This is a genomic window from Paenibacillus cymbidii, from assembly GCF_004764705.1.
In the GTDB taxonomy this organism is placed as follows: domain Bacteria; phylum Bacillota; class Bacilli; order Paenibacillales; family NBRC-103111; genus Paenibacillus_AN; species Paenibacillus_AN cymbidii.
Genome location: NZ_SHLX01000010.1, coordinates 57,672 through 173,014 on the forward strand (window position 1 = coordinate 57,672; position 115,343 = coordinate 173,014).

Annotated in this window: 107 protein-coding genes and 1 pseudogene (2 of these 108 cut by a window edge); 94 read left to right on the plus strand and 14 right to left on the minus strand. The window is 58.2% G+C overall.

Annotated features, from left to right (window positions below; genetic code table 11):
- The 4 genes from EXY20_RS15250 to fumC form a co-directional block, all read left to right on the plus strand.
- A protein-coding gene (locus EXY20_RS15250) for a Gfo/Idh/MocA family protein (RefSeq protein WP_135552548.1) crosses the window boundary here: on the plus strand, positions 1-574 show its 3' portion. Its footprint begins 488 nt before the window's first position; only the last 574 of its 1,062 coding nucleotides appear in the window; its start codon lies beyond the left edge, outside the window; its stop codon occupies positions 572-574.
- A gap of 32 nt (positions 575-606) precedes the next feature.
- Positions 607-2,019 carry an alpha-galactosidase gene (melA, locus tag EXY20_RS15255; RefSeq protein WP_135552550.1) on the plus strand — a complete coding sequence of 471 codons (1,413 nt, stop codon included), beginning with the start codon at positions 607-609 and terminating at the stop codon, positions 2,017-2,019.
- 325 nt (positions 2,020-2,344) lie between these two features.
- On the plus strand, positions 2,345-3,451 hold the full coding sequence (locus tag EXY20_RS15260; RefSeq protein WP_135552552.1) for a hypothetical protein: 1,107 nt from the start codon (positions 2,345-2,347) through the stop codon (positions 3,449-3,451).
- Positions 3,452-3,811: 360 nt separating this feature from the next.
- A complete protein-coding gene (gene fumC / locus EXY20_RS15265; RefSeq protein ID WP_135552554.1) occupies positions 3,812-5,206 on the plus strand; it encodes a class II fumarate hydratase in 1,395 nt (464 codons plus the stop codon).
- Between the two features lie 9 nt (positions 5,207-5,215).
- Here fumC and EXY20_RS15270 read toward each other — a convergent pair whose 3' ends face one another.
- Both EXY20_RS15270 and EXY20_RS15275 read right to left on the minus strand, forming a co-directional pair.
- Entirely contained in the window at positions 5,216-5,947 is a 732-nt protein-coding gene (locus tag EXY20_RS15270; RefSeq protein WP_135552556.1) for a pirin family protein, read from the minus strand.
- 18 nt (positions 5,948-5,965) lie between these two features.
- Positions 5,966-6,364, minus strand: a complete 399-nt coding sequence (locus tag EXY20_RS15275) for a DoxX family protein (protein WP_135552558.1) — start codon at positions 6,362-6,364, stop codon at positions 5,966-5,968.
- Positions 6,365-6,488: 124 nt separating this feature from the next.
- Between EXY20_RS15275 and EXY20_RS15280 the strand changes: the two genes are divergently transcribed.
- The 4 genes from EXY20_RS15280 to moaA all read left to right on the plus strand — a co-directional run bounded on the left by EXY20_RS15280 (position 6,489) and on the right by moaA (position 10,053).
- Positions 6,489-6,824 carry a winged helix-turn-helix transcriptional regulator gene (locus tag EXY20_RS15280; RefSeq protein WP_135552560.1) on the plus strand — a complete coding sequence of 112 codons (336 nt, stop codon included), beginning with the start codon at positions 6,489-6,491 and terminating at the stop codon, positions 6,822-6,824.
- Entirely contained in the window at positions 6,814-7,479 is a 666-nt protein-coding gene (locus EXY20_RS15285; protein ID WP_135552563.1) for a histidine phosphatase family protein, read from the plus strand. Before EXY20_RS15280 ends, EXY20_RS15285 begins: the two co-directional genes overlap by 11 nt.
- Positions 7,480-7,599: 120 nt before the next feature.
- Complete coding sequence (locus tag EXY20_RS15290) at positions 7,600-8,880, plus strand: molybdopterin-dependent oxidoreductase (RefSeq protein WP_135552565.1); 1,281 nt, start codon at positions 7,600-7,602, stop codon at positions 8,878-8,880.
- A 168-nt stretch (positions 8,881-9,048) separates the two neighbouring features.
- Complete coding sequence (gene moaA, locus EXY20_RS15295; RefSeq protein ID WP_135552567.1) at positions 9,049-10,053, plus strand: GTP 3',8-cyclase MoaA; 1,005 nt, start codon at positions 9,049-9,051, stop codon at positions 10,051-10,053.
- A gap of 73 nt (positions 10,054-10,126) precedes the next feature.
- On the opposite strand, the gene EXY20_RS38945 is transcribed toward moaA, so the two are convergent.
- On the minus strand, positions 10,127-11,854 hold the full coding sequence (locus tag EXY20_RS38945) for an S-layer homology domain-containing protein (RefSeq protein WP_167859249.1): 1,728 nt from the start codon (positions 11,852-11,854) through the stop codon (positions 10,127-10,129).
- Positions 11,855-12,364: 510 nt separating this feature from the next.
- Between EXY20_RS38945 and EXY20_RS15315 the strand changes: the two genes are divergently transcribed.
- Positions 12,365-12,928 (plus strand): GNAT family N-acetyltransferase, encoded by a 564-nt coding sequence (locus EXY20_RS15315; protein WP_135552569.1) that lies wholly within the window; start codon positions 12,365-12,367, stop codon positions 12,926-12,928.
- A 33-nt stretch (positions 12,929-12,961) separates the two neighbouring features.
- The gene (locus EXY20_RS15320) at positions 12,962-13,486 is read left to right on the plus strand and encodes a P-loop NTPase family protein (protein WP_135552572.1); all 525 of its coding nucleotides are present in this window, start codon (positions 12,962-12,964) and stop codon (positions 13,484-13,486) included.
- A 6-nt stretch (positions 13,487-13,492) separates the two neighbouring features.
- Here EXY20_RS15320 and EXY20_RS15325 read toward each other — a convergent pair whose 3' ends face one another.
- Positions 13,493-14,374 carry an AraC family transcriptional regulator gene (locus tag EXY20_RS15325; protein WP_135552574.1) on the minus strand — a complete coding sequence of 294 codons (882 nt, stop codon included), beginning with the start codon at positions 14,372-14,374 and terminating at the stop codon, positions 13,493-13,495.
- A 162-nt stretch (positions 14,375-14,536) separates the two neighbouring features.
- Between EXY20_RS15325 and EXY20_RS15330 the strand changes: the two genes are divergently transcribed.
- Positions 14,537-15,676 (plus strand): Gfo/Idh/MocA family protein, encoded by a 1,140-nt coding sequence (locus EXY20_RS15330; RefSeq protein WP_135552576.1) that lies wholly within the window; start codon positions 14,537-14,539, stop codon positions 15,674-15,676.
- 75 nt (positions 15,677-15,751) lie between these two features.
- Here EXY20_RS15330 and EXY20_RS15335 read toward each other — a convergent pair whose 3' ends face one another.
- The 3 genes from EXY20_RS15335 to EXY20_RS15345 all read right to left on the minus strand — a co-directional run bounded on the left by EXY20_RS15335 (position 15,752) and on the right by EXY20_RS15345 (position 17,341).
- A complete protein-coding gene (locus tag EXY20_RS15335; protein ID WP_135552578.1) occupies positions 15,752-16,159 on the minus strand; it encodes a hypothetical protein in 408 nt (135 codons plus the stop codon).
- A complete protein-coding gene (locus EXY20_RS15340; RefSeq protein ID WP_135552580.1) occupies positions 16,134-16,772 on the minus strand; it encodes an ImmA/IrrE family metallo-endopeptidase in 639 nt (212 codons plus the stop codon). Before EXY20_RS15340 ends, EXY20_RS15335 begins: the two co-directional genes overlap by 26 nt.
- A gap of 140 nt (positions 16,773-16,912) precedes the next feature.
- A complete protein-coding gene (locus EXY20_RS15345) occupies positions 16,913-17,341 on the minus strand; it encodes a helix-turn-helix domain-containing protein (protein WP_167859250.1) in 429 nt (142 codons plus the stop codon).
- A gap of 198 nt (positions 17,342-17,539) precedes the next feature.
- Here EXY20_RS15345 and EXY20_RS15350 point away from each other — a divergent pair, with 198 nt between their 5' ends.
- The 27 genes and pseudogenes from EXY20_RS15350 to EXY20_RS40420 all read left to right on the plus strand — a co-directional run bounded on the left by EXY20_RS15350 (position 17,540) and on the right by EXY20_RS40420 (position 38,356).
- Complete coding sequence (locus EXY20_RS15350) at positions 17,540-18,043, plus strand: ArpU family phage packaging/lysis transcriptional regulator (RefSeq protein WP_235885946.1); 504 nt, start codon at positions 17,540-17,542, stop codon at positions 18,041-18,043.
- A gap of 456 nt (positions 18,044-18,499) precedes the next feature.
- Positions 18,500-18,628 (plus strand): hypothetical protein, encoded by a 129-nt coding sequence (locus EXY20_RS40270; RefSeq protein WP_268966411.1) that lies wholly within the window; start codon positions 18,500-18,502, stop codon positions 18,626-18,628.
- A 119-nt stretch (positions 18,629-18,747) separates the two neighbouring features.
- Positions 18,748-19,581 (plus strand): minor capsid protein, encoded by an 834-nt coding sequence (locus EXY20_RS15355; RefSeq protein WP_135552587.1) that lies wholly within the window; start codon positions 18,748-18,750, stop codon positions 19,579-19,581.
- 2 nt (positions 19,582-19,583) lie between these two features.
- A complete protein-coding gene (locus EXY20_RS15360) occupies positions 19,584-19,829 on the plus strand; it encodes an oligoribonuclease (protein ID WP_135552589.1) in 246 nt (81 codons plus the stop codon).
- A complete protein-coding gene (locus EXY20_RS15365; protein ID WP_135552591.1) occupies positions 19,829-21,292 on the plus strand; it encodes a phage tail sheath subtilisin-like domain-containing protein in 1,464 nt (487 codons plus the stop codon). Before EXY20_RS15360 ends, EXY20_RS15365 begins: the two co-directional genes overlap by 1 nt.
- A gap of 15 nt (positions 21,293-21,307) precedes the next feature.
- Positions 21,308-21,733, plus strand: a complete 426-nt coding sequence (locus EXY20_RS15370; RefSeq protein ID WP_135552593.1) for a phage tail tube protein — start codon at positions 21,308-21,310, stop codon at positions 21,731-21,733.
- Positions 21,734-21,835: 102 nt separating this feature from the next.
- On the plus strand, positions 21,836-22,240 hold the full coding sequence (locus EXY20_RS15375; protein ID WP_135552595.1) for a phage tail assembly chaperone: 405 nt from the start codon (positions 21,836-21,838) through the stop codon (positions 22,238-22,240).
- 23 nt (positions 22,241-22,263) lie between these two features.
- Entirely contained in the window at positions 22,264-22,425 is a 162-nt protein-coding gene (locus tag EXY20_RS38950) for a hypothetical protein (RefSeq protein ID WP_167859251.1), read from the plus strand.
- Positions 22,409-23,995 carry a hypothetical protein gene (locus EXY20_RS38955; protein WP_167859252.1) on the plus strand — a complete coding sequence of 529 codons (1,587 nt, stop codon included), beginning with the start codon at positions 22,409-22,411 and terminating at the stop codon, positions 23,993-23,995. Before EXY20_RS38950 ends, EXY20_RS38955 begins: the two co-directional genes overlap by 17 nt.
- A gap of 5 nt (positions 23,996-24,000) precedes the next feature.
- Positions 24,001-24,705: a LysM peptidoglycan-binding domain-containing protein gene (locus tag EXY20_RS15395; protein WP_135552603.1), complete on the plus strand. Its 705-nt coding sequence runs from the start codon at positions 24,001-24,003 to the stop codon at positions 24,703-24,705.
- Positions 24,702-25,700, plus strand: coding sequence for an XkdQ/YqbQ family protein (locus EXY20_RS15400; protein ID WP_135552605.1), 999 nt, complete (start codon positions 24,702-24,704; stop codon positions 25,698-25,700). Before EXY20_RS15395 ends, EXY20_RS15400 begins: the two co-directional genes overlap by 4 nt.
- Positions 25,693-26,112: a hypothetical protein gene (locus tag EXY20_RS15405; RefSeq protein WP_135552607.1), complete on the plus strand. Its 420-nt coding sequence runs from the start codon at positions 25,693-25,695 to the stop codon at positions 26,110-26,112. The genes EXY20_RS15400 and EXY20_RS15405 overlap by 8 nt, the downstream gene beginning before the upstream one ends.
- A complete protein-coding gene (locus EXY20_RS15410) occupies positions 26,105-26,557 on the plus strand; it encodes a DUF2634 domain-containing protein (RefSeq protein ID WP_135552609.1) in 453 nt (150 codons plus the stop codon). Before EXY20_RS15405 ends, EXY20_RS15410 begins: the two co-directional genes overlap by 8 nt.
- Positions 26,558-27,649, plus strand: a complete 1,092-nt coding sequence (locus tag EXY20_RS15415; protein WP_135552611.1) for a baseplate J/gp47 family protein — start codon at positions 26,558-26,560, stop codon at positions 27,647-27,649.
- 2 nt (positions 27,650-27,651) lie between these two features.
- On the plus strand, positions 27,652-28,065 hold the full coding sequence (locus EXY20_RS15420) for a phosphoglucomutase (RefSeq protein WP_135552613.1): 414 nt from the start codon (positions 27,652-27,654) through the stop codon (positions 28,063-28,065).
- 6 nt (positions 28,066-28,071) lie between these two features.
- On the plus strand, positions 28,072-29,097 hold the full coding sequence (locus EXY20_RS15425; RefSeq protein WP_135552615.1) for a DUF2793 domain-containing protein: 1,026 nt from the start codon (positions 28,072-28,074) through the stop codon (positions 29,095-29,097).
- A gap of 15 nt (positions 29,098-29,112) precedes the next feature.
- On the plus strand, positions 29,113-29,523 hold the full coding sequence (locus EXY20_RS15430; RefSeq protein ID WP_135552617.1) for a hyaluronate lyase N-terminal domain-containing protein: 411 nt from the start codon (positions 29,113-29,115) through the stop codon (positions 29,521-29,523).
- A 3-nt stretch (positions 29,524-29,526) separates the two neighbouring features.
- Entirely contained in the window at positions 29,527-30,141 is a 615-nt protein-coding gene (locus tag EXY20_RS15435) for a putative phage tail protein (RefSeq protein WP_135552619.1), read from the plus strand.
- 7 nt (positions 30,142-30,148) lie between these two features.
- A complete protein-coding gene (locus EXY20_RS15440) occupies positions 30,149-33,622 on the plus strand; it encodes a hypothetical protein (RefSeq protein WP_135552622.1) in 3,474 nt (1,157 codons plus the stop codon).
- 6 nt (positions 33,623-33,628) lie between these two features.
- On the plus strand, positions 33,629-33,805 hold the full coding sequence (locus EXY20_RS38960) for a hypothetical protein (RefSeq protein ID WP_167859253.1): 177 nt from the start codon (positions 33,629-33,631) through the stop codon (positions 33,803-33,805).
- A gap of 14 nt (positions 33,806-33,819) precedes the next feature.
- Positions 33,820-33,996: a hypothetical protein gene (locus EXY20_RS38965; protein ID WP_167859254.1), complete on the plus strand. Its 177-nt coding sequence runs from the start codon at positions 33,820-33,822 to the stop codon at positions 33,994-33,996.
- The gene (locus EXY20_RS15445; RefSeq protein ID WP_407944918.1) at positions 33,980-34,255 is read left to right on the plus strand and encodes a hemolysin XhlA family protein; all 276 of its coding nucleotides are present in this window, start codon (positions 33,980-33,982) and stop codon (positions 34,253-34,255) included. The genes EXY20_RS38965 and EXY20_RS15445 overlap by 17 nt, the downstream gene beginning before the upstream one ends.
- Positions 34,252-34,485 carry a hypothetical protein gene (locus tag EXY20_RS15450; protein WP_135552624.1) on the plus strand — a complete coding sequence of 78 codons (234 nt, stop codon included), beginning with the start codon at positions 34,252-34,254 and terminating at the stop codon, positions 34,483-34,485. The genes EXY20_RS15445 and EXY20_RS15450 overlap by 4 nt, the downstream gene beginning before the upstream one ends.
- Positions 34,482-35,099, plus strand: a complete 618-nt coding sequence (locus EXY20_RS15455) for a glycoside hydrolase family 73 protein (protein WP_135552626.1) — start codon at positions 34,482-34,484, stop codon at positions 35,097-35,099. The genes EXY20_RS15450 and EXY20_RS15455 overlap by 4 nt, the downstream gene beginning before the upstream one ends.
- A gap of 126 nt (positions 35,100-35,225) precedes the next feature.
- Positions 35,226-37,064: a heparinase II/III domain-containing protein gene (locus tag EXY20_RS15460; RefSeq protein ID WP_135552628.1), complete on the plus strand. Its 1,839-nt coding sequence runs from the start codon at positions 35,226-35,228 to the stop codon at positions 37,062-37,064.
- Positions 37,065-37,223: 159 nt separating this feature from the next.
- Entirely contained in the window at positions 37,224-37,733 is a 510-nt protein-coding gene (locus tag EXY20_RS15465) for a glucose-6-phosphate isomerase family protein (protein WP_135552630.1), read from the plus strand.
- Between the two features lie 252 nt (positions 37,734-37,985).
- A pseudogene (locus EXY20_RS40420) lies at positions 37,986-38,356 on the plus strand (iron chelate uptake ABC transporter family permease subunit).
- A 132-nt stretch (positions 38,357-38,488) separates the two neighbouring features.
- Here the strand turns inward: EXY20_RS40420 and EXY20_RS15475 are convergent.
- Positions 38,489-39,472: an aldo/keto reductase gene (locus EXY20_RS15475; protein WP_135552632.1), complete on the minus strand. Its 984-nt coding sequence runs from the start codon at positions 39,470-39,472 to the stop codon at positions 38,489-38,491.
- 407 nt (positions 39,473-39,879) lie between these two features.
- On the opposite strand from EXY20_RS15475, the gene EXY20_RS15480 reads away from it, so the two are divergent.
- The 9 genes from EXY20_RS15480 (at position 39,880) to EXY20_RS15520 (ending at position 48,249) form a co-directional block, all read left to right on the plus strand.
- Positions 39,880-40,974, plus strand: coding sequence for a Gfo/Idh/MocA family protein (locus tag EXY20_RS15480; RefSeq protein WP_135552634.1), 1,095 nt, complete (start codon positions 39,880-39,882; stop codon positions 40,972-40,974).
- A gap of 25 nt (positions 40,975-40,999) precedes the next feature.
- Positions 41,000-42,061, plus strand: a complete 1,062-nt coding sequence (locus EXY20_RS15485; protein WP_135552636.1) for a LacI family DNA-binding transcriptional regulator — start codon at positions 41,000-41,002, stop codon at positions 42,059-42,061.
- A complete protein-coding gene (locus EXY20_RS15490; RefSeq protein ID WP_328592541.1) occupies positions 42,058-42,414 on the plus strand; it encodes a YciI family protein in 357 nt (118 codons plus the stop codon). The genes EXY20_RS15485 and EXY20_RS15490 overlap by 4 nt, the downstream gene beginning before the upstream one ends.
- 56 nt (positions 42,415-42,470) lie before the next feature.
- On the plus strand, positions 42,471-42,908 hold the full coding sequence (locus EXY20_RS15495) for an Rrf2 family transcriptional regulator (RefSeq protein ID WP_167859255.1): 438 nt from the start codon (positions 42,471-42,473) through the stop codon (positions 42,906-42,908).
- 67 nt (positions 42,909-42,975) lie between these two features.
- Entirely contained in the window at positions 42,976-43,611 is a 636-nt protein-coding gene (locus EXY20_RS15500) for an NAD(P)-dependent oxidoreductase (protein ID WP_135552640.1), read from the plus strand.
- A gap of 398 nt (positions 43,612-44,009) precedes the next feature.
- Complete coding sequence (locus EXY20_RS15505) at positions 44,010-45,074, plus strand: type 2 periplasmic-binding domain-containing protein (RefSeq protein WP_135552642.1); 1,065 nt, start codon at positions 44,010-44,012, stop codon at positions 45,072-45,074.
- 79 nt (positions 45,075-45,153) lie between these two features.
- A complete protein-coding gene (locus tag EXY20_RS15510) occupies positions 45,154-46,113 on the plus strand; it encodes an ABC transporter permease (protein WP_135552645.1) in 960 nt (319 codons plus the stop codon).
- Positions 46,114-46,129: 16 nt separating this feature from the next.
- Positions 46,130-47,014 carry a carbohydrate ABC transporter permease gene (locus EXY20_RS15515; protein WP_135552648.1) on the plus strand — a complete coding sequence of 295 codons (885 nt, stop codon included), beginning with the start codon at positions 46,130-46,132 and terminating at the stop codon, positions 47,012-47,014.
- Positions 47,015-47,061: 47 nt separating this feature from the next.
- The gene (locus EXY20_RS15520) at positions 47,062-48,249 is read left to right on the plus strand and encodes a glycoside hydrolase family 88 protein (RefSeq protein ID WP_167859256.1); all 1,188 of its coding nucleotides are present in this window, start codon (positions 47,062-47,064) and stop codon (positions 48,247-48,249) included.
- 488 nt (positions 48,250-48,737) lie between these two features.
- On the opposite strand, the gene EXY20_RS15525 is transcribed toward EXY20_RS15520, so the two are convergent.
- Complete coding sequence (locus EXY20_RS15525) at positions 48,738-51,044, minus strand: MMPL family transporter (protein WP_135552653.1); 2,307 nt, start codon at positions 51,042-51,044, stop codon at positions 48,738-48,740.
- A 59-nt stretch (positions 51,045-51,103) separates the two neighbouring features.
- Complete coding sequence (locus EXY20_RS15530) at positions 51,104-51,724, minus strand: TetR/AcrR family transcriptional regulator (protein ID WP_135552655.1); 621 nt, start codon at positions 51,722-51,724, stop codon at positions 51,104-51,106.
- Between the two features lie 214 nt (positions 51,725-51,938).
- On the opposite strand from EXY20_RS15530, the gene EXY20_RS15535 reads away from it, so the two are divergent.
- From EXY20_RS15535 to EXY20_RS15590, 12 genes are all read left to right on the plus strand, one after another.
- A complete protein-coding gene (locus EXY20_RS15535) occupies positions 51,939-53,738 on the plus strand; it encodes a sensor histidine kinase (protein WP_135552657.1) in 1,800 nt (599 codons plus the stop codon).
- Positions 53,735-55,402 carry a response regulator transcription factor gene (locus tag EXY20_RS15540; RefSeq protein ID WP_167859257.1) on the plus strand — a complete coding sequence of 556 codons (1,668 nt, stop codon included), beginning with the start codon at positions 53,735-53,737 and terminating at the stop codon, positions 55,400-55,402. Before EXY20_RS15535 ends, EXY20_RS15540 begins: the two co-directional genes overlap by 4 nt.
- Before the next feature lie 213 nt (positions 55,403-55,615).
- Positions 55,616-55,798 (plus strand): hypothetical protein, encoded by a 183-nt coding sequence (locus EXY20_RS15545; protein ID WP_135552661.1) that lies wholly within the window; start codon positions 55,616-55,618, stop codon positions 55,796-55,798.
- On the plus strand, positions 55,795-57,510 hold the full coding sequence (locus EXY20_RS15550) for a type 2 periplasmic-binding domain-containing protein (protein WP_167859258.1): 1,716 nt from the start codon (positions 55,795-55,797) through the stop codon (positions 57,508-57,510). Before EXY20_RS15545 ends, EXY20_RS15550 begins: the two co-directional genes overlap by 4 nt.
- Positions 57,511-57,590: 80 nt before the next feature.
- On the plus strand, positions 57,591-58,490 hold the full coding sequence (locus tag EXY20_RS15555) for an ABC transporter permease (RefSeq protein WP_135552665.1): 900 nt from the start codon (positions 57,591-57,593) through the stop codon (positions 58,488-58,490).
- A 79-nt stretch (positions 58,491-58,569) separates the two neighbouring features.
- The gene (locus EXY20_RS15560; RefSeq protein WP_135552667.1) at positions 58,570-59,454 is read left to right on the plus strand and encodes a carbohydrate ABC transporter permease; all 885 of its coding nucleotides are present in this window, start codon (positions 58,570-58,572) and stop codon (positions 59,452-59,454) included.
- 40 nt (positions 59,455-59,494) lie between these two features.
- Positions 59,495-60,679, plus strand: coding sequence for an amidohydrolase family protein (locus EXY20_RS15565; protein ID WP_135552669.1), 1,185 nt, complete (start codon positions 59,495-59,497; stop codon positions 60,677-60,679).
- The gene (locus tag EXY20_RS15570) at positions 60,676-61,032 is read left to right on the plus strand and encodes a Rieske (2Fe-2S) protein (RefSeq protein ID WP_135552671.1); all 357 of its coding nucleotides are present in this window, start codon (positions 60,676-60,678) and stop codon (positions 61,030-61,032) included. Before EXY20_RS15565 ends, EXY20_RS15570 begins: the two co-directional genes overlap by 4 nt.
- A gap of 370 nt (positions 61,033-61,402) precedes the next feature.
- A complete protein-coding gene (locus EXY20_RS15575) occupies positions 61,403-62,875 on the plus strand; it encodes a fibronectin type III domain-containing protein (RefSeq protein WP_135552673.1) in 1,473 nt (490 codons plus the stop codon).
- Positions 62,876-62,891: 16 nt separating this feature from the next.
- On the plus strand, positions 62,892-63,545 hold the full coding sequence (locus tag EXY20_RS15580; RefSeq protein WP_135552675.1) for a hypothetical protein: 654 nt from the start codon (positions 62,892-62,894) through the stop codon (positions 63,543-63,545).
- Positions 63,542-68,404 (plus strand): RHS repeat domain-containing protein, encoded by a 4,863-nt coding sequence (locus EXY20_RS15585; protein WP_135552677.1) that lies wholly within the window; start codon positions 63,542-63,544, stop codon positions 68,402-68,404. The genes EXY20_RS15580 and EXY20_RS15585 overlap by 4 nt, the downstream gene beginning before the upstream one ends.
- A 9-nt stretch (positions 68,405-68,413) precedes the next feature.
- The gene (locus EXY20_RS15590) at positions 68,414-68,791 is read left to right on the plus strand and encodes a hypothetical protein (RefSeq protein WP_135552679.1); all 378 of its coding nucleotides are present in this window, start codon (positions 68,414-68,416) and stop codon (positions 68,789-68,791) included.
- Positions 68,792-69,385: 594 nt separating this feature from the next.
- On the opposite strand, the gene EXY20_RS15595 is transcribed toward EXY20_RS15590, so the two are convergent.
- Positions 69,386-69,742 (minus strand): helix-turn-helix domain-containing protein, encoded by a 357-nt coding sequence (locus EXY20_RS15595; protein ID WP_135552682.1) that lies wholly within the window; start codon positions 69,740-69,742, stop codon positions 69,386-69,388.
- A gap of 153 nt (positions 69,743-69,895) precedes the next feature.
- On the opposite strand from EXY20_RS15595, the gene tnpC reads away from it, so the two are divergent.
- The 8 genes from tnpC to EXY20_RS15630 all read left to right on the plus strand — a co-directional run bounded on the left by tnpC (position 69,896) and on the right by EXY20_RS15630 (position 75,021).
- Positions 69,896-71,572, plus strand: coding sequence for an IS66 family transposase (tnpC, locus tag EXY20_RS15600; RefSeq protein ID WP_135552685.1), 1,677 nt, complete (start codon positions 69,896-69,898; stop codon positions 71,570-71,572).
- Between the two features lie 17 nt (positions 71,573-71,589).
- Positions 71,590-72,300, plus strand: coding sequence for a Druantia anti-phage system protein DruA (locus EXY20_RS15605; protein ID WP_207671276.1), 711 nt, complete (start codon positions 71,590-71,592; stop codon positions 72,298-72,300).
- On the plus strand, positions 72,225-72,413 hold the full coding sequence (locus tag EXY20_RS40645) for a Druantia anti-phage system protein DruA (RefSeq protein ID WP_207671277.1): 189 nt from the start codon (positions 72,225-72,227) through the stop codon (positions 72,411-72,413). The genes EXY20_RS15605 and EXY20_RS40645 overlap by 76 nt, the downstream gene beginning before the upstream one ends.
- A gap of 53 nt (positions 72,414-72,466) precedes the next feature.
- On the plus strand, positions 72,467-72,841 hold the full coding sequence (locus EXY20_RS15610; protein ID WP_207671278.1) for a hypothetical protein: 375 nt from the start codon (positions 72,467-72,469) through the stop codon (positions 72,839-72,841).
- Positions 72,842-72,855: 14 nt separating this feature from the next.
- Positions 72,856-73,299 (plus strand): hypothetical protein, encoded by a 444-nt coding sequence (locus EXY20_RS15615; protein ID WP_135552687.1) that lies wholly within the window; start codon positions 72,856-72,858, stop codon positions 73,297-73,299.
- Positions 73,300-73,434: 135 nt separating this feature from the next.
- Positions 73,435-73,821, plus strand: a complete 387-nt coding sequence (locus EXY20_RS15620; protein WP_135552689.1) for a DUF7878 domain-containing protein — start codon at positions 73,435-73,437, stop codon at positions 73,819-73,821.
- Positions 73,822-74,012: 191 nt separating this feature from the next.
- Positions 74,013-74,726, plus strand: a complete 714-nt coding sequence (locus EXY20_RS15625) for a hypothetical protein (protein ID WP_135552691.1) — start codon at positions 74,013-74,015, stop codon at positions 74,724-74,726.
- Between the two features lie 76 nt (positions 74,727-74,802).
- A complete protein-coding gene (locus EXY20_RS15630; protein WP_135552693.1) occupies positions 74,803-75,021 on the plus strand; it encodes a hypothetical protein in 219 nt (72 codons plus the stop codon).
- A 535-nt stretch (positions 75,022-75,556) separates the two neighbouring features.
- On the opposite strand, the gene EXY20_RS15635 is transcribed toward EXY20_RS15630, so the two are convergent.
- Positions 75,557-76,630 (minus strand): YeiH family protein, encoded by a 1,074-nt coding sequence (locus EXY20_RS15635; protein ID WP_135552695.1) that lies wholly within the window; start codon positions 76,628-76,630, stop codon positions 75,557-75,559.
- A gap of 780 nt (positions 76,631-77,410) precedes the next feature.
- Positions 77,411-77,698, minus strand: coding sequence for a hypothetical protein (locus EXY20_RS15640; RefSeq protein WP_135552697.1), 288 nt, complete (start codon positions 77,696-77,698; stop codon positions 77,411-77,413).
- 306 nt (positions 77,699-78,004) lie between these two features.
- Here EXY20_RS15640 and EXY20_RS15645 point away from each other — a divergent pair, with 306 nt between their 5' ends.
- The 20 genes from EXY20_RS15645 (at position 78,005) to EXY20_RS15740 (ending at position 102,071) form a co-directional block, all read left to right on the plus strand.
- Positions 78,005-79,909 (plus strand): carboxyl transferase domain-containing protein, encoded by a 1,905-nt coding sequence (locus tag EXY20_RS15645; RefSeq protein WP_235885948.1) that lies wholly within the window; start codon positions 78,005-78,007, stop codon positions 79,907-79,909.
- Positions 79,910-80,062: 153 nt separating this feature from the next.
- Complete coding sequence (locus EXY20_RS15650; RefSeq protein WP_135552699.1) at positions 80,063-81,094, plus strand: LacI family DNA-binding transcriptional regulator; 1,032 nt, start codon at positions 80,063-80,065, stop codon at positions 81,092-81,094.
- Positions 81,095-81,246: 152 nt separating this feature from the next.
- Complete coding sequence (locus tag EXY20_RS15655) at positions 81,247-82,539, plus strand: acetyl-CoA hydrolase/transferase family protein (protein ID WP_167859259.1); 1,293 nt, start codon at positions 81,247-81,249, stop codon at positions 82,537-82,539.
- A gap of 19 nt (positions 82,540-82,558) precedes the next feature.
- Positions 82,559-84,091, plus strand: a complete 1,533-nt coding sequence (locus EXY20_RS15660) for an acyl-CoA carboxylase subunit beta (protein ID WP_135552703.1) — start codon at positions 82,559-82,561, stop codon at positions 84,089-84,091.
- Positions 84,092-84,133: 42 nt separating this feature from the next.
- The gene (locus EXY20_RS15665) at positions 84,134-85,495 is read left to right on the plus strand and encodes an acetyl-CoA carboxylase biotin carboxylase subunit (RefSeq protein ID WP_135552705.1); all 1,362 of its coding nucleotides are present in this window, start codon (positions 84,134-84,136) and stop codon (positions 85,493-85,495) included.
- A gap of 24 nt (positions 85,496-85,519) precedes the next feature.
- Complete coding sequence (locus EXY20_RS15670) at positions 85,520-85,741, plus strand: biotin/lipoyl-binding carrier protein (RefSeq protein WP_135552707.1); 222 nt, start codon at positions 85,520-85,522, stop codon at positions 85,739-85,741.
- Between the two features lie 23 nt (positions 85,742-85,764).
- Complete coding sequence (locus EXY20_RS15675) at positions 85,765-86,514, plus strand: enoyl-CoA hydratase/isomerase family protein (protein ID WP_135552709.1); 750 nt, start codon at positions 85,765-85,767, stop codon at positions 86,512-86,514.
- A gap of 39 nt (positions 86,515-86,553) precedes the next feature.
- Positions 86,554-87,408 carry a 3-hydroxybutyryl-CoA dehydrogenase gene (locus EXY20_RS15680; RefSeq protein WP_135552711.1) on the plus strand — a complete coding sequence of 285 codons (855 nt, stop codon included), beginning with the start codon at positions 86,554-86,556 and terminating at the stop codon, positions 87,406-87,408.
- Between the two features lie 108 nt (positions 87,409-87,516).
- Positions 87,517-89,913: a helix-turn-helix domain-containing protein gene (locus EXY20_RS15685; protein WP_167859260.1), complete on the plus strand. Its 2,397-nt coding sequence runs from the start codon at positions 87,517-87,519 to the stop codon at positions 89,911-89,913.
- A 149-nt stretch (positions 89,914-90,062) separates the two neighbouring features.
- Positions 90,063-91,691 carry a DUF3502 domain-containing protein gene (locus EXY20_RS15690; protein ID WP_135552716.1) on the plus strand — a complete coding sequence of 543 codons (1,629 nt, stop codon included), beginning with the start codon at positions 90,063-90,065 and terminating at the stop codon, positions 91,689-91,691.
- A gap of 97 nt (positions 91,692-91,788) precedes the next feature.
- Positions 91,789-92,733: an ABC transporter permease gene (locus tag EXY20_RS15695; protein WP_135552718.1), complete on the plus strand. Its 945-nt coding sequence runs from the start codon at positions 91,789-91,791 to the stop codon at positions 92,731-92,733.
- An 11-nt stretch (positions 92,734-92,744) separates the two neighbouring features.
- Complete coding sequence (locus EXY20_RS15700; protein ID WP_135552720.1) at positions 92,745-93,632, plus strand: carbohydrate ABC transporter permease; 888 nt, start codon at positions 92,745-92,747, stop codon at positions 93,630-93,632.
- Positions 93,633-93,678: 46 nt separating this feature from the next.
- A complete protein-coding gene (locus EXY20_RS15705) occupies positions 93,679-94,722 on the plus strand; it encodes a sialidase family protein (protein ID WP_167859261.1) in 1,044 nt (347 codons plus the stop codon).
- On the plus strand, positions 94,712-95,941 hold the full coding sequence (locus EXY20_RS15710) for an N-acetylglucosamine-6-phosphate deacetylase (protein WP_167859262.1): 1,230 nt from the start codon (positions 94,712-94,714) through the stop codon (positions 95,939-95,941). The genes EXY20_RS15705 and EXY20_RS15710 overlap by 11 nt, the downstream gene beginning before the upstream one ends.
- Positions 95,942-95,963: 22 nt before the next feature.
- Positions 95,964-96,818 carry an HpcH/HpaI aldolase family protein gene (locus tag EXY20_RS15715; RefSeq protein ID WP_235885950.1) on the plus strand — a complete coding sequence of 285 codons (855 nt, stop codon included), beginning with the start codon at positions 95,964-95,966 and terminating at the stop codon, positions 96,816-96,818.
- Positions 96,815-97,927: an alanine racemase gene (locus EXY20_RS15720; RefSeq protein WP_167859263.1), complete on the plus strand. Its 1,113-nt coding sequence runs from the start codon at positions 96,815-96,817 to the stop codon at positions 97,925-97,927. The genes EXY20_RS15715 and EXY20_RS15720 overlap by 4 nt, the downstream gene beginning before the upstream one ends.
- Positions 97,928-97,991: 64 nt before the next feature.
- On the plus strand, positions 97,992-99,479 hold the full coding sequence (locus EXY20_RS15725) for a M81 family metallopeptidase (RefSeq protein ID WP_135552752.1): 1,488 nt from the start codon (positions 97,992-97,994) through the stop codon (positions 99,477-99,479).
- A 51-nt stretch (positions 99,480-99,530) separates the two neighbouring features.
- Positions 99,531-100,313, plus strand: a complete 783-nt coding sequence (locus tag EXY20_RS15730) for an SDR family NAD(P)-dependent oxidoreductase (protein WP_135552754.1) — start codon at positions 99,531-99,533, stop codon at positions 100,311-100,313.
- The gene (locus tag EXY20_RS15735; RefSeq protein ID WP_135552756.1) at positions 100,307-101,272 is read left to right on the plus strand and encodes a Gfo/Idh/MocA family protein; all 966 of its coding nucleotides are present in this window, start codon (positions 100,307-100,309) and stop codon (positions 101,270-101,272) included. Before EXY20_RS15730 ends, EXY20_RS15735 begins: the two co-directional genes overlap by 7 nt.
- Before the next feature lie 19 nt (positions 101,273-101,291).
- The gene (locus EXY20_RS15740) at positions 101,292-102,071 is read left to right on the plus strand and encodes an SDR family NAD(P)-dependent oxidoreductase (RefSeq protein ID WP_135552758.1); all 780 of its coding nucleotides are present in this window, start codon (positions 101,292-101,294) and stop codon (positions 102,069-102,071) included.
- 317 nt (positions 102,072-102,388) lie between these two features.
- Here the strand turns inward: EXY20_RS15740 and EXY20_RS15745 are convergent, their stop codons facing one another.
- Entirely contained in the window at positions 102,389-103,243 is an 855-nt protein-coding gene (locus tag EXY20_RS15745) for a helix-turn-helix transcriptional regulator (protein ID WP_167859264.1), read from the minus strand.
- A 215-nt stretch (positions 103,244-103,458) separates the two neighbouring features.
- Here EXY20_RS15745 and EXY20_RS15750 point away from each other — a divergent pair, with 215 nt between their 5' ends.
- The 7 genes from EXY20_RS15750 to EXY20_RS15780 form a co-directional block, all read left to right on the plus strand.
- Complete coding sequence (locus EXY20_RS15750; protein ID WP_135552763.1) at positions 103,459-104,451, plus strand: hydroxyacid dehydrogenase; 993 nt, start codon at positions 103,459-103,461, stop codon at positions 104,449-104,451.
- Positions 104,452-104,641: 190 nt separating this feature from the next.
- Complete coding sequence (locus EXY20_RS15755; RefSeq protein ID WP_135552765.1) at positions 104,642-106,333, plus strand: type 2 periplasmic-binding domain-containing protein; 1,692 nt, start codon at positions 104,642-104,644, stop codon at positions 106,331-106,333.
- Between the two features lie 22 nt (positions 106,334-106,355).
- The gene (locus EXY20_RS15760; RefSeq protein ID WP_135552767.1) at positions 106,356-107,342 is read left to right on the plus strand and encodes an ABC transporter permease; all 987 of its coding nucleotides are present in this window, start codon (positions 106,356-106,358) and stop codon (positions 107,340-107,342) included.
- Positions 107,343-107,377: 35 nt separating this feature from the next.
- Complete coding sequence (locus tag EXY20_RS15765; protein ID WP_135552769.1) at positions 107,378-108,265, plus strand: carbohydrate ABC transporter permease; 888 nt, start codon at positions 107,378-107,380, stop codon at positions 108,263-108,265.
- Positions 108,266-108,312: 47 nt separating this feature from the next.
- Positions 108,313-110,649, plus strand: coding sequence for a helix-turn-helix domain-containing protein (locus EXY20_RS15770; protein WP_135552776.1), 2,337 nt, complete (start codon positions 108,313-108,315; stop codon positions 110,647-110,649).
- Positions 110,650-110,682: 33 nt separating this feature from the next.
- Positions 110,683-112,326: a DUF4955 domain-containing protein gene (locus tag EXY20_RS15775; RefSeq protein WP_135552778.1), complete on the plus strand. Its 1,644-nt coding sequence runs from the start codon at positions 110,683-110,685 to the stop codon at positions 112,324-112,326.
- Between the two features lie 39 nt (positions 112,327-112,365).
- On the plus strand, positions 112,366-115,343 hold the 5' portion of the coding sequence (locus EXY20_RS15780; RefSeq protein WP_135552781.1) for a CBM96 family carbohydrate-binding protein. 1,930 nt of this gene lie beyond the right edge of the window; only the first 2,978 of its 4,908 coding nucleotides appear in the window; the start codon lies at positions 112,366-112,368; the stop codon falls past the right edge of the window.

The window sequence follows — 115,343 nt, forward strand, 5'->3', positions numbered from 1 at the left end:
CTGGATCGGCGGGATGGACCGCAATCTCGACTCCGGCGAGCCGCGGCCGAACGCGACGCTCGAGCCGTACCCGGCGGAATTCAGCGAAGCGGCCGGCAAAGCGTACGACATATTTGTCAACTACTATATTCATCAGGTGAACGCGATCCGTTACCTGCTCGGCGAATCGTACCGGCTGACGTTCGGCGACCGTTCGGGCGTGCTGCTTGCCGGCGAAAGCGACAGCGGCGTCTGCGTCACACTGGAGATGGAAGCTTACCGTACGACGATCGAATGGCACGAAACGCTGCTCGTCGCCTTCGAGAAAGGGTTCGTCAAAGTCGAACTGCCGCCTCCACTCGCCCGCCAGCGCGCCGGCAAAGTTACGGTTATGCGCGACGACGGTACGAACCCGCCAACCTATACGCAGCCGGTGCTGCCTAACGAAGCGGCGATGCGCAGTCAGGCGCGCAATTTTCTCGCGGCGATTCGCGGCGAGCGCAAGGCGCCTTGCGAAGCGAAGGAGGCGCTGGAGGATTTGAAGCTGGCGCGCGACTACATTCGGTTCATGCAGCAGCAATACAACTGCTACTAAACGGAATTGTAGCAAAAAAGGAGGAAACGCACATGAGAAGAGTCGCTATCATCGGAGCGGGCAGCATCGTATTTTGCAAAACGCTTCTGCTCGACATCATGGCAACGCCTGCGCTGGAGGAGACGGAATTCGTGCTGATGGCGCCGTCGACGACGAAGACGAGCCAGGTGGCGGCATATGCGAACCGGGTGATCGATGCTAACGGGCTGAAAGCGAAAGTGACGGTCACCACCGACCGGCGGGATGCGCTGCGGGGCGCGAACTACGTCATTTGTTCGTTCCAGGTCGGCGGCGTGTCGGCGTTTGAGCTCGATTACCGCATTCCGCTCAAATACGGCGTCGACCAGTGCATCGGCGATACGCTCGGGCCGGGCGGGATTTTCCGCGCGCTGCGCAGCATTCCGGTCGTGCTGGAGGTGGCCCGCGACATGGAGGAGCTGTGTCCGAACGCGACGCTGCTCAACTACGTGAACCCGATGGCGATGATTGGTTGGGCGCTCGGCGAAACGAAAGTCAAATTCGTCGGGTTGTGCCACGGCGTGCAAACGACGCTCGACCTTATCTCCGGCTACGTCGGCGTGCCGAAACGGGAGATCGATTACGTCAGCGCCGGCATTAACCATATGGGCTGGTTTTTGCGGATCGAGCACAACGGCCGCGACTTGTATCCGCTGCTGCGCGAGAAGTTCGAACAGCCCGAGTTTTACGTGAACGAAAAAGTGCGCGGCGAGGTGTTCCGTCATTTCGGCTATTTCATGACGGAGTCGACGGGACATTTGTCCGAATACGTGCCCTGGTTCCGCAAAAGCTCGCAGGCGCTCGGCCTGTACTGCGACGAACCGTCGTTCGGGGGCGAATCCGGCGCTTACTATTCGTGGTGCACCTATGTGGCGAACAAGTACAAGGAGCAGGACATTCTTGCCGGCGAGCCGGCAACGCTGCCGCCGCGCAGCGTGGAATACTGCGCCTATATTATCGAAGCGCTGGAAACCGGCCGCACCTTCACGTTCAACGGCAACGTGCGGAACGACGGCATGATCGCCAACCTGCCGGCGGATTGCTGCGCGGAAGGGCCGATCTACGCCGACCGAACCGGCCTGCATCGCACGCTCGTCGGCGAATTGCCGCCGCAGTGCGCGGCGCTCAACCTGACGAACATCAACGTGCAGCGGCTTGCGGTGCTGGCGGCGAAGAGCGGCGACCCGGAAGCGGTTGTGCAGGCTTGCGCGCTCGATCCGCTTACGTCGGCCGTGCTGACGCTGAAGGAAATTCGCGATATGGCGACGGAGATGCTGCAGGCGCAGCGGGAGTGGCTGCCGCTGTTCGGCGGCAGGCTGCCTCGCCCGACGCCGACGATCCATATACCGGCCGACGTGAAACGGGCCGACGTGCCGATCGATCCGGCGCTGGCGATTTTTTCCCGCTTCGGCGAGCTGGCGCAGTAAGCGCCAATCGACTTCGTTCGGTTATTGCACGTCATCCGCATAATGGGAACCGGCTCCTTTTGTTCTCCAGCTTCGATTTGGATACCAACGAGTGCTCGATCCCGACGCCGTTGATTTCAAATCAAGCTGCGCAGCAACAAACGGGGAGCCGGTTTTTGCATTAATGACCGTTCTTCGAGTGTCATTTTCCGATTCCCAGGTGCAATTATATGTCACAGAATGTAAAAAAATGATACAATGGGCGCAGGTCTTTATTCTTACTTTAATGGTCGTAGCTGGATGCAACGATGCTGCTAGTCGACGATCATAAATTGGGGGTACAAAGTTGGAACGCGATATTGATCCGCAACCAAATCAGGCACAATCCGTTCGATTGAACGATCATCAGGATGATGACTTACAAGAGGTTGATCGTGGCACGTCACTTGCCGAAACGGAAACACAGGAAAAGACGCGCCATACGATGTCTAAAAAATCGATTGTAATCGGAAGCTCTGCCTTGTTTTTGCTTCTTGCAATTTGCACGTTGCTATTTCTTTACCATCATGAAGAAAAGAAAAAGTACGCATTGCTTCTGAACGACTATAACCAACAATATCAGTTGATTTTCGAGGATGCGAAAACATTCGTCTCGCACATGAAAGATGGGCCATCGGAACAAAGAAATTTAAAATCGACGATATCGTATTATCGAAATCTCATGAACAGCAGCAATTTCGACAAACGAATGGACTCGCTTAACTTTGCCGAGAAATACGATAATATATCGGATAATGATCGAAAAGCGTATGCATCCCTTGATGTCGATAGCTCGATTTCAGATTTGAAAACCGTTTCTGCCGATCTGGATAAAATACAAGGTGTTTTGCAAAAGAGCACAAACATCGACAATGAAATCAAACTTTTACTCACACAAAATATGACCATTGGCGACATAGACAAAAAGGCGGACGATTTGACCAAACGAAATGCTGCGATAAACGACGAACTGTTAGGTATCGTCGTTCATACCAAGCTAAAAGATGCACAAGAAATTTTTATCGAGGCGTTATCCTACCGCGGCTCATATTTTTCTCAAATGAAAGCAGCCAACAGTGCTTATTTGGATTCGCTAGTAGCGGCAGCAAGTTTCGAGGAAGATAACAAGACAATGGCCAAATACCGGGATGAAGGCGATGCGGCCGTATTCACTTCGACGAAACGGTTGTATTACAACTATGCGCTAGAATACGCGGTAAAAGCGGAAGACGAACTGAAGAAGAAAATCGAAAAAGAACATCAGGCAGCAGATCTGCAGAATCAAGCCAATCAATCGTTAATCAAGTATGTAGAACTTGCTCAGATCGATATCGATATTAGCAAGCTGAAATCAAATGGAAATTCCGGACCTCAGCCTTCTCCGAATAACGCCAAAGCGAAATGGAATACATAAAACTAAGGCGAAGTTTCGTCAATAAACATTGCCTGTCATAAAGAATCAGCTGGTAATCGGCGAAATCCACTCTCTCTTATTTGAAGACCAATCGATGCTCCAGGCTTAACATGACTTAGGAAACCTGCGCTAAATGCTCCGCGGAGGGCTCGCGCACCGTCGGCAACGCCGTAGATACGAAAATTATGCCCCGGATACATTCCTTCTTCAAAACGACCGTCAGGCGATATCGCCTGACGGTTCTTTGGCGCATGTTGCGGGAAAGCTAAACGCGGCGAAGCTCTGTAAGCGTTCGGCGTTCTTCTGTGTATATAATGAAGAGAGCCGAGTGAAACAGGGATACGAGAGGAGCGTTATACAATGGACAACGCATACCGAACGGAACGGGACTCGATGGGCGACATCCAGGTGCCCGCGGATAAGCTGTGGGGCGCGCAAACGCAGCGCAGCAGCGAAAATTTCCGCATCGGCAAAGAGCGGATGCCGGATGCGATCGTGCGCTCGCTGGCGCTGCTGAAGAAGGCGGCGGCCGTGGCGAATGCGCGGCTCGGCCAGCTCGACTCCGAAGCGGCGGAAGCGATTGCGCAGGCGGCGGCCGAAGTAGCGGATGGCAAGTGGGATGCGCACTTCCCGCTCGTCGTCTGGCAGACCGGAAGCGGCACGCAAACGAACATGAACGTCAACGAAGTGGTTGCCCGTCGGGCGAACCAGCTGTTGCAAGAACGTGGTGCCGAGCGGCGAGTGCACCCGAACGATGACGTGAACCGGTCGCAAAGCTCGAACGACACGTTCCCGACGGCGATGCATATCGCCGCGGCGCTGGCGCTGCGGGACTGCGTGCTGCCGGCGCTGGAGGCGCTGGCAAGAACGCTGCAGGCCAAGTCGGAGGCGTTTGCGGCGATCGTGAAGATCGGCCGCACCCACCTGCAGGACGCAACCCCGCTAACGCTTGGCCAAGAGATCGGCGGCTGGTACGCCATGCTGCGCCACAGCGAAAAAATGCTGCAATTCGCGCTGAACGGTCTGCTCGAGCTGGCCGTTGGCGGCACTGCCGTCGGCACCGGGCTCAACGCGCATCCCCGCTTCGGCGATACCGCAGCCGAGGAGCTGGCGCGCGAAACGGGGCTGCCGTTCGTGTCGGCCGCGAACAAGTTCCATGCGCTGACAAGCCACGACCAGCTGGTGTTCGCGCACGGCGCGCTGAAGGCGCTCGCCGCCGATTTGATGAAAATCGCCAACGACGTGCGCTGGCTGGCCAGCGGCCCGCGCAGCGGCATCGGCGAGTTGACGATTCCGGCCAACGAGCCGGGGAGTTCGATCATGCCAGGCAAGGTGAACCCGACGCAAAGCGAGGCGCTGACGATGGTTGTCTGCCAGGTGATGGGCAACGACGCGTCGCTCGGCTTTGCAGCCAGCCAGGGCAATTTTGAACTGAATGTGTTCAAACCGGTCATCGCCTACAATTTCCTGCAGTCGGCGGGCCTGTTGGCCGATGCGATGCAGTCGTTCAACGACCACTGCGCCGTTGGCATCGAGCCGAACGAGGACGCGATCGCCCGCCATTTGCACAATTCGCTGATGCTGGTGACCGCGCTTAATCCGCACATCGGCTACGACAACGCGGCGCGGATCGCCAAACTCGCCCACAGCGAGAAGCTGACGCTGCGGGAAGCGGCGATCCGCTCCGGGCTGCTGAGCGGCGAACAGTTCGACGCCGCGGTACGGCCGGAGCAGATGATCGCGCCGCACGAGTAAACCGCTGCGTTAAGCCAGATCGACCAGCAGCAGCTCCGCGGCGGCGTCGGTGCCGATGACGAGATCGGCCGCGTTCGTCAGGCGGAGCGCATCGCCTTCCGTCAGCGGCTGCGTCGCCTCGCCGCCTTCCAAAGACGCGTCGCTGACGGTTGCCGTCGCCGCGCCTTTAATGACGAACAGCAGCAAGCGGCGATTGCCGTTCGGCGTATGGCGGACGGATTCGCCCGCTTGCAGCGTCGACAGGTAGAAGGTGGCGTCCTGGTGAATGTGCAGGGCCCCTTCGCGCTCGCCTCCGGAAATGACCGGCAGCAGCTTGCCGTGCTGCTCTTCCCGGGTAAAGCGCTTTTGTTCCCAGGAAGGCGTCAAATCCTTGTGCTTCGGGTATACCCACATTTGCAGCAGCCGCACCGGCCGTTCGGCGGACGGGTTGTACTCCGAATGGTAGATGCCCGAACCGGCGGTCATGCGCTGCACTTCGCCGGCATCGATCACGCCTTTGTTGCCCAGGCTGTCTTTATGCTCCAGCTTGCCGTCGATCACATAGGTGACGATTTCCATGTCGGCGTGCGGATGCATGCCGAAACCGGTGCCGGGCTGCACGATGTCGTCGTTAAAGACGCGCATCATGCCGAACCGGGCATTGGCCGGGTCCTGGTATTCGGCGAAAGAGAAGCTGAACCGGCTTTGCAGCCAGCCGTGATCGGCGGTGAAGCGAGCATCCGACGGGATGTATTGCAGCATGATGGATCCCTCCTATTTTCAGAACAATGCTTTATCCAAAGAATAGTCGCCGGCGCCGACAAGCGCAACCCCGATGGCGATTGCGAGCAGCAGTACGTTGTATTCGATTCCGCCGGAGGTAACCCAGTAGCCGTTTTTGCCGTGAACCTTGACGATAGCGATCAGCATCGTCAGCACGATCAGCGCCGCGCCGGCTTCGGTGAACAGCCCCGCGGCGAACAGCAGGCCGCCTCCGATTTCGGCGAGCCCGGCGAGCACCGCCATCAGCAGCCCCGGTTTAATCCCGATCGATTCGAAAAATCCTCCCGTCGCCTTCGGCCCGTGACCGCCGAACCAGCCGAACAGCTTCTGCGTGCCGTGCCCGGCAAAGGTAAGACCAACCACAAGCCGGATCACCAAAAGTCCCCATGCTGCCATTTCCATCCACTCCTAATTCATTATTTTTGTTTACTAACTTACTTTATGTAAGTGATAGTAGAATATCCTCTTACTTTTGTCAAGTAACTATGCTAAAATTTAATTCAGAAGGAGATGGTGACAGATGGAATCGCATCCGATGTGTCCAAAATTCGAAGCTGCCTTCGAACTGCTCGGCAAGCGTTGGACCGGGCTGATCATTCGCGTTCTGTTGTCCGGTCCCAAACGGTTCAAGGATATATCCGCGCATATACCGGAGATGAGCGATCGTATGCTGTCCGAACGGTTCAAGGAGCTGGAAGCCGCCGGCATCGTGCTCAGGAGCGTATACCCGGAAACGCCGGTGCGCATCGAATACGAACTGACCGCCAAAGGCAAATCGCTGCAGAAGGTAATGGAAGAAGTGCAGTCGTGGGCGGAGCAATGGGAAATCGGAGCCGCCGCCAAACATGAAGCTTGAAACGGGCGGGGACGCCGGCGATGGATCGTACAAGGAGGAAGAACATAAAGTGGCTCGGACGCAGCTTGCGCTGATCAGACATGGCGAAACGGATTGGAACCGGGAAAAACGCAACCAGGGGCAGCGCGACATTCCGCTTAACGCGGAAGGAGTGCGGCAAGCGCAGCTGCTGGCGGAAAGACTGGCGGGGGAAAGGTGGAACGCCGTATACAGCAGCGATCTCGGCCGCGCCGCGGCAACGGCCCGCGCGATCGCGGAAGCGCTCGGCATGGAGTTAGGCGGCTACGACGGACGACTGCGCGAGCAATCGTTCGGCCGGCTGGAAGGGACGACGGAAGCGGAGCGGATCGCCTTGTGGGGCGAACGCTGGAGCGATCTGGAGCACGGAGTGGAAACGGAAGCGTCGGTGCAGGAGAGGGCGTTTGCCGCTGTACGGCATTTTGCCGGGCGGCATCCCGGCGAGCGGATCATTATGGTCAGCCACGGGGCGTGGATCGGGTATTTGATCGACCGGCTGTTTCCGCAGATGGAGCGGGAGAAAATGAAGAACACGTCGGTGACGATGCTTGAGCTGGAAGGCGACAGCTGGGCGTGTTCGCTGTTCAACTGTGCGCGTCATTTGGACACATTCGGCGATCCGGTCGCGGTAAAATAAAATCCCGCCGCCGCGTCGTTTTTGCCCGGCTGCCGTAAATCCGTTTGCGAACATCTTGCGTATCTTCAAATAGATGGTTATCGGCCTTTTCCCAAACCTGAAAGACAGGGAGGTATGATAATGGCTCGCGTTCGCGAATGGTTGAAGCTGCCTTACGGCAGGAAGCTGAAAAAGCTGCACGCCTGGAACGCCTGGATCGTGCTGCTGCTGGCGGTGTCCGGCATCGTGCTGTACGCGCCGTTCATGCGCGGCGTATTGCAGGAAGGCCGGGTTTGGCTGAAGCAAGTGCATATTTATTTGGGCATCGCCTCGATTGTGGTCCTGCTTCTTTACGTGCCGCTGATCGCCAAACATCTGAAGCAGCTCGTCGGCAAAAGGGCGCAGCAATGGAATCTCGGCATCGTGCTGATTATTTTGCTCGGCTGGAGCTTGAGCGGCCTCGTCCTGTGGCAGTTCCGCCATTTGCCGACCCATTGGGCGAATGCGGCGCTGTTTTTTCACGATCTGTTCACTTGGGTTGGCGTGCCATACGCCGTTTATCATTCGATTTCGCGCAGCCGCTGGATCAAGCAGGACGAGGCGCGGGAGAAGCAGGCGGCGGCAAGGGCGCAGCGCGAGCTGCAGAAGCGGCCTGCTGACGGCGAGCCGGAGCGACCGACCGCGGCGTTCGATTACGATGCCTACCGCCGCAAAATGACGCGCCGCACGTTCGTACGGTTGTCCATCGCGGGCCTGATGGCGGCCGTGATCGGGCCGTCGTTCTATCGCTGGATGAAAGCCGCTTCCGATACGGGCGGATCGGCGCTCGACAACATCGCGGCCGCGGACGGCAACCGCATGCTGCCTCCTCCGACGCCGCTGGCTGAATCGGCGCAAGTGGTCGGCGGCGGGGCCAAAGGCAACTTCCGCATTTACACGGTGACGAAGATCCCGTCCTTTTCGTCGGACAACTGGCATTTCGATATCGGCGGGTTGGTCGATCAGCCGCAGAAGTGGACGTGGGAGCAGTTTCTGGCGCTTCCGCGGAAGGTGCAGGTGAGCGATTTCCATTGCGTCACCGGCTGGTCGGTGTACAAATGCACATGGGAAGGCATTCCGCTGTCCGAGCTTCTGAAGCTGGCCGGGGTGCAGCCGAAAGCGAAATACGTCAAATTTTACTCCGGCGACGGCGAATATACGGATGCGCTTTCACTCGAGCAGGCGCATATGGACGACGTGCTGGTGGCGGTCATGCTCGACGGCAAGCCGCTTCCCCAGGATCTCGGCGGTCCGGTGCGCCTCGTCGTGCCGAAGATGTACGCTTACAAGTCGGTCAAGTGGCTGCAAGCGATCGAGTTGATCGAGAAGAGCCATATCGGCTATTGGGAAGTGCGCGGGTACGATAACGACGCTTGGGTGTAAAATAGCGATAGCAGCAACAGCCGGCGATGGTAGGGTCGCCGGCTTGCCCGTTTTGGCCGCGGGTGTGCAAAAAACGTGCCGGATGGCGGAAAATATGCCATAATGGAAGCACAAGCAGCTGCTGAGCTGCGTTCGGAGGAGAGAGCCGGCAGGCAGGAGGGGATTGCTTTGGAACGGAAGCTGATCGATCGGTTCGGCAGGCAGCACGATTATTTGCGCATCTCGGTCACGGACAAATGCAACCTGCGCTGCGTGTACTGCATGCCGGAGGAAGGAATGACATTCGAGCCGGACGAGAAGCTGCTGCGCTTCGAGGAGATTGCGGAAGTGGTGCGCGTGCTGGCCGGGCTCGGCGTGCGCAAGCTGCGGCTGACCGGCGGCGAGCCGATGGTGCGGCGCGATCTGGAGAAGCTGGTCGCGATGCTTGCAGCGATCCCGGGCATCGAAGATATCGCGCTGACGACCAACGGCATCTTCCTGGCGCCGAAGGCGGAGCAGCTGCGGGCTGCCGGGCTGACCAGGGTCAACATCAGCCTAGATTCGCTGCATGCGGACCGGTTCCGGCTCATTACGCGCGGCGGCGACATCCGCAAGGTGCTGGACAGCATCGCGGCGGCCGAGCGGGTCGGACTCGACCCGATCAAAATCAATGTCGTGCTCATGAAAGGCATGAACGACGACGAAATCGCCGATTTCCTCCGGCTGACGCTGGAGCGGAAGCTGCACGTGCGATTCATTGAATATATGCCGATCGGCCATGACGATGAGGGCTGGAAGGCGCGGTATTTGCCGCTGAGCACCGTGCTTGAGCGATGCGCCGAACTCGGCTGGGACGCACAGCCGGCGGAAGCGGTGTACGGCAACGGGCCGGCGCGAAATTACCGCATCGCCGGCGCGCCAGGCGCATTCGGGTTGATCCATCCGGTGAGCGATCATTTCTGCGAAACGTGCAATCGCCTGCGGCTGACGGCCGACGGCAACATCAAGCCGTGCCTGTATTGGTCGGACGAATTCAACGTCCGGCGTTATATCGGCGACGACCGGGCGGTGGAGGAGTTGTTTTTCCGCGCGCTCGACATCAAGCCGCAAAATCATGAAATGGCGCAAGCGCTCGCCAGCGCCGCACAATCGCACACGCCGACGGCGCGGCGCATGTCGCAAATCGGCGGCTGACGCGCCGATTGATGAAAGAAGCTCCCCGTTCCTGCCGGTATTCGGCGGGAGGGGGAGCTTTTTGTTGTTGGTATTATGGAGTCGGGCAGCTCATATTGTTGCGCACCGTATCGTACGTAGTAAGCACGAGCAGGTCGCGCTTGACGTTGTCCGTGCCGCCGAACTTGCCGTCGGCGCCGTTGCTCAGCAGCTTCAGCTGAATCGCCAGCGAAACGTAGCCTTTTGCCCAGTCGGAAACGGTGTTGTCGCCCGTTCCGGGCGCGTTGCGGGCTTCCTTGTCCTGACCGAGGGCGCGGACGAGGAACGTTGCGAGTTGCTCTTTCGTTACTTTGCCGGCCGGGTTATATTGGCCGTCGCCCATCCCGTCCGTGATCCCCGCCTTGCGGATCGCTTCGATATAAGGCAGCGCATAGCCGTTCGCCGCGTCGTCCGAGTTGACATCGGAGAAGGAGGTCGTTTTCAAGCTGTCATCCACTTTCAGGCCGAAGATGAGCGCCGCGACTTTGGCGAACTGGGCGCGGTTCATTTCGTCCCGTGGGGCGAACTTGCCGTCTTCGATCCCGTCAAACACGCCGGCACTGATCAAGGCGTCGAATTTCGCTTTGGTGGCGGCGTCCAAATCCTTCAGGTCGCTGAAGTCGGCGGACGACTTCGTCGACTCAAGGATAGCAACCATCGCTTTGGCGGCGGCCGCGGTCACCTGGCAGGCGATCGGCGCCACATTCGGCGGTGCCGTCGGCCGCGGCGCAACCGTCGGTTCCGGCGTCGCCGAAGGCGTAGCGGACGGCGTCGGCGAAGGCGACAGCGACGGTGTAGCCGAAGGTGTCGGCGTTGGCGTAGCCGTTGGTGTTGCTGTTGGCGTCGGGTCCGGTGTTGGATCCGGAGTCGGTTCTGCCAGGGTGGTGACCGGAATCTCCACATCGCCAACCGAATCCGACTCCAGGCCTCCCACGTTAACGGCTCTTACGACGAAAGTATACGACGATTGCGGTTGCAACCCGCTTACGACATATTCATCCGTGTGCGCGCCGACGGTACCAACTTGGATAGGTGACGGATTGGCCATGCGATAGATGCGGTAACCGACTACTCGTTCCGAATCGTCGTTAGGGGTCCACGACAAGGTTGCGCTGTTTGTGGTTACCGTGGGTGCGCTTCCGCTCGGCGATGTCGGCTTTGAGGTGATATCGGTCTTCACCGTAACTGTCGCTGTCCCCGATGATGGCATGGTCGGGGTGACGGTAATCTCGTACGATCTGCCATGCATCAGGTTGGTCAACTGATATGTTGCTTCCGTTACCGATGAGTCGACCACATTGCCATTGACGGCAACTTCATATTGCAGAGCCGAGCCTTCCCAGGCAATCGAGATACTTGTGTCTGTCGTTGCGCTTGCGTGCAAGTAGACGGCACCGGTTGTCGACTGCAGTCTGGCTTCGTTGCTGAAGTTGGAACGTTCGGTTTCGGTAAGCTTTGCCTTCACGTAATAACCTACGGACTCTGACTGCGGTTCGGGAATCGTATAACGGAGTATGTCCGCTCCGACTGTAGCGAGTGGCGTCGCGTCGCCTTGATGCCGGTAAATCTCGTAGCCGGCCAGCGGCGCAGCGGTCAGCGACGGCGTCCAGACGAGGCTCCAACTGGTATTCGATTGATCGTACACAATGGAAGCGACAGGTGCAGACGGCAGTTGGATCGACGGAGCGGCTGCCGCTTGTCCGGCCGGACGAAGCGAGCCGAAGGGCAAAAGCAGTAAAGCGGCGACTAGGATCCTGACGACGATGGTTCGTAATGAGTGCAAGTAAAAAATCCTCCTTTTGTAAAGAATGTCCATCCTATTTACCTTAATGAAAAAAGTTTCCCGGTAAAAGGGTATTCCGACTTATTTCGACTTTCATTATAGGTCTTTTGGCAGGGGTGAAGCAACTAATTGAGCGAAGGCTGGCGCTATGCCAACGTTTTTTCGAAATAGGCCATCTTTTATTGCCTATTCCGCCCCAAAATGGCCCGCGGCAATAAATAGCCAGTGTTTTCGCTGGCTATTTGGTTGGAAAACTTGATTTTGAAGGGATTTGGCCCGAATAGGCCATGTTTTCACTGGCTATTTTCGAGGAAGCGGGTAAAATGACGGGAATAAGCCATTTTTTAGTGGCTATTTTAGCAGGCGGATGGAGAGTTGGGGGCATTGCGGCATCGGGAGGCATAGTTTCATTATAATCAGACTTTACGACATGGAACTTGCCGACTTCTTCTATAATAGTAAGGGCAATAGTAGGGGCATGGCGCCAAATTGCGTATCGGGAGACGAAACGTGTTTACGATTGAATGCCGAGGGATCTTGTTAAGAGAGTTTGAGTTGGCTGATTTGGAAACATTTCATGCTTTAACCTGGCAGCCGGAAATTTATGACATGCTGCCGGGATGGAATGTATCGAAAGAGCAACGGGAAGCATGGCTGCAGGACTTTGAAATCCCTGACAATCGGCGATTTCTGCATGCGGTCTCCGCTCACGGGGATGTCGGGGAGCTTCGGCTTCGTTTGGGCATTGTGTTACAAGCGACCGGGGAGTTAATCGGCTGGTGCTGCACCGGAATCAAGCATGAACTGCCGCCTCCCAACCGGGAGATCGTGTTTGCCATCTCCAAAGAGCATCGTGGCCTTGGGTATACGACGCAAGCGGTACAAGCGATGATCGCCTATTTATTCGAGCGGACCAACGTCGAAGTGCTTCTTGCCCTGGCGCTGATCCGCAACCTACCGTCAAATCGGGTGATCCAAAAATGCGGGTTTGTTTTTCAAACCGACATGGAAATCGAGTGCGAGAAGTATAATGTGTACAAACTGAGCAGAAGCGTGTGGGAAATCAACCATTGAGGCGGTTTACTCGTAGGGAGGGACACATTCGACATGCGCAGGATTGTCGTGATCGGATCGCCGGGGTCGGGCAAATCGACGCTGGCGCGGCGGCTCGGTTCGATGTTGGGCCTTGAAGTCATTCACCTGGACATGCTGTACTGGCATCCGGGTTGGGTGGAAACGCCGCCGGAGCAGTGGGACGCCGTGAATCGGGAAATCGTCCGCAAGGAAAGCTGGATCATCGACGGCCATTACGGCCGGACACTCGATATGCGGCTGGAAGCGGCCGATACGGTCATTCTGCTGGACATGCCCCGTCTGCTCTGCATCTGGAGGGCGACGCGAAGGCGCGGCAAAGTGCGGCCGGACATGCCGCCGGAGTTGGTGGAGAAGTTCGACTGGGAAGCGGCCAAGTTCATGTGGTACATCTGGACGTTCCCGGCGCGCAAGCTTCCGACGCTGCGCAAGCAGCTGGAGCAACGGGCAGCGGGCAAAACGATGATCGTGCTGCGTTCGCCGGCCGAAGTGGAGCGGTACGTAAGCGAGCTTGCGGCGGAGCATGCGCCGGTTCGCTAATTCCATTCAACTGCGCGCTTTCACCGATCGGGCGTATTCGGACGGGCTCATGCCGGTTTCCCGCTTGAACGCCCGGGAGAAATAATGCACGCTGCTGAAGCCGAGCCGCTGTGAGATTTCCGTGAAATTGAGCGTATCCCGACGAATCGACTGCTTGGCCTGTTCGATCTTCATCGCGGCAAAATGCTCCATAATTCCGGTGCCCATCTTCCGTTTGAACGCTTCTTTGAGCCGGGTTTTGGACAGGTGGAAATGGGCAGCGAGTTCCTCCATGGTCAATTGCGAGTCAAGCTTCAGCTCCAAATACTGAATGATGTCGGCGGCGATGGCTTCATCGGTTTTTTCTTTGGCCGGCGTGGAAAGCGTGGGCGGCGTTTCCAACGAACGTTGGCCGACGATGCCGCGCGCGAGCCGAATCAGCAGCGTTTCCAGCAAAATTTTGATCAATTGTTCGCTTCCGAACGGTTGCTCTTCCTTGCGCTGCAGCGGATGGCGGAACGGGAAGCGAAAGGCGTTCATGCCCTCGCGGATAATGTGCGCCAGTACATTCCGCTCCTCGTCGTGCAGCGCCAGCACCTTGCGTTCGAACAGCTTCATTGCCCGCGAGCGGCAATCGAACGTCATGACGATCAGATTGGGCGCCGTGCCGTGATAGGCGACGAAGCTGTGAAACTCGTTCGGTTTGTGAAAAATGATGTCCCCTTGCCGGAGCCGGTGCACGGTCGTATCGGCGATGACTTCGACCTCGCCTTTGTCCACGTACAGAATCTCCCAGAAGTCGTGCTGCTCGCCGCGGAAGCTGTAATTTTTGGAAAATTCGAAGTAATACATGGTAATCAGTTTGTGGATGGCGATCGATTGCTCGAGTCGCGTGCGAATGTAGGCCATGTGTCGTCACCTTCGCCTGAAATGCGTGTCATTCCTCCATGATAGCACTTGGTTGGTACAACCGAAAAGACACATTTCCCGGCTGCAAAGACAAAGCCAACCCCCATGCCGTCCGTTATAATGGGAACCGTTTACACAGTTTGCGTGCGAAGGGGAATGGCGATGAGACTGGCAGTAATCGGATATGGGAGTCGCATTCGGAATGTCATCGAAACAATCATCAAACAGGAGCCGGCTTGCCGGGTCGTAGCGATTACGGATGTCCGCAAAGATGAGATGGAACGGGACAGGGCGAAGCTGGGTCTTTCGGATGAAGTGAAATTCTACGATGCGGCAGAAGACATGCTGGCCGAGGCGAAACCCGACGGCGTGCTGATCGGCACACGCTGCTCGCTGCATACGGAAATGGCGCTGAAGGTGCTGCCGACCGGGATCCCGCTGTTCCTGGAGAAGCCGGTTGCGACGACGATGGAAGATTGGCACCGATTGCGGCAAGGTTGGTTAACGGCGAAGTCGCCGGTCGTCGTGTCATTCCCGCTGCGGGTGACGACGCTGGTCGAGGCCATTCGCGAAATCGTCGATTCGGGCAAAATCGGCACCGTCGAGCACGTGCAGGCGGTCAACAACGTGCCGTACGGCGGCGTTTATTACCACAACTGGTACCGCGACGAAAACGAAACGGGCGGGCTGTTTCTGCAGAAGGCTACGCACGATTTTGACTATATCAATTACGTGCTTGGACTTGCGCCGGTCAGCGTGTGCGCGATGACGTCGAAGCAGGTTTTCAAAGGCGACAAGCCGGCCGGCTTGCGCTGCGTCGACTGCGAGGAAAACCGGACTTGCGAAGAAAGCACCGCATTTAATCCCGAGCGCAGGGAAAGGTGGCCGTTCTGCAGCTTCGCGACGGACACCGGCAACGAAGATTCGGGCAGCGCGCTCGTCCATTACGAAAGCGGCATGCACGTGTCCTACTCGCAAAACTTCTTCGCCCGGCGCAAGGCGGCAGCCCGCGGGGCGCGTTTCCTCGGCTATAAAGGCACGATCGAGTTCGACTTCTATACCGGCCGGATTCAAACGTTCCTGCACCACAGCCCGCGCGTCGAGACGATCGAATTCACGCAAGGTGAAAACCATTTCGGCGGCGACGAGAAGCTGGCGGACAGTTTCATCGGGCTTATGAAAGGCGAAAGCGAGTCGGTCAGCACGCTGCGCGACGGATTGGTCAGCGCGCTCATGTGCTTGCAGGCGAGGGAATCGGCAGCAACGAACACGTTCCGCGAGTTGACCGGGTACAACATCTGATAGAGGCTGTTCGGCAGGCAAACGACCCGCCTCGGTGGTGAAAAGCCTGTTTTTGAACACGCACCGCCAGGCAATTCAGAAACTCGTAAATTTCGACCGGAGCTGCCTGACGAGGCGGCTCCGGTTGTCGTCTGTGCCGGCGCCTGCCGCCAACGCCTCTTCGAGATCGCCGAGTCGTATGACGAGCACCCGCAGCTCCGCCCAGTCGCAGCCGACCGCGGCGCATCTGCGCTGCAAGCTGGCAAGCGAAACGCCTACCGCATCGTCCCTCTCTGTCGCGACCACCAACTCTTCCAATTGTACGGCCGCTGTCAGCTCGCCTTCGAACAAATCCTCCTCCGGCTGCTGCGGCAACGGTCCGTCCAACTGCACCCAATAAACCGGCTGCTCCCACGGCACTCTGGCGGCGGCGAAGTCGACGATCAGGCTGAACGGCCTAACTTCCTCTCCGTCAAACTCACATCGGACGCTTGCGGTTGCCACGCTGGTATTTCCTCCTTTCCAATTGCAGGTACAGCTTGTACATGAGACGCTTCGTCTCATCCGACCAGTTGGCTGAGCTGCGGGTTGACGCCGCCGTTAAGGACTGCCGCATCGATTCCTCATCGAGCACGCCTTGCAGGACGCGGCGATGCATCTGTTCGAGCCTCCGCTGCGCCAGCTCGGGCGTGACGCGGAATTCGCTGCGGAGCAGCTCGACGATTTCGCTTCGCCGTTCCGGCAGCTCCAGCCGGCGGAGCATGAAGTAAGGGATCGCCGCGTACAGTTGGAACCGGTCGGCGTCCGTCTCCTGCATTCGCAGCATCGGTTCGGGCATTGTCGTCTGGTTGCCCGCATGGCGCAGCACGTGGCACAGCTCATGGAGGAAATCTTCCCATTGCCGCTCGGGCGTCAGCCGGCGGTCGATGTTCATGCTGTACATGCCGCGCGACTCGACGACGAGGCTCGGCATATCGAGTTCGTGCACCCAGATGTTCAGCTTCGAGGCCACGTTCGTTATCGTCAAATGCTCCGGCTCGGTGACGCCCAGGCGGAGATAGGTGTCTTCGACGGATTGTTCGAGCGGCGTTAATCGGTAGTAATGCAAGACATTCACCTCGGTACGGGAATATATGTTCGGTTAAATGGCGAAAAAGAAACGCCCGGCAGGGCGGATAACGATCCTTTATATAAGATTCGACACTTAAATGGGAATACCTGTTCGCAAAAAAGAAAATATTTACTGCACGCGTTGCCTTACTGCTCTTGTTCGTCGCCCGGTTTGCGGCCTTGCTCGCGTTCCTGGATGAAGCGCCAGAAGCGGATCATCTCTTCGCGGCGCTCTTTCGGCGCATTCCGGAAGTCCTTGAAGAACAGCCCGATCTCCGGATCGTCGCCGGGTTCCGGCTCGCCGGAGGGCTCGCGGCGCAGGAGCGGTTCCTCCTTGGCTTCATCTGAATGCGTCGCCGCCGGATCGGTCAGCCCAATCAAATCGTCGGTCCTCACCTGAAAAAAAGCGGCAAGCTTCGCCAGCATTGCCGTGCGTACGCCTCTGTCACCGGTTTCCCACATGGCGATTGAGCTGGCGGATACGTCCAGCCGGCGGGCCAATTCGAATTGCGACAGGCCGGCTTGCTCGCGCAGCGCGGCGATTCGTTTGCCCAGCGAGTTGTTGTTGTTGTCCATGCGAATCACGCTTTCTGAAATAACTACCTTCATTATACACTCACGAAACGTGAGAATCAAATGTTTATTTTCCTGAAATTATGAAAAATGTCGTTGTCACACACACTTTTTGTGAGTATAATAGAACACACGTTCTTATATTTCCCATTTGTTCCTGTCGTCGGTTGGAGAAAAGAGTAGATGAGGAGTGTGACTGGTGTGACAACAACGAATGGATTGGATATTGGATTTCCACCCATCAACACGGACGCGACCCGCAAACGGGTCGAACAGGCGCTTGAGACGGCGCGCGTATACAAACAGGTCGGATTCGTGCGCAGGGAAACGAAACTGACGGCTTCTTACGAGGTGCGCGAGCCGGGCAAACCGTATTCGGTCGGCAAGCCGGTCGAATCGGCGGCCGTCTGGAATGTCGATACCGAGACGCGCATTGGCAAAATGGCGGAAGATATCGAACTTGCCGTCGAATCGCTCGAAGGATGCGAGCGCGATATCGTGCGGCGACGCTATTTGGACAAGGGAGATACGCTGGACTATATGCTTTGCTACGAGCTTGGGATGAGCGAGCGTACGTACCGCCGGCACAAGGCCAAGGCATTGTTCAAGCTCGCCTGGATGCTGGGCCTCGAGGTGCCGGCCGAGCGCGGAACGCGCGGCGGCATAACGGGACGAGCCGAAGAAAGGCCGATGCGGCTTGGCTGAGCGCTGGCGTACGGACGGCGCCGATTGGCCGCCATGCTGGCCGACAGTTGGCCGCTTCGCTGCCGGACGGTGACCGCAAAGTGGCACGCCGTTTGGAAATGGACGTGTTACATTGGTAGCGTGGACAAGCGCCGCCGCAAGATGAGACCATGAACGGTGCGGGCCTCGACCGGGCAGATGGTGGCGGACAAGCCGGCCGGGGCTATCGACACGTACGCTGTTTGGGGAAGCAGCCCACGGAGAGAGACTGTCGAATCGTATTGCGAAAACAATCTTTTTTAAAAGCAACATCACGCCGGGCGCCGAAAGGCGCTTTTTGTTTTGCCGACGAGCCGGTTGGCGATTGGCAATTGACCTGTCGATTGCGCAAGCCGACAAATTTCCCGGGAAATGAACCGGCGATGTCGAATGGCGCAATCGCAAATGTACATTTTCCAAACAAGGAGGCGATCGTTCATGCAACGGATACAAGACGATGAAATGGTGTTCGCGCAACCGCCCAAGTGCAAAGGGTGCATTTGGGGCGGATGGACGGGAACGCGGCAGTTCTGCAGCAAGCAGCTTTGCGTCAAAACGGGCGATTAGGAACGGAGGAACGGCGATGAAAGCGGACGGGAAGAACCGTTTGGGCACACGCGGCCGGAGAGGTCCGCCGGCGATGAAATCGGCTTCGAACAACGGAGCGGAAAGGAGGTTGGCTATAGATGTCGCTTAATTTTGCCGAAGACATCGCGCTTTACCTGGAGGAGTTGGCCGAAGGAACGCTCGGCGTCGATTTGTTCATCGATGAAATGCCGGCTTCGCCGGACGGGGCGATTACGGTCTACGACGACGGAGGCGAAACGTTCACGTCCGAGTCGCCGGGCGCTTGGCGAGTCATCACGCTTAAGCTGCGCTCGCTTACGCGAACCGGCGGCTATGAAGCGTTCTGGCGCATCGCCGATGCGCTCAACCAGCCGGAGGACGGCTACTTCACTGTTGGCGCCAACCGCTATATCGCCGATATGCAGCAATTGCCGAGCATGCGAGAGATCGATGCGGAAGGGCGCTTCGTGTTCGCGACGACGCTGCTGGTGCGCCGTTTCGTCGAGATTCACGAGGAGTGGCTCGATGTGCTCGTCGCTTTCGCACAGGCGAAGCTTGGCGGCGATTGGCGCAGCAACAAGCTGTGGCCGGGCGGCGAGCGGCCGCACGTGACATGGCGGCTGGCGCAGGTGAAGGCGGAGAACGCCAATACGTCCTTGTGCAAAGTGAGCAAAACGTTCGTCGGCAAGCTGTATGGCGTTGACCCGAACGATGTGCTGCATGCGGCGACGGCGTTGGTGTCCGACATGGCAGCCGGCGGCAAAGTGCCGCTCGACGCAGGGATGCGGCGCTATTTGAGCGTGGAGTCGGCGACAGCCGACTTGCCTGCTGAAGATCCCGCAGGCGGCAGCATTACGGTCGTTTTATCGCGGCTGGTGCGGCAGGAGGAAGAAACGCCGCCGATTATGGCGGGCGTACGCATGCAAGCGTCGATTCATACGCAAGGAGGATGAAGATGGCGAGGGCAAAACAAACGAAACCGGCGAATCCGGAGCGATCGGAGCCGGAAGCGGCAGCGCCGGCGCCGGCAGAAGCGCCGGTTTATTCGCGGCAGGAGTTGCAAGCGAATGCGGAAGCGTTGTTCGGCTGCAAGCCGGAGGCGGTGGCGGGGGCGTTACTCGGCCACGCCGGCGATTATTTGACGATCGATGAGGCGGCAGCTATCGTTCGTACATTTCTGAAACGGAAGGTGACTGCATAATGGCAGGTGGAAATTGGAGCACGACGGATACCCCGGTATTGCCGGGGTTGTATATGAATTTTCAGGCGGCGGCGACGGCGGCTGTGGCGGCCGGTTCGCAAGGGATCGTCGCGGTGCCGGTGAAGGCGCATTGGGGGCCGATTCGTGCATTTGTCGAAATCGGCGGTGAGCCGGCGATCGCCGAACGGTTCGGCGGCGAGGATACGAACGGCGCCACCGCGTATGACACGCTGCGGCTCGCTTTGCTCGGCAAGCCGAAGTTGGTGCTCGCTTACCGGATCGCCGACGAGGACGCAGCCAAAGCGACGGCGACGCTGAAGGATTCGGCGGCGCTTGATGTGCTGAGGCTGACCGCGCTGTATGAAGGTGCGCGCGGCAACGACTTCAAGGCAACCGTGCAAGTCAATCCCGTCGACGCGCTCAAAAAGGATATCAAGCTTTACGAAGGCGCGAAGCTGCTGCGCACGTTTACGTTTACGAGCGGAACCGTGCAGGCGGCCGTCGACGCGGTCAATGGCGACGCCGGCAACAAGTGGGTGACGGCAGCCAAGCTGGCCAGCGGCAGCGGCACGCTGGCGAACGTATCGCTGGCGCCGCTGGCCGGCGGCAACTCGGGTATTGCCGGCATCGCCGGCGCCGACTATACCGGCGCGCTTGACGCGATGGAGACGCAGACGTTCCACGTCGTTGCGCTGGACGGCGTCACCGACCCGGCGATCCAGGCGGCCGTGGCGGCGTGGGTGTCGCGCGTGCGCGGCGAAGGCAAGGGAGTTATCGCCGTGCTCGGCGGTTCGTCCGCCGACGATACGGCATCCGATGCCGTCAGCAAGGCAGCGACGCGCAGCGCCGGCCTCAATCACGAAGGCGTCGTCAACGTCGGCGTCGGCGCGGTGCTCGGCGGCGTCAGCTACAGCTCGGCGCAAATCGCCGGTTATGTCGCCGGTCTGATTGCCGGGCAGCGGCTGAACGAGTCGACGACTTACGCGCCGTCGCCATTCAGCGATGTGACGCGGCGCTGGACGCGCAGCGAGCAGGAGCAGGCCGTGCGCAGCGGCGTTTTTCTGCTGGTGCATGACGGTCGTTTCGTCAAAGGGCTGCGAGGCATCAACACACTGACAGCGCTGCGCGAAGGTCAGAACGCGGCCTGGCGCAAAATCCGCACCGTCCGCGTCATGGATGCGATCAGCGGCGATCTGCTTCGCACGGCAGAAGACAGCTACATCGGCAAAGTGAACAACACCGATGTCGGCCGGCTGGCGCTGCTCGGCGCGGCCGAGCAGTACATGGCGTCGCTGGCGCAAGCCGGCGTCATCGAAGCGTCGGACTACGCGGTTGCACTCGATCCGGATTATTACGGCGAAACCGCCGTTCACACGCCGGAGCCGGACCAGGTGTATATTCGCTGGCAGGCGCGGCTTACCGACGTAATGGAACAAATTTTCGGCACATTCATCGTGAACTAAGGGAGGCAACCGACCATGGCATTGGATGCGAGCAGAATCATTAACGGGACGTATGGCAAGCTGTATATCGAAAGCAACTGGCAAACGAACATCAACCATCTCGAAGCGAACGTCGAAGTCGAAAAGAAGGAGCTCAACCTCAGCGGCGACAATTGGGTGCGGCACAAGCTGGGCGCGTTCAAAGGAACGGGCACGATGAGCGGCTTCAAAGTGACGAGCGACATGATCAAGCTGGGTTTCACGCCGTTTACGATTTTCAGCCGGCTGGAAGATCCGGAATCGTTCGGCCACGAAACGATCGTGCTGAACAACGTCGTGCTCGACAAGCTGCAGCTCGCCAACTGGACGGCGAACGAAGAAGTGAAGGAAGAATGGACGTTTACCTTTGAAGGGTATTCGCTGAAAGATCCGATTACCGCATCGGGGACCGTAACGGCGTAACAAGCCGATGCGAACGCGACTGCCGCTGCCGCAAGCCGGAACAAGTTCGCGTCCGGCTCGGCGGCGGCGCCATAACGAACAGCCGAAGGAGAAGTGAGAACGATGAATATGCAAGCCATGACCGAAGAACAAGCGCTGCAGCGCCTGCTTGATGCCGACGCGTTGCCGGAGCGGACCGTGCTGCTGGAGCGGTTCGGCGTCGCCGTCAAATTGCGGGGACTCACCGGCAAACAAGTGTACGGCATTCGCGAGCGCTGCACGGAACGCCGCGAGAAGCGCGGGCAAACGACGGAGCGGCTCGACGAGGAGCAATTCAACACCGCCTTGATCGGGGCGGCGACCGTCAGCCCGAATTGGGGCGATGCCAAGCTGCTCGCCAAGTACAATGCCAGCGGCGCCGAAGAAGTGATCAAACGCCTGCTGCTCGCCGGCGAATTGTCGGCGCTTGGCGATGTCGTGCTCGATCTGAGCGGCTTCAACACCGAGCTGCAAGACATAAAAAACTGATCGTGTCCGGGGGGCTGGCCGGCATGCTGCACGCCGCCTGGGTGAGGCACCACCTGCGCCCCGGACAATTGTGGTCGCTGCCGCGCGGCGAGCAGCTGTTCCTTTTTGCCAGCCTGGAGCTGGAACTGGAAGCCGAGCGGGAGCGGATGCAGAAAGGAGGGAGGGCACATGGCCGATCCCATTGATGCGGTGATCCCGGCGGGTGGGCTGGCGAATGCCCAGCGGTCGCTGAGTACGCTCGATCGGATGTTGGAGCAAAACGGCAAGCGGATGGAGAAGCTGGGTTATACACAGATCAATCCCGTGGCCCGTGCGGTCGACAGGCTGACGGTAGCGGACGATCGTTTGAACCGAATGACGACGAAGCTGTCGGTTGCGCTCGGCGACCAGACGAAGCAGTTCCACGAATGGGGAGAAGCGGCGAAACAGGCGCAGAGTGCCATTTCCGGCATTTCAGCCGTCCAGTCGAAAGGAAATGCGTTCCCGGCGTCGGGTGCGGCCGTGGCCGCCTCCAAGCCGGAGACCAAATGGTGGGGAGATGCGGTGAATGCGCTGGCCGGCTTCTCCGTCGATTTGGGCAAAGACATGCTCATGGACGAGTTTAAAGATATTTTCAACGGAAAAAGCCGCCACTGGTCGAGCGGGAAAAGCGCGAACACGGGCCCAAACCCCGGCCCAAACCCGGGGCCAAACCCGGGGCCAAACCCTGGGCCAAACCCAGGGCCAAACCCAGGGCCAAACCCAGGGCCAAACCCGGGCCCAAACCCAGGGCCAAACCCCGGGCCAAACCCCGGGCCAAACCCAGGCCCAAACCAAGGCGCGAACACAGGTACTGGAGCCGGTGGCACATCCCGGTCGTCTGCGGGAAGAACGAAGCGGTCTGCCGTCGATCCTTATCTTGAAAAAATGAAGACAGCGGGCAGAATGCGATTTCCGGACAGTAAGCTTCCGGACGCTTTTGCCGAAAAATTGAGAGGCTTCGACAGAATTGATCCGACGATCGAAAATCCGATCCGCGGGACTTCTGCTGGAACGCAAACCGGAACACAAGCCGGGACGCAGACACTCAGCCGGGTCGCGACGAAAGCGGCCAAGACCGCCAATCTGTCACGCGCCGGCAAGTTTATGACCGGCATGAAGATGACGGGTAAAATTCTCGGCAAAGGAGCGTTGCCGCTAGCCATCGGCACCGAGTTGATTGACATCGCTCAAGCGGAGGACAAGAAGACGGCGGTGATCAAATCCGCTGCCGGATTGACCGGGGGGGCGATCGGCGGCGCCGTTATGGGAGCCGCGATCGGCTCTGTTGTTCCCGTTGTCGGCACAGCGATCGGCGGATTGATCGGCGGGGCGCTTGGCTATTTTGGAGGGAAGAAGGCGGCAAGCGTGGCGCTAGGCGAGAAGTCGAAACCGGCAACGCCGCAGACGGCATTGCCGGCATTGCCAACGTCGGCTGCTTCGCCGGACATCTCCGGTTCGATCTTGTTGTTCTCCGACGCCCTGGATTCGGTAAGCGTGAAGCTGGACAAGTTGGCAACGCAGCTGAACGCCGGCGATCGTCCGGTTGGAGCCGGACTATCGCAGCTTCCCGGCGCCGCGGTTCCATGGAAACCGGCACAAGTGGACATTCAAGTTCCCACGACCGTGAAAGTGGATTGGCAAGGACCTTCCCTCGATTTTGAAGAGATCGCGCGTCAGGTCGTCTCGCTGATCGTCGGCAACATGCGACATGCGTACGAGAACAGGAGCGTGTGAATGCGATGGACATCGTCTTGGAGGATTTGAACGATGCGGGCAAACGGCTAGTGCTCCCGGTCAATCCGGAAGAAATTTCCGTCCGCAGGGAGAAGCAGGTGGAAACCGTAACGATTCTCAACCTGGGAGAGGTCGATTTTGGCATTGGCGAAAGGGTGAAGGAAATCGGGATTTCCTCCTTTTTCCCTTCCCGCTACGATTCCCGTTATTGCCGCTACGAGCCGTTGCCGAAGCCGCAAGTCGCCATGGACTTGCTGAACGACTGGAAGGCGAGCCGGCAGCCGCTCCGGCTGATGATTACGGGGCAACGTTCCGATCTGACGAACATGCCGGCAGACGACGAGCTCTATATCGACATCAACGTGCTGGTCCTGCTGACCGTGCACAACAGCACCATTCGCGGCGGTGAGCCGGGGGATTTGTATTACGAGCTGACTTGCCGCACATGGCGGGAAATTGGCGTGCGCACGACGGCGGACGCGGATGCCGGAGCGGCAGTCGATTCGCCGTCGGCGCTGCGGCCGCGGACAGATACGAATCCGGTGCCGAAGCTGTATGCGGTGAAGCCCGGAGATTCATTATGGCAAATTGCCAAAAAGGAGCTCGGCGACGGCTCCCGTTATCGTGAATTGTATGAATTGAATCGCACTGTAATCGGCGCTGATCCGAATGTCATCGTCCCCGGTCAGGAACTGGTGATGCCGGTATGACGATACTTGCTTTCGGCAATAGTTACGAAGTCGTGCTGCAGAATCGTTATTTTTTACGCGAGTTGATTCAACAATTGACGCTGGAGGAGTCGCTGGAAGAAGTCGCCTATCGGGCGACCATCATACTAGCCGCGTCCGATCAGTTGCCCGAAGTTGCGCCAGGCCAGGAAATTCGCGTGTCGGGTATCCCGTTTGGCGGCAGCGTATGGACCTATTTGCTGGAACCCGGCGTCGTCTGGAAAAGTTCGCAGGCGCATGAAGGCGCGGGCAATCTGGAAATCACCGCCTATGACCGGGCGATCTATTTGGCCAAATCGGAAGACGAATACTTGATGCCGGCCGGCCAAACGGCGACGCAGCGGCTGAAACGGTATGCGGCGGACTGGGGGGTGGCGCTTGGCAGCGTTGCCGAAACGAATGTTCAGCTGTCCAAGGCAATCTATCGCTCCCAGCCGCTGTACCGGATGATTGCCGCGGATTTGCGCGAAACGGCGATGAAGGGCGGCGGGCTGTTCCGGGTGCGTATGACGCCGGCCGGTTTGGAGCTTGTGCGGATCGGCGGCAATGCCGTCGTCTGGATGCTGGAGAGCGAACGCAATCTGGAATCGGTTCAGCATGAGAAGACATTGGAAGGCACCGTCACGCAAGTGAAAGTGCTCGGGCTGCAGCGAAACGACGACGAGCTGTCTCCGGTCCTGGCGATTGAAAAAGGGGACGTCGCCGCTTACGGCACGCTGCAGCAGGTGCTTCAGGCAGAAAAAGACGCGTCGGCCGACGAATCGATTCGCATCGCCCGCCAACTGATCGGGGGCTACAAGGAATCGATGCTTGTCAAAGCGGTCGATATCAATACGATCCGCGCGGGAGATGCGGTGTCCGTGAATGGGAACGTTCGGATCGTCGTTTCGGTTCGCCACGAGCTCGGGAATCCCGGGCATATGACGCTGGAGTTGGCCGGCGAGGACGAAGTAAGGAGGAATTACTTTTATGGATAATCCATACCGCGAGCTTGCAACACTTGTGGCGAAACAGGCGGACGGCAGCGCGGAGCGAATGTTGGCGGGCGCGGCTTTCGAGCTGGGCACCATGACAGCGACGGGGGTGAAGCTCGATTCGTTCAAGCATGAGCTGCGGGATTGTTTTTATGCGGACTATCCCTCGCGCGTTCATCTGCCGGCCTATGAAGCCATCGGGCGCACGACGGTTCCCGTTGACGCCGACGGCGTACCCGAACCGGATGCGGCTTCCTCCGAGCGGACATTGTTTTCGTTCGAAACGCGCGAGATCGCGGATGTGCGCTGCGAGCTGCGGCAAGGACTGCAGCCGGGGGATCGTGTACTATGCGCGCCGCTGAATGGCGGTCATGACGTTGTTGTGCTGTGCAAGGTGGTGTCCGGACATGCCTAATTTGTTTCCGGAATACGTTCTTGGCGAGAGCGCGATTGGCGTTGCTGCCGGGGGGGCCGGTCCTGTTTTCGGAAAAAGCTGGCGGTTTGATTTTGACGCGGGGGAGTTTGTGACGTCGGCTTCGGGGCAAGTCGCCGAAACGAGCGGCGTCGACGCCTGGCTGGAGTGGTGCCGCAAGGCGCTTGCGACCGAACGGTATCGTTCGCTCGTCTACGGACGCAGCTACGGTTCGGAGTTCGAGGCGCTGATCGCGCGCCACCTGCCCCGTGCCGCCAATTTCAGCGAAATCAAACGGATCGCGTCGGAAACGCTGCTTGCCGATCGGCGGACGGCCAAGGTAGATTCGTTTGCTTTTCGAGTGGAGGGCGATGCTTGTTATTTCACATGCAAAGTCGAAAACGTCCGCGGCGCCGGCGGAACGGTTGCGGGAAAGGTGGCGTTGTAGATGGCCGTGTTGCCAGAATATTTGAAGGAACAGACGGAAACCGCGATCCGGCAGCGGATGCTTGGCAGCTTGCCGGCCGATCTGGACAAGACCGAGGGCAGCTACATTTGGGACTCGCTGTCGCCGGCCGCAATCGAGCTGGCGCTGGCAGCGATATGGGGGCGGGAGGTGCTCAGGCGCGGTTTTGCCGGCACGACGTTCGGCGGTTACCTCGACCTTCGCTGCGAAGAGCATGGACTGACGCGCAAGGCGGCGGAAAAAGCGGCAGGCACCGTACGCTTCGCCGGCACGGTTGGGACTGTCGCGGCGGCGGGCACGAGGGTGGCGACGGCGGCCGATCCGGTAACCGGCGCTTCGTCGCTGGAGTTCGTGACGCTGGAGGAAGCGACGATCGGCGAGTCGGGGACGGCCGAAGCGGCAGCGGAGGCGCTCGTAGCCGGCAAAACCGGCAATGTGGCCGCCGGCGCAATCACGCTGCTGCTGACGCCAATTGCAGGCATCACCTCGGTCGTCAACCCGGCTGCCATGAGCGGCGGGCTTGACGTTGAAGCCGACGGCGACTTGCTGGTACGGTATTACGCCAAGGTGCGCAACCCGTCCGCCGGCGGAAACGCCGCCGACTATGTGAACTGGGCCTTGTCCGTGCCCGGCGTCGGCGGCGCCAAAACGTACCCGCTCTGGGACGGCAACGGCACGGTCAAAGTGGTCGTCGTCGACGTCGACAAGCAGCCGGCTTCCTCGGGGCTGGTTGCCGAAACGGCCGCTTATATCGAAACGATGCGCCCCGTCGGCGCCGATGTAACGGTCGTTTCTGCCGCCGCTGTAGCCATCGATATTGCCGCCGCCATCACGCCGGCTGCCGGGTACACGTTGCAGCAAATTACCGACGCGTTACGCGAAGCGGTCGTTGCCCATTTTCGCCAGATTGCGTTTGCCGTCACGAGTGTCTCCATCGCCAAAATCGGCGCCCTGCTGATCGCAACGCCGGGCGTGCTCGATTACGAGGATTTGACGCTGAACGGCGGTACGGGCAACGTCGACCTGGGGGATAACGACATTCCGGTCGCCGAGGACATCGCGCTGGAGGTGTGACGATGGGTTATCCGGAGAGCGTGGATCGTTTCGGCGTCAAGCTGAACAAGAAGCTGGACGGCGGCAGCTACCAGGTGGAGGAAGCGCTGCCGATCGTGGACGGCAAGTTCGAAGGGCTGCTGGCGCACGACAATATCACCGCTGGCAGCGTGCGGGTGTATACGGGGCCGGCATATTCCGGCGAGCCGGTGGCGACGTTTGTTGTGTCGACGCCGGGCGACGCGCCATGGCGGCGGATAATTCGCGTGTATGCCGGCGTCGGCACGGTGTATGTGTCGTACTCAACGCCCGGGGATACCGTCGAAGCCGACGATATCAATGCGCTGCAAGCGGCTGTCACGGCGACACAGGAAGAATTGGAGCGCTACAAGGCGGTTGAGGATGTGGATGGCGGAGCATTTTATGAAGGGGAGTGAGGGCGGATGGCCCAAACGATACGGGTAAGACGCGGCACCAAAGCGGAGCTGGTCGCGCGCGGGGCTTTGCTGCCGGGCGAGCTCGGCTTCTGCACGGATACGAAGGAAGTGTTCGTCGGCGACGGCACGACGAATACGGCCGTCGGCCGCGTGATGACCGGGACGTACGCCGCCAGGCCGAGCGCCGCCAATGCCGGACGGCTGTATTACGTGATCGCCGGCGGCACCAATGCCGGGTACCTGTATGTCGACAACGGTTCAGCTTGGGAGCGGGTCAATCCGCTGGCGATTGCCGATTTGGCCGGTACGCTGGACGACGTGGCGAACGGAACGACTTACGGCAAGGTGCTGCTTGCCGATTTGACGGGCGGCCACGTGAGCAAAGTGTCCGACGGCACGAATACGAAAACGGCGGCGGAAATCAAAACGCACCTCGACGATGCGACGAAGCATCGCCAGATCAACGATGGCGCATCGGGCGCGACGGATTTGTGGTCGGCGCAGAAGATCCGCAATGAAATCGAACTGGCCAAGCACAATATCGAACCGCAGGCGAGCGTGAAGGATAAAGATTTGACGGCGCCGCCCGGTTCGCCGGTTACTGCAGACCGTTACATCGTGCCTTCCGGCGCTACGGGCGCGTGGGCAAGTCAAACGGGCAAAATCGCCGAATGGAACGGCTCCGCATGGGATTTATACACGCCTTCTGTCGGCTGGACGTGTTACGTCGACGACGAGCAGAAGATTTATTCCTGGAACGGTACGGTCTGGGTGCGCACCGGCGGTGCCCTGCAGACGATTGCGGCCGGCAACGGGCTGACCGGCGGCGGTCAGGCGGACACGGTCACGCTTGACATCGGCGCGGGGAATGGCATTGCGGTGGCGGCGGATGCGATTTCGGTGACGGCGTATCGCGGCATTACGGTGAGCAGCAGCGGCGTCGCCGCCAACATCGATGCGGACAGCATCGTCTACGATGCGGCCAACGGCTATCGGCTGACGGTAGCGGCGATCGACGGCGGCACCTTCTAGAGAGGAGGCGGCCGCATGGCACGCAAAGTGTTGATTCAAATTCGCCGGGGAGCGGAGGCGGGCATCGGAACGCTTGCCGTCGCCGAGCTCGGTTATTGCACCGACACGCAGAAGCTGTATATCGGTTCGGCTGGGGGCAACGTGCTGCTGGTCGCGGCGACATCGGTCGGCGACATGCTGAAGGGCATTTACGACACCGACAATGACGGGATTGTCGACGCGGCCGAAAGCGTAGCCTGGACCGGCGTTGTTGGCCGTCCGGGCGCGGCGACGCAGGCGGAGGCCGAAGCGGGCGCGAGTTCCGCCCCGTATATGACGCCTCTGCGCACAGCGCAGGCGATTGCCGCGATGGCGATGCCTAAGGGGCCTTTTTCATGGGCGAACCTGCACGGTTCGTACACGTGGGGCCAACTGAAAGGGGGGTGAATCATGTACGGACAACCATTATTCGGCACGCTGGCGTATGGGGACAATCCGGACGAAACGAACCCGCCGGAAATCGACGCCCCCGACCTGATGAACTATTTGCCGAATTATTACGCGGACAGCCGCATCATGCGCTCGATCCAGGGCGCCGCCGCTGCCGAGTTGGGAAGCTTGCGGTATGCGTTGGATGCGATTTTGGCCCAGCTGTTTGTACGCACGGCGTCCTGGGGGTTGGACCGCTGGGAGCGCGAGCTTGGCATCGACTACGACCCGTCGCGGCCGAACGAGTGGCGGCGGGAGATCATCCTGGCCAAGCTGCGCGGGGGCAGCACGACGACGAAGGCGAAAATCGTCAACGTCGCGGCCGCTTTTTCCGGCGGTGAAGTGGAAGTGATCGAATACCCGGACGAGTATCGTTTCGTCGTGCGGTTTATCGGCATTCTCGGCATCCCGCCGAACATGGCCGGATTCGTCGACATGCTGGAGCAGATCAAGCCGGCCCATTTGGCCTACAGCTTTATGTACACTTTTACGACGTGGAGCATGATTTCCGATTTGACTTGGGCGGACGCCGTGTCGAAGACGTGGAACGAGCTCAGAGTTTACGAAGGAGCGTGAAGATGCGGTGCAGTATACATCGAACTTGAACTTGAAAAAGCCGGAAAGCTCGGACGCCGTCAATATTGACGATTTGAACGGCAACGCGGATATCCTCGACGCTGCCGTCGCCGGCAAAGTCGACAAAGTCGCGGGCAAAGGGCTGTCGACGGAGGATTATACGACGGCGGAGAAGAGCAAGCTGGCGGGAATCGCGGCAGGCGCGCAGGTTAATGCGGTGACGAGTGTAGCGGGGCGGACGGGGGCGGTGACATTAGCTGCTGCCGATGTTTCAGGCGTTGAAACTGCTTCCGGATCGCAGGCCAAAGTGGATACGCATGCAAATGCCACAACCGGCGTCCATGGAGCAGTTTCGACAGCCACTGCAAGTAAAATCGTGATTCGGGATGCAAGCGGGCGAGCGCAATTTGCTGACCCTTTGACTGCGGCCGATGCTGCAACGAAAGGATATGTCGACTCTAAGGCCGGGACGCTCCAGCCACAAGTTTACTACCTGCAACGCGAAGTTGCCAACCTTAAAGCCGTATCGTCTCTCAAAGATCGGGTTGACGGGGCGAGCGGAATATTTTATGACTTGTTCGACGGACACAACGCAGGCTCGATCGCGCAGTTGGATACGACCAAGACAAAGACGAATGTTGCCCTGTCTTCTGGTAATACGGTGTTGACCAACAAGCTTGTCAATCCTGCGGGGTTTAAACTTGGTCAGGAGATCACGATACAAGACGATGTTGATTACGAGCGCGTGACAATCAATCGTTATGAGGATGTTACTACGTCAACAACATATACGCGGACCAGCGTCACTGTCGTCGGGTCGGCCTACGATACAAGCGGCAACGGCGGGCGTAAGGTGACGGTGCTGGACAACGGGTGGATCGTGGCAGCGGCAATTAACGCATCGGGCAATCAAATCGAGTTGTACGTGTCCAAGGACAATGGGGCTACTTATAGCCGGTTGTGCTACTTTTACAACGCGGTCGCCATAACATCCAGCACGACCTTCGCATTGTGCTCAAGCGGGAATAACGTACACATGATAATGGTGGGAGACGGCGCTAGCGACTCAATCAATCATTTTGCTATCGACGCGACCACTCAGACGGATTCAAATCGGTACGGTGTAGGGTTTCATAATATCGACACACAGACAACCATTCAATCTTGCTCCATCACTGCGGCCCTCGACGGCAGCATACACGCCGCATGGGCGAGTAAAAGCACCACATACCCAAATAGCTTCAACATCCGCTACGGCAAGAGTACGGACAGCGGAGCAACGTGGGCGGTCTCGTACCAAACAATAGACAATACGAGTGGCGATGATAACACAAATCCAAGTATTATTTCTCGCGCTAATAGTTATCCATTGTTTACGTGGCAATTTAAGAATGCTGCTGGAACGGTAAATACAATTTTTTGTAGGTATTGGGGTGGTTCCTCTTTTACAACGTCAAATGTTCATCTCGGCTCGTCTTACGCCCAATCCAGCCCCTGCGCAACCGTTGCGCCGTCCGGGCGGATATGGTGTACATGGGTCGGCCGTGATTCCACCGATAGCAGCGTCGAAAATGTTCGAGTTTCGTACAGCGACGATGGCGGAGCCACTTGGTCGACAATGCAGAAGCTGACTAGTGGAAACACATACGCACAAAACTTTCCTTCTGTATCGATCGATCCAAGCAATAACGTCTACATTGATTGGCAGGGCGTTGACAGTGCGATCAATACGAACTACAGGCAGTTGCGCCGCATTATCTGGAACGGCTCGTCTTGGGGGAGCATCTCGTCTTTAACAAGTAATAGCTCGGGTCATGTATCGAATGTTTCATCACTCAATAACAGCACCCTGAACTTTTCTGATCCTTTGACGATCTACCAGGACGCTCAAGCTACCGCCGTCAAATTCCGCGGAAGTTGGACGATTGATGTTACTGTTAAGCAAGTCGAAACCACAGCAACGACAAAAGCCTTCAAGTCAGGTTCTATCATTGCACGTAGCACTACTGTTGTTTCTGGCGGTAAGCTTGGGTTCAGTCCAGGATACGAAACAGCAACAACGTATACGCGAATGAACGTCAGCGTCGTCAACTCGACCTACGATACAGGTGGCAACGGCGGGCGTAAGGTGGTGGTCTGTGCCAACAGTAACATTTTCGCAGGTGCGATAAATGGTAGCACCTATAAGCTATATAAGTCTACTGACAAAGGGGCTACATGGACTGATGTTACTCCAACTCAATCGTCCTCGTCATTGCAAAGCATTGCCTTAGCTACTAACGGCACACATGTGTTTGTGATGCGAGCTGTTGATAACGCTTGGGTTTACGTAGACAAATATAATGACGCTGGCTCTCTTGTAGCTGGTGGAGGGACTCCTGACAACATGCAATCGTCTCTGGGAGGTTGCTCAATTGCCTTCGCCCCCGACGGCGGCCTGCATGCCGCATGGTGCTCGAAAAACGCGACATATCCGAACAGCTTCAACATCCGCTACAGCAAGAGCACGGACGGCGGCGCAACTTGGGCGAGCCCGACGCAGCTGACAGCTGACAGCGGAACAAATAGAGACTCAACAAATCCGTCCGTGGTGGTGGGTAGCAATAATTACCCGCACATCGTCTATCAGAATAACATAAGTGGTAGCACGCAATGGATTCGCTCACTTGACTGGCAAGGGTCTGCTTTTATTAGTCATGATATTTTTGCCGGTTCCACCTACTCCCAAGGCGACCCCTGTGCAGCCGTGGCGCCGAATGGTGATATCCATGTCAGTTGGCGTGGCGGTGACGCGATCGCCGGTGTCAGTAACATTCGCTACTCGAAGAGTTCAGATGGCGGAGCGACGTGGTCCGCTATGCAAAAATTAACTACGGCAGGAACGGCATTTGCCGAAACTAACCCGTCAATCTCTGTTAATAAAGACGGCGATATTTTCATTATGTGGCAAGGATACGACGGAACATATTATCAGATTCGTAGGATCAAATATAATAGCGGTGCTTGGGGGGTGATTACCACCTTGACAAGCAATACAACCAATTCTGTATTAGATCCATCAACCGTCAATAACAATGCGTTCGACTTTACTGATCCTATTTGCATCTATAGGGACGCCCAAGCGGCCGCCGTCAAATTCCGCGGCAGTTGGACGGCCAGTAGCTTCACTCCCGTACTTGTCGAGGACGCGCGTTACAACATCGTGCCAGCCAGCAACATCAGCAGCATCGTCGCATGGGCGGACCGGGAGACGGACGCCGGCTTTAGCCTGTCAGCGGCTGCGAGCTTCCACGCCAGCACGGAGTCGATGCAGTCAATGACCAAGACGAGCGCGACGGTCGACGGTAACACGAGCGAGGATCAGTTCGTGTTGTCCGGGCAGACGCCCGCAGCGAAGGGTACGCTGCGACTCACGTTGACGCGCAGCAGCACTAGCGTAAACAAATCTGTCAAGCAAGTGCTTGGCGCTGGGGGAGTGTGACGAGGCATGCAGATAAAACAGCGTGATGCGGAAACAGGCGAGATTCAGCAAGCATTTACACCGTTGGCGGGCAGCACGCCAACGCCAAAAGAGCAGATCATAGCGCTCCAAACCGAAAACACAAACCTCAAATCCAGGTTGGCCGACGTCGAACTGGCGCTGGCCGACCTTTTTACTACTTAAGGAGGCGAATCATTGTGACATTGCCTTTCCATAAAATCCGCATCATCGCGAATGCCTGCCTGATCCGGTACGACGCCGGAGAAGGCGAAATCGCGGATATCGTAGCCAGTTACCAACTGGCGGAAACTGACCGCACTAAAGTAGTGGCCGAGATTAGGACCAGGAGGACAGAGCTTGAAAAGCTTGTTTAACCTCCCATCCCCCAGAGAGCAGGTGGTGATTATGCCGGACGAACGGCAAGAAATCCTCCAACGCCTGACGCGTGTGGAGACGAAGCTGGACATGATGAACAGCGCCCGCGACATGGCGGGCGAAGCGCTGCAGAGCTCGAAAGCAGCGCACCATCGCATCGACGAGCTGGCCGACGCGCAAAGCTGGCTCTGGCGCACGGTAGTGGCGGCGCTCATCGTCGGCGCGATCGGGCTGCTGTGGAAGGGAATCGGCTCATGAGCGAACAAGATATCGTTACGCTGGCCGCCCTCGTGGCGGCCTTTGTCGGCGTGGCCAAAGGCTTTGGCCTGCCGTCCAAATATTGTCCGGTCGCGGCAATCGGGATAGCGGCCGTTTTTGTGCTGGTGCCGCCACCTTTCCAAGCCAAGCTGATTACGATAAGTATGATCGGGCTAACCGCATCGGGAACGTATCAATTTGCCAAAAGGAGAAAGGAGGACGCCGGATGAAAGCGCAAGATTTCATTGCGGCCGTCGCTCCGGTCGCCGTGCAACTGCGGCGGGAAGTGTCGCCGGTGTTCGCTTCGGTGCGAATCGCGCAGGCGGCGCTGGAAACGGGCTGGACGCTGAACAAATGGAATAATTTGGTTGGGTTCAAGGTGGGCAGCGGCGAAACCAACGCCTACTGGAAAGGCAACTACTACTACGTCGGCACCTGGGAGGTGTACGACGGCAAACGCAAGGACATCATGGCCGCATTCCGCGCGTACGATTCGATCGCGAGCGGGTTCCGCGACCAGGATCTGCTGTTTACCGGCTGGGACAACTACAGGCTCGTATGCGCGGCCCAAACGCCGGAAGAACAATGCCGGGCGTTCATGAAAACGCCGCTGAAGTACGCGACGGACCCGGATTATGCGGAGAAGCTGCTGTCCATCATGGACACGCACGATTTGAAAGCCCACGACGAGGAGGAGATCGCGGTGTTAAGTGCCGAGGACGCCAACAAAATTATTTTGTTCCTGAGCGCCGCTTACATGAGCACTACGGTGCAGGAAGCGCGCGACGAGTTTCACCGGCTCGCCAACGAGCTGCGCAAAGCTTCGGGGCAGCCGGAAGCGTGACGCAAAGATACCACGGCCAGCACCCCCTTTCCCCAAAAGAGAGAGATGATCGCGACGAAGTGCTATTTTCAGCCGCGCGAAAGTTGATTATAATCGGAGTTACCTAACCGAAAGGGAGACCCCCAGATGATCAGCTTTCGCGACATTCGCCGGGAACTGGCCGCCGCACAGCAGCGGTCGCCGTTGTTCCCGTTCGGCTTGGCGCTGGACAAGCCGCTGTTTGACCGGCTTCGACACGCCCTGCACCTGCAGCCGCTGCTGGCGGAAATTCGCCGGGAAGCCGAACGCGCCCGCACCACTCCAACTCCCCCGCTTACGTTTACGCAATTCCATACGTTCGAACAAACCGGAACCCGGCTCGAGTACGAGCAGCCGTATTTTGAGCGGCGCGGCCGGTTGCTGGCGCTGACGCTCGCCACCCGGATCGACGATACCCCGCTGTATAAGGAAGCGCTCGATAATCTCGTCTGGGAAATCTGCAACGAATATACTTGGTGCCTGCCCGCCTGTTTGCCGCCCGATCTCGAAGCGTGCCGCGCCTACCGCGTGCCGCCGGAACAAGTTGTCGACCTGTTCGCGGCCGAAACGGCGAATGCGCTGGCAGAGACGTTGTTTCTTGCCGGCGACCGGCTCGACCCGTGGCTCGTTTACCGCGTCCGCACGGAAATCGATCGCCGTGTGTTCCGTCCGTTGTACCACGATCCCGTGCATTTTGACTGGGAATCGCGCATTGACAACTGGGCCGCTGTCTGCGGCGGGGCCGTCGGTATGGCCGCACTGCTGCTCGAAGAAGACCGCGGGCGGCTGGCCGGCATGATCGAACGTACGGTGCGCGCGCTGGAATGTTTCCTTGACGGCTACGGCGACGACGGCGGTTCCCCGGAAGGGCTCGCCTACTGGCAGTACGGCTTCGGCTACTATGTCTATTTCGCCGACATGCTGGCTCAGTATACCGGCGGTGCGCTCGATCTGCTGCAAGGCGAAAAGCTGCGCCATATCGCGTCGTTTCCGGCGGCGTTCGTGCTGTCCGGGAATGGTTTCGTCAATTACTCCGACGCAGGCCCCTGCCAACTGCACACCGGGCTGCTGTCCCGGCTCGCGGCGCGTGTCGGCTGCGACGTTCCGGAGCTGCGCGAGGTGCCGCCGTTCAAGGCGGACCAATGCTACCGCTGGCCTCATGTGACGCGCAATCTGCTGTGGACGGACGCCGCCCTGCTCGGCAAGCCGGCCCCGGCGGCCACTTATGTGCTGCCCGATTTGGCGGTTGTCGTCGACCGCGGGCAGGCAGGCGGCACGACGGTCGCTTTTTCCGCCAAAGGCGGACACAATGGCGAGTCGCACAACCACAACGATCTCGGCCATTTCATTCTTCATCTCGGCGGGGACAATCCGCTGGCCGACCTCGGCGCCGGTCTTTATACCAAAGACTATTTTGGCCCGAACCGCTACCAGCTGCTGCATAACGCGTCGGACGGCCATTCCGTACCGCTTATCAACGGGCGACAGCAGCGGGAAGGCCGCCAGCATGAAGCCGTCATGCTGCGCAACGATCAGGCGGACGGAGCGCTGCATGTTGACCTCGATTTGACGCGGGCGTATGACGACCCGCAGTTGCTGCAGTTTCGCCGCAGTTTCGTCTGGACGCGTCATGCCGCCACGTTGCGGCTGACCGATACGTTCGAGTTTGCCGGAAGTCCGGCGTCGCTGGAGGAGCGGTTCATCAGTCTCCATAAACCGGAGCTTCGTCAAGGCGCAATCGTCTGGACTGTCGAGAACGGCGAAGCGGTCATGGCCTACGATTGTTCCCGGTTCGAAGCGGCTGTCGACACGATCGTGGATGTGCCCGGCCATAACGGCGCACTGCTGACGGTTTACCGCACTATTTTGCGGGCGATCCGGCCGGATGCGGCTGTCGAAGCTGTTTTCGAATTTGCGTTGAAACCGCGCCAGGCGACGCGGGAGTAAGAGGGCTGAGGTGAACACGCCCGAATCCATTACAGGAAAAACGCAAGCGGACGCCGAAACTGTAGTAACGGCGTTGCGGCCGGACGCGGAGCGGGAGCGGATTGCCCCGCTGCTGTGCGGGCAGCATTGACATCAGGAAGAGACCAAGGAGGAATTGAGATGGCAATGGAACCATTTGCAATTGGCCTGACACCGGCCGACTATGAAAAGCATGGTGCGCTTGTGACGCGGCGCACGTTGTCGCAGCTGCAGGCGCTCTACACCGATCGGGAAGCGGTGGAACGCCAACTGGCCGAAGGGGATCCGGTTGTTTACGAGGTGTACGAGCTGCCGCATCCTAACGATGAAACGGATCTGCTCGTCAATATCACGGTGCTGTACCCGGGGAAAGTTGGCGAAGAGCCATTTATGACAAAAGGGCATTTCCACGCGGAGCCGGACACGGCCGAAGCGGTGATCGGGCTATCCGGCAGTGGCGAAATGCTGATCCAGCGCCGCAACGGCGAGCTTCGCCGTCTGGTCGTGGCGGAGGGAAAGATCAGCTACGCGGGCGGCGGCTGGTCGCATCGGGTGATCAACACGGGCGATGTGCCACTCGTGTTCTTCGCGGTCAGCGGCGCAAACATCGTGCACGACTACGATACGGCGGCGCGGTTGAATTTTAAGTAGTCAGGTAGGCTTGTTTTTGAAATAGGCAATAAAACATGGCCTATTTCGCGAAAAACGGGTCTCGTCGGCCAAATAGGCTATGTTTTCGCTGGCTATTTGCTTGGAAAGCCCGGTTTGGGGCCTCTTGGGAGGAACTAGCCAGTGATTTTACTGGCTATTTTTGTTGAAGCAGGTGGAAATGGCGAAATAGGCCATTTTTTGTTGGCTATTTTGGTTGACGCTGCCTGGGTGGCGGCGCTGATCCCGCTGTCGATGCTGCTGGCAAAGGAGCTGAATGTGCAGTCGCTGGGCGAAGAGACGGCGGTCGGGCTCGGCAGTCGGCTGCAGATGAGCCGGATGCTGCTGCTGGTCTACTGCGTCGCGCTTGCCGGCGCGGCGGTAGGCGTGGCCGGCACGGTGTCGTTCATCGGCTTGCTTGCGCCGCACATCGCCCGTGGCTGATCGGCCGCTCGCTTCACGCGATTATCCCCGGCTCGGCGCTGATCGACGCGATGATTATGCTGCTCGCCGATTTGGCCGGGCGGATGCTGTTCCAGCCGCTCGACATTCCGGCGGGCGTGTTTACCGCGGGAGTCGGCGCGCCGTTCTTCATGTATTTGCTGTTCCGGTGGCGCAAGCAATAATCGCAAGGAGAACAAGCCGCAAACCGGTTTGCGGCTTTGCGGCTATTCTCGTGTTACCCCGGTCAGACGGTGGATATGCGGCAGTTTGAAGTGTCGCTTCGGGTTTGAGCCGGATGCGCGCTTGCCGGCGGCTCAATACGGCCCGCGAACGTGCGCGTGCACCTCGCGCCGGTACCAGTCGGCCAGCCGCTGCCGTTCCGCCGCCGCAAACGGCGGCACGTCGATCGCCTGCAAGTTGTCGTGCACTTGCTGTTCGTTCTTGAATCCCGGAATGACGCACGTCACCTCCGGCGCATCGAGAATCCAGCGCATCGCGGCGCGGGCCATATTGCCCCGGCCTTCGGCAATCCAGCCGAGCTGGCGGCTCAGCTCCAGCCCTTTGGCGAAGCCGAGGCCGGCGAACGTTTCGCCGACGTTGAACTGCTCGCCGTTCTCGTTGAACCGGCGATGATCGTCGGCGGCGAACGTCGTTCCTTCGCCGAACTTGCCGGTCAGCAGCCCGCTTGCCAGGGGCAGCCGGGCGAGAATGCCGACGCCCTTCTGCCGGGCGGAAGGAAGCAGCCGTTCCAGCGGCAGTTGGCGGAACAGGTTGAAGATCACCTGCAACGCTCGCACATTCGGCTGCTCCAGGCAGAACAACCCTTCCTCCACCGTTTCGACGCTGACGCCGTAGTGGCGGATTTTGCCTTCGGCCCGCAGCTTGTCGAGCACGCCGAACACTCCCCCTTGCCGCAGGATCGCCAGCGGCGGGCAATGAATCTGGTACAGGTCGATCGTTTCGCGCTGCAGCCGCCGCAGGCTGCCTTCGCAATACGCGCGCACCGTCTGCTCCGAATACGTGGCCGGATCGTGAATGTCCCCGGCGCGGCAAAATTTCGTCGCAACGTAGATACGGTCTTCCTTGCCTTTCGTCGCCCGGGCGAGCAGTTCCTCGCTGTGCCCCGAGCCGTACACGTCGGCCGTATCGAAAAAATTGACGCCCGCGTCCATCGCAGCGGCAAGCCCGCGGAGCGATTCCGCGTCGTCCTTCGCTCCCCACGAGCCGCCGATCGCCCATGTGCCGAAGCTTACTTCGCTTACTTGCAGACCGGTGTTGCCGAGCGGTCGATAGCGCATCGGTTTTCCTCCTTGAACGTTTCGGTTTGTCTGGCCATGCTCCCATTGTATGCCTCCGCGTGCCGGGAAGCAATCGGAGCGGGTACTGGTGGAATAGGCAATCTTTTATGGCCTATTTCGTCGATGCAGGCATCGCTTTTTAGGAAAACGTTTAACAAACACATGTTTTTGTTGACACCGGCGCTGTTGGCTTTTTATAATTTGGTTTGAAAAGCGTAAATATAAGCGTTTATGCGAAGTTTTAGCGGTGGAAAGGAGGTTGTGGCAAGAGAGAGTCGGCGGAGAATGCCGATAAATGGTAAGATAAACGTTTAACATAACAAAAACGCCGGTAGATAAGTCCGTCGTGAACGGAAACGCAATTTGTTCTATCTGCCATTCACTCGCCCATAAAGGAGATCAAACCTATGAAACGTCTGAAAGTCGGCCTTGTCGGCCTCGGGGAAGTTGCGCAAATTACCCATTTGCCGGTGCTGGAATCGTTGTACGACAAATACGAGGTTGCCGCGCTGTGCGACATTTCGCCGCAGTTGCTGCAGGAGTTGGGCGAAAAGCATCGGGTCCCGCGCGAAAATCGGTACACGGACGCCCGGCAGCTGGCCGGGCAGGCCGATCTCGATGCCGTGTTCGTGCTGAACAGCGACGAATACCACGCCGAGTGTGCGATCCATGCCTTGCATAACAAGAAGCACGTGCTGTTGGAAAAACCGATGACGCTGAACATCGCCGACGCCGACGCGATCATTCGCGCGCGCGACGCCGCCGGCGTGCATGTGATGGTCGGGTATATGCGGCGGTTTGCGCCCGCATTGGCCCGGATGAAGGAGGAACTGCAAACGCTCGGCCCGATCAAATACGCCCGCATCCGCGACATTATCGGCCCGAACCGGTTCATGATCGAACAGTCGGGCGTCGTGCGCAAGTTCGACGATTTGCCGGAGGGGGCAATGGGGGACAAACTCGCGCGCCGCGCCGAGCAAGTATCGGAAGAGATCGGCGACGCGCCGCAGAAGCTGCGCAATGCTTACGGGCTGCTGTGCGGCTTGAACAGCCACGACCTGTCGGCGATGCGCGAGCTGCTCGGCATGCCGAAGCGAGTCGCGTCCGCCCACTGCTGGAACGACGGCTGGAACATGACGGCAACGCTCGAGTTTGACGGCTATTGCGCGACGTTCGAAACCGGGTTCGACAAGCAGCGCCGGTTTGACGCGGTAATCGAGGTGCTCGGCGAAACCAAATCGCTGCTGCTGAAGTACGACACGCCGTACATCCGCCATTTGCCGACAACGCTGCACATTCATGAAACGATAGGCGAGGCGTACGACGAAACGGTTCACCGGCCGACATTCAAAGACCCGTATACGCTGGAGCTGGAAGCTTTTTATGATACGGTGGTCCGGGACATCGCGCCCAAAACGACGCCGGAGGACTACAAGCAGGATCTCGTTATTTTTGGTATGATAGTCGAAGCGCTTCGCAAACAGGAGCGGACGGAAGGGTAATCGGGGCGGAAGGGGCTGGGGGCGGATGGCGGTAACGATCAAGGATATCGGACGGGAAGCGGGAGTGTCGATCGCGTCGGTCTCCAAGGTGCTGAACGGCAATTATGCCAACGTAAGCGCGGAGACGAGGGACAATATTCTTGCCGTCGCCAAACGGCTGAACTACCGGCCGAACCGGCTGGCCCGCGGGCTCGTGTCGAACCGCACGCATATGGTCGGGCTAATCGTTCCCGACATCGCCAGCCCTTATTTTGCCCAACTGGCCAAAGAAATCGAACGAAGCGCTTATGCCGCCGGCTACAAGCTGCTGCTGTGCAACACGGATAACGACGCCGTGAAGGTCGGCGGCTACATCGACATGCTGCTGGAATACAACACGGACGGCGTCATCGTCGCGGAAACCGCGCTGGGCGACGCCATCGACCGGCTGCTCGGCTCCGGCTGCAAGGTCGCAACGATCAATAGCGGCGTCCTGGGGCCCGAGGTGTACGGCGTCTACGTCGACAATGTCGAAGGCACGTATCTCGCCACCCGCCATCTCATCGAACGCGGGCATACGCATATTGCTTTTATCGGCAGCGACAACGAGCCGGGCAAAGCGAATCAGCGTCTGGACGGCTATATGAAGGCAATGGGCGAACACGGGCTGCAGATCGATTACGGGCGAATCAAACTGGGCAATTACCAATTGGAGACGGGGCAGTTCTACGCGCAGCAGCTGCTGGAGCGCAACCAGCGCTTCACGGCGATCGTCTGCGGCAACGACGTGATTGCGTTCGGGGCGCTGAACGCGCTCAAGGACAACGGCGTTCGCGTGCCCGATGACGTTTCGCTCGTTGGCTTCGACGACGTGTATTTGACCACGCTCGCCGATCCGAAGTTGACGTCGGTGCGCCAGCCCGTGCTGGAAATCAGTCGACTTGCCGTGGGCGCGCTGGTCAAACTGATGAGCGGGGAACCGGTTGGCGAGAAGCGGGTCACGGTCGTGCCGACCCTCGTGGAGCGTCATTCCGTTGCGGCGCCGCGGGAGAGGGATCAGGGGAATGAGAGCGAAGCTGCAAAAGCGAATGGGGAGACGAAACGATGAAGCCGAATATGGAGGGGACAAGAACGATGACGGAGCGAGAGGCGGACAAGCTTCGCGTGGAGGAGCCGCGGCGGGCGGCGTTGAAGCATTTTGCGGTATTCCTGCGAATGAAGGATGCGGCGCTCAGCCAGCAATTTCGGGCGCAGCACCTGTCGTTTCTCGACGAACGCCGCGGCGAAGGGCTGCTGCATGCCAACGGCCGGTTCGTCGACGGCTCCGGCGGGTTGGTCATTTATCGCGCGGAGACGTTCGAAGAAGTCGAAGCGTGGGTGAAACGCGATCCGTACGTGGTCTATGGAGCGCGCGATTATGAAATCCACGAGTGGGACATCGTGATTGCGGATCGGATATAGCCGCTTGCCAACTGAAACTGATTCGGTTATAGTAAATGGGGAGAGGGATGATCCCGTTGGCAGCAGCTGGCTGGTTTACGATGTCCGTGCATGCGCTTGCTGTTTTGGCGCAACATAAGGAAGGCTACTCGAGCCAGTATGTGGCCGGCAGCGTAAACACGCATGCCGTGTTTTTGCGGCGGGTGCTGAAGCGGCTGGTGGAGGTCGGCATCGTGGAAACGCGCGAAGGCCGCGACGGCGGCTACCGGCTTGCCCGGCCGGCGGAGTCGATTACGCTGGCGGACGTATATGAAGCGCTGCAGCCGGAGCCGGCGATTGCGCCCAGTCCGGCGGAACCGAACCCGGCCTGCCCGGTTGGGGCCGGCATTCCGGACGTGATGGGCGGCATTGCTGCGGAGGCGGAAGCGGCGCTGGTGGCGGCGCTCAAACAGCATACGATTGCGCAAGTGTCGCAGCAGGCGGCAGCGGCGGCGCTGGCTAGAGGCGGCGGGTAAAATTTTTTTGGTATTAACTATAACTAATTTGGTTATAGATATTCGCAATTTCAAGGAGGAAACCACGATGAAAATCGCTATTATCGGCGCAAACGGCAAGTCGGGCAGCCTGATTGCCCAGGAAGCGAAGGCGCGCGGCCATGAGGTGACGGCCATCGTCCGCGACGCAAGCAAAATCAGCGGCCTGCCCGTTGTGGAAAAAGATGCGTTCGCGCTGACCGCGACCGATCTGCAGCCGTTCTACGTTGTCGTCAACGCAATCGGCTTGTGGAGTCCCGGCGAAGAGCCGCGCCATATCGAGCTCGCGCAGGTGCTGGTCGAGGCGCTGCGGCAAGCGCCGAACACGCGGTTGATCGTTGTCGGCGGCGCGGGCAGCCTGTTCGTCGACGAAGCGAAGACGAAGCTGCTGTGCGAAACGCCGGAATTCCCGCCGCAATATTACCCGACGGCGTCGAACATGGCCCGCAGCCTGGCCGTGTACGAGCAATCGAGCGGCGCCAAGTGGACGTACGTCAGCCCGTCTGCCATGTTCGCGCCGGGCAAGCGCACTGGCGCTTACCGTAAAGGCAAGGACCATTTGCTCGTCAATGCCAAGGGCGACAGCTACATCAGCTACGAAGACTACGCCATCGCGATCGTCGACGAAATCGAACAAGCATTGCATGTGAACGAGCGGTTTACGGTTGTGGCCGAGGCGGAGTAAGCCGTTTCGCGCCGCCAGGACGCCTGCAATCCCCGGGGAGGGAGATTGCAGGCATTTTTTTGATGGGTAACGAAAATAGCCCATGAAAAATGGCTTATTTGCCCGATATGGCCCGCCTCGCTGGAAATAGCCAGTGAAAACACTGGCTATCTCAACTCTGGAGCCTGAAAATCGACCTTTTCAAAGAAATAGCCAGTGATTTCACTGGCTATTTTGACTAAGATGCCCATTTTTGACGAAATAGGCAATAAAACATGGCCTATTTCCTCAGACGCTTCATTAGTGAGGCACAAAAAGCGAATTTGTTAGTTGGCGGGGGGAGAATGCCGCGCTTGGTGCAACGTGTTTGCCTTGAGAGGGTTCAACAGGGGCGAAGGTGCGGGAGCGGAGAGCGGGGGGTGGTATGGAGAAGCGGCAGTGTTCGCCTTTGTTTTCCGGATTCCTCCTTGGCCTGTACGTTCAAATGGTACACGGTGCTCAAAACGTTCAAGGAAAAGAAAAACGCGGCGGCGCCCTTATCTTTTACCTTGGTAGCCAACGGCCAAACGACGTATTTGAACACGGGTTCGCTCGTCGGCGCGTACGGAACGATCCCGACCTTCTATGTGGACAACGGGCAAGTGAAGTTCGGCGCGCTCGAACCGGCTTACAAAGAGTTTCTGACCACGATGCGCAAATGGTACGCGGAAGGGCTGATCGACAAAAATATAGCGACGCTTGACGCCAAAGCGCTCGACGCGAATTTGACGGGCGGCGCGACCGGGGCTACGTTCGGCAACGCCGGCGGCGGTCTCGGACGCTGGCTGCCGCTGATGAAGGAGAAGGACGCGAAGGCAGACCTCGTCGCCGCGCCGTATCCGGTGCTGAAGAAAGGCGACAAGCCGAAGTTCGGGCAGAAGGATTTTGCCTACAGCTCGCCGGCTTCGGTTGCGATCTCCGCGAAGTCGAAGGAAGCCGAGCTCGCCGTCAAGCTGCTGGACTACGGGTACGGCGAAGAGGGCCACATGTTCTTCAATTTCGGCACCGAAGGCGTCAGCTACAAGTTGGAGAACGGCTATCCGAAGTTTACGGATCTCATCATGAAGAACCCGGATAAGCTGGCGCCGGCGCAGACGATATCGCTTTATGCGCGATCCAACTACAACGGTCCGTTCGTTCAGGACAAACGGTATATCGAGCAATACAACCAGCTGCAGCAGCAGAAGGATGCCATTGCGATCTGGCAGACGGATGTCGAGAAGTACGCGCTGCCGCCGATCACGCCGACCCAGCAGGAAAGCGCCGAGTACGCCACCATCATGAACGACGTCAACACGCTGGTCGCGGAGATGACGCTGAAGATCATTCTCGGCACGGAGCCGGTCGATTCGTTCGACAAGTACGTGGCCAAGCTGAAATCGCTCAAGATCGACCGGGCGATCGACATTCAGAAAGCGGCGCTCGAGCGGTATAACAAACGATAAACGACTCGACCGGCGGAACGGGGGCCGCTTTGGCCTCCTTTTGCCGGGAGGGGCCGCTGCGTTGGGAGGGAGATGGCGGATGGAGGGAAAACCGGCTGTTCACGCTGCCGCACGTGTCGTTCCGACCGGGCGGGGCAACAGGTTCGTCAAGGATTTTGTGTTGAACAAATATTTGTACCTCATGATGGTGCCCGTCGTCGCGTACTATGTCGCGTTTCATTACATGCCGATGTACGGCGCGCTCATCGCGTTCAAAAACTACTCGCCGATCAAAGGCGTGATGGGCAGCGAATGGGCGGGGGTAACCCATTTTTCCGCGTTTTTTCAGAGCTATTACTTTGTGACCGTGCTGCGGAACACCGTGCTCATCAGCTTGTATTCGCTTTGCTTCGAGTTCCCGATGCCGATCGTGCTGGCGATTCTGCTGAACGAAGTGAGAGGCCGGCTGTTCCGGAAATGGGCGCAGACGATCACCTACATGCCTTATTTTATCTCCATGATCGTGATCTGCGGCATTATCAAGGATTTTACCAATTCGGGCGGCATCGTCAATATGGCGTACACGGCGATATTCGGCGGAGACGGGCAAGCGCTGCTGCAAAATCCGGCGTTGTTCCGTCCGATCTACATTTTGTCGGAAATTTGGCAGCGCATCGGCTGGGAGTCGATCATTTATTTGGCGGCGCTGACGAGCGTCGATCAGGAGCAGTACGAAGCGGCGCGCATCGACGGCGCATCGCGGCCGAAGATGATGTGGCACATCACGCTTCCCGGGATCATGCCGGTGATCGCGATCATGTTTATTTTACGGGTCGGCAATTTGCTCAACGTCGGCTTCGAAAAAATTATTCTGCTCTACAACCCGCTCACATACGAGAGGGCGGATGTCATCTCGACGTTCGTTTACCGCAAAGGGCTGCTCGAATTCAACTGGAGCTTCAGCACCGCCGTCGGGCTGTTCAACTCCGTCATCAATCTGCTGCTGCTCGTTCTCGCCAACCGGCTCAGCCGCAAAGTGAACGGCAACAGCTTATGGTAGCAAGGGAGGGGAACCGATGGGCAAACGAATCGGCTTGGGCGAGCGGTTGTTCGATGTGGCGGTATACGCGTTTCTGCTGCTGCTGATGGCGGCGACGCTGTATCCGCTGCTGCATGTCGCTTTCGCTTCGGTCAGCGAGGCGGCCGACATCGTCCGGCACCGGGGCATACTGCTGCGTCCGCTTGGCTTCAGTCTGGCGGCATACCGCAATGTGCTGACGAACGAAGCGGTTATTCTCGGGTACCGGAATACGCTCTTTATCGTCGTATTCGGAGTGGCGTTTAATATGGCGATCACCAGTTTGGGCGCTTTTGTGCTGTCGCGCAAGAACGTGTTGTGGAACAACGCGTTTATGGTGGTGATCGTGCTGACGATGTTTTTCAGCGGCGGGCTTATTCCGCTTTATTTGGTGGTCAAGGGGGTCGGGTTGCTCGATTCGATCTGGTCGGTCATCGTCCCATTTGCGGTCAGTTCGTTCAATTTGATCATTCTGCGCACCGCGTTTATGGCCGTGCCGGATGCGCTTGAGGAGTCGGCCAAAATCGACGGCGCCAGCCATTTCGTCATTTTGCTGCGGATCGTTCTACCGCTTTCGTTTCCGGTTATTGCGGTGATTTCGCTTTATTATGCGGTGGACAAGTGGAATACCTGGTTCTGGGCGTCCATTTTCATCAAAAATACGGACTTGTTCCCGCTCCAGCTCGTGCTCCGGCAAATATTGATCGCCAACTCGACGGAAGGGTTCGCTTCGGGAAGCGGCGTGTCCGGCGACCATTACCAGATCGGCGAAACGATCAAGTATGCGACAATCATGGTCGCGACGGTGCCGATCCTGTGCGTGTATCCGTTCGTACAGAAATATTTTGTCAAAGGCGTGATGATCGGCGCGTTGAAAGGGTGAGTGGAATTAGCATGGTTGGGGAAAAAAGCCAATGGGGACGGCCGTTAATGGACTGGACCGCCAAAATATACCGGAACTGCCTGGCTTACGGGGACGATTTGCCGTTTGCCGCCGGGAAGGCGGACGGGAGCTACGCCACGAACGGCAAAGGCCATTGGACCGACGGCTTCTGGCCGGGCCTGATCCTGCTTGCTTATGCGGATACGCGCGATCCGGCATTGCTGGCGTCGTACGAGCGTTACGTCCCGTTCCTGGAGGAGCGGGCCGCGAACGATGCCGAACGCAACCGGGCGAACGGCTGCTTGCCTCTGGATCATGACGTTGGGTTTATTTTCCATTTTACCGCCGTTTATCACTGGATGCTGACCGGTTCGGAAGCGTCGAAACGAACCGGGCTGCAGGCGGCGCAGGTGCTGCTGGACCGGTTCCACGAGCGGGGAGAGTTTCTCCGCGCCTGGAACGACTGGGAGGGGGATTCGCCCGACTTCCGCGAGGAGAAAAAAGGCAAGGCGATCGTCGACAGCCTGATGAACGTGCCGCTGCTGTTCTGGGCCCACCGCGTGACCGGGGAGGCGCGTTATCGCGACGCGGCGGAACGGCACGTCCGGCGGCTGCGCGGGCTGATTGTCCGAGATGACGGCAGCACGCATCACACGTTCAATTTCAACCCGGAGACGGGCGAACCGATCGGCGGCAAAAGCGTGCAGGGATACGCCGACGAATCGTGCTGGAGTCGCGGCCATGCTTGGGCGATTTACGGCTTTGCCCTCGCCGGGCGGTATACGGGCGACAGGCAGACCTTGCTGGCAGCCCGCAAGTGCGCCGCCTATTGGCTGGGCTCGCTGCTGCCGGACGGCGACGCCCCCTGGGACTTCGCCGCGCCGCGGAACGAGCGGCTGCCGATCGATACGTCCGCGATGGCCGTCGCCTGCTGCGGCTTGCTCGAGCTTGCCGCCCGGCTGCCGGACGACGCAGCGGCGCTGCGGCAAGGCGCCGAGCGGCTGGCGAGCCGGCTGACCGGCGCTCATGCGGCGCCGCCGTTTCCTCGCGCAGGCGCATTCGTGCTGCATGGCTGCAGCGGGCCGGCATACAAAAAAGGAAGCCGTGAAGAGGCTTCCGGCCAGTACCGCAACGCGGACCAGCCGCTCATTTTCGGCGACTATTATGCGTACGAAGCGCTGCTTCGTCTGCAGCGCGGTTCGCTGATGCTGCCGATGGGTTTTGATGGCTCTTGAGGGGCCGCGCGGCGGCCTAGCGCAAAATAGTCGGCATATTTGCTCCGAACTGGGTGGCGGCGGCGAATTAAGGCGGATTTCCCGGCTTATATGCTCCGAACCGGGTGGCGGCAGCAAATTAAGACGCATTTCCCGGCATATTTGCTCCGAACTGGGTGGCGGCGGCGAATTAAGGCGGATTTCCCGGCTTATATGCTCCGAACCGGGTGGCGGCAGCAAATTAAGACGCATTTCCCGGCATATTTGCTCCGAACCGGGTTGCGGCGGCGAATTAAGACGGATTTCCCGGCTTATTCGCGGAAAAAACGGGGCCCCGGCGAAAATAGCCAGCGAAAACATGGCTTATTGTGGCTCCGCAGCCCCTGATTTGGGCTTCGCACGCCAAATAGCCAGTGATTTTACTGGCTATTTGGTCGTTGCCGCGCATTTTGGAGCAAACAAGCAAGAAAACATGGCTTATTGTCTTATACGGCCTGGTGAAGCGGCGCTTACGCCCGGGAAGAGCCGGCGTTTGCCCGCGGCCTGGACCCCGGCTTGCTGCCGGCGCTTTCCTGCGCTTGCAGCTCGGCGAGCAGCTTCTCGCCTTCGACGTCCAGGTTCGGCAGCAGCCGGTCCAGCCATTTCGGCAGCCGCCAGGCGCTGTCGCCGAACAAGGCCATCACGGCCGGCACCAGCGCCATGCGGACGACGAATGCGTCGATCAGAATGCCGATCGCCAGCGCGAAGCCTATCTGCTTGATCATAATGTCGTGGGCGAAGATGAAGCCGGCGAACACGGACACCATGATGACGGCCGCCGCCACAACGACGCGGCTTGCCTGCTCGTACCCGTGCACGACGCTGTTCTTGCCGCGCTGCCCGTGCACGAACGACTCGCGCATGGAGCTGACGAGGAACACCTGGTAATCCATCGCCAGCCCGTACAAAATGCCGGTCACCATAATCGGCATGAAGCTGAGCAGCGGCCCGCCGGTGTCGAAGCCGAAGAGCGAGTGCAGCCAGCCCCACTGGAAAACGGCAGTGGCGATGCCGAACGTGGCGAGTATGCTGAGCAGGAAACCGATCGTCGCCTTGATCGGGACGATGATCGAACGGAACACGAGCAGCAATATGATCAGCGACAGCACGACGATCACCCCGACGTAGAGCGGGAACGCCTCGGCGAGCTTGGACGACATGTCGATGTTGATCGCGGTAAAGCCGGTGACGCCGATCGTCACGCCGTAAGTTTGCGCCAGGCCGGAATCGGCGGCGCGCAGCTCGTTGACGAGCCGTTTGGTGGCCGCATCGGTCGGCCCCGTCCGAGGAATCAGGCTGACGATCGCCATATCGCCGGCCTGATTGACGCCCATCGGCGCGGCCAGCGACACGTTGTCATGCTGCTGCAGCGCTTGCGTCAGGCCGCCGAGCATTTCCATCGTCACCTTCGCCGCGGCGTCCTTCGGTCTTGCGACCAGCAGCAGCGGCCCGTTGAAGCCTTCGCCGAAGCCGGCGGAAATCGCGTCGTAGCTTTGGCGGGCGCCCGTGTCCAGGTTTGCCGTTTTGCCGGACGGGATGCCGAGCTCCATCTCCGCAACCGGGATGGCGGCGACGCCGAGAACGACGATTGCGGCGACAACGATCAGGTAGCGGGTTTTGACGACTCCGCCGACCCAGCGCCTGGCTACGCCGTGCCGCTGCCCGGCGCCGTGCCCGCCGGCGCTTCGCTGCCGCGCCTTGGCGGAGCAGATGCGCTCCCCGACGAAGCCGAGCAGCGCGGGCAGCAAGGTCAAGGCGACCAGCACGTTGACGAGCACGCTAGCCGCGGCAACGAGCGCCATCGCGGACAAGAAGCCGATGCCAATCACAAGCATGCCGCACAGCGCGACGATGACGGTCAAGCCCGCGAACAACACGGCGCTGCCGGCGGTGCCGACCGCCCGGCTCGACGCTTCGCGCGCGCTCAGCCCCTGGTCGAGAATCATCCGGCGCTGCCGGTTGACGATGAACAGCGAGTAGTCGATGCCGACCGCAAGCCCGACCATCAGCGCCAGCACGGGGGTAATGTCGGTCATCGTGAAGAAGCTGGAGAAGGCGTACGCCGCGCCGACGCTGATGCCGACCCCGAGCAAGGCGGTCAGCAGCGGCAGACCGGCCGCAACGACGGAGCCGAGCGTGAGCAGCAGCACGATGGCGGCGACAACGATGCCGATGCCTTCGGTCGAGCCGATGGCCGGCTTGGACGTCAGCGAGTCGCTCGGCAGGGCGGTGATGCCGCTGTCGTTCTGTTCCGCGGACTCGGCGGCGGCAATCACCGCATCCGGCACCGAAGCGGGCAGCGACGTTTGCTGCACGGTGAACTGGAATTGAAACAGCGCAACGTTGCCGTCAGCCGAAAGCGTTGCGCCCGGCAGCGGCCCGCTTGCGCCGGTTCCCGCCTGCGCCCCGCCGGCCGCGTCCGCGCTTGCCCCCGCCTGCGCGGCCAACTCCGCCGGATTGATTACATACTCCGATTGGTAAATTTCGTTGATCGCCTTGCCGATCAGCGCGACCCGCTCCGGCGTGTCCAAACGTTCCCCCTTCGGGGCGGTGAACACGATGCTCGCCTGCCCGCCCGCGGCTGCCGGAAGTTCCTCGGCCAGCTGATCGAGCACCTTCTGCGACTCCGTGCCTTCGATTTTCATTTCCGAGCTGACATGAATGCCGTTCGCGCCCAGCAGCGCGATGACGACACCCAGCACGACGATCCAGCCGACAAGAAAACGCCAACGTTTGTCGTAAGCCGCTTTTCCCATTTTATATAGCAAGGTTGACATCTTGTGGGTTTCTCTCCTTTGGGTAGGGGAATACTAGGGCCGGGGCCAAGCTGTTATTGTCAAAAGCCACTTCGCAAATAGCCGAACATCGACTCCAAATACCGGTCAAAAGCCGTTTCGCCCGGCGTTTCATCCTCCGCTTCGCCCGGGAAGGCAATGTCCAGACTGCCGTCCAGCAGCGGCAGCATGCCGCCGTACACCGCACCGGCAAGCAGATGGGGGTAGGCGTCGGGGTAACGGCCTTGGGAATAGCTTTGCACCAATTCCTGCGCCGTCGCCTGCAAATGGCGAAGAGACATCAGGATATACGGCTCCAGCGAAGGGAACCGCTTGGCCAGCAGCACCAGCTCGCGCAGCTTGCGCAGGTGCAAGGTCGTAAACTGCATCTTCATCAACCGATGCAAAATGTCGAGCGGCGACATGTCCCCGGACACGTTCGCCAGCATGCGTTCGACTTCGTCGGCGCCGTGGAACATGACCGCTGCCGACGCCACCGCTTCCTCCTTGCAGGAGAAATGGTTGGCGAACGTTCTGCGCGAGTAGCCGGCCCGCTGCACGACGTCCTCGACGATGAACCCGTCGAGCCCTTTCTCGCGCGCCAGCCCGAACGCCGCTTCGGCCAGCGCGTGGGCGGTCGCTTCCCGCTTCGTATCCCGCAAACTCGGTTTATTCGTTGTCATCGCGCGGGATGTTCACCTCTTTTCCACCAGCATGTATGTATATTATTGCCCAAAGTGCAAAAATGCACAATGAGCAAACAAGTGACAACATTGTGACAGCGCCGATCGGTCATTCGCGCAACAAAAAGCAAGCGTCTTAAAAAAATCCTGTTTTCCGTTCGCCGGGACTCCCTCATAATAGAATGACCACTTTTCGCAGAACGGGTGAACGCAAATGAAAGCGCTTTGGGGCAAATGGCGGGTGTCGATTTTCAGCAAGCTGGTGCTGACGTTTCTCGTCGTGATGACGCCGATGTACGCGCTCGGGACGGTCATGAACGAATGGGGCGCCGATCTGGTCAAAAGCGAAATTTCCAAGTCGCTGCGTTCGCAGATCGCCTTTTACCGCACGTCGCTGGAAACGGAAATCGACCGCATGGTCCGGCTGCAGCGCGAATACGTCAACGACGAGGATCTCGTCTCGCTCAGCATCACGCCCGAAAGCATGACCGAATACCAGAAGCAAACCACGATCAAACGGTTCCAGCAGCGGCTGGAGACGATGAAAGAGTCGAGCTATTATATTGCCAAAGCGAGCGTTTACATCCCGCCGATCGATCGCGTGATTTCGACGGAACGGCTATCCGAGCCGATCGACCGCCCGCTGCTGGAGACGATGAAGCGCGAAGGCGCCCAGTCGCGTTCGATCTTCTACAGCGAAGGGGACGGCCGGATTTATTTGCGCGAATATTACCCGGGCGCGGCGATGGCGAACCAGCGCGATCCGATGTTCATTCTCGAGCTCGAGCTGTCGGTGCCGACGCTGCAGAAGTTTCTAAAGCAGCTGTCCGATTCGGACCGCGGCGGCGCGGCGATTATCCAGCGCGACTGGACGATCGTCGAAGCGAAGCGGCAGGAGCATCTGGCGGCCATCAGCGAAAGGGTGCAATCGTACTACAATCAGGAGCGGACGGCGACTTATCTCAGCACGCAGGATACGGAGCCGCATACGGAAACGATCCGGTTCGAGCGCGAGCGGATTTTGACGGTATCGACTTATTCGTCCAAGCTGGACGCGTCGCTGCTCGTCTATTTGCCGGAGAGCGACGTCATGGGCCCGCTGGAAAAATACCGGCTGTACATCTGGCTCGTGTCCGCCGTGGCGCTGATTGTGCTGCTGGCATTCGCTTACTGGATTTTCCGCATCATTCACCGGCCGCTGACCCGACTTGTGCGCGCCTTCCGCAAAGTCGAAGCGGGCAACCTGCAGCTCGCGCTGCAGTATCGCAGCAACGACGAGTTTTTCGACCTGTACGAGCAGTTCAACAACATGGTGGCCCATCTGAACACGCTCATCTTCGAGGTGTACGAGCAGAAAATCCGCGTTCAGCAGTCCGAACTGAAGCAGCTGCAGTCGCAGATCAACCCGCATTTTCTGTACAACAGCTTTTACCTGCTGTACCGGATGACGCGGGCGCGCGACTTCGACAACTCGACCCGTTTCGCCAAATATTTGGGCGATTATTTCCAGTACATCACCCGCGGCGACAAGGAGGAGGTCGAGCTGGAGAAGGAGCTGGGCCACGTGCGCGCCTACTCGGAAATCCAGTCGATTCGTTTCGGCGACCGGATCAAGGTCGAGTTTGAGGACGTGCCGGAGGAATGCGGACGGGTGATTGTGCCGCGGCTTATTTTGCAGCCGATCGTGGAGAACGCTTACCAGCACGGGCTGGGCGACGCTTTGGGCGAAAGCCGGCTGACGATTCGCGTGGAGCGGACGACAGCGGAAGGGGAGCCGGCGCTGCGCATCGTTGTCGAAGACAACGGCAAAGGGCTGAGCGAAGCGCAATATGCGCGCTGGGAAGCGCTGCTGAACGGCTGGGAGCGGCCGGAGGACGTCACCGGCATGCTGAACGTGCACAAGCGGCTGCAGCTCAAGTTCGGCGCCCGCGCCGGCATCACGCTGTCGCCCGGCGCCGGCGGGGCCGGCTTGCGCGTAACGATTACATTGCCATTCGAGGAGGCGGCGCCATGAACCGCATGATGATTGTGGACGACGAGCCGATTGCGGCCGATTATTTGGCGGCGCAGCTCAAGGAGCTGCCGCAGCTGAAGCTGACATACACGGTTGCCTATTCCGGCGTCGAGGCGCTGGAGAAGCTGGAAACCGATCCGATCGACATCCTGCTCACGGACATCCGCATGCCGGGCATGAACGGCATGGAGCTGGCCGATCATGTGCTGGCCCGCTGGCCGCGCTGCCGCGTGATTTTTCTTACCGGCTACGACGATTTTGCCTACGCGCAGACGGCGATTCGCAAGGGCGGCGTCGACTACGTGCTGAAGACCGAAGGCGACGAATCGATCGTACGCGCGATCGAGAAGGCGGCGGACGCTATCGCCTCCGAGCTCAATCACGATCATATTCTGCGCAGCGCGCGGCAGCAAATCCGGCTGGCGCTGCCGATCATGCGGCGCGACTACATGGTCGAGCTGCTGCACGGCGAAGCCGCGAGCGCGGAAGCCCGGCGCAGCCGGTTCGCCGAGCTGGAGGTGCCGCTCGACCCGCAGCTGCCGCCGCTCGCCGCCGTCGGGCGGGTCGACGAGTGGGGCTCGTTCGCGCAAGGCGCCGACAAGCCGCTGCTGTTGTACGCGCTTGACAATATTGCGGCGGAATATTTTGCCGGCAAGGCGCGGTTCCTGCCGCTGCAGATCGACCGCGCGCGGTTCGTTTGGCTGCTCCAGCCGCTTGCGGAGGGCGGAGAGCAGGCGCAGCGGCTGCTGGAGGGCGGCGCCGAGTTCGTGCAGTCGGCCGCGAAGCGGCTGCTGAAGGTGACGCTGTCGCTCAGCGTCGGCGGCAGCCCCGCTGCCTGGGAGGAACTGGCGCCGCGCGTCGAAGCGCTCAAGCTGCAGCTGAGCAGCGGCGGCATCGGCCGCGGCAAGGAGATGCTGCTGATCGAGCCGCCCGGCGATCCGGCCGCCGCGCCGCCGCAGTCGAGCAAACGCTTCTTCGCCGAAAACGACCTGCGCGCCAACATGCGCAAGCTCGACCTGTTCGAAGCGCATCTCGACAACGGCGAGGCCGAAGCGTTCGCCGGGCTGTTCGACGATTTATTCGCGGCGGGGGCCGGGCTGCTGCAGGGCAGCGGCGGCAAGCTGCTGGCGATGGAGCTGTTCGCCCATCTGTCCGCCTTCTTTCTTGCGTATTGGAACAAGCGCAAATTGCTCGACAAGCTTGGGCCGCTGCTGACGCCCGAAGCGCTCGCCGACTGGCAGGCCGGCGATGACGCGGCCGGCGCGCTCGGCCGTTTCCGCGAATTCGGCATGGCGCTCGCCGCCTATAACGGCCGCCGGCAGAACGAACGGACGAATGACATCATCGGCCGCATCCACCAATACGTGCAGCAATATTTGCACGAGGAGCTGTCGCTGACGCGGCTTTCCGAGCTGGTGCATCTGAGCCCGCCGTATTTGTCCCGCGTCTACAAGCAGATGACCGGCCAGGGGCTGCTCGAATACATCACGCAGACGCGGATCAACAAAGCCCGGCTGCTGCTCAAGACGACCGACCGCAAAATCCAGGACATCGCCGCGATGATCGGGCTGGATTCGGCGCCTTATTTTACGCGGCTGTTCAAGAAAGAGACGGGCTATACGCCCCAGGAATATCGCGAGTCGGCGCTTGCGGCGGGCGAGTAAGGCTCGGCGGCTGCTCGCGCTTGCGGCGTAAAGGCGCTCCTCCACCTGCGATGCGGAATAGGCAACTTTTTATGGCCTATTCGGCCCGTAGTGGGCAGCCGCCACCGAATAGCCAGTGATTTCACTGGCTATTCGCGTGAATTTGCGCTGATTGGCGCTATTTGGCCGAAATAACCAGTGTTTTCGCTGGCTATTTTCGACGAGGTAGGCGAAATGGGGCAAATAAGCCATTTTTCATGGCCTATTTTCGCCCTGACCCAAACGATCGCTGCCCTTTTTCCGATGTGGATAATAAAAAGCAAGCGCCGCAAAAATGTCCCGTTTCGACCGGCAAAAGGCCGCCTCTATAATGAAAACGTGATCACACACAACCGTAACGAAGGAGAATGGCCATGAAACGAAAAAAGCTGGGGGTTGTTGCACTAGGTTCGCTGCTCGCGTTGTCGCTTGCGGCGACGGCGTGCAGCAAGAACGAAAAAGAGACGGCTACGGATTCGCCGAAGCCGTCGGGAAGCGCGGCGGCGTCCGGTTCGCCGGCCGCTAGCGCCAAGCCGGTCGATCCGCTCGCGAAGTACGATCCGCCGATCGAAGTGACGACGGTCCGCTCGATCGACGGCAACTTCAAGTTCGCCGCCGGCGATTCGCTCGACAGCAACGTCTGGACGAAAATTTTCGAAAAAGACTACGGCATCAAAGTGAAAAACCTGTGGACCGTCGACGTGACGCAATACCACCAAAAGCTGAACGTGTCGATCGCATCGGGCGACTTGCCTGACTTCCTGCTCGTCAACAAGGAAGAGATGAACCGGCTCGCCGAATCGGGCATGCTGGAGGATTTGACCAAGGTATGGGAGCAATACGCGTCGCCGTTCGGCAAAGGGCTGATGCAGGAGGACGGCGGCATCGGCATGAAGGCGGCCACCTACGGCGGCAAGCTGGTCGGCATTCCGGCAACGGCGAACAACGGCGGGGTCAGCACCGCACAAATGATCTACATTCGCACGGACTGGCTGCAGAAGCTGAACCTGCCGGAGCCGAAAACGCTCGACGACGTGTTTAAGGTCGCCACGGCGTTCGCCAAACAGGACCCGGACGGCAACGGCAAGGCGGATACGTACGGGCTTGCGATCAACAAGGATTTTCTCGATATGGGCCACGGTTCGCTTGTCGGGCTGTTCAACAGCTACCACACGTTCACCGATATTTGGCTGAAGGACGCCGGCGGCAAGCTCGTCTACAGCTCGCTGCAGAAAGAATTGAAGGACCCGCTGAAGAAGCTTCAGGAGCTGTACAAGGACGGCGTGCTGGACAAGGAATTCGGCGTCAAACCGGTAGCCAAAATCGGCGAAGATATCGCCGCCGGGCGGATCGGCCTCGCTTTCGGCAACGTGGCGGACGGCGGCGTATACCAGAAAGACAGCCATACGAAGGATCCGAAGGCGCAATGGAAAACGATCCAGCTGGTATCGAACGACGGCAAGCCGGCGATTCCCCAGCTCAGCGATACCGCCGGCAATTTCTACGTAGTGAAGAAAGGCGCCAAACATCCGGAAGCGATGGTCAAGCTGGCCGACATTTATTGGAAGCTGTACTATGAAACGAACTATGCGCCGAATCCGAACCCGTATATCACCGATGCCGCTACCGGCATTTTCCCGGCCCGGTACGTGCCGGTTGCGATCGATTCGCTGAACACGAACCTGACCGCCTACCGGCTGCTGCAGGAAGCGCTGAAAAACAAGGACGGCAGCAAGCTTGGCTTCCCGGCGACGGTGCATTGGGACCGGATGACGAAATTTTTGGCCGGCGACGATACGATGTGGTTCTCCAACATGGTGTTCGGCAACCCGGACGGCTCGTCCTACAGCACGATCGACAAGTACGACAAGGCGAAGATCGGCCAATACAACGCGTTCCAGGGCCCGGCGACGCCGACGATGGCGGATAAGCTGCCGACGCTGAAGAAGAAGGAAATCGAAACGTTTACGAAAATCATCATGGGCGACGCCGGCGTCGACGAATTCGACAAATTCGTCAGCGATTTCAAAACGCTTGGCGGCGACACGATTGAAAAAGAAGTGAACGACTGGTACGCCAAAAACAAATAAGTGTTGTGACGCATTGGGGGCGGGGCACCTCGCCTCCCCGGCGTCGTTGCCGGCAATCCGGCCGGAAGGAGGGAACCTCGATGTCATGGAAAAAGTGGCGGCTGCAAGTGCCGCTGCATCTGATGCTGATCCCCGGGCTGCTGGCGATTGCGGTGTTCAGCTATTTGCCGATGGCCGGTTCCGTTATCGCCTTTCAGAAGTTCATTCCCGCGCGCGGGGTGTTTCATTCGAAGTGGATCGGCTGGGACAATTTTCGATATGTGATGGAATTGCCAGATTTTTACCAGGTGTTGTGGAATACGGTGTTCATTGCGCTGATGAAAATCGTCGCCGGGCTGGTGGTGCCGATCACCGTATCGCTGCTGCTGAACGAAATCCGCAAGGAAGCGGTCAAACGCTGGGTGCAGACGCTCGTGTATTTGCCGCATTTCCTGTCGTGGGTCATTCTGAGCGGCATTCTGATCGACATGCTTTCCCCGTCCAAAGGGATCGTCAACCTGCTGCTGAAGTCGCTCGGCATCGAGCCTGTTTTTTTCCTCGGCAACAACAGGTGGTTTCCGTTTACGCTTGTGCTGTCGAACGAGTGGAAAGAGTTCGGCTTCAGCACCATCGTCTATTTGGCGGCGATCGTGGGCATCAACCCTTCGCTGTACGAAGCGGCCGTGACCGACGGCGCCAGCCGCTGGCGGCAAATGTGGCACATCACGCTGCCCGGCATGACCCCGATCATCGTGCTGCTGGCTACGCTCAGCATCGGCAATATTTTGAATGCCGGCTTCGACCAGGTGTTCAATCTTTATAGCCCCGTCGTGTACCAGAGTGGGGACATCATTGACACGTTCGTTTACCGCATCGGGCTGATCGACGCGCAGTACGGCGTTGCAACGGCGGTTGGGCTGTTCAAGTCGTTCGTTTCGCTTGCGCTCATTTCGCTGTCGTACGCACTGGCGTACCGGTTTGCGAATTACCGCATTTTTTAAGCCTTTCGGGTCCCCGCAAAGCACCCGGAAACGGCACCCGAGGCAACATCTTTTGTGGGGAAAGGGGGCGAATCGCGTTATGGTCGATTATTTGTCGCCGTCGCGCCGGGTATTTGTCGCGTTCAATTATACGTTTCTGATCGTGCTGGCGGTCTTGTGCGTGCTGCCGCTTGTCCATCTGCTGTCGCTGTCGCTCAGCTCGAACAGCGCGGTGGCGGCGGGGGAAGTGAAGCTTTGGCCGATCGATTTTACGTGGGCGTCGTATTCGTTCATTCTGAAGCAACCTGAATTCTTGAAGGCGCTTGTCGTGACGCTGAAGCGGGTGGCGCTCGGCGTTGCGGTCAACATGACGCTGACGATTCTGGTCGCGTACCCGCTCTCGAAGGAGGCGTCCGCCCTGAAAGGCCGGACGGTGTACGTGTGGATCTTCGTGTTTACGATGCTGTTCAGCTCGGGAATCGTGCCGCTGTACATGACGATACGCTCCTTGCATTTGCTCGACTCGATCTGGGCGCTCGTGCTGCATCATGCCGTGCCGGTGTACAACGTCGTGATCCTACTGAACTTCTTCCGCAATTTGCCGAAGGAGCTGGAGGAAGCGGCGGTGATGGACGGCGCCGGGCAGTGGCGCATCCTGTGGCGCATCTTCGTGCCGCTGTCGCTGCCGTCGCTGGCGACGCTGACGTTGTTCGCGACCGTGTCGCAGTGGAACGCCTGGTTCGACGGCATCCTGTTCATGAACTCGCCGGCGCATTATCCGCTGCAGAGCTACCTGTACACGCTGATCGTCGGGCTCGACACGCTGCTCAAGAACCAGACCGACCTGACGCTGCTCGAAAATGTATCCGACCGGACCGCCCGTGCGGCGCAAATTTTCCTCGGCGCGCTGCCGATTCTGCTCGTGTACCCGTTCCTGCAGCGCTACTTCATGAAAGGCATCGTGCTTGGCAGCGTGAAGGAGTAGGGGCGGTTGCCGAATTACCCGACAAAGGAAGGGATCTCACATGAAAGAGCGATCGATCGTCGTCGACGCCGACGTGCACAACGCGATGAAGAACGGGCGAGAGCTGCTGCCGTATTTGCCGCGGGTGTGGCACGAGCAGTGGCTCGAAATGGGCATCGGCGCCGCTCGCGTTTACTATTCCGCCGTCGGCGGAGCGATGAAGGACGCCATGCCGCCGAACGGCGGCGGACCGGGCAGCGATCCGGCGTTTATGCACGAGCATCTGCTGAAGCCGAACCGGATCGACTACGCGATCCTGACCTCGGGCATCGAAATTTCGCTGTACCCCGATCCCGACTACGCCAACGCCGTCGCTTCGGCGTGGAACGACTGGACGATCGACAACTGGTTGGCGAAGTCGCCGAAGTTCCGCGGCTCGGTGCTGATCAACAACACCGACCCCGCCGCCGCCGCCCGCGAAATCGACCGGATCGGCTCGCACCCGGGCATGGTGCAGGTGATCATGACGAGCGCGTCGTCTACACTGTACGGCCAGCGCGCGTTTCATCCAATCTACGAGGCGGCGGAGCGCAACGGTCTGCCGGTGGCGATCCATCCCGGCGGCGAAGGGCGCGGCATTTCGCCGGCGCCGACGAACGCCGGATATCCGACGCGGTATATGGAGTGGCACAATATTTTGCCGACCGGGTATATGGCGCATGTCAACAGCCTCGTCTGCGAAGGCGTGTTCGAGAAATTCCCGGCGCTGAAATTCGTCGCCATCGAAGGCGGCATCTCCTGGCTGCCGCACCTGATGTGGCGCATGGACAAAAACTACAAGGCGCTGCGCTCGACAACGCCGTGGCTGAAGCGGCATCCGTCCGAGTATATCCGCGACCATGTGTATCTGACAACGCAGCCGATTGAGGAGCCGGCGAATCCGCAGCATTTGCTGCAAATCTTCGAGATGATCGGGGCGGACAAGTGCGTGATGTTCTCCACTGACTATCCGCACTGGGACTACGACAACCCGATGATGGCGCTGCCGCCGATGCCGCGCGAGCTGAAGCGGCGCATCATGGGGTTGACCGCGCAGGAGCTGTACGGGCTGCCGGACCCGGAGCGGGCGGAAGCGGGCAGCGACCCGGCAGCGGCGGGGGACATCGGCGCGGACGGCGGAGGCCGTTCTGCGAGCGAGGCGGGATCGCCGCAGGGGCGGCATGAGGATTGGGGGGGCGGCGCATGATCAAGTATTTCGCTGCCAGGGAGGCGGATGTGCAGGCGACGGGCCGGGCGATCGTCACTGTCAAAGGCATGTCGCTCGGCATCTTCCATGTTGACGGTCAGTATTACGCCTGGCGCAACGTTTGCCCGCATGCCGGGGCGCCGGTATGCGCCGGCTTGACCGGCGGCACGACGCTGCCGTCGAACGTGTACGAGTACGAGTTTGGCTGCGAAGGCCGAATCCTGCGCTGCCCGTGGCACGGCTGGGAATTCGACCTGACGAGCGGCCGCCATCTCGCCGACTCGTCGGTCAAGCTGCGCGGCTTCGACGTCACGGTCGAAGACGGCGATTTGTATGTGTGGCTGGCGGGGTGAGGCGGGCAGTTGCGCACGAATCTCCGTACTTGATCAAACATAACTGCCAGGAATTACGTCGTTCTTCCCCTGAATCGGGAAGGGCGACGTTTTTTTTGGCCTCGTGGAATATGTTAAAATTAATTTAATATTCAAATAATAGTATTTAAATAAATAAATTAACTTTTATTCTATTTCCTACTAGAATTTATAATTGGAAATGATATACTATGTTATGGGCAATTAGGGATAGGCAATTTGACCCATAAAAGGGGGCGGCAAGAGTAAGTAAACGAATCGTGAGGATGGCAATGATTCAATCATGCCGTATTGAAGGCGTACCATCGCCGGCCAAGTGCGAGAAAAAACGTTTCCGGGAGGCAATTAGCAAATGAAAAGCAGAATTAAATTTGTAAATGCACTTATTTCTTTGACAATCCTTATGTTTGGCATGGTGACCATGACCCATTCAACGGCATACGGAACCGCATGTCCTGCTTTTGACAATAAGTCCGATAGACCGTTATGGGCAAGTTTGGGAGGGTGGGGAGAGATCGCGGGTCCTTGCGGCAATTTTCCGCCCGACATTACGTTGGATGCTCCGCAAAATAATATGTTGCTGTCGGGTACGCAATCATTGACTATTTCCGGTTCTGTCCGGGATAATGACGGATCGGGGAATGTTCTGACAATCAATTATCAAATCGATACCGGAAGTGCGCAGACCATACAGACCTTTACCCCCGCAAATAGCCAGAACCAAAGTTTTTCCCACGCCATCTCGTCGACGAATCTGTCATTCCTGTCCGAAGGCCAGCATACGCTCAAGGTTACCGTTAACGACAATTACGGGGGATCGAAATCCGCAACAAGAACGTTTAGTATCGACCGCACTCCTCCAACGGCTCCTTCACTTTCGCTGGCAAGCAAGACAGAATCAACAGCAAGCTTGTCCTGGACAGCGGCTGCGGACTCGTCCGGAATCAGCCAGTATGAAGTTTATCGAGGCTCGACGCTGGTTAGCGCTGTCGGCACGAATACCGCCTACACCGTATCCTCTTTGGCATCCGGGATCGCTTATGATTTTTCTGTTAAAGTCAAGGATCTTGTCGGTTACGAAACGTCCAGCAACACCTTGCATGTCGTCACTGCCGATTTGATCGCGCCCACTGTCCCAACCGGACTGAAGGCGGCCAATATTACCACCTCCTCGTTCGATTTGACATGGACCGCTTCGACCGATAATTCCGGCGTCGTAGCTTCGTACGATGTATTCCGGAACGGCGTGCAAATCGCAACCGTCGCTTCGGCTTCTTATTCCGTAACCGGCATTACCTATGCAGGGATATCCCCTACCGGAGCTTATTCCGTCAAAGCCAAAGATGTTGCGGGGAATATTTCTTCGTCAAGCGAAGTGCTTCTTGTGACGACCTTGCCGAATTCCCCGGAAGCGGACGATACTGCCGTAGGAGCGTATGCCATCTCTTACGGAACGACATACGCCGGATATCTCTCATCGGCAACCGACAAGGACTTCTTTCGCTATACGGCGGCAACGAACGGAGTAGATGCCGTGTCACTGCAAGTGCCGGGCGGCTCGAATTACGACGTTTACATCTATGACGACCATGCCAAATACGTTGCAGCCAGCGTGCAGGATATCGGTGAAAGTGAAGAAGTTATTTTCAAAGTAACAGCCGGGAAAACCTACTCCATCAAAGTCGTCAGCGCAGGAAGCGGCATAAGCCCCGATCCTTACAAATTGAGCGTCACCCGGGCAATGGCCACCAAGTATAAAGTCGAATACAATTACGACGCCAACGGCAATTTGAGATCGAAAACGATGGTTCCGTTGCCCTATTAGTGGAGGAGGAAAATCAATGAAATCAGGTTGGAGATATGTTTCGAAAAGAAAGACAGTGGCTTTTTCCATTTTGATGATTGCTTTATTTCTGGGCGCCGGCCTTTCCATTGCCAGTTCCGCGACAAGCAATAAAAGTACGCCGACCGATCTCATCAACCAAGTGCAGGATCGCGGTAATGGAGCTCCGGGTGTCACGATGGAAGATTTGAAATCCGGTAAAGCAAAGACAGCCCCCCTACTGAAGACAGAATTGTCGGACGACATGTTGAAGATGATTCATGACAAGGTAACCAACGTTGTCCCTGAGGTGAGATTGACAGACGAGGAGAAGTTGAATTTGTACAAACAGGGTTACTCCTTTGATGAAATCGATTTGGCGGCGAGTTACGTCAATGAGCAGCGCGAATCGAACGTCGAAGAGGTATTGAAGAAGCGGCAAGAGGAATTGCGGAATTATAAGGAGAGGATAGATCGAATCAAGGTGGTCAAGGAACGTAAGGACGTCGTAAGTTACGAAACGCAACAGGAATGGCTGGCCAAAGGCTACTCCAGAGCAGAGATCGGTCAAGCCTGGGAGAATGCCAGACTCAACGGCAAATCGATGAAAGAGGAGTTGGAACAAAGAAGAGCGGTTCCAGAGAAGTTGGATGAGGGGAAGGTGCGGCAGTGAGAGTAAAGTGGTTCATTTCCATAGTATTCGGTGTTGGCTTGCTGCTCGGACTCTTTTCTACGGCTTACGCCGATCTTACGGACAACTCGGCAATTCTAAACGGGTATAATGCGCCAACGGGAATATATGAAATTAATGCCAATACTCCCTATTCCAAAGCATCCGAAAATGAAAACGTTGTTGCTGCAACGGGGAGTCTGATGCTTTCCCATGCCGATCTGGTACTTCCCGGCCGGAACGGGCTTGATTTTGCCTTGACCCGCCAATATTCGAGCAACGAAGCGGCTTTGAAGAATTTACGGGCTGTCGGGCACTATGACTATTCCTATTCTACAACCAACTATGAGAAGCATGGCTGGTATCATATCTATCAATGCGATTATAATGGTTCAAATTGTCATTACACGCAGGATGGTCATACCTATATAGATTTCGGAACTGATCTCAGTGCAGCCAGCAACTATAATTTTCCAAACAATGCCTGGCAAGATTACTCCAATAATTGCGCGTGGGTGGTGCAATTTTTTTATACCTATGTTGCATCGTACAATATTGATCATTACGAATTCAGCTACGAGAACCAGTCAGACACATATACCTTTGACGAACAGCGGTACAACATTGGCGCGGGATGGAAGTTCGCTTTTCCGGCCATCGAATTTTCCGGCAGCTATAAGTATCTGCATTTGGAAAACGGCAGCGCTTACCAAATTACAAGCGATAATAAGCTGGACAAATATCCGCTCTCCGATCTGACTTTTGCCGGCTCGTCGGAAACCATCGGGATCAATACGGCGGCGTACAAGGTCACCAATACGATCGGCCAATCCAAGTATTTCGACAGTGCCGGCAAATGGATCGGAACCAAGGATCTTTACGGAAACCAAATAACGGCCACTTATACGAATCAAGCGGTCTTTGGCGGCAGCAGTTATCCTGTCCTCGACAAAGTAACGGATTCATTGGGGCGAGTCATTCAATTTACGTATACGGTCAACCAAGTCACCGTTACTTACGGGGGACGAACAATTCAATACAACAAAACCAACGTACCCGGCGAAACTTATGAAATGGTGCTTTCTTCGGTCGTCAATGAAAATAATGAGACGGTATCTTACCAGTATTCATTTGATGCCGCATCATTCGATTTTGATCGGTATTCGAGCAAGTATCCCGTTGGGGCGCTGAAATATGCCAATCTCCAAACGATTGTTTACCCCACCGGTTCGAAAACGCAATTTGGTTATGCATCCGGAACAAAAAATTTGAGCAATGCGGGAATTGCAGGTTATTACGTCGTACGCGAACGTTATGACGAAGTAAATGGAAACAAACAAAATATGATCGAGTACACATACGACGCCAACAACTATACCGGCTACCCGCTGTACTCGAATCCGGAAAGCTTGCCTTCCAATTTTATATTTACTAATAAATGGAGTGTTATCTCGAATCCATACGCTGCAGCACCTCGTCCGTATGCTTTGCAAACGCAACAAACATTCAGCAACAAGAGCGATTTGATTAAGGTCATCCACTTGAAGGAGTCGCTATACAAGGATGAAATGAATTATACCGTAGATCCGACCTTGCGCCTTGTCACCCAGACGTCGTCAATTAATTATGATTTGGGGGCTAATACGAATGTTTCCCGGACGGATAGCTACAGCTATAATAATTACGGGAACTTGTTGTCTCATACCGACCCGAAAGGTTATACGACCATTCGGACATATTCCTCGGTTTTTCCGGCCATGATGACAGCGAAAATAACGAAACTGGGATCTGTCGAGTTGCAGAACATTGCGTGGGCGATTAATCCCAGCAAACCGGAAATTTCTTCACAAACGGTCACTTACAAGGATGACAACGGGCAAAATCAAAGCATTGTTACTGCATATAGCTACGATTCCTTTGGCAATGTCAGTCAAGTCAAAGTGCCGTCGGGAGACAATAAATTCAAGACGACCGATATTGCATACAGCCCGACCTATGGCAACGCTTATCCGACTTCTGTCAAGACGTATGCAACGGATAACGGTACACCGGTTACGATAGAAGAAAGATTTGAATACGATTTTAATACGGGGCGGATGACAGGATATCTTGATGCCAAAGCGGTTCAAAATGGGGCCGGTGCGCAGCAGAAATACAGCTACTTGTATGACGCTATAGGAAGGATTACCGGGATTGAATATCCGCTGATTACAGGTGAGACGGCACGGGCAAGCAAGTCGGCGGTGTATGCGATTAATGTCGCCAACCAGACCTCATCGGTACTGTTGACTGACGAGGAAGGCAACCGAACGAAAACAATTTACGACGGTATCGGACGCCAGCTCTCCTTTCAGACACCGGACATGACAGGAAATCTCGCGACGATGAGCACCAACCATTATAACGTTTTGGGCCAAATCGACTATACGATCGCCGGACAAGGAGCTTTGCAAGAAAGAACCGATTATACCTACGATAGTATAGGGCGCACGTTGAAAACGATCTTTGCTGACAACCAATATACCGAAAATGTGTATGACGACGTGCATCGAAAAATAACGACGTTTGATGAGAATCGGAATGAAACAAGCACCTATACGGACGAGATCAATCGAACCGTGAAGACGGAGCATGTGGATCATCAAGTCAACGAAACGATTATGACACTTACCAATTATGAGTACAATGGAGATCCTTTCCAAAAGAGTATTGTCGATTATAACGGGAACAGAACGGTTTATAAAAACAACGGTCTGCAGTTGCTGGCTTCCGTAACCCAAACGATCGATTCACAAGTGTCGCCTGCAGCAATGGAAACAACAAAATATCGTTATAATTCCCTCGGCCTGATTACAGCCAAGGTATTCGCCGACAATGCGACGGAAACATACGGATATGACGAGATGGGACGTTTAACCTCGAAGTCCGATGCGGGAACAGGCGTGGAGACTTTTCGTTACGATGCGAATTCAAACTTGATCGAAAATATCGATAAGAACGGCCAGATAGGGACTTTTCAATATGATGAAAGGAATCGGATGAAGCAAAGCCTCAAGGGAGGACAATCGACTGCGTACACGTACTACGGAAATAACAAACGGAAATCCATGATGGACACCACGGGGCTTACGCAGTATCAATACTTTGCTGACGGCTCGCTGCAAAAAGTTACGTTTCCCGATTCCAAGAGCATGGAGTACGAGTACGATAGCTTGGCACGGCGCCTGAAGATGACCGACCCCTTCGGCGAGGTGATTCATTATAACTGGGATGCACGGAACAGACTTGATTATTTGACAGTTGGTTCAAGTAGTGTCAAGCAGGTGGATTATCAATATAAGTCTAACGGTCTTGTTAACCAGGCGACTCTGGCGAACGGGATTGTATCTTCCTACAATTACGACGGATTTAATCGGCTGAAAACCCTCACGCAACAGGCATCCAGCGGGTTGATTCTTAACTTGTTCGGCTATACCTATGACGACAACGGCAATATGCTGACGAGAACGGAAAATGAAGAGACGAATACCTATACGTACGATGACGTAAATCGCATCAAAACGAATTCGGAAAACGACGAAACATACGCCTACAACAGTCGCGGCAACCGAAGTTCCCTGAATACGGAGAATACCGACCTTCCAGTTGATACGAACTATACGTACGATGTGTGGAACCGGCTAACTGAAGTTTGGCAGGACGGCATTCTTGTTTCGCAGAACAAGTACAACGGTGACGGCCTGCTATGGGAACAAACGCAAAATGGCGTGACTACAAGGTATTATTATGACGGTGACCAATTGATTGCCGAAGGAACGGTGACAGGTGGAAACGTTGCGCTGAGAGCCCGCTATCTTCGCGGCAATGGTCTTGTATATCGGGATGATGGTCTGCAGAAAGGGTATTATCTGCATAACGGACATGGTGACGTTATTGAACTGCGAGACACTGCAGGGAGCGTGCTGAATCAGTATTCTTATGATATGTGGGGGCGTACCATTTCCCAATTGGGCAACACGCCCAACCCCTTCCGTTATGCGGGAGAATTCTGGGACGATACTTCCCATTTGCAGTATCTTCGCGCCAGATGGTATGATCCCGGTGAGGGCCGCTTCATCACAGAGGATACGTACCAGGGGCAGATTGATAATCCGCTGTCGTTGAATTTGTATACTTATGTCACGAATAATCCGCTTCGATATACTGATCCGAGTGGTCGATGTCCTGTTTGCATTATCCCAATTATTAATCCTGGAACTTGGGCTGCGATTGGTGCAGGACTTGCGGCTGTTGGTGCAGGAATTGGTGTGGGGAAAGCAATTGATTCAATTCCTACGCCAATTGTTGATAGCCCGCCACCAGTCGTTAATGGCGGTATAAACATTTACATTACACCTATTGAACAACAAACAATGTCTGTTACACAGACAACGTTTGGAAATAATGATCCAACGATATTTACGACACCATTTCAAGATCAAGCGCCGACGATTTTTATAACACCTGTGATAGAACAAACGCCTACGATTCTACAAAATTCAAGAGTTGGATGGACAGCCAATGATTTTCTATATGAGGCTTTACAAAGACAAGGATTAGTTTCTCTGCCTGGTAATAGTTATCAGGAAGCTTGGGCTGATGATGGTTTTAAGTACGAAGTTCGAGTCCATCCAGCTGACCCTAATTACGATAAAACCGGTAATATTTACAGAGTAATGAGGCAACAACAAATTGATTCTTCAAATCCTAAAGCTCAAGGACTAGGTAAAGAATACTTGGGTTCAGACGGGAATTGGTATTTCCAAAGAGATATAAAACTTAACGATGACCTAGCCAAATTAACGCATATTCAATTGAATTGAGGGGTAAATATGGATATAGTCGAAGCGAATCGATTAGTGACAGAGATAAATAACTATTTACAGAAGGCATTGTGGTTTGATTTTGAAATAAAGAAGTATGCCGACCTCGAACTTGTTATTCATGGAGGCATAAGTTTATATCAAGGTACAGATATTGAAATAATATTTAAGGATGTTTTCTACATGTCTTTACCTACTGATTGGAGTTCAGATACATCTAAAGTTGTTTTATTAGTTAAAGAATCGATTGACCTAAGGTATTCTGATCCGAAATTTAAAGAGACATATTTCCACTATGTGTTTGAATTTATTGCAGAGGATTATCCAGGTATTACATGTGAAATACGAGCTAAAACAGTTGCCTATAAAATTTTAAAACCCATTTAACGGTTCTGACCACAATGCGACTAACCCTCGCATTGTGGTTTCTTTATTCCGCCGCGGCACATCCGATAGCAAAATAACCGAATAGTGTATGCGCGGCGGGAATCGATACACGAGGAGCAAGTAGCTGGGGCTATTGCAACCATCAATCACCGTTTTTCTGTAGGGGTAGCCCGGTAGCGAGTTTCAAAGCTCGGTATGATTTTGCAGACAATTTAACGATCAAGTCAATCCTGAGCAAGCCCGTAATTTGAGCGAAGTTCCTTTCTCCTTTATCCAACCGAACTTGTGATCCACCCCCATTCGATAACATCTTCGATTTTGCATGTAGATATGAGAGAGTCGTTGACTCGTAGGCTCATGCCGAAAATCGCCGTTTTCCTTCCATTTTGTATTGCGATCCGTAGTTGGTGCAGCGAATATTGCCACGCCATCACGCCTTACGAATAGGCGCATGTACACAACCATGCGCCAGAACGACAAAAACCGCTCAAATTTCAATTTGAAAGCAGGGGTGAGTACAGTTTTATTCCTCGTGAAGTCAAGCCAGTCTAAAGGCCAATTTGAGTGAGTCGGCTTACTATGAATCGGTGTTTCCTATTTGCTCTTCGGCACATAGAATGCAAACACTTCGTTCAGCATGCGAATGATGGTTGCCAACTCATCCTCTTGCCGATCTTTCAGCATCTTCAAAAGTTCGTTTAGTGCTAGCGTGTGCCCGAGCTCGAAAATATTTTTGTCCAAGTCAAATAGTACGCCAATATCGACAGCCAAGCTTTCGGCAATTTTATGGAGATTGACAATAGAGAGGTTCCTCTCTCCCCGCTCGGTAGCGCCAATATAGGACGTTTGGAAGCCCGATCGTTCCGCGAGCGCTTCCTGTGACAGCCCTTTCGCCTTCCGAATTTCCCGTATGCGTTGCCCAATCACTTGCAGTATATCCCTGTCCGACATCCCGACACACCCTTCCTACCCATCAGTGTAAGGAAAGGGATTGTCGGCAGTAATACCTGGAGGAGTGCTAAATTAATGATAAGTATTCAGTGAACCCGGACTGCAACCAAAAACAACTGAACACACAGGACATTTTTATGTCAAGATTGCAGTATGAAGAAAATCAAATTCAAACCCTATGCGGCAACCTCCTATCTACCCGTTGGCTATGAAAAATCCATACTGGCATCGTCTCCAGAATGGAAACCGCTGTTCGAGTTGTTTGTCAAAGAAGTAAGGCGACTTGAATTACAGGCGGAACACCATCGTAAAATCATCGACGCACAAGTTGCGGAGATCGAGCGTTTGGAAGCCGTCAATCTCGGACAGCGTGATCAATTATTCGGGCGCTCCTCGGAACATGTCGCCACGTCTGATGGCGATCGGAGCGACGCCAATGACAATCTACCCGTTGCGCGAACAGCGGATGCGCGCGCGCAAACACGAAGGCGGCGTGGCGGGCAAAAGGGCCACAAGGGTTACGGACGCAGCATACCCAATATTCCGGAAATCGAAGTCGTTCACGAAGTGCCCGCAAATGAGGCTTGCTGCTCGACATGCGGCGCATCGGTTGCGGACACCGGACTTTCCGAAGACGCTTATGAGGTCGACATCCAGATCAAGTTGGTGCGCATCCATCATAGGCGCAAGCGGGCCGCGCGAACATGCGATTGCCAGGCGAAACGGATGGTCACTGCGCCAAAGCCCCCGGCGATTATTCCGAAGGGGAAGTTCTCCCATGCTTTTCTTGCCTATGTGATCGTCATGAAATATGTCTTCCAGGTCCCCTTGCATCGACTCCTGCAATGGTTTCACATGCAAGGCTTGCTGCTGACCGCAAGCACCTTGATCGGGAATTTCAAAGTCCTGGGTCAGCGTCTGCAGCCGCTCTACGAGCGCCTCGTACAGATCAATGGGCAGGCCGATCACTGGCATGTCGATGAGACAGGATGGAAAATGTTTGCCCAAAGCGACAAGAAAGACAACGCCAATTGGTGGCTGTGGGTGTTCGCCTGCAAGCAAACGGTCGTGTACGTTGTAGACAGCTCAAGGTCCGCATCCGTGTTGCTGGCGCACCTAAAAAAAGGCGTAAGGGGTATCGTGAGCAGCGACCGGTATTCGTCCTATCTGAAGCTGAGCCGTCTGCGCCCGGGCATCACCAATGCCTTCTGTTGGGCGCACCTGCGCCGGGATTTTCTGAAGGCTGGGAAAGAACACATTCGCTTGCAGCCGTGGAGCCCGCTTTGGCTCGATCGTATTCGGCAGTTATACCGTCTGAACCGGCAACGATTGACCGTGGCCGACGCCGGCACGTTGCTTGAGCAAGCGATGGTGCACTTCTTTGCAGAAGCGCAGCGTGAACTGCAATCGCCAGACCTGCATCCCCGGCAGCGAACCATTCTGAAAAATACGCTGAAAAACCAGGCGGCGCTTTGTGTGTTTGTGGAGCAGCCTCATGTGCCGATGGACAATAACCGCGCGGAAAGACTGCTGCGTTTGGCGGCTTTGGGGCGCAAGAACTATTATGGCTGCCACGCCCAGTGGAGCGGCGATTTCACCGCCATCTGTCTGAGCATCCTGCAAACGGCCGCGCAACATGGCTTGAACGCACAGGCATATCTGCGTTATATTTTGGATGAGCTTGCCCATCATCCCGCAGGGCATCCCGATCTGGATGCGCTGCTTCCCTGGAAGATCCCGGATGAGCAGGTGCAAGCGTACGCCATGAAATCCGGAGGCCCGCCGTGCGTGAACATGACTTTCCCCGAAACATCTGCGGTCGGTCTGTAACCTGGGACGATGTGCAGATGATTCGCAAACTGATGCATGACCATCCCAGTGCCTTGCGTGTCGCGATTTCACGCCAGGTTTGTTTGGCGTGGCAATGGTTCAAGCCCGATGGCGGACTCAAGGATATGAGCTGCCGTGTACTGCTTTTGAAGCTGCACCGCTTGGGTGCGATTGAATTGCCGCCGCCCCAGAAAGGGAACAGCAACGGCAAGAAATTTACCACGCGCACGCCTGACGCAGAGCCGCAAGAGACAATTGGTGTCTCGCCTGGATTGCTGCGTACCCTCACACTTGTTCGCATCGATAACAAGCGTGATTCGTTGCTCTGGAATGAGTTCATGGCACGGTACCACTACCTCGGATACACGCCGCTGCCAGGCGCGCAGATCCGCTACTTCATTCAATCTGCGCAAGGCTTGCTTGGCGCGATTGGATTTTCCGCTGCCGCCTGGAAAGTGCAACCCCGCGATTCGTGGATTGCATGGCCAGCCGAGGTGAGAAAAAAACAACTTCACTTCATCGTCAATAATTCCCGATTCTTGATTTTCCCGTGGGTACACGTGAAAAATCTCGCTTCTCGCATCCTCTCGATGTGCGCCAAACAACTGCCCGGCGACTGGCAACGCACGTACGGCTACACGCGCCCGTTCTTATGGAGACTTTCGTTGAAAAGGACCGCTTTACAGGCACTTGTTACAAAGCCGCCAACTGGGTTAGGGTTGGCGTAACCAAGGGCCGAGGCAAGCTCGATCAATTCAACCAGTATGCTCTTCCCGTCAAAGATATTTACTTGTACCCACTTCACAAGCAGTTCCGACAACGCCTCAACCAACCGACTTAAGCGGGTTCACTGAATACTTACTATATTTCATTCCTGCATATAGAATCGAGGTTGTGGCTTCTGAAGCTCTTGCAAGAGAAACAGCAGTTATCACTAACTACATGGCTGATGTGGCTGTAAGAAGAGCTTATGTTGGTGAAGTTAGAGGATTAAGTAATTTGGAAACCTCTATGAGAAATTCTGGTTCAAACGTTGAGGATATTGCACGTGCCATGCACCAAGCAAGAAGAGATTTGGGTGAAAAGTATAAAGATATGACATCCCCCGCGCAACTTGAAGAGATTTATGCAAGAAATCTAGAAAAGTATGGAGACAAGTTAGGGCCATCCGTTGAATACTTGCGGAATATTCGAGGCAAGACATGGGAAGAAATCATCGAAAGTGCTAAGACTACATCTGATGATTTTAATAGAGCCGCTGGTATCTAGTGAAGGAGGAGCTTATGGAGGAAAGTATTATTTTACAAAATAACCGCCACTGGATCGAACTTATGAGGTATAACTACATTACAGATGAGAGGCAATTGATTTTGCGCGGTGATAGTGCAATAAACGTTAAAGGCATTTATGAAAAAGTAAAAGATGGAACGGTAATGTTGTATAAAAAACGGGGGCGACTCCACTTTCAGTTCAACGAAAAAGAAATATGTCTAGAGGATGATGGTCGAGTAACCTTCGAAAGATTGGATCGCAACAATTACTTTTCAATTGAAAAGTCAGGTGAGGTATTCTTTTCTATTACGTATCCCTCGTGGCGATTTGATCCGCTAAACTTGGTTGACCCAAACTTCAGTGATTCGATGGAAGAGGATCAGGATATCTATCTTTTTATCTTTAATTTGATGCAGAATAAGGAACGGCAAAAAAGAGTTTTTACTGGCGAGTAATAAAACACATGTCTTTTAAGCTGCGGAACAAGCAAACGAAGGTCAAAACTATTATCGGAGGTGATGGAACCATATGGTCGACATATCCAGTAAGATAAATTTTATTTTCAAACTTAACCCGCTTTTAGAAAAAAAATGATTCGAACTCAACCGATCGGTAAGTCATTATTTGATGTAGATGGAGAATTACAAATTCAAGTCAACGGTATTCCTTTTTTTGAAGAGAAAGAGGTATTGCTTTTTGAATTGGGAATACTAATGAAAAAATGGCTGCAAAAGATTGATAATGGTGAAGTTGAAAACTTTATTTATAGCTCTATTGAAGTTGAAGATGGGCCGGTTCTAGAGTTTCGTGTAGATGATTATAATCAGTGGGAGGTATATTCCGACTGGAAAATATCAAATACACGACATAAAATTCCAATTGACGAACTTAAAAAGAAATGTAGAGAGTTTCTTGATATCCTTCAAGCCGAACTTAAAGCGTTATATGGCCTTGAATTAAATACTGACTATGTGTAAGCGGTCTTCGCCACAATGCGACTAACCCTCGCGTTGTGGTTTCTTTTTTTCGCCGCGGCGCTGCGAAATCGAACTTTGCTCTATACAGCATATATGGAGCACAAAAATTGTTTTGAAGATATGTTGACTAATCGAATAGCCGCACGCTATATTAGAGAGGTGGCTAATTGATTAGTCAGGAGAGGTGTCATATGATCGGACTCGATTACATCATGAAAGTCTATAACGGGACATACAAGCAGTTGGCGTCGAAATTGGAAATCGCCCCACCCACCATCATGGCGTGGTTGAGCAAGAAGCGCCCTATTCCCAAAGCCAAGCTGGAGACCTTGTCCAAATGGTTTCAAATTGACGAAATCTATTTTACGAAGGAGCTGAACGAAGTTGAGAAAATTCAGATTCAAGCGGATTATTTGAGGCGGCTTTCCAAGCGGGATCGATTTGAAATAACCGATACGCATACGGACGATGACGGCACCGAATACGAATATGTGCGATGGGTCGATCCTTACGAGGACGAAAGGCGATTGCTTCATCAGGAATTAGCAATTGAAACAGTGATTCTCCAGTTGCGTTCCGCTCTGTATCAGGAGCGTTACGAACAGCAACTTCATAACGGAAGTAGTCCGATACTCGTAACGTTGGAGCGAATTGCAACGCTCTATGGTGGCTCGGTAACGGATAGTTGGGACGATACACGTAAGCAGGCATGGCAACGTCTGCAAGCGGACAGAAAAACGGCCCTGGATTCCCTGCTGTACTATATGACTGTTCCACAAGATGGATTCGGCCCCTTCTTACGGGGGAAGGACATTCTTGACGATGATCTGTTCGATCTGACCGAAAAACATCAGTTGCAATGTCCGATCGACCAAACAAACACCGAAGGGAGTGATGCGGATTGATTGCCGGATCATGTCTTATAACATAACCGATTTTGTTTCACATTTGATACAATTCCAATGAGAATGGAGGGGTGCCATGTTTGATACGATCAGAATGAAAGTGTATCCTCGACCGATTGATCCCGATAAATGGATTGCCTTACAAGCAAAGTCCGCCACTTGGCTGGACAGAGACACCGGACAACTCAAAACAAAATATAAGCTTACCGAGTCCCTGCTCCCTTTCATTGAGTATCATGACTACAGTCAGACGCTGATCATCGAACGATCGGGCGAGTGGTTACAGGCCATTTAAACCAAGCGAATTCCCCGCACCGCTTCTATCTTTTGCAAGCACATACGTCTTAAAGCCTATGCAGCAGCGGGAAGACAGCCACCACGCCGCCGAGAGAACTGACTATGTAGTATTAAATCCAGGGAAAGCGGTGGTTTGCTGCAGTTAGTAATTACCGGACCCCTCTTGTTCGCTGAATGGAAATATTCTCACACGTCCCTGCTGGCGACGAAATGGACGTAAAACGCCCCGTGGTCGCTGACGGGGGCTTTTCGCGTATTCGAGCAGGCTTTCCCCAGCCCCAGATGTATTGTCCGTTACGGCTTGGTTAAACGTGCTGTAGCCATCTACCCTGCCGCTCTTATCATGTGAACCCCACGGAGTACACATGCCTCCCCCGGTTTATTTACGGTAAACGCCCCAATGGGCGTCAAGGAGGATTGTGCGATGAGCGGTTATAGCGCCAGATTACAAAAATTGAATATTCCTTCCGCTTCAAGTTTACCTCGATCCAGGCAGGCGCGTCGACGATTACGGCAGGTCTGCTTCCGATCCGTCAAGATTCGAAAACCAAAATATACGCGATGCTGGCCACCGAAAGCGCCAGCCACACGGAGAAGCCGAGCGCAACCGGCTTCAGGCTGATGCTGAACATGCGGCGAAAGTTCGCGGTCAGACCGATGGCCGCAGCGGCAATCACGATCATGGCCGTGCCGATGGTGCGCAGCTGCGGGGCCAGCTCGTCCGATATGATTCCGGTCGTCCGCAGACCGGAAGCGACAAGGAAGCCGACGATGAACCAGGGAATCAGACGCATGAGGGTCACTTTTTCGTCCGGCCCTTCACTTCCCGTCCCGCGACCTCCCGTCTCCCCGCTTCCCGCCCCGCCAACTCCCGTTCCTCGATCTCTCGCTCCGATTTCGCGTCTGCCCCGCCACCCGACAACAAGCGCAAGAACGAGCGTGACGGGAATTATCATCGTCGAACGGGTCAGCTTGACGATCGTGGCATAATCGCCGGCTTCCTCGGTGTAGGCGTAACCGGCCGCCACCACTGAAGAAGTGTCGTTGATCGCCGTTCCGGCCCACAAGCCAAACATCGAATCGGATAAATGCAGCAGGTGGCCGATCGCCGGAAACGCAAGCGCCGCCGCCACATTGAACAAAAAAATCGTTGCCATGGCATAAGCGATCTCTTCCTCGCGGGCTTTGACCACAGGGGAAACGGCAGCGATGGCCGAGCCGCCGCAGATCGCCGTGCCGACGCCGATCAGCAACTGCAGCCGCCGGGGAATGTCCAGCCATTTTCCCAACGCATAGGCGGACCCGAAGGCAACGAGGAACGTAACCAGCATCAGGCCAAGCGAGCCGATGCCGGTCTCCCAAACCTGGCTCAGGCTGAGGCCGGTTCCCTGGAATATGATCGCCCACTGCAGCACCCGCTTGGAGCAGAAGCGAATTCCGGGCGCAGCCCGCGCGGGCAACAGAAGTGCGTTGCCGATCGCCATGCCGAGCACGATCGCAATGATCGGCCCCCCGACGATCGGAACAAGCGAGCCGATCCAGAAGGACGGAGCCGCAATCGCGACCACGATCAGCAGTCCAGGCAACAGCTTCCGAATGCCGTTCATCATGTTTCCGCCAACTTTCCGGTGTCGATTTTCCGTGCTCGAAATTTCGACTCCATCATAATGCCGGCATAGTTGCGGTTACAAATCAATCATTTCGGGCTTTTGCATAACAAAATTTTATAATTCGATCACCGGCGGGGAGGGGAGTGAAGCGTAATCGCAGCTTTCGGCGGTATTTCCGCTGCGGCGCCAAAGAGACATAGCGGTGAAAGGAGGCAAGTGCGGCTTCCGTCTGCGAAGAGGCTGGCAGTGCCGTCTGAAACGGGGTACAGTGGGCCAGAACCTGCCAATAGGCCATAAAAAATGGCCTATTCCCCCTTTTACCCGCCTCGCAACGAAAATAGCCAGCGAAAACACTGGCTATCGGGCCAAATGCAGCCCATATTGGGCTTTCCGACGCGTATTGCCAGTGAAATCACTGGCTATTTTGCGTTGAGCTGCTTTTTTTGAGCCAATAGGCCATAAAAAATGGCTTATTCCGCAACCACTGTGCCTGAGCAGGTCAATTACGACACTACCGGCCATCCCGGCGGCATTTCCGCTGTGCAACCGGGGAGCCGATTCATCACTTGGGAGCGGTACGAGACTGCTTGCCGACATTTGCGCAAACATACTGCCGGTGGGACGTGTCGAGGCAAGCAAGGTGCGTTGGGAGAAGCCGGACATATCGTGTGAGGCAGACCGTGCCGGGAGAAACGGGCCCATATCGGGACAAGCGGGCATAGGCGTCGTCGGTGGCGGGCGGCTCGTGTGCGAGCGGTCAGTCAGTAAGTAAGTCAGTCAGGAGCGGGATCCGGACATGCTCTTTGCGGTGACCAGAACAACGGCGAGCAGGCCGATGGCCGCAGGGAGGATATGGTCGAGCAGTCCGGACGCAACCAGCGAAACAGCCAGGATCGCGATCGAGAGCAGCGAGGAAGGACGCAGGCGCGGCTCCTCCTCCGGAGAAAATGGCTGAAGCGCGGCGATCGCGGGTTCTTCCTGATGTCCGGGTTCCGACGGCGTTGGCGTGTGTGCGTGCGTGGACATGTCGTCGTGGCGCGGCGTGCGGTTGCGGCGAAACGGCATACGAATGCTCCTTTCCAGATCGTTGCGGGTCGAGCAGCGAGTCTATATCGAGTCGATGTTTAATGTTGAGTAATATAGTGGGAATACTCTAAGTTTAATCGACAACATCCGATTTGACAAGGGAGAATAAACGGCAAGAGAGAATAAACAGACGGGGAACAGTAAAAAAAGCGATTGTCGGGCGTGACAGGTTGTGCTATAGTCGGGAGGAAGATTAGTGGTGTGTTGCCGTGGCGAAACGGCGGCATGTCGACTGATCGAATTTTTTAGGTCGATATGGAAACGATTCCATGGAAGTCGAAAGAGGTGAATAATCTGGCGGAAAACAACGGCAATCAAGCTGCATCGCACAACGAAACGACGATCGGGCGGGAAATCGCGGCCGAACCCGGCGCAACAGCCGAACACGGCGCAACAGCCGAACACGGCGCAACAGCCGAACCCGGCGCAACAGCCGAACCCGGCGCAGCAGCCGAACCCGGCGCAACAGCCGAACCCGGCGCAGCAGCCGAACCCGGCATAACGGCCGAACCCGGCATAACGGCCGAACCCGGCATAACGGCCGCCCTCCGCGAAACGGCCGCCCTCCGCGAAACGGCCGCCCCCGGCATTACGGCCGCCCCCGGCGCAACGGCCGAAGAGGCTGCGGCACGGCAGCCGGTATGGCAGCCGGAGCTTGCGGAAATGGCCCGGCGGCACGAGTATGCGCAGCGCCTCGGCGGGGCGGAGAACATTGCCCGGCAGCATGCGTCAGGGCGGCTGACGGTGCGCGAACGGATCGATTTGTTGCTCGACGAGGGCTCTTTTCACGAGATAGGCGCTTTTACGGGGACTGCCAGCTATGACGAGCAGGGCAATTTGCTGGACGTGTCGCCTTCGAGCATCGTCATGGGCAACGGGAGAATCGACCGACGCAAGGTGTTCGTGGTCGGCGACGATTTTACGGTTCGCGGCGGTTCGTCGGAATCGGCTTCGCCGGAGAAGATGGTGTACGCCGAACGGATGGCGTGCGACTGGCGCATGCCGCTCATTCGTCTGGTTAATACGGCAGGCGGAAGCATCAAGCTGCTGGAGAAAAATCAATCGACCAAAATTCCCGGTTACGCGCAGTGGCCGATCGGCCGCATGCTCGGCGTGGTTCCGGTGGTCGGCGCGGCATTGGGCGCATGTGCGGGGCTGGGCGCCTTGCGTGTGGCCCATTCCCACTTTTCGGTCATGGTCAAGGGGAGCAGTCAGGTGTTCGCTGCGGGACCGTCCGTGGTCACTCCCGGCGTGAAGGAGGAGGTGTCGAACGAGGAGCTTGGCGGCAGCGCCGTTCATGCGAGGGGCAGCGGTCTGGTCGACAACGAAGCGGTCGACGAACAGGATGCATGCCGCCAAATCGCCGCGTTTTTATCCTATTTGCCGTCGAGCGTCTTTCAACTGCCGCCACGCAAGCAAACCGATGACGATCCCGCCCGGATGGAGGAGCAGCTGGCCTCGATCGTGCCGCGAGAGCGCAGGCGCGTGTACCGGATGCGCAGCATTCTCGAGCTCGTTTTCGACAAGGGATCCCTTTTCGAAATGGGCCGCTATTACGCCCGGTCGGTAATCACGATGTTCGGCACGATCAACGGGTATCCCGTGGGCATTATGGCGAACGACCCGATGATGTCGGCCGGGGCGCTGAGCGATTCCGCCAGCGACAAGATCATTCGCTTCGTCGACATGTGCGATACGTTTCACCTTCCGGTTGTCAACTTTGTCGATCAGCCGGGCGTGTCGGTGGGCAGTGCGGCGGAGGAGAAGGGCACGGTCCGCAAAGCGCTGCGCGCCATGATGGCGATTCAGCAGGTGTCGGTTCCGTGGTGCACGTTTTTCGTCAGGCGCTGCTTCGGTCTTGCCGGCTGCGCCTGGGGGCCGGACGACGGCCGCTCCAACATCCGGTACGCCTGGCCGTCCGCCTATTGGGGATCGATTCCCGTGGAGGGAGGCGTGGAGGCCGCTTATAAGCGGGAGCTGGCGGCAAGCGGCAACGCGGAGGAACGGCGGCTCGAGCTTGTCGACTATTACCGCCGCTTCGAATCGCCATTCCGCACGGCGGAACGGTTTCGCATCGAGGAGATAATCGATCCGCGCAGCACAAGGCCGCTGCTGGCCGAATGGGCGGAAGACGCCTACGGCTTGCTGCCCGGGCAGCTTGGCGTCAAGGGCCGGACCATGCGCGTATAGCCGCCGGTGTTCGTTATTGTGTAGGCCGCCGCTTCCATTGCTCAACGTCCGGATCATTTCGGGAAACGCCCGATTGACGGAATCTCGAAAATGTGAAACAATAACCTGGAAACGATTCCACGAAAGCGAGCCAGAACAGGCGGTTGAACAGCGATGGACAAAAAGTCGAAAGTAACGATCAAGGACGTGGCAATCCGCGCCGGCGTCGGGGTGGGAACGGTGTCAAGGGCGATCAACGGCTCGCACGCGATTAACCCGGAGACGAAGAAGAAGGTGCTGGACAGCATCCAGGAGCTCGGCTACGTGCCGGATCCGGTTGCGCAAAGCATGCGTTCCGGCAAGTACAAGAGTGTCGCCTATTTCGTCAATGACATCTCGAACATGGCGCTCGCCAATGTGGCCAAGGGGATGCAGGATTACCTGGAGCGAATGGGGTACACGCTGATTCTGTACAACACCGGCGACGCCGATTTGACGGAGAAGGTGCGGTCGGTCATCCAGGGGCGCAAGCTCGACGGCATCGTGCTGTCGATTCCGCGGGAGAACGACGAGGAGTTGAACGCGCTGCTCGCCGAAACGAATTTGCCGATCGTGACGATCGACCGGCAATTGCCGGGCATTCCCGCAGGGGTGTTGACCGACTACACCTCCGGCGTCAAGGAAGCGGTACGGTATTTGTTGTCGCTTGGCCATCGCGGGATCGTGCTGCTGACCGGAACGAGGCATATTCTGCCTACCCGGCTCATTACACAGAGCTTCACCGAAGCATTCGCCGAAGCCGGACTGTCTTGCGGCGACGACGCCGTCATGGAAGGCGAATTCACCATCGAGTTCGGCCGGCGGGCCGTACAAGCGCTGCTGCCGCAAATTCGCAGCAAGCGGAAGACGGCGATCATGACGCTGAACAACAATATTTTTAAGGGCGTCCTGCAGACGACGCGGGAGCACGGCATCGAATACCCGCAGGACATCTCGCTGATTTCCGGCGAGGACTCGGATTTGTCGCAGTTCCTGATGCCGGCGGTAACGATCATCAGCCGTCCGCTGACGGAGATCGGGCAGAACGTCGCCAAATACCTGGTTCGTTATATCTCCGACCCGGTTGCCGGCAAAACTGCCGCACCTTTCCGCATGGAAACCGGATTGATCGTCAGGGACTCCTGCCGGGCGGTGGCGTTGCCGTAAGCCCGGCCGCCGGAGAGCGGGAGCCGTCCGTTCGCCGACGCGAACCCGGTCCCGATCCGGCTGCTGCGTTGCGGTCCATGCGCGAGGTCGGAGGGTGTCCGTTTCTCATGCATGGAAACGATTCCATGAAGTTGTACAAGGAGGAAAACCAGTTGAGCAGGTTAGGCATCCAAATGGCGGGGGAGCGGCTCGGGGAGCTGGTCAAGTCGGGGGACCACGTGTTTTTGCCCGGCAGCGGCTGTGTGCCCGTCGGCTTCCTGCGCCAGTTATTGGCGCGAAAGGAAGCGCTGCGCGATGTGCGATTGTGCCACCCGACGGCGTGGGGGCCGTTTCCTTACGGCAAGCCGGAGTTTGCCGGCCATTTTCGCGGGCTGTCGTTTTTTCTGTCGGCCAATGCAAGACGCGCCTGGGCGGACGGCTGGGGCATCGACTTCGTGCCGGTGCGGCTTTCGGCCATTTCGGCGCTGATCGAAGGCGATCTGACGCCGGTGGACGTAGCGGTGCTGCATTTATCTCCGCCCGACGAACGCGGCTATTGCTCGATCGGACCGTACTGCGCTTATATGCATGCGATGCGCAAGCGAGCCCGGCTGGTGATCGGGCAGATCAACCGGCATATGCCCCGGGCATGCGGAGAGACGGAGGTGCATGTCAGCGAACTGGATTATTACGGGGAGCTTGACGAGCCGCTTGTTGCCGTTCCGCCCGTTGCTTTCGGCGAGGTTGAGGCGCAGATGGCCCGCCACGTCGCTTCGCTTGTCGCCGACGGCGATACGATTCAGATCGGGCGCGGCGGCATCCCGCAAGCGGTTGTCGGCGAGCTTGGCGATCGCCGCGACCTCGGCGTTCATTCCGAATTAATCTCCGACTGGATCGTCGAATTGACCGAGCGGGGCGTGGTGACGGGGGCGAAGAAGTCGCTGCATCCGGGCGTAAGCGTGGCGACGATCAGCGACGGCAGCCAGCGGTTCTACGATTTTGTTCACGGCAACGACGCGGTTCGTTTCATGCCGTCGGAATATGTGAACGACCCGCGGGTCATTGCGCTGAACGACAATCTCGTTTCGATCAATACGGCGGTCGAAGTCGACTTGACCGGACAGATCAACGCGGAGAGCGTCGGCCACCGGCTGATCAGCGGAACGGGCGGGTTGCTCGATTTTGCCCTCGGCGCCCAGTCGGCGCGCGGCGGACGCTTCATTGTGGCGATGCCGTCCACGGCGCTCGGCGGCAGCGCGTCGCGCATCGTAGCCGCGCTGCCGGCAGGCACGGCGGTTACGGTACCGCGCACGCTGGCGGATATCGTGGTAACCGAATACGGCATCGCCCGGCTGCGCGGACGCACGCTGGAGCAACGGATGCAGAGCCTGATCGCCATCGCCCACCCGAGCTTCCGCGAAACGCTGGAGCGGGAAGCGGCGGCGGTTTATGTGCGGCAACGATAACGGACAGGGGGAGCGAAGCATGAAATTTGCGGCGGAAATAGCCGAACATCAGCGCCGGAAGGAGAAGGCGCTGGCCATGGGCGGCGCCGACAAGCTGGAGAAGCGGCGACAGGCGGGCATTCTGAATGCGCGCGAACGAATCGGGCGGCTGTTCGATCCGAACAGCTTCTTCGAAACCGGATTGTTCGGCACCTCCATTCACGCGGACAAACGGGAGAAGTCGCCGGCAGACGGCAAGATAACAGGGTTTGGCAAAATCGAAGGGCGCGAGGCGGGCGTCATTTCCAATGATTTTACGGTTATGGGGGCGTCCAGCAGCGCGACGAATTCGCGCAAGATGGCTTATGTCAAGGATATGGCCAAAAAACGCGGCTTCCCGGTCGTTTTCCTCGGCGAATCGACCGGCGCTCGCATGCCGGACATTATGGGCGCGGCGGGCATTGCCGGAGGCAACCATCCCGATCAATATTTGCGCATGCGGGAGACGCCGTGGGCTTCGGCAGTGCTCGGCTACTGCTTCGGCTCCTCGGCCTGGTATTCGGCGATGGCCGATTTCACCGTGATGCGCAAGGGCGCATGCCTTGCCGTTTCCAGCCCGCGGCTCGCGTCGCTTGCCACGCGGGAAGCGGTGGACGACGAGACGCTCGGCGGCTGGAAGCTGCACGCCGATATGACCGGCCTGGTCGACCTTGTCGTCGATACGGACGAAGAAGCGCTTGCCGCGGTCCGGCGGTTTCTCGGTTATTTGCCCGGGCATCACAAGGAAGCGCCGCCGCGATTGGCCGTTCCGGCCGGATCGGACGAAGCGTGCGGCGGCATGCTCGACTTGATTCCGGAATCGCGGCACCAGGTGTACGACGTCAAAAAAGTGATAAAAGCGGTGCTGGACCGCGACAGCTTCTTCGAATTGAAGGCCCGCTTCGGCAAAACCGCGGTTACCGCGCTCGGCCGGCTGGACGGGCGCAGCGTCGGCGTCATCGCCAACAACCCGCTGCACAAAGGGGGAGCGATCGATGCGGATGCTTGCGACAAAATTACCTCCTTCCTCGTCCTGTGCGATTCTTACAACATTCCGATCGTATTCATGGTCGATCAGCCGGGTTTTCTGATCGGCGTGGAGGCGGAGAAACGGCGCATGCCGGGCAAGGTGATGAACTGGATGAACGCGCTCGCGCTGTGCACCGTGCCGAAAATTTCGCTCATTCTGCGCAAAAGCTACGGTCAGGCGGTGCTTAACATGGGCGGCAACGGCAATGCCCACGAGGTTGCCGCCTGGTTCACGGCGGAAGTGAGCTTCATGGACCCGGCCTCCGCCGCCGGCATTGTGCACGGGATTACGCGGGAAGCCGATCCGGAGCGCTTCGAGGCGCATCTGAAGGAAATGTCCAAGGGGAATACGGCCTATGACCTCGCTTCCGTATTCGGCGCGCAAGCGGTGATCGATCCGCGCGATACGCGGGCCTACCTGGCCCGCAGCCTCGACATTCACGAACTGCGGCTCACCGCCGGCGTGGGCGAACATCTGATGCGAACATGGCCGACGAGCTATTGAAACGGCGGCCGATGGTTCGGAACACGGGAAGGAGAGAAGGGCATGTTTAAGAAAGTGTTGATCGCCAATCGCGGCGACGTGGCCGCCAGGGTGATTCGTACGCTGCGGACGCTTGGCATTCGTTCCGTCGCCGTTTATTCGGATGCCGATGTTGGGGCGCCGTGGCTGCAAGCCGCGGACGAAGCGTACCGCATCGGCGAGGCGCCGGCATTGGCCAGTTATTTGAACCAGGACGCGCTGCTGCGGGCGATCCGGCTGTCGGGAGCGGACGGCGTTCATCCCGGATACGGCTTCCTTGCCGAAAATGCGGCATTCGCCATGCGGGTCGTGCAGGCCGGCGCCGCATTCATCGGCCCGTCGCCGCGATGGATCGAGATGATGGCGCACAAGCAGCGGGCGCGGGAAATCATGCAGGCGCACGGCATGCCGATCGGCGCAGGCTCGGGCGTGCTTGACGGCGACGCCGGCCGCAGCAGGGAGGAGGCGCGGAAGATCGGGTATCCGGTGCTGATCAAACCGGCGGGCGGCGGCGGCGGCATCGGCATGCTGCCCGTCTACGCGGAGGAAGAGCTGGAGAAACAGCTGGAGCGCGCGCGTTCGCTGGCGTCCAAGGCGTTTGCCGACGGCGACGTGTATTTGGAGAAGTATCTGGAACGGCCGAGACACATCGAGTTTCAACTGCTTGGCGATGCCCGCGGGGCCGTCTGCCACTTGTTCGAGCGCGATTGTTCGGTGCAGCGGCGGCACCAGAAGGTGATCGAGGAGGCGCACGCTCCGAATATGGAGCGGGGCGAGCTGAACGCGATGGCGGACCGGGTGGCGGAAGTGCTGCGCGGCATCGGGTACGACAATATCGGCACGGTGGAAATGCTGCGTGGCGCGGACGGCACGTTCCGCTTTCTCGAGATGAATACGCGGCTGCAGGTGGAGCATGCGGTAACGGAGGAAATTACCGGCATCGATCTGGTTGCGGCGCAGATCAAGTCGGCCGCCGGGCTGCCGCTTGGCGAAATCATTCCCGGTCCGGTTGCGGCCCGCGGGCATGCGATCGAGGTGCGCATTTATGCGGAGGACCCGGTCCGCTTCCTGCCGTCGCCGGGCAAGCTGGAGCTGTTCCGCCCGCCGCACGCGGAGCGGGTGCGCGTGGAAACCGGTTATGCCGAAGGCATGAGCGTCACGCCTTATTACGATCCGATGGTGGCGAAAGTGATCGTGCAGGGCGAAACTCGCGCAGCCTGCATCGAACGGATGGCGGAAGCGCTGCGGCAATTTGAAGTGCGCGGCATCAAGACGAATATTTCCTTCCTGCTGAGGATGCTGGAGTCGGAGCTGTTCCGCTGCGGCGACGTGCATACCGGTCTTGTTCAGGAACTGCTCGCGGTCAAACAGGAACGATCGTCATAATCGAAACAAGGAGGCTGATCAGCGATGGCACTTATTCATGTAGAAGCGCAAATTACCGGATCGGTGTGGAAAATTGAAGTGAAGCCGGGCGACCGGGTGGCGGAGGATGACACGCTGCTGATCATGGAATCGATGAAAATGGAAATTCCGCTGCTGGCGCCCGAGGACGGCACGGTCAAGGAAATCGTCGTGAGCGAAGGAAGCGTCATCACCGAAGGCACTGTCGCCGTTATTATTGAAACGTGACGGCAGCGGAAGGAGCGGCAATCATGACGAGGGAAGACGCGGTGCAGGCGGAGCAGTCAAACGGCATTCTGGTGCTGACCGTAAGTCGGCCGCAAGCGCTTAACGCGCTCAATCGCCGCATCCTTGCCGAGCTTCGCAGCCGGCTGCTGCAGGCGGAGCGGGACGACGCGGTGCGCGTGACGGTCATCACCGGCGAAGGCGGCAAAGCGTTCGCCGCCGGGGCGGACATCGGCGAGTTTATGGACCTGGCCGACGAGCAGGCGGGCCGCGAGTATGCGCGGCACGGCCAGGAGATATTCGCGATGATCGCGAGCCTGACCAAGCCCGTCATAGCGGCGATCAACGGCTACGCGCTTGGCGGCGGCCTGGAGCTGGCGCTGGCCTGCGATATTCGCTGCGCCTCGGAGCGGGCGACGTTCGGCTTCCCGGAAGCGACGCTCGGCATCCTGCCGGGCTTCGGCGGCATCGAACGGGCGGCCCGATTGATCGGACGCAGCGCCTCGCTGCAGCTTATGCTGACGGGCATGCCGATCGATGCGGCGGAAGCGTTGCGGCTTGGACTGGTGGATCGTGTGGTTGCCCACGACGGCCTGATGCGGGAGGTGCTGGCCCTTGCCGCGCGAATGGCGGAGCAGCCGCCGGCGGCGCTGGCCGCCATCAAGGAATGCCTGGGGCGCGGGATGGAGGCGGAGGCAGCGTTGTTCGGCAGGCTTGTCGTCAGCGACGAGGCCCGATCGCGTTGTCGCGCCTTCCTGGAGAAACGACGGCGATAGTGCAGCTGCAGGGGCAAACGAGGGAAGGGGAAGAGAGCATTGGAACGGAATCGTTTGTTTGTCGTCGGGGCCGGACGGATGGGGAGCGGTATCGCCCAAACCGCGGCTGCGTCGGGCTTGTTGGTCACGTTGTACGATTGGCGCGAGGAAGAGGCGCGGCGGGGATTGGCGCGCATTCGCCGCAGTCTGGACCGCGAGGCGGAGCAAGGCGGCATAACGGAAGCCGATGCCGCCGCGATTATGGGGCGGTTGAGCGCGGCCGGCGACTTGCGTGCTGCCGCAAACGCCGACCTCGTCATCGAGGCGGTCACGGAAGAGCTGGAAGCGAAGACGGCTCTGTTCCGGGAGCTTGATACGCTCTGCCCGGAGGAAACGCTGTTCGCCACGAATACTTCCTCGCTTTCCATCACCCGGATTGCGGCTGCCACGAAGCGGCCGTCCCGGGTCATGGGCATGCACTTCATGAACCCGGTGCCGGTTATGCGGCTCGTGGAGCTCATTCGCGGGCTTGCGACGTCGGACGACACGTTTGCCGCCATCCGCGCGCTGGCGCTGCAAATGGGCAAAACGCCGGTCGAGGTGCGCGACACGCCCGGCTTTGTCGTGAACCGGCTGCTGCTGCCGATGATCAACGAAGCCGTATTCCTGCTGCAGGAAGGCGCTGCCGCCCCCGCGGCCATCGACCGGGCGGCGACGCTGGGGCTGAGCCATCCGATGGGTCCGCTTGCCCTAGCCGACATGATCGGTCTGGATACGTGCCTGGCGATTATGGACGTGCTGCATGCCGATTTTGGCGATTCGAAGTACCGGCCTTGTCCGCTCCTGCGTTGCTATGTGGATGCCGGCTGGCTCGGGAAGAAGTCGGGCCGGGGCTTTTACGAGTATCCGGGGTAGCGGCGCGAGGAACGGATTGCGGTTTCGTTGCAGGTTTCGTTACAATGGAGGGACAGCTTCGAAGCCGGCTGCGGGGCGGCAGACTACGCGTCAATGGAGAGGATCGCCATGTTCAATCGGGTACTGTCGTTTACCAGGCATAAGTTTTTTTTCATGAAGCTGATCGCTTATATGCTGTTGTTATGTATGGTGCCCATCATTGCGCTGGTGTTCTTCTTCTATTATAATGTCCAAACTTCGATGAAGCGCGAGATCGTGTCGGCCAACGACCGGTATTTGAATCAAACGGTGAACGCGATGGAACTGGTGGTCAACCAGATCGGCAACGGGTATCGGCATTTTGCAACCAGCAATTCGCTGACGGTATTCGATCGTTCGCCGCTCGGCAATTATTTTGCGGAAATCGCCAGGTGGCGGGTCGCCGAGGACAAGCAGTCGATCCTGAACTATATTGAAAGCAAGGCCAACGTGCTGAAGAGTCTGGTCGATTTAAGCCTGGTCAACGATTTCATCTATTCGGTGCATTATATCAATCCTGGCCGGGGCATTGTGCTGACGTCGGGAGCCTTGCAGTTCGAGCTGGCGGAATTTTACGACCGGGATTGGGACGCGACGCTGCAGTCCGACGAGTTCGGGTATCCCATCATGATGAACGTCAGGGATGCCCCGCAGCAGGACGGCTCCGTCAAACGGGTGATCCCGATCGTGTTCCGCACCGCCTATTCCAATTATACCGTTGTGATCAACCTGGACGCGGAAACGTTCTATTCGAATCTGATCCGCAAGCTGCGGGAGGGCAACGGCGCTTCGAGCGCCTCGCTGATCGTGTTCTCGCGCGAAGGGGAGCCGCTTCTGTACGAGAACGACTCGACAGATGCGGAACAGATCGAATCCGCCCGTTCCGTTATCGCGGGTGCGCGGCTCGATCGAGCGACAGACAGCCAATCGAACGAATTCGTCACGGAGCGGGGACGCCATCTGATTTCGATGAAATCGTCGGCATTGCTGGGCTGGCAAATTGCCAGCGTAACCGATCTGAATGCGATTTACGGCAACGTGTCGAGCATACGCAATGTATTTATTACGCTTACGCTGTTGCTGCTGGTTACGATTACCGTATTGTCGTTTGTTTCGGGTCGTCGGCTGTACAGGCCGATCTCCAAGCTGCTGCAGTTTGTCAGCGCGGCCAACCAGGGGGTCGAGCATAGCCGGGAACACAGGCAGGTGAAGCATACCGCAAGCAAAGGAAACGCAAAGCGGCTGCATGGGGAATTTCAGGTCATCAGCGAAAGCCTGACGAACCTGCAGCTGCGCTTGCGCGAAAGCCTGCCGGCGCACAAAGAGAAGTTTATTCGCTCGCTGCTGAACAAACATGCGTTTTCCCGGGAAGCGATTGAGGAACGGCTCGATTTTCTGCAAATCGGGTTGCAAACGACAGGCATCGGCCTGATTCTGATCGCAACCGAAGCCGACGGGCAGCGAAAGATCGACATCGAGGCGGAGAAGCTGGAGCACCTGCTCGTCATCGATTCGATCGATCTTGCGATCGATCCCCGTTACCCCAAGTGGGTGAACGAACACGCGGAGCATCTGTTCCTGGCGCTGATCAACTGCGGCGAGAACGGGATATCGGCTGTGTTCGCCGTGGCCGAGGCGATCAAGGCGAGCATACGCGCCAACCACAGCATAGCGTGCACGCTCGGGATTGGCAGCTACTGCCGGACGATCGAGGATTTGCCCCAAGCTTACAAGGAAGCGAAAGAAGCGCTTGCCTACCGGAACATGTCCGACGACAGCGAAGTGATCTATATCGATGAGGTCAGGCTGCAGTCGTACACGCCGTTGCCCTACCCGAAGGACAAGGAGGAGACGCTGCTGCTGTCGATCAAAAACGGCGACCGGGAGCAGGCGCTGGCCGTGTTCGCCGATATGGTGCGCGAGATGCGGGGCGAAACGGCAAAAATCGGCTTCTCGCAAGTGCAGCAAGCCTTCCTGCAGCTGCTCGTCAAGCTGATGGAAATGATTGGGGAGTTGCGGCTCGACAGGAAAGAGATCGTCCCGGACGAACGGCCGCATTATCTTGTCGCCTTCCTCGAAAAGAACGATTGGCAGGAAATGACCGAATGGTTCCGCTACATGATCGAGGCTTGCGCCTCCCAGATCGGCCACGCCTTGAGGGAAAAGAAAAACATGCACGTGGAGCGCGTGCTGCAGATGGTGGCAAGCGATTGCGGCGAAACGGCGTCGCTGGCGGCGGTGGCGGAAACGCTCAACCTGAATCCGACCTACCTGGGACGCATTTTCAAGGAGCATGCCGGCGTTACGTTTACCGAATACATGACCCAATTGCGCATTGCCAAAAGCAAGGAGCTGCTGCTGCTGCCCGAGCTGAAAATTCAGGATATCAGCAAGCAGCTGGGCTACATCAAAGTCGATCATTTCATCAAGCTGTTTAAAGAAGCGACCGGGCTGACGCCGGGGGAATTTCGCAAGCAGCTGCATTAAAACGCGCCAAAACCGGCCCGGAACCGCCGCAATCGCGCCTTGATCGCGAATGGGGTATGGGAAATCGCAATAGCGGTATTTCTTTTCGGCGCTGGACCGCCTTATGATGAGAGGGAAATTCACCACATCACCGGCAGGGAGTGATTCATGTGACCACAACAGAGAGGGGACGCCGCACGAGATCGGCCGTATGGCCCGTGGCAGCGGTCCTCGCAGGGGCAATCGCATTAAGCGGCTGCAGCGGCAGCAAGCAGGAGGCGGGCGGCACGTCGGCAACGCCGTCGAATGCGCCGGCGGCATCGGGCGCAGGCGCAGCGAATCCGTTCGCCAAGCATCTGGATATCACCTGGCTCGGCTACAATCAGGCCGGGGGCAAAGTAAACGACAAGCTCGACAGCCCGACGAAAAAGATGATCGAAGCCAAGTTCAACGTAACGATCAATCAGGTCATTCTCGACATTCACAAAAAAGAGCTGGTCAGCCTGTACTTCGCGGAAGGCAAAACGGCCGATTACATTGCGTTGAACGTCGATTTTGGCTTCCTCGCCGACCAGGGACTGCTGAAAAAAGTACCCCAGGAAAAAATGTACAAGGTGATGCCGGAATGGATGAAAATGATCGAAACGATGCTCGACCCGAAGGTGCTGCAGTCGTCGATGAAGTACAAGGGCGAAAATTACTATGTTCCCACGTTTAACCATGCCAGGCTGCAGCCGCATATCATGGCGATCCGCAAGGATTGGCTGGACAATGTCGGCATCGCCAAGCTGCCGGAAACGATGGAAGAATATCACGAAGTTTTGAAAAGGTTTACATTTAACGATCCGGACAAAAACGGCAAGGACGATACGTTCGGCAGCCACGGCATCCAGCTGTATCTCCGGGGTGCATACGGGTTCGGCAAGTCGAACGAGGCGTTCTACGCCGATCAGAATGGAAAAGTATACCCCGTCGCCATTTCCGACGGCTTCAAGCAATATCTGAAAACGCTGCAGGCGTGGAATAAGGAAGGCTTGATCGATCCCGAGTCGATCACGGATCAGCGCGCGCAGCAGCGCCAGAAGTGGGCGGCCGGCAAGTTCGGCATCATCGCCGATCATCCGTCGTGGTTCGCGGCTTCGACCGTCGGCAATTTGACCAAAATGCTGGCGGACAAAAACCCCAACGGCCGCATCGAGTTTCTCCAGCCGTTCGCCGGACCGGGCGGCGAGAAGGCTTCCGGCAACCTGAACTATCCCGCTGCGGCGTTCGGCTTCGCCTTCGGCAAGGATACGAGCGACGAGAAGATGGAACGCATTATGGCCATCAAGGAAGCGCTGATTACGGACAACGATTTCTATATGAAAGTGTTTTACGGAGACGAAGGCACGATGTACACGCGGGATCAGGACGGCATCGTGAAGGTGCTGCCGGAATACTTGACCGTGGACAAGATCAACGAGCTGGGCACGAACAATTATTTTGGCAACCGGCCGAAAAACTGGGACTACGTCACGAAGGAAACGATTTTCAAAGCCGATCGGCTGCCTTACGAACTCGCCCTCAAGATTCCCGTCAAGTACAACGACGTCAATTTCCCGCTCAGCGGAACGAACGCGGCGTTCGAAAAATACGGGGTCGCCATCGCTACGGTGGCATTGGAGTTCGAGACGAACGCGATCGGCGGCAAGCTGGACATCGACAAGGATTGGGAAGCGTACAAAAAGAAATTTCTCGATGCCGGCGGTCAGGCGATTATGGAGGAATACCAGAAGCAATACGATGCGATCAAAAAATAAACCGATTCGCGCAAGCAGCGGACGAGTGCGGCCTGCTCCGTCACCCGCATTCGTTCGTCCGTCTCCGTTGGCCCCGGGCGGATAAAGGAGCGTTGTCATGGATCAGCCTATGTCGCTTGACAGAAACAATCGGGTTGCGGCAGCCCCCTTCAGCAGATGGCGCAAGTACGGGTTTTATTATGTCATGCTGCTGCCGGCGATCGTCTGTTTTCTCCTGTTCGAATACGCGCCGATGTACGGCGTGCTGATGGCGTTCAAAAATTACCGGTTTGTCGACGGGATTCTGGGCAGTCCATGGGTCGGATTCGAGTATTTCGAGCAGTTTTTTAACGATATCTTTTTCTGGCGCATCATTCGCAATACGCTGATGATCAGCGGCCTGCATCTGTTGTTCGGTTTCCCGGCGCCGATCGTGCTGGCGCTGCTGCTGAACGAAGTGTTTCATTCCAAATTCAAACGGATCGCCCAAAGCTTGTCCTACTTGCCCCACTTTATGTCCTGGGTCATTCTGGCGGCGATTCTGGTCGAATTGTTGTCGCCTTCGCGCGGGGTGGTTAATTACCTCATCACGCTTTTCGGCGGCAGCCCGATTCATTTTCTCGCCGAGCCGCATATGTTCATCGGGGTGCTCGTCATCAGCCACGTCTGGCAGGGGATCGGTTGGGGAAGCGTTGTGTACCTGGCGGCGATTGCCGGCATCAGCCAGGATCAATACGAGTCGGCGACGATCGACGGCGCCAACCGGTTCAAGCAGATGCTGTACATCACTATTCCTTCGCTTGTGCCGATTATGACGATCCTGTTCATTCTGAACATCGGCAAAATCATGAACGCCGGCTTCGATCAAATTTTCAATTTATATAATCCTGCCGTTTACAGCGTGGCGGACATTATCGATACGTATGTGTACCGGATCGGATTATTGGAAGCAAAATACGGGTTCGCGACCGCGATCGGGCTGTTCAAAAACATGATCGGGCTCGTGCTCGTCATCGGGACGAACTACATCGTCAAACGGTTCAATGAACACGGCATTTGGTGAGGTGAACGCATATGAAGGCGCGAAGCCGAAGAAGTTTCGCAGCGACAGCCTTCGATATCGGCAATTACAGCCTGATCGTTCTGCTGTCGCTTGCGTTCGTGTACCCGTTCTGGTATTTGCTGATGCTGTCGTTTACGGCGCCGGAGTTTGTCGACAAGCTCGGCTTGCGGTTATGGGCGGAAGGCTTCAACCTGCTGTCCTACCGCCAGGTGTTCCGCAGCGACATCATCTTCACGGCGTTCTATAATACGTTTTTTCGCACGTTTTTTGGCGTTGCGCTGACGGTGCTGGTGACGATGTGCGCCGCTTATTCGCTGTCGCGCCGGGACTTGCCGTATCGCAATGCGATTACGCTGTTTTTCCTGTTTACGATGTTTTTCGGCGGCGGGTTGATCCCGACTTACCTGATGATGCGCAACTACGGCCTGATCGGCTCCCTGTGGGTTCTTGTGCTGCCTACGCTGGCCAACGCCTGGTACATTATTTTGGCGCGAAATTTCCTGATGTCGTTTCCGAAGGAGCTGGAGGAATCGGCATTGATGGACGGGGCGAATCCGATCCAGGTGGCGTTTCGCATTATTTTCCCGCTGTCGATGCCGATCGTTGCCGTCATTGCCTTATGGTCGGGGGTGCATCACTGGAACGCCTGGTTCGATGCGATGATCTACATGCGCGAGAAGGATTCGTTCGTGCTGCAGCTGCTGGTGCAAAAAATTTTCCTGCAGGAGCGGATCGACCCGAGCAATACCGGCGAGTTTATTCAGGTAACGGGAGAGGTGACGGGCCAATCGGTGAAGGCGGCCACCATTATTGTGGCGATTGCCCCCATTCTCGTGCTCTACCCCTTCCTGCAAAAATATTTTGTCAAAGGTGTCATGATCGGATCGCTGAAAGGTTGAAGCGGCGGCGGGCATTTACATTTGCGAAAGAGAAGGAGTGACAGCAGTGGAGCGATATATTGCGATTGACAATGTTTGCGCGTGGCCGAATTTGACGTTATTGCCGAACGGCTCGATTGCGGCGATTGTTTACAACCGGCCCAACCATGGCGCGACGGAAGGGCATGTCGAATGCTGGATCAGCGAGGACGGCGGCCATTTCTGGCGGTTTCACGGAGTGCCGGCGCCGCATCGGCCGCAGGAGAATCGGATCAATGTGATTGCCGGCCTGTCCGACGAAGGCGATTATCTTGTGCTCTGCTCCGGCTTCGTGGACCGGGCGCCTTATGTGCCTCTGGCCGCTGCGGAACGAATCATAGGCAGCCGCATTCTCGATGCCGTCATCTGCCGTTCGACCGACGGCGGCCGAAGCTGGGTGCAGGAAGGCGTTGTCGAGAAGCCGGAAGGCGTGTTCGCACTCATCCCTTACGGGGATATTGTCCGTGACGGCGAGGGCCGGCTCGGCGCTGCGATGTACACGACGAGCGCCGATCCGCAGCACGAAGGGAAACGGGTCAATTGCGTCTACTTCTACCGCAGCTGCGACCAGGGCAAATCGTGGGGCGAACCGGTGCCCATCGTTCCGGCGGCGCTTGCGGAGCGGCTGCGCAGCAACGAAACGGCGGTGCTGTCCCTGGGCGGACAGCGCGTATTGGCGGCGGCCCGCACGCAGGACGACCAGCATCTCGAGCTGTTCCTTTCGGAGGACTTTGGCGGCACGTGGACGGCCAAAGGCCAGGTTTCGCTTGCCGGGCAAATTCCCGCCCATCTGCTGCGACTGCAGGACGGCCGGATTTTGCTCGCTTACGGGATGCGGAACGTGGGCTGCAGCGGCATTTGCGCCCGCATCAGCAGCGACGACGGAACGAGCTGGAGCCGGCCGGTGCTGATCGTCGATTTCCAGAACCGCGTGGACGGCGGCTACCCGTCTACCGTGCAGCTTGCGGACGGAACCCTGGTCACGGCCTACTATGCCAAAAACGTTCCCCACCACAATCGTTATCATATGGGAATTTTGCGGTGGAAGGTGGACGAGTTTTTTGAGCAGTAACACAACAGTGATTACAAATGCCAAACTCATTCTTCCCTCCGATATTATTGAAGCGGGAACGGTCGTCATCCGTGGCGATCGGATCGCCGCTTGCGGACCCGCTGCCGAAGTGGCGATCCCGGATGGAGCGACGATTTACGATGCGGAAGGGTTTTATGCGGGGCCGGGTTTTATCGATATTCATCTTCACGGCGGCGGCGGTTATATGGCGCACGAGCATCCGCTCGAGGTGGCGAAGGCGCACTTGCCTTACGGGACGACCGGCATGCTGCCGACGCCGTCGTATTCGCAGGACCGGGACGCGCTTCGCGCCGGCGTTCGGGCGATCACCGACGCAATGGAAGGCGACGATCCGTACAGGCGCCTGATTCTCGGCTTCCATCTGGAGGGGCCGTATCTCAATCCCGCGCACGGACCGGTTACGTGGAAGTCGAACATGCGGCCTGTCGATCCGGAGGAATACCGCGAGCTGCTGGCCATGGCGGGGACGAATCTCAAAATATGGACAATCGCGCCGGAAATGCCCGGTCAGTCGGCATTTGTCGATGAAGTCCGGACCTCTTGTCCGGACATCGTATTTTCGGCAGGGCATTCGGCTTGCGATCCCGAAACGTTGTACCGCTTCGTGCCGAAGGGGCTGCGGCTGGCGTGCCACTGCATGTGCGCATCTGGCACGACGCCGGTTCAGACCCGATTCCGCGGCACGCGGGAGGTCGGATTGGACGAGGCGGTGCTGGTGCATGACGGGATGACGGCGGAGGTGATTCCCGACCGCGGCGGCGTGCACGTGCGCCCGCTTCTGCTGAAATTGATCGTCAAAGCCAAAGGGGTCGACAACGTCATTATTATTACGGACGCGGTGAGAATGGCGGCGACAGGCGAACTGTTCCACCGGACGGACGTGCCTGCGCTTGCCGGTTTCCCGGACAGCGACGATGTGAATATCAATCCGAACGGCGGCCTGAGCGGCAGCCTGCTGACGATGGACCGGGCGGTGCGCAACATGATGCTTCATACCGGGGTCGATATGGTCGACGCTTTTCGCATGGCTTCCCTGAACCCCGCCCGTATGCTGAAGATGGATGGCGATTACGGCAGCTTGGCTCCGGGCAAAAAGGCCAATCTGGTTGTGGTGGACGAACAGGTCCGCATCCGCGACGTGTTTTTCGAAGGCGAGCCGGTGCGGCGGGAACGCGGCGGCGTTCAAAGCGTGCAATGACAGGAGAGTTGGAGGGAAGGTTGTGGGTCCCATTCGGATGCGTCCCAGCCGCGTTCTGGAGAAATTGCGCAAGGGTCAGGTAGCCACCTGCATGAAAATCAATCTGGCGGATTCCCGGGTAATTGAAATTGCCGCCCTGGCCGGATTCGACAGCCTGTGGACGGATATGGAGCATGTGCCCAACGACTGGTCGGCGATCGAGAAGCAGGCGCTCGCCGCCAAGGCGCATCAGGTCGATCTTGTCGTTCGTGTGGCCCGTGGCAGCTACAGCGATTTGATCCGGCCGCTGGAGATGGACGCTGCAGCCATCATGGTGCCGCATGTCATGAGCCTGGAGGATGCGCGGGCTGTCGTCAGGCAGACGAAGTTTTATCCGCTTGGCCTGCGGGCGCTCGACGGCGGCAATGCCGACGGTTCCTATTGCGGGATCGACACGCTTACTTACATGAAAACGGCGAACCGGGAGCGTTTCAACATTTTGCAAATCGAGGACCCGGAGCCGCTGGAGCAGCTGGAGGAAATAATGTCCCTGCCCGGGCTTGACATGATCTTCTTCGGGCCGGCCGATTTCAGCCAGGCGATCGGGCTGCCCGGCCAAACCAGGCATCAGAAGGTTGACGATGCGCGTATCCGGATTGCCGATATGGCGCGGAAGAAAGGGAAGTTTGCGGGAACGGTCGGCAGGGTCGACAATTTTGCCGAATTGATCGCCATGGGCTACCAATGGATCAGCGTTGGGGCGGATGTGGCCGGCTTGAGCCGGTATTGTCGCGACATCGTCGCCCAATTGGCTCCGAAGCCGGACGGCGAGGACGAACAGGCGGGAGCGGGACCGGGGCTGTACGACGGCGGCGCAAGAACGGGAAGAAGCGGGTGAGACAAGTGGCGGATGGGCACGTTCCGGAAAGCATCGATACGCCTGCCGTATGCATCCGCCTGGATGCGCTGGAGCGCAACCTGGAGCGTATGGCGGCGCTTGCGGCGGGAGCCGGCGTGAGATTCCGGCCGCATATCAAAACGCACAAGTGCGTCTGGATCGCGCAGCGGCAATTGACACACGGGGCGGCCGGCATTACCGCAGCCAAGCTTGGCGAAGCGGAGGTGATGGCCGCCGCCGGCATCGATGACATTCTGCTCGCATATCCGCTGACAGGCGCAAGCAAGCTGCAGCGGTTGGCGGAGCTGCTGCGGCATACGAAGGTGGCCGTGAGCGCGGATCATCCGGCGGTCGTTCGCGGCTTGTCCGATCTTGGCGAATCGCTCAAGCGGCGGATTCCGCTGTACGTGGATGTGAACACGGGGCTGAACCGCTGCGGCCGGGAGCCGGGGGAGGATAGCGCAGCGCTGGTGAGGCACTTGTCGCGTTACCCCGGCATCGAGGTTCGCGGTTTGATGACGCATGCCGGGCACGCCGCCGGGTGCAGCACCGTCGAGGAAATACGCCGGGTAGCCCGCCATGAAGCGGAGAGCCTGGTGATGACGCAGCGGCTGCTGCGCGAAAGCGGAATCGACGTACCGGAAATCAGCGTCGGGTCCTCCCTTACCGCCGCATTCATCGGCGAGCAGAGCGGCGTGACGGAATTGCGCGCCGGCGCTTACGTTTTTGCCGATCGCGGGCAGCTTGCGCACGGGATGATCGCTGCCGACGATTGCGCGATGCTGGTTGCGGCCACTGTCGTCAGCATGCCGAGACCGGGAACGGCCATTATCGACGCCGGCTCGAAAACGTTCAGCAGCGACCCGAACCGGAGGCTGCCGGGATACGGGCAATGGGTCGACGACGGCCGGGTCGTGGTGGAGCGGCTGAACGAAGAGCACGGCATGCTGCGCGTTCCCGGCGATGTGCGGCTGAACGTCGGCCAGCGGATGCAGTTTATTCCGAATCATTGCTGCGCGGTGAGCAATCTTCACGACAGGCTCTATGGCATCCGCAACGGGAAGGTCGCGCGGGTGCTGACTGTTGACGGTCGCGGGAGGAGCCAATGAGCGCGCGCGGCATGAGGGAAGCGGTTGCCCGGATTCGATGTCCGGGAAAGGGGGCAGGATGGCGATGGAGCGACCGGTGAGGATCGGCGTGGCGGGAATTTTTCACGAAACGAACGGGTTCGCCCCCGGAACGACGGATCTGCACGCTTTTCAGGCGGAATGGGTGGAGGGGGAACATGCCTTTGCGGAAAGGTACCGGCACACTCGCACCTGCATGGGCGGGGTGCTGGAGGAAGCCGAACGGTTATCCGTGCAGCTTGTTCCGGGCCTGTATACGTATGCGCCGCCCGGCGGCATCATTGGCGCAGAAGACGCGGAGACGCTGCTCGCCGGGCTGGCCGCTTCGCTCGAGCCGGGGCTGGACGGCGTAGTCCTTATCCTGCACGGGGCCATGGCGGCGGAAACGTATGCGGATATGGAGGCGGAGGCGCTCCGGCGCGTGCGCGGCAAGCTGGGGCCGGAAACGGCTGTGGCGGTGACGCTGGACTTGCACGCCAATATCGGCGCGGACATGGTGGCGCGCAGCGACGTGCTTGTCGTGTACGACACGTATCCGCATGTGGACCCGTTCGAGCGGGGAGCGGAGGCGCTGCGTTTGCTTGCTGCCGCGATCGGCGGGCGGATCAGGCCGGTGTCGGCTTGGCGCCATTCGCGCATGCTGGTGGCGCCGCAAACGATGGTGACCGACCGGGAGCCGATGAAGCGGCTGATCGACCGGGCGCTGGAGCTGGAGCGGCTCCCCGGGGTGCTGAACGTTGCTGTCGCCGGGGGCTTTCCTTACGGCGACGTGCCCGATGCCGGCATGTCCTTCGTCGTGACGACGGACCATGATCCCGCGCTGGCCGAACGCCTGGCGGAGGAAATGGCTTCGCTGGCGTGGTCGCTGCGCGACAGCTTCGCGTTTGCACAGCTGCGGTTGGAAGAAGCGATGCTGCTGCCGCTGCCGGCGCACGGACCGGCCATATGGGTGGAAGGGTCGGACAATGTGGGGGCGGGAGCGCCCGGGGATGCGACGCATGTATTGCGGCATCTGCTCGGGTGGCACGTCAGGAGCCTTGTCGTGATCCGCGACGCGGAAGCGGCCGCTCTTGCCGGGCGCATCGGGGCCGGCAACGAAATCCGCTGCACGGTAGGGGGCAAAACCGATACGCAACACGGCGAACCGGTTGCGATTGAAGGAAAGATCCGTTTGCTGCATGACGGGGAATTTACGCATGAAGGCCCGTTTATGACGGGAAGACGGATCCATATGGGGCTGACGGCCGTCATTGAAACGGGAAATGTTACGGTTATGGTAACGGAGCGTCGCGTCATGCCGATGGACATCGGTTATTTGCGTTGTGTCGGCTTGCAGGCGGAGCGGTTTCAGCTGATTGTGGTGAAGTCCGCCGTCGCGTGGCGATCGGCGTTCGGCGACATCGCCGGGCAGGAGGTATACCTGGACACGCCGGGCTGCTGCAGCGCGAACCTGCTGCATTTTCGCTACCGCCGGGTCAGGCGGCCGATCTACCCGTTGGACATGCCTGGCAGCGGCGGTACGGCGGCCGACTGAGCGCGATTCATGCGGAAGATAAACAAGCCATACGGAGGAGGAGTGCGACAGATGCACGATTTATTTTCATTGCAGGGCAAAGTGGCGATTGTAACCGGAGGGGCCGGATATCTCGGCTCCAGTATGGTCGAAGCGCTGCTCGCCCGCGGGGCTGCGGTGGCCGTGGCCGATCCGGTTGATTTGCCCGAATCGTTCGCTTCGCTGCAAGGCCGGGAGCGACTGCTTCATGTTCGCTGCGACGTTGCGCAGACGGATTCCATTCGCGCCGCCTTGCAGGAAATCCACGGACATTTCGGGCGGATCGATATTTTGGTCAATAATGTCAATATCCCCGGCGGGGGGCGCGGCCAGTCGAACGAACTGGAGCACATGACCGACGAGGTATGGAGCAAGGGAGTCGACGGCGCGGTCGGCACCGTCTTTCGTTGCACCCGCGAAAGCATCCCTTACTTGAAGGAGCATGGAGGAGCGATCGTCAACAATGCGTCCATGTACGGCATGGTGTCGCCCGACCCCGCGATGTACGGCGAATTGTCGAAGAACCCGCCCAATTACGGCGCCGGCAAAAGCGGGGTTATCCAATTCACGCGCTACTGCGCGGCTCATTTGGCCCATTACGGCATTCGCGCCAACAGCGTTTCGCCGGGTCCGTTTCCGAAGCCGCGTCTCGGGTACGAGGAATGGTTCATGAACCGTTTGGCGGACAAAACGATGCTCAAACGAACCGGTCGGCAGCATGAGGTGGCGGGGGCGGTTGTGTTTTTGGCGTCGCCTGCGGCCGATTACATCACCGGCGTGAACATTCCCGTCGACGGCGGCTGGACGGCATGGTGAAGGCGCCCGTCCCGGAAGGGGACATTCGGCTGGCCATGCTGGGGATGGTGGAAGGGAACGGGCATCCGTATTCCTGGAGCGCGATCTTTAACGGGTACGACCGTTTGGAAATGGCCGGATGTCCGTACCCGGGCATATTCCAGTATTTAGAAAAACAGCCTGCCGCCACCTTCGGCATCGACCGCGCCAAAGTGACCCATATTTGGACGGACGATCCCGCAGATGCCCGCAAGGTGGCACGGGCTTCGTTGATTCCGCATGTGGTGCGCAATCCGCAGGATGTGATCGGCCAGGTGGACGCCGTCATCATCGCCACGGACAAAGGCCACGAGCATGTGGAGCGGGCACGGCCGTTCGTGGACGCCGGCATTCCGGTGTTTATCGACAAGCCGGCGGTTGACCGGGAAGAGGACCTGCGCATCGTGCAGGGCTGGGTCGATCGCGGCGCGGCGATCCTTTCCTCCAGCAGCATGAGGTATTGCAAGGAGTTTATGCCGTACCGGCTGTCGACGCATGCGCTCGGCGAGCTGCGGTTCGTTTCCGTCACGATGATCAAATCGTGGGAGCGTTACGGGATTCACGCGCTCGAGGCGATTTATCCGATCCTGGGGCCGGGTTTTATTTCCGCTGTGAATACGGGGTCCGGCGATCGCAATATTGTGCACCTGAAGCATCGTTCGGGGGCGGACGCCGTGGTGGCCGTCAACGAAAACATGAGCGGCGGCTCCGGCAAGCTGTTGTTATGCGGCACGCAGGGCAGCGTTTTTGTCCAGTCGGGCGACACCTTTTTTGCGTTCAAAGCGCAGATGGAGGCGTTTGTTCGTTATTTGCGGACGGGCGAACGGCCGTATCCGTTTGCCGAAACCGCCGAGCTGATGAAGCTGCTGATCGCCGGCATCCGCAGCCGCGAGCTTGGCGGCGCAACGATTGGGCTGCAGGATATCCGGGAACGATCCTGACGGCGGGGGAGCGGGGACGATGAATGTGATGGACATGTTTTCATTGAAGGGCAAGGTTGTGCTGGTGGTCGGCGGCTCCGGGCTGCTCGGCACGCAGCTTGCCACGGCTTTGGCGGAAGCGGGGGCAACGACGTATATTACCACTCGCCACGAAGACAAGCTCGACAGCCTGGAGCGGACCTATCGCGAAAAGGGGTTGGCGGTTTCCGCCATTTATGCGGACCAGTCGCGGGAGGAGACGATTATTGCCGCGCGCGACTTGCTGCTGGAGCGGGAGGGGCGGCTCGATGCGCTGGTCAACAATGCGGTAGGACGCGTCATGAAGGGCGGCTGGAACGGCGACACCGCGCTGTTCGCCGCAAGCATGCAGATCAATGCGACCGGCATTTACGCGCTGACCAAAATTTTCGGCAACGTCATGCAGCGGCAGCGGTCCGGCTCGATCATCCAGATCGCGTCGATGCAGGGCATGGTCGGGCCCGACGACTGGCTGTACGAAGGCGAGTTCAAGGTGCACCCGGACTATTTTTTTCATAAAGGCGGGATGATCAACTTTACCCGGTTCGCTGCGAGCTACTACGGAAAAGACAACGTCCGCTGCAACTGCATCAGCCCGGGCGGCATCGCCTCCGATCGTACGCCGGAGGATTTCGTCCGGCGCTACAACACCCGAACCATGCTGAATCGGATGGCTTCGAACACGGATTTGAAAGGCATCGTCGTATTTCTTGCTTCCGATGCATCCGCTTATATCACGGGCGCCAATATTCCCGTGGACGGCGGCTACACCGCCAAATAGGCCATAAAAAATGGCTTATCGGCGCGATTTTCCCCCTTGCGACGGAAATAGCCAGCGAAAACACTGGCTATTGTGCCCAAACGGCCGCCAAATCGTTCGTTTCGAGCAAATAGCCAGTGAAATCACTGGCTATTTTTCTGCGACCCCCCACTTTTGTCGAAATAGGCCATAAAAGATGGCCTATTTCTGAACCCGGTTACTGAACTCGCTTTCTCCGACTCACCATCGCCGCTGCGGCCAACTCGCCGTCGGTCCGACGACAGCAAAACATGCCAAGTGTTTACCTCGCGCCGCCGTCACTGCCGCCGCCGCTGCCGCTAACCCGGCAACCGCCGATCTTGGCGGTACTTGCCCGGGCTGACTCCGAACTGTCGTTTGAACAGGTGATGGAAGTGACTCAGGTTGTGGAAGTTCAACTCGAGCGCGATTTCGGTCACGCTCAGCCGTCCGCCGGCCAGCAGGTTGGCCGCGCAGTTCAGGCGCAGGCCGTTGACGTAATCCGTCGGCGTCATGCGAAAATGCTTCTTGAACTCGCGGCACAGGTGATGGCGGCTCCGGCCGGACAGCTCGACCATACGCTCGGTGCCTGCCACGAAGTGTTCCTTTTGATTCATTTCGTCGTGCACGTCCAGCAGCCACCTCGGGGCGGCCGTCGCTTCCTCGAACGGGTCGGCGGGAAACGTACGCGGCAGCCACTCGGCCAGCAGCGAACGCAGCTGCGCCCGAATCAATTCCTTCTGCCGGAACGGCAGCGCCAGAATGCGCTCGAAGCCGCGCAGCACCTTCAGCCGTTCGGAGTCGGAGAGGATGTGAGTCGGCGGATATTTGGCCTGCAGCAGCCGGTCGGGCCGGAACCCGGCGCCGAGAAAACGAAACAGCTCCTCCACCGTATCGGTCGAGTAGGCGATGTTGATGTATTCGCACACTTCTTCGCCGGACGGCAGGAAGACGTGCGCATCCGCCGGCCGGATCAGCAGCAGGCTGCCCGGCGGCAGCAAATGGCTGGTGCCGTCGGCGAAGCTGTGCCGGATCGTCCCTTTGGTGACGCAGTGCAGCTCATAATATTCGTGGGTATGCAAGTAGCGATAGTTGTTGTTCGTGCTGTTCAGGCGATAGCCGGCGCCGGTGTCGGGATCGATGATCTGGGCCGCCGTAAACAGCCGGATTGTCATTGCCGCACCGTCCTTTCCTCTTAGATGGTAATGTTTCGGATGAAGCTTTCTGGCCCGCCCGTCTTCGGTCAAGATCAAAATAGCACATGTTTTTCGTTCCTGCAAGGCAAGTTTCGACAGCGCCGGGAGAGGTAAAATGAAGACGGTACCGCACGTACGGGTGCACCATCGACAATCGACGATACCCCGACCCATTCGAAACGGAGGCGCTGCAAATGAACATGCTGATGACGTTGCCGGAAGGCGACGCCAAACGAAAATTTTTCCCCCCGCACCTGCTGGAGGAGCTGCGGGGGCTCGGCACCTTGCGCGAAAACCCGTACGGCCGCGTCATGACGCAGGAAGAGCTGGCGTTGATGCTGCCGCAGACGGAAGTGTGCATCGTGCTGTCCTGGGGAGGAACGCCCCGGTTTACCGAGGAGGTGCTGGACCGCGCCGATGCGCTGAAGCTGATTGTGACGCCGGGCGGAAGCGTCGCCCCGTTCATCACGGAAGCCGTGTACGACCGCGGCATCACGGTGTGCAGCGCCAACCGGCTGATGGCCATGTACACCGCGGAAGGGGCGCTCGCCTATATGCTGGCCGCCGTGCGCGACGTCGTTCGCCGGCAGGCGGACCTGCGGAACGGTGTATGGAATTCGGCCCCCTGCCGCAGTTTGTTTCAGGCGCGAGTCGGACTCGTCGGCCTCGGCACGGTTGGCCGGCATCTGCTCGAGCTGCTGCGGCCGTTTCAAATCGCCGCCACCGTGTACGATCCGTACGTGACGGCGGACGCGCTTGCGGCGTTTCCTTATGCGACGCTCGGCAGCCTGGAGCAGGCGCTGGCCGGCGCCGACATCGTTTCCCTCCACGCTTCCAAGACGGAAGAAACGTACCGGCTGCTGAACAAGGAGCGGCTGGCGCTGCTGCGGGACGGCGCCATTCTGGTCAATACGGCGCGGGGCGCGCTGATCGACGAGCAGGCGCTGGCCGCGGAGCTGCGGACGGGGCGGATTTATGCCGCGCTGGACGTATACGAGGAGGAGCCGCTGCCGCAGGCGAGCCCGCTGCGGGAGACGGACAACGCGCTTTTGATGCCGCATGTGGCGGGGCAGGCGGAGCTGGTTCGGCTTGCGGCGGAGCTGGTAGCCGAGATCGCCCGGCACAAGCGCGGCGAAGCGCTGACGCTGACAATCGCGCGCTCCCAGTTCCGGCTCATGACCCGCTGACGCGTACGCCCGGCAGCGGACGCCGCTTCCCGGCGACGCGCAACCGATTTTGGCGATGCCCCGATCCATTTTTGATGATGGCGATTCGATATTGAGCATTTACTTCCCCTTGCCGCATGCGCTACCTTTACCGTAGACGGCGCGCGCATCCGTTGTTACAACAGAAGCTGAAAACGAAAGGTGTGTCCGTATGGAGCAAAAAAGGGCGGCAGGGTCAAAGAAAGCAACCTGGGGGAAACGCAAGCAGGCATGGGGACTCGGCGTGACCGTAGCGCTTGCGCTCGGCCTGGCGGCGGGATGCCAGAACGGCGGCGACAGCGGCAAAACGAACAGCGGCAGCGAGGCGAGCGCCAAGGCGAGCCCTTCGGCGGGGCAAACACAATCGGCCGCGCCGTCGGCGACGCCGGCCAAACCGCTGTCGCTGACGTACTGGGCGGCGCTGAATCCGAATGCGTCCTCGGTCGTGTCCAACTTGAACGAACTGGCCATGTATAAGGAAATGGAGAAACGCACGAACGTCAAATTGCAGTTCAAGCATCCGGCGGCCAACCAGGTCGACGAACAATTCAAGCTGATGATCGCCTCGCACGACTTGCCGGACGTCATCGAAACGAACTGGGTCAGCTACCCCGGCAGCCCGACGAAAGCGATCGAAGACGGCGTCATCATCAAGCTGAACGATTTGATCGACGCGAATGCGCCGAATTTGAAGAAACTGCTGGCCCAGAATCCGGAGGCGAACAAGCAGCTGCGCACGGACCGGGGCGAATTGTATGCGTTTCCGTCATTAACCGTGTCCAAAAACCGCGTGTTCAGCGGGCTCATCGTCCGCCGCGACTGGCTGGACGAGCTGAAGCTGCCGATGCCGCAAACGATCGCCGACTGGGAGACCGTGCTGCGTGCCTTCAAGGAGAAAAAAGGGGCGACGGCTCCGTTTACGTTCATGTACAATCAATTGGGCGTGGTGTATGGGTTCCTTGAAGCGTTCGGGATCAACAACGACTTCTACGTCGACAACGGCAAAATCAAATACGGCCCGGCGCAACCGGCGTTCAAGCAGTTTCTCGAGACGTTCCACCGCTGGTATGCGGAAGGGCTGATCGATCAGGACTTCGCCACCAACGACGGGAAGATGCTCGACGCCAACATCACGAATGAAAAGTCAGGGGCGATTCTCGGCTTTGTCGGCGGTACGATCGGCAAATACATCGACGCGATGAAGGCCAAGAATCCGCAATTCAAGCTGGCGGCGGCACAGTATCCGGTGCTGAACAAGGGCGAGGAGCCGAAGTTCGTCCGCCGCGAATGGGACTACAACTACACGGGCGGCGCCGTGGCGATTACGACAGCGAACAAAAATCCGGCGGAAACGGTCAAATACCTCGATTACCTGTACGGCGAGGAAGGCCATATGCTGGAGACGTTCGGCGTCGAAGGCCAGACGTATACGATGAAAAACGGCTATCCGACGTATACCGACCTGATCATGAACAATCCGGACAAATTGCCGATCGCAAGCGCAATGGGCAAATATTTCCGCGCCAACTACCCGAGCCCGGGCTATTCCGACGACCGGTACATGGAGCAGTATTACCTGTATCCGGAGCAGAAGGACGCACTCAAGGTGTGGGCGCAATATGCCGACAACGCGCTCAAGGTACTGGTGCCGCCGGTGTCGACGCTGCCGGAGGAAGCAAGCGAAATGGCGCGCATCATGAACGAACTGAACACGTACAAGGTCGAGATGACGACCAAATTCATCATGGGGACGGAATCGCTCGCCCAGTTCGACAACTATACGGCCCAATTGAAAAAAATGAACGTGGACCGGGCGATCGCCATTATGCAGGCGGCGCTGGACCGTTACAACAACAGGAAATAGCCGCCGGGCGGGAGGACGACGAATGAGTGTGGTACAGGAGACGATCCCGCGCCGGGCGGACGAGGGCAGCCCGGACGCGCGCCGGGAAGGCGGGAAAACGTCGTTCGGACGCTTCCTGCGCAAGGATTTCCGGCGCAACCGGATGATTTACGCCATGGCGCTGCCGCTCGTCGCGTATTACGCGATTTTCCATTACGCGCCGATGTACGGCGCGGTGATCGCCTTCAAGCAGTTCAATATCGCCAAGGGCATCTGGGACAGTCCGTGGGTAGGCGTAACGCATTTCACCGCATTTTTTGACAGCTACTATTTCTGGCGCATTCTGCGCAATACGCTGCTCCTCAGCGTATACCAGCTGCTGTGGGGTTTTCCCGCCCCGCTGGTGCTGGCGCTGCTGCTGAACGAAGTGCGCCGCAACTGGTACAAGCGGCTGATCCAGACGATCGCTTATTTGCCTCATTTTATATCCGTCGTTGTCGTGTGCGGGCTGGTCGTCGATTTGACCAGCCGTCACGGCCTCGTCACCGAGCTGATCGTCTGGCTCGGCGGCAAACGGACGGCGCTGCTGGCGGAGCCGGGCAATTTTCGCACCATCTTCATCAGCTCGGGCATTTGGCAGGAAATCGGCTGGGGCTCGATCATTTATTTGGCGGCGCTCAGCGGCATCAATCCGGAGCTGTACGAGGCGGCCAAGGTGGAAGGAGCGGGCCGGTTCCGGCAGATGTTGCATATCACGCTGCCCGGGATTATGCCGATCGTCGTCATTTTGCTGATTCTGAAAATGGGTCAAATGATGGACGTCAGCTTCGAAAAAGTTATTCTATTGTATAACCCGAATACGTATGCGACCGCCGACGTGATATCGTCGTTCGTATACCGCAGCGGCCTTGCCGGCGGCGAATACAGCTACAGCAGCGCGATCGGCCTGTTCCAGTCGGCGATCAACTGCTGCCTGCTGCTTGCGGCCAACGGATTCGCCAGGCGGGTAAACGGCAACAGCCTGTGGTAAGAATCAGTCCCACTAACGAAAGGAGCGGCGACCGCATGGCGGCATTCCGCAAAAGTCCGGCCGAGCGGCTGTTCGACGGCTGCAACGTCATCGTCCTGCTGCTGCTCGCCATCGTCACGCTGTATCCGATGCTGCACGTGCTGGCGGCGTCGTTCAGCGACTCCAACCGGCTGATGAGCCACCAGGGGCCGCTGCTGCTGCCGATCGGCCTGCAGACCGAAGCGTACAAGCTCGTGCTGCAAAACCCGAACCTGCTGACGGGCTACCGCAATACGCTTACGCTCGTCATCGCCGGCACTGCCTTCAACGTGTTCATGACCGCGCTCGGCGCTTACGCCCTGTCGCGCAAGGACGTGTACTGGAGCCGGCCGCTGATGGTGCTGATCGTGATGACGATGTTTTTTGGCGGCGGACTAATTCCGACGTACTTGCTCGTATACAAAACGCTGCATCTCGGCAATTCCTTGCTGGCGCTGATCTTCCCCGGGGCGATCTCGACCTGGAACCTGATCGTCATGCGCACCTCCTTCAAGCAAATTCCGGAGAGCCTGATCGAATCGGCGCGAATGGATGGAGCCGGCGACATCGGAATCCTGTTCCGCATCGTCCTGCCGCTGTCGCTGCCGATCATCTCGGTGATGATCCTGTTCTACGGCGTCGGCCATTGGAACTCCTGGTTCGGGGCGATGATTTACTTGCGCGAGCGTTCGCTTTTCCCGCTGCAGCTGATCCTGCGGGAAATCCTGATTCAGAACAACACGGACAGCATGATGACCGGGGTCGGGAGTCTCGACAAACAATCGGTCAGCGAAAGCATCAAATACGCAACGATTGTCGTCGCCACCGCTCCGGTGCTGTTCGTCTACCCGTTTCTGCAAAAATATTTCGTCAAAGGCGTCATGATCGGCGCGCTAAAGGAATAGCGCAAGCAATCAGATCCGATTCAGATTCGCATCATGGAGGGACACGCATGCCGGCCGAAACCCGCTCGCTCAGACGAAGCGTCCTGCTATCCTGGATCGCCTCTTACGCGCTCATCCTGCTCATCCCCAACGTGTTCAGCCTGCTCGTTTATTTTCGCTCGGGCAGCGTGATCGAGGACGAAATCAATCGTTCCAACACGGCGCTGCTGAAGCAGGTGCAGCAGGCGATGGACAGCCAGCTGCGCGAGGTGGAGCGGTTCGGCATGCAGATTGCCTTCAATGCGCGGGTGGTCGAGCTGGCGCAGGCGCGCGGGCCGCTGTCCCCCGAGCAGAAGTACAAGATGAGCGAAATGCTCAAGGATTTTAAGCTGTACGCGACGTTGAACGGGTTTATCGACGATTTCTACGTCTATTTCCGGCACACCCAATCGGTGATGACGTCGCGAACGTATTTTGCCGACGCCAGCCTGTTCTACCGGATGACGTTCGAAACGGCGCAGCTGTCGTATTCGCAATGGCTCGAACAGATGAACGGGCTGCCGACCGGCGCGTACACGACGCTTGTGCGCAAGAACGATTCGGGCAGCGAAATCGAAACGATCGCCTTCGCCCGCTCCGTGCCGGTGGAAGAGATCCGCGAAACGCCGGCGCAAATCGTGATCCTGTTCGATACCGAACGGTTCCGGCAGGCGATCCGCAATTTGCAATGGGTGCACCAGGGCGCCGTGCTCATTCTCGACGGCGGCCGCGTCGTCGCTTCGACTGCGCCGTTCGACGCGCCCAAGGCCGCCGCCATCGGCGCCAGGCTGACGGAGCAGGGCGGAATCGCCCGCGCCGAGCTGGACGGCGAGCCGCTGACGCTGGCCTACGTGTCGTCGGAGGTGACCAAGTGGACCTACGTGTCTGTGCTGCCATCGGACGTATTCCTGCAGAAAGCCAAGTACGTGCGCAACCTGACCGTTGCCAGCCTGCTGCTGTGTACGGCGATCGGCGTGGCGGCGGCCGTGTTTTTTGCCCGGCGCAATTACAACCCGGTGCGCGAGCTGCTGCTGCTCGTTGCGGGGAGGACGAAGCCGACCGCAGGCTCGGCCATGGACGAGTACGAATACATCAAACACGCGATTCATCACACGCTCGGCGAACGCGACCGCATCCACCGGCAGCTGGAGCAGCAGAAGGGCATGATTCGCGCCAACCTGCTTCTGCGCCTGATGAAAGGCCGGCTGGAGGCCGGTTATCCGCTTGACGAGGCGCTGACGGCGTACGATTTGCCGTTCGTGTCGGACCGTTTTGCCGTGATGCTGATTTATATTGAGGACTTTGCCGTGCTGTTCGATGCCGGCGGCGAAGACGACGAAGAGAAGAAGCTGCGCTTCGTGTACCTGATCGTGCAGAACATCGTCGGGGAGCTGATCGACGAGCGCCATCGCTGTTATTCGGCGGAAACGGAAGGAATGATCGCCTGTCTCGTCAACCTGCGTCCGGCGGCTGGCGCTGCCGGGGAGGAAGACGACGGCCTGGCGGACATCGCCATGCGGGCGCAGACGTTCATCCGCGATCGGTTCCACATCGCGTTCACCGCTTCGATCAGCGGCGCCCATCCGGGAATCGACGGCATTGCCGCCGCGTACCAGGAGGCGCTGGAGGCGATGGAGTACAAGATGGTGTACGGCATGAACCGGATCATCGTCTACGACCGGATTCGCAAGCCGGAGCTGGAGCATACGTACGCCTACCCGCTGGAGCAGGAACGGCAGCTCATCAACTACATGCAGATCGGCGATTTTGCCAAAGCGGAACAAGCGCTGCTGGACGTATTCGCCGCCAACGGCGAATTTCGCCGTTTGCCCGTCGAGGTGGCGCAATGCCTGATTTTCGACATGATCGGCACGATTATGAAAACGATTAACGAAATGAATGTCGGCGACCGGAGCGCCTTCGCGCAGACGCTGAAGCTCGTTCCCCGAGTGCTGCAATGCGCCGACGCAGCGGAGATGAAGCGCGAGATGACGACGATTGTCGAGCAGGTGTGCCGTCTGACCGCCGAACGCCGGGACAGCCGCGGATCGGGCCTCAAGGAGGAAGTGCTCGATTATATCGCCGCCGCCTACCAGGACGTCAACCTGAGCGTGTCGACGATCGCCGAGCATTTTCGCGTCAGCAGCGGGCATTTGTCGCGTCTGTTCAAGGAGCAGTCGGGGGAGAGCATGCTCGATGCCATCAACCGCGTGCGGCTGGCCCGGGCCAAGGAGCTGCTCGCCCAGGACGGAGTCAGCATCGCCGAAGCCGCGGTGCGGGTCGGCTACTACAACAGCAACGCGTTTATCCGCACGTTCAAAAAATACGAAGGCATCACGCCGGGCCAATACAAAATGAAGCTGTAGCCGGGTGGTGCCGGGCGGTGGAGGAATGGAGCGATGGGCCGAAACGCCCGGATTTTTGACGATTTTGCCGCCGATGCGAAGCGCTCGGTATTGCCCGACTTTTCTTACGCCGGTTACGGCTACGGGGAGAAGCCGATCCCCGGGCTTGAGGCGAGCGTTAACGTGCGCGACTTCGGCATCGTGCCGGACACGGGGGAGGATCTTACCGAACGGATCGGGCAGCTGATCGATACGGTTGGCGCAAGCGGCGGCGGGGTCATCTTGTTCCCGCGCGGGCGCTACGAACTGAACGGCGACCCCGAAAGGCCCGGGGGCATCGCGATCGACCACAGCCGGATCGTGCTGCGGGGGGAAGGCAGCGGCAAGGACGGGACGGTGTTCTGCAAGCGGCGCCCGCTGCTGCACAAGGCGCAGCCGTGGCTGTCGCCGGGCATTATTCATACCGGCGGCGCGCTGTTCGGCAACGACCGGTTTCTCAGTCCGCGGGATTTGCCGCAGGTGGCGCAGCTGGCGGCGGAAAGCCGCAAGGGCGACCGAATCCTGCAGCTGACGGATGCTTCTCAGCTCGCAGCCGGCGACTGCATCCTGCTGTGCATGCGCAACACGGATGACGAGGGCAGCCTTATTCGCAGTATGCTCGCGCCGTTTGAGCCGGACCCGAAGATGAAGGACGCCTTCACTGCGGGAGTGCGGCGGACGAATTCCTACCAGTGGCTGGCGGAGGTCGAGCGGGTGCTGGACGGACGGCGCATCCTGCTGCGGCAGCCGCTGCGCCGCGACCTGCCGCTGCGCTACGAGCCGTTCGTGTGCCGCATGCCGATGCTGACGGAGATCGGGATCGAGCACATCCGTCTGGAGAGCGCCTGGGACGGGGGCGGTTACTACCATCACAAAAACCCCGAGGTCGATTACGGCTGGAGCGGCATATGTTTGCACCGCGTCGCTCACGGCTGGGTGCGGGACGTGGCCGTGGACAATTACACGCAAGGCGTGCAGCTGCGCGACAGCCGCAATGTGACGGTACGCGACGTGGCGATGTACGGGCATCCCGGCCATTACGGGATGAAGTGCTACGCCCACGCCTGCGACAACCTGTTCGCGGACATTGCGCTGCATGCGTTTCTGACGCACGGGGTTGGCATCGAAGGCACGACGCAGGGCAACGTATTCACCCGCATCCGTTTCCTTGCGGAAGGAACGGAAATCGATTTGCACGGCGGCGGCGCGCCGAGCGCCAATCTGTTCGACCGTTTTCTCGGCGTCGCCAAGCTGTCGGGCGGCGGCGCAATCGCCAATTTGCCGCACAGCGGCCATCACAACACATTCTGGAATATCGGCTACCGACATGCGCCGGCCCGGCACAACATGAACACGTACTGGCGCGAGGAGCGGATGGTTACAAGCGCGGAGAACGAGGCGGAGCGGCTGGACGAACTGTTTTTCGCCTGGTACCGGAGCTACAAGCAGGAGCTTGACACGCTGCAGGACCATCATTTGTACCCGAAAAGCATCGTCGTCGGCGCACACGCCTGCGACCCGGAGCGAGTCGTGCGCATCGAGCGCTGCGTTTCGGACCGCGACGACGAATGGATTTACGCGGAAGGTCTGAACGAGCGGCACGTCGGACCGGAATCGTTGTATCGGGCGCAGCTGGAGCTTCGTCTGGCACAGGCGTAACCGGCCCAATCAATCGAATAAGAGGGGGTTCGATTTGATATGTTGCGATTCAAATCGCGTCTGCTGAGCCAGACGCTGGTGTTGACGCTGGTATTGACGATGTTGGTTCCATGGATCGCCGCGCCGAGCCGCGCGGAAGGAAGCGGGGACGATCCGATCTACCAGGGGCTCGATACGATGGCGTTCGCCATCGACTACGATCGGCTGGAATCGTACGAAGGCGCGCATCCCCGGCTGATGATGGATGCCGCCGGTTTGGCCGACGTGCGCGCGAAGAGCGTGCAGCCGGCGTTCGCGGGCGTAGTTTCGGCCACGTACGCCAAGGCGGCCGACGCCGTGGCGACGCATCCGCCGCAGACGGTGGACGGCACCCTGCGCACGGCCGATCCGGTGTTTGCCTCGATCGGCGACAATATCCCGACGCTGGCCATGGCCTATTTGCTCAGCGGCGATCCGCAGTATCTCGACTCGGCTGTGGAATGGATCGAGGCCGCATGCGGCTATCCGCAGTGGGAACTGGCGCCAGACCTGGCCACCGGCCAGACGCTGATGGCGCTTGCGCTCGCCTACGACTGGCTGTTCGCCGATCTGGACGCGCCGACGAAAGCGACGATGCGCGCCAAGATGCTGCTCGAGGGCGGCAAGGTGTACGAGAAGGCGACGCAGGGCAGGCAGTCCTACTGGAACCGCTCCTGGCTGCAAAACCATATGTGGGTAGCCGTTTCCGGCATGGCTGCCGCCGCGATGGCGCTGTACGACGAAGAACCGACGCTGCTGCCTTGGCTGGAGACGGCGAACCGCAATTTCAGCACGACGATGTCGGTGCTGCCGGCCGACGGCACGAACCATGAAGGCATGGACTACTGGTTCTACGGCATGGAAAGCTTGTTTCAATATGCCGACATGGCCAAGTTGCTGTTGGGAACGGATTTGTTTACAACTGCGTGGTTTTCGCAAACGTCGGCGTTTTTGCTGCAAAACTTTTTGCCGCGCGATGCCTGGACGAAGGATCGGTACTTCTTCGCTTTCGCCGACGGCATCGGCAACGGCAACGTGATGGAGCACATGCTGCGGCTTCTCGCCGGCAAGTTCGACGACGGGTATGCGCAATGGCTGGCGGACGAAACGGTGGCGGCCGGCATCACTACATCCAAGCGGGTGTTTATGGACTTGTTCTGGTACGACCCGACGATAGCGCCCGTTTCGCCGGCGGCCGGAGAAGTGGCGACGATGAATCATTTCAACGATCTTGACATCGTAAATGCGCGCAGCTCCTGGGACGGGGACGAATCGGCGCTGTTTTTCCGCTCCGGGCCGCCGCTCGGGCACAAGGAAGCGGAGCTTAGCAGCGGGCTGAGCCCGCAGTACGACTGGGGAGCGGCTCACGTCGACCCGGCCGCGAACTCGTTCCTGCTGTTCGGCGACGGCGAGTCGCTGATCCGCGACGACGGGTACGCGATGCCCAAGCTGACCGTGGGCCACAACACGCTGATGATCGACGGCCAGGGGCAGCTCGGCGAAGGCGGCGACTGGCTGAACATGCAGCCGTATCATGACTTGAGAGCGGAGCCGTATGTGGCCGAAGCGACGTCGTCCCCCGGGCTCGACTACATCGTCGGCGACGCGACGGAAGCGTACGCCCCGGCGCTTGGGCTGAGCAAATACAGGCGGCACCTGCTGTTCCTCAAGCCGGACGTGCTGATCGTCGTCGACGACGTGGCGCTCGCTGCGCCCCGCGCGCTGGAATTTCGCTTTTGGCCGGAAAATCAGTCCCTCATCCGCCAGACGGACGGCGGGTTCCTGGTGCCGGGGAGATCGTCCGCGCTGCGAATCGTGCCGCTGACGCCGCAAGGACTCGATATAACGGTCGACTCGCGGCGCATCCTTACCCGCTACGACGCGCTGGCGCGAAATGCGGTCAAGCTGGCGGCAACGACGGACAGCCTGCAGAACGCCGTCGCCTTCTCGTGGTCGGCCGCGACGGGTACGCCGAGGCCGGTGGCCTACACGCGAAGCGGCAACGAATGGACGTTTGCCGTGGGCAATCAAACGGTAGTATTGAATACGGCGACGGACTCGGCGACGTTGTCGGGCGCAAACGACTACCTCACCGAAGGGATGCAAATCGTCCGCGACGGCCAGCTGTTTACGCTGCCGGAAGCGGCCCGCACGGAGGACGGCACGGTGATGGTTCCGTTCGCATCCGTATTCGCCGCGCTTGGGGCCGCGTGGACGTGGAACGGGACGATGCATACGGCAACGGGAAGCGCCGGCGGCAGCACGTTTGCGCTGACGGTGGACGATCCGGACGCGCTTGTCGACAACGTCGTCGTGCCACTGCGGCACGCGCCTTCGTCGGTGAATGAAACGGTTTATGTGCCGCTGCAGCTGGTGGGCGCGGCGTTCCATTCCGTGGTGTCCTGGGACAGCAACAGCTCCACGCTGCGGATGACGGCGAACGGAACGAAAGCCGGCGCCGATGCCAGCCTGAAGGCGGTGGCGGTGAACGGCAAGCCGGTGGACGATTTTGATGCCGGTACGTTTGCGTACACGGTGCCGGTTGTCGGCCGCACCGACGTTCCCGGCATCGTCGCTATTCCCGCCGACGCGAACGCCAGCGTGGAAACGATCCCCGCGCAGCAGGTGCCCGGCGCCACGACCGTGGTTGTGACCTCGGCCGATGGCTCGGCGCAGGCGGTGTATACGTTCGATCTCGTTTATCGGCATCCGCGCGGAGCGGGCACGCTCGATATTGTCGGCGTCGCCTCGAGCGGCGGGGAGAGCGGCAATCCGGCGAATGCGATCGACAACGATTTTGCCACGTCCTGGACGGAGGAAGGCATCGGCAAATGGCTGCAGTTCGATCTCGGTCAAGTGCGCGAGGTGAGCAGCGTGGCGCTGGCGTTCTACGCAGGCAATACGCGCACCGCCAATGTCGATATCGTGCTCTCAGAGGATGGCGACAATTGGACGACGGTGTTCAGCGGCAGCAGCAGCGGCACGACGCAGGACCTGCA

What these genes read in the sequence shown, in the direction of transcription:
- EXY20_RS15760 (WP_135552767.1), top strand. Translation starts at nt 106,356, where the DNA reads ATGAGTGTGGTACAGGAGACGATCCCGCGCCGGGCGGACGAGGGCAGC.
- EXY20_RS15400 (WP_135552605.1), top strand. Translation starts at nt 24,702, where the DNA reads ATGACGATACTTGCTTTCGGCAATAGTTACGAAGTCGTGCTGCAGAAT.
- EXY20_RS15480 (WP_135552634.1), top strand. Translation starts at nt 39,880, where the DNA reads ATGAAACGTCTGAAAGTCGGCCTTGTCGGCCTCGGGGAAGTTGCGCAA.
- EXY20_RS15665 (WP_135552705.1), top strand. Translation starts at nt 84,134, where the DNA reads ATGTTTAAGAAAGTGTTGATCGCCAATCGCGGCGACGTGGCCGCCAGG.
- EXY20_RS15420 (WP_135552613.1), top strand. Translation starts at nt 27,652, where the DNA reads ATGGGTTATCCGGAGAGCGTGGATCGTTTCGGCGTCAAGCTGAACAAG.
- EXY20_RS15745 (WP_167859264.1), bottom strand. Translation starts at nt 103,243, where the DNA reads ATGACAATCCGGCTGTTTACGGCGGCCCAGATCATCGATCCCGACACC.
- EXY20_RS15735 (WP_135552756.1), top strand. Translation starts at nt 100,307, where the DNA reads ATGGTGAAGGCGCCCGTCCCGGAAGGGGACATTCGGCTGGCCATGCTG.
- EXY20_RS15360 (WP_135552589.1), top strand. Translation starts at nt 19,584, where the DNA reads ATGGCGAGGGCAAAACAAACGAAACCGGCGAATCCGGAGCGATCGGAG.
- EXY20_RS40270 (WP_268966411.1), top strand. Translation starts at nt 18,500, where the DNA reads ATGCAACGGATACAAGACGATGAAATGGTGTTCGCGCAACCGCCCAAG.
- EXY20_RS15425 (WP_135552615.1), top strand. Translation starts at nt 28,072, where the DNA reads ATGGCCCAAACGATACGGGTAAGACGCGGCACCAAAGCGGAGCTGGTC.
- EXY20_RS15635 (WP_135552695.1), bottom strand. Translation starts at nt 76,630, where the DNA reads ATGAACGGCATTCGGAAGCTGTTGCCTGGACTGCTGATCGTGGTCGCG.
- EXY20_RS15615 (WP_135552687.1), top strand. Translation starts at nt 72,856, where the DNA reads ATGGAGGAAAGTATTATTTTACAAAATAACCGCCACTGGATCGAACTT.
- EXY20_RS15395 (WP_135552603.1), top strand. Translation starts at nt 24,001, where the DNA reads ATGGACATCGTCTTGGAGGATTTGAACGATGCGGGCAAACGGCTAGTG.
- EXY20_RS15755 (WP_135552765.1), top strand. Translation starts at nt 104,642, where the DNA reads ATGGAGCAAAAAAGGGCGGCAGGGTCAAAGAAAGCAACCTGGGGGAAA.
- EXY20_RS15620 (WP_135552689.1), top strand. Translation starts at nt 73,435, where the DNA reads ATGATTCGAACTCAACCGATCGGTAAGTCATTATTTGATGTAGATGGA.
- EXY20_RS15630 (WP_135552693.1), top strand. Translation starts at nt 74,803, where the DNA reads ATGTTTGATACGATCAGAATGAAAGTGTATCCTCGACCGATTGATCCC.
- EXY20_RS15325 (WP_135552574.1), bottom strand. Translation starts at nt 14,374, where the DNA reads ATGGCCTACATTCGCACGCGACTCGAGCAATCGATCGCCATCCACAAA.
- EXY20_RS15290 (WP_135552565.1), top strand. Translation starts at nt 7,600, where the DNA reads ATGGCTCGCGTTCGCGAATGGTTGAAGCTGCCTTACGGCAGGAAGCTG.
- EXY20_RS38955 (WP_167859252.1), top strand. Translation starts at nt 22,409, where the DNA reads ATGGCCGATCCCATTGATGCGGTGATCCCGGCGGGTGGGCTGGCGAAT.
- EXY20_RS15370 (WP_135552593.1), top strand. Translation starts at nt 21,308, where the DNA reads ATGGCATTGGATGCGAGCAGAATCATTAACGGGACGTATGGCAAGCTG.
- EXY20_RS15740 (WP_135552758.1), top strand. Translation starts at nt 101,292, where the DNA reads ATGAATGTGATGGACATGTTTTCATTGAAGGGCAAGGTTGTGCTGGTG.
- EXY20_RS15670 (WP_135552707.1), top strand. Translation starts at nt 85,520, where the DNA reads ATGGCACTTATTCATGTAGAAGCGCAAATTACCGGATCGGTGTGGAAA.
- EXY20_RS15605 (WP_207671276.1), top strand. Translation starts at nt 71,590, where the DNA reads ATGATTCGCAAACTGATGCATGACCATCCCAGTGCCTTGCGTGTCGCG.
- EXY20_RS15695 (WP_135552718.1), top strand. Translation starts at nt 91,789, where the DNA reads ATGGATCAGCCTATGTCGCTTGACAGAAACAATCGGGTTGCGGCAGCC.
- EXY20_RS15405 (WP_135552607.1), top strand. Translation starts at nt 25,693, where the DNA reads ATGGATAATCCATACCGCGAGCTTGCAACACTTGTGGCGAAACAGGCG.
- EXY20_RS15285 (WP_135552563.1), top strand. Translation starts at nt 6,814, where the DNA reads ATGAAGCTTGAAACGGGCGGGGACGCCGGCGATGGATCGTACAAGGAG.
- EXY20_RS15515 (WP_135552648.1), top strand. Translation starts at nt 46,130, where the DNA reads ATGGGCAAACGAATCGGCTTGGGCGAGCGGTTGTTCGATGTGGCGGTA.
- EXY20_RS15530 (WP_135552655.1), bottom strand. Translation starts at nt 51,724, where the DNA reads ATGACAACGAATAAACCGAGTTTGCGGGATACGAAGCGGGAAGCGACC.
- EXY20_RS15675 (WP_135552709.1), top strand. Translation starts at nt 85,765, where the DNA reads ATGACGAGGGAAGACGCGGTGCAGGCGGAGCAGTCAAACGGCATTCTG.
- EXY20_RS15775 (WP_135552778.1), top strand. Translation starts at nt 110,683, where the DNA reads ATGGGCCGAAACGCCCGGATTTTTGACGATTTTGCCGCCGATGCGAAG.
- EXY20_RS15700 (WP_135552720.1), top strand. Translation starts at nt 92,745, where the DNA reads ATGAAGGCGCGAAGCCGAAGAAGTTTCGCAGCGACAGCCTTCGATATC.
- EXY20_RS15640 (WP_135552697.1), bottom strand. Translation starts at nt 77,698, where the DNA reads ATGCCGTTTCGCCGCAACCGCACGCCGCGCCACGACGACATGTCCACG.
- EXY20_RS15365 (WP_135552591.1), top strand. Translation starts at nt 19,829, where the DNA reads ATGGCAGGTGGAAATTGGAGCACGACGGATACCCCGGTATTGCCGGGG.
- EXY20_RS15270 (WP_135552556.1), bottom strand. Translation starts at nt 5,947, where the DNA reads ATGCTGCAATACATCCCGTCGGATGCTCGCTTCACCGCCGATCACGGC.
- EXY20_RS15565 (WP_135552669.1), top strand. Translation starts at nt 59,495, where the DNA reads ATGAAAGAGCGATCGATCGTCGTCGACGCCGACGTGCACAACGCGATG.
- EXY20_RS15430 (WP_135552617.1), top strand. Translation starts at nt 29,113, where the DNA reads ATGGCACGCAAAGTGTTGATTCAAATTCGCCGGGGAGCGGAGGCGGGC.
- EXY20_RS15555 (WP_135552665.1), top strand. Translation starts at nt 57,591, where the DNA reads ATGTCATGGAAAAAGTGGCGGCTGCAAGTGCCGCTGCATCTGATGCTG.
- EXY20_RS15475 (WP_135552632.1), bottom strand. Translation starts at nt 39,472, where the DNA reads ATGCGCTATCGACCGCTCGGCAACACCGGTCTGCAAGTAAGCGAAGTA.
- EXY20_RS15770 (WP_135552776.1), top strand. Translation starts at nt 108,313, where the DNA reads ATGCCGGCCGAAACCCGCTCGCTCAGACGAAGCGTCCTGCTATCCTGG.
- tnpC (WP_135552685.1), top strand. Translation starts at nt 69,896, where the DNA reads ATGAAGAAAATCAAATTCAAACCCTATGCGGCAACCTCCTATCTACCC.
- EXY20_RS15535 (WP_135552657.1), top strand. Translation starts at nt 51,939, where the DNA reads ATGAAAGCGCTTTGGGGCAAATGGCGGGTGTCGATTTTCAGCAAGCTG.
- EXY20_RS15280 (WP_135552560.1), top strand. Translation starts at nt 6,489, where the DNA reads ATGGAATCGCATCCGATGTGTCCAAAATTCGAAGCTGCCTTCGAACTG.
- EXY20_RS15730 (WP_135552754.1), top strand. Translation starts at nt 99,531, where the DNA reads ATGCACGATTTATTTTCATTGCAGGGCAAAGTGGCGATTGTAACCGGA.
- EXY20_RS15330 (WP_135552576.1), top strand. Translation starts at nt 14,537, where the DNA reads ATGAGACTGGCAGTAATCGGATATGGGAGTCGCATTCGGAATGTCATC.
- EXY20_RS15345 (WP_167859250.1), bottom strand. Translation starts at nt 17,341, where the DNA reads ATGGACAACAACAACAACTCGCTGGGCAAACGAATCGCCGCGCTGCGC.
- EXY20_RS15545 (WP_135552661.1), top strand. Translation starts at nt 55,616, where the DNA reads ATGGGGCAAATAAGCCATTTTTCATGGCCTATTTTCGCCCTGACCCAA.
- EXY20_RS15455 (WP_135552626.1), top strand. Translation starts at nt 34,482, where the DNA reads ATGAAAGCGCAAGATTTCATTGCGGCCGTCGCTCCGGTCGCCGTGCAA.
- EXY20_RS15520 (WP_167859256.1), top strand. Translation starts at nt 47,062, where the DNA reads ATGGACTGGACCGCCAAAATATACCGGAACTGCCTGGCTTACGGGGAC.
- EXY20_RS15560 (WP_135552667.1), top strand. Translation starts at nt 58,570, where the DNA reads ATGGTCGATTATTTGTCGCCGTCGCGCCGGGTATTTGTCGCGTTCAAT.
- EXY20_RS15375 (WP_135552595.1), top strand. Translation starts at nt 21,836, where the DNA reads ATGAATATGCAAGCCATGACCGAAGAACAAGCGCTGCAGCGCCTGCTT.
- EXY20_RS15540 (WP_167859257.1), top strand. Translation starts at nt 53,735, where the DNA reads ATGAACCGCATGATGATTGTGGACGACGAGCCGATTGCGGCCGATTAT.
- EXY20_RS15650 (WP_135552699.1), top strand. Translation starts at nt 80,063, where the DNA reads ATGGACAAAAAGTCGAAAGTAACGATCAAGGACGTGGCAATCCGCGCC.
- EXY20_RS15450 (WP_135552624.1), top strand. Translation starts at nt 34,252, where the DNA reads ATGAGCGAACAAGATATCGTTACGCTGGCCGCCCTCGTGGCGGCCTTT.
- EXY20_RS15685 (WP_167859260.1), top strand. Translation starts at nt 87,517, where the DNA reads ATGTTCAATCGGGTACTGTCGTTTACCAGGCATAAGTTTTTTTTCATG.
- EXY20_RS15590 (WP_135552679.1), top strand. Translation starts at nt 68,414, where the DNA reads ATGGATATAGTCGAAGCGAATCGATTAGTGACAGAGATAAATAACTAT.
- EXY20_RS15460 (WP_135552628.1), top strand. Translation starts at nt 35,226, where the DNA reads ATGATCAGCTTTCGCGACATTCGCCGGGAACTGGCCGCCGCACAGCAG.
- melA (WP_135552550.1), top strand. Translation starts at nt 607, where the DNA reads ATGAGAAGAGTCGCTATCATCGGAGCGGGCAGCATCGTATTTTGCAAA.
- EXY20_RS15625 (WP_135552691.1), top strand. Translation starts at nt 74,013, where the DNA reads ATGATCGGACTCGATTACATCATGAAAGTCTATAACGGGACATACAAG.
- fumC (WP_135552554.1), top strand. Translation starts at nt 3,812, where the DNA reads ATGGACAACGCATACCGAACGGAACGGGACTCGATGGGCGACATCCAG.
- EXY20_RS15320 (WP_135552572.1), top strand. Translation starts at nt 12,962, where the DNA reads ATGCGCAGGATTGTCGTGATCGGATCGCCGGGGTCGGGCAAATCGACG.
- EXY20_RS15580 (WP_135552675.1), top strand. Translation starts at nt 62,892, where the DNA reads ATGAAATCAGGTTGGAGATATGTTTCGAAAAGAAAGACAGTGGCTTTT.
- EXY20_RS40645 (WP_207671277.1), top strand. Translation starts at nt 72,225, where the DNA reads ATGGAGACTTTCGTTGAAAAGGACCGCTTTACAGGCACTTGTTACAAA.
- EXY20_RS15595 (WP_135552682.1), bottom strand. Translation starts at nt 69,742, where the DNA reads ATGTCGGACAGGGATATACTGCAAGTGATTGGGCAACGCATACGGGAA.
- EXY20_RS15355 (WP_135552587.1), top strand. Translation starts at nt 18,748, where the DNA reads ATGTCGCTTAATTTTGCCGAAGACATCGCGCTTTACCTGGAGGAGTTG.
- EXY20_RS38950 (WP_167859251.1), top strand. Translation starts at nt 22,264, where the DNA reads ATGCTGCACGCCGCCTGGGTGAGGCACCACCTGCGCCCCGGACAATTG.
- EXY20_RS15485 (WP_135552636.1), top strand. Translation starts at nt 41,000, where the DNA reads ATGGCGGTAACGATCAAGGATATCGGACGGGAAGCGGGAGTGTCGATC.
- EXY20_RS38960 (WP_167859253.1), top strand. Translation starts at nt 33,629, where the DNA reads ATGCAGATAAAACAGCGTGATGCGGAAACAGGCGAGATTCAGCAAGCA.
- EXY20_RS15500 (WP_135552640.1), top strand. Translation starts at nt 42,976, where the DNA reads ATGAAAATCGCTATTATCGGCGCAAACGGCAAGTCGGGCAGCCTGATT.
- EXY20_RS15765 (WP_135552769.1), top strand. Translation starts at nt 107,378, where the DNA reads ATGGCGGCATTCCGCAAAAGTCCGGCCGAGCGGCTGTTCGACGGCTGC.
- EXY20_RS15510 (WP_135552645.1), top strand. Translation starts at nt 45,154, where the DNA reads ATGGAGGGAAAACCGGCTGTTCACGCTGCCGCACGTGTCGTTCCGACC.
- EXY20_RS15575 (WP_135552673.1), top strand. Translation starts at nt 61,403, where the DNA reads ATGAAAAGCAGAATTAAATTTGTAAATGCACTTATTTCTTTGACAATC.
- EXY20_RS15465 (WP_135552630.1), top strand. Translation starts at nt 37,224, where the DNA reads ATGGCAATGGAACCATTTGCAATTGGCCTGACACCGGCCGACTATGAA.
- EXY20_RS15415 (WP_135552611.1), top strand. Translation starts at nt 26,558, where the DNA reads ATGGCCGTGTTGCCAGAATATTTGAAGGAACAGACGGAAACCGCGATC.
- EXY20_RS15410 (WP_135552609.1), top strand. Translation starts at nt 26,105, where the DNA reads ATGCCTAATTTGTTTCCGGAATACGTTCTTGGCGAGAGCGCGATTGGC.
- EXY20_RS15435 (WP_135552619.1), top strand. Translation starts at nt 29,527, where the DNA reads ATGTACGGACAACCATTATTCGGCACGCTGGCGTATGGGGACAATCCG.
- EXY20_RS15525 (WP_135552653.1), bottom strand. Translation starts at nt 51,044, where the DNA reads ATGTCAACCTTGCTATATAAAATGGGAAAAGCGGCTTACGACAAACGT.
- EXY20_RS15660 (WP_135552703.1), top strand. Translation starts at nt 82,559, where the DNA reads ATGAAATTTGCGGCGGAAATAGCCGAACATCAGCGCCGGAAGGAGAAG.
- EXY20_RS15550 (WP_167859258.1), top strand. Translation starts at nt 55,795, where the DNA reads ATGAAACGAAAAAAGCTGGGGGTTGTTGCACTAGGTTCGCTGCTCGCG.
- EXY20_RS15490 (WP_328592541.1), top strand. Translation starts at nt 42,058, where the DNA reads ATGAAGCCGAATATGGAGGGGACAAGAACGATGACGGAGCGAGAGGCG.
- EXY20_RS15750 (WP_135552763.1), top strand. Translation starts at nt 103,459, where the DNA reads ATGAACATGCTGATGACGTTGCCGGAAGGCGACGCCAAACGAAAATTT.
- EXY20_RS15275 (WP_135552558.1), bottom strand. Translation starts at nt 6,364, where the DNA reads ATGGCAGCATGGGGACTTTTGGTGATCCGGCTTGTGGTTGGTCTTACC.
- EXY20_RS15570 (WP_135552671.1), top strand. Translation starts at nt 60,676, where the DNA reads ATGATCAAGTATTTCGCTGCCAGGGAGGCGGATGTGCAGGCGACGGGC.
- EXY20_RS15725 (WP_135552752.1), top strand. Translation starts at nt 97,992, where the DNA reads ATGGAGCGACCGGTGAGGATCGGCGTGGCGGGAATTTTTCACGAAACG.